This window comes from Paraburkholderia sp. MM5477-R1 (assembly GCF_050436385.1).
GTDB lineage: Bacteria > Pseudomonadota > Gammaproteobacteria > Burkholderiales > Burkholderiaceae > Paraburkholderia > Paraburkholderia tuberum.
This window is the reverse complement of sequence record NZ_JBNDMC010000007.1, coordinates 2,628,628-2,743,348: the sequence shown is the minus strand read 5'-3', so window position 1 is coordinate 2,743,348 and position 114,721 is coordinate 2,628,628. Positions and strand designations below refer to the sequence as shown.

Sequence of the window (114,721 nt, the reverse complement as noted above, 5' to 3'; positions counted from 1 at the left end):
CATAGTCGACCGGCCCCATTTCGTCGAGCAGCAGGAACGGATCGAAGTCCATCAGCAGACGCGTCGGAAACGGTCGATGAACGATGAATCCGCCGCCCTCCACTGTGCGAACCGACGGGAACGTGCGTTCGATCGTGCGTGACGTAGTCATCAATATCACCTCGAAAAATGGGGAATAGCGCGATTTCTGAAACATGGGGCTATTATAGGGACCGTTTTTGGCGGTGCCAGCCGTCCCTCAGCAATGGATTGTTCTATTCATGGAACGATGAGATGAAGATCGATTCACACAATCTGAACGACCTCATGTACTTTTCGCAGGTCGTCGAACATGGCGGATTTTCGGCCGCCGAGCGGGTGCTGGGCATTTCGAAGTCGCGCCTGTCGCGTCGGCTCACGGAGCTGGAAGCGTCGCTCGGCGTGCGCCTGTTGCAGCGTTCCACTCGCAAGCTCGCACTGACCGAAGCGGGGCAGCTGTTCTACCAGCACTGTCAGGCAATGCTCAGCGAAGCGCAGGCGGCGGTCAATGTCGTGCAGCAACTGCGCTCGTCGCCGCGCGGCACGGTGCGCGTCAGCGTGCCGGTTACGATCTCGCAGACGATTCTGTCGACGATCCTGCCGGAATTCATGCACCGCTTTCCGGAGGTGCGCGTCGTGATGCGCGTGACGAATCGCGTGGTCGATCTGTTCGAGGATTCGATCGACGTCGCACTGCGCGTGCGTTCGGATCCGCCGGAAAACGCGAACATCGTCGTGCGGCCGCTGTGGCGCACCGAGCAGATGCTGGTCGGCGCGCCGAGCCTGCTGCAGCAGAATGCGCCGCCGCTGACGCCGGGCGACCTGAACCGCTTCGAAACACTCGACGTGCCGACGAGCGACGGCCGCCACGTGTACAACCTGATCTCGCCCGACGGCACGCGCCATGCTCACGAACACGAGCCGCGCCTCGTGACCGCCGATCTGATGACGATTCGCGAGGCGGTGCTCGCCGGCGTCGGCATCGCCGCATTGCCGGAGATGATGTATGGAGCCGCGTTGAGAGCGGGGCAACTGTCGCCCGTGATGCCGGGCTGGAGTTTTCCGACGCCGCAGTTGTACGCGGTGTTCGTGTCGCGTCAGGGGATGGTGCCGGCCGTGCGCGCGTTCGTCGATTATCTGGTCGAGATGCTCGATCCGGATGAGGGCAAGCACATCATCGGCGAGTGTCCCGAGCGCGCCGAAAAAGCGGCGGCGCAGGGATCGGTGGCGAGGGCGTCCTCCGCTGTGTCGGCGGCGGTTTCATGAGGCTCTGTGGCAACTTGAGGGGGCACGGTGCGCCGCGGGCCGCTAGCGCGCTTCGCAAATCGTTTTTAGCATTTAAGCGCGGCCTGTCATGATTACTTTCAATGGTCGTTTGCTTGAATGCGCGCGCACACAGGCATATAGTGAAATCCCTTTCGCTAAGGAGTGTCCTATGCGAAAACTCATGGCCGCTATCATAGCGGGCCTGATAGGGCTGACCGCGTTGTCCGTGTCGACCACGGCCCTCGCATGCGGTGATAAAAGCTATCAGTCTTCGGCCGATGGCAAATGATCCCGCCGCCCGAAGGCGCCGAGTGCGCACAAAAAAAGGCCTTCATCCGACGATGAAGGCCTTTTACTTTTTGGCCCTGTTTAAAGGGGGTTTTCCCGTGGACGAGCGCGCTGCTCCGCTTGCCGCTCCGCGTGCCACGTTGCCGTTTACTTCGCTTTGGGCTGCGTGACGAAACCGATCTTCGTCAGTCCGCCAGCCTGCGCGGCGGACATCACCTGAGCGACCTTCTCGTACGGCACCTTGCGGTCCGCATCGAGATGCAACTCCGGCTGCGGGCTCGCCTGCGCGGCCGCGGCGATCTTCGCGGCGAGCGCCGCATCGTCGACCTTGGTGCTGTCCCACAGCACGTTGCCGTCCGCGTCGATCGACACCGTTACCTGCGCGGGCTTCGTGTCTTCCCTCTGACTGCTCGCGTGCGGCAGATCGATCTTGACCGCGTGACGGATCACCGGAATCGTCACCATGAAGACGATCAGCAGAACCAGCATCACGTCGACGAGCGGCGTCATGTTGATCTCGTTCATCAGGCCGTCGTCATCGTCTCCGGCGAAAGGGCTCATTGCCATTGGAATGCCTCGTCGATCAGTTGGCGCGGGTTGCGAGACGCAGGCCGTCGCCGCGCCTGGTCGACGACAGACGGGCACCGGTCACGAAGAACGCATGCAGGCCGTGAGCGAAGCGGCTCAGCTTCGCGACGATCGCCTTGTTGGCGCGCGTCAGCGCGTTGTAGCCGAGCACGGCCGGAATCGCGACGAACAGACCAAACGCGGTCATGATCAGCGCTTCGCCGACCGGGCCGGCGACCTGGTCGATCGACGACTGGCCGCTCGCGCCGATCGCGAGCAGCGCGTGATAGATGCCCCAGACCGTGCCGAACAGGCCGACGAACGGCGCGGTGCTGCCGATCGACGCGAGAATCGCGAGACCGCTCTGCATGCGCGCGACGCTTTCGTCCATCGTGTCTTTCAGGCAGCGCGTGATCCAGTCCGACACGTCCATGCGGTCGTGCAGATGCGGCTGCGTCTGGTGATGATGGTCGGCCGCTTCCTGGCCCGACAGCGCGAGCGCGAGGAACGGGTTGTCATGCGGCGTCGAGGCGCCGCCGCCGAGCTTCTTCACGCCGTCGGCGAGGTCGTCCGAATGCCAGAACGCCTGCTCGGCGTTCTTCGTCAGGCGCTTCAGGCGCATCACGTTCCAGCCTTTGACGACGATCACGCTCCACGACATCACCGACATGATCAATAGCGCGAGCGCGATACCGCGCGTCACGAAATCCCCTTGCGCCCACACGTGTGCCAATCCGTAGTTTTGCATTGCAATTCCTTGTTTTTGAAAGCTTGCTTCAGTCGGTCAGATTGAAGTTGAAAGGCTGGGTGTACGCGGCCCTGACGGGTTCGCCGTTCTCGAGATACGGCTTGCAGGCGCTCGCGCGTACGGCGGCCAAGGCCGCGTCGTCGAGACGGCTAAAGCCGCTGCTTTTCTTCAACTCGATGTTCTCGAGCTTGCCGGTCAGACCGACGACGAAGTGCACGTACGCGGTGCCGGATTCGCCGCGGCGCCGCGATAGAGCCGGGTATTCAGGCTGGGTGATATTGCAATCGAGGTGCGGCACGTTTTTCGGCGCGCTGATTTCCATCGTGGGCTTGCCGATCGCGGGCGCTGCCGCGGTGGGCGGTGTCGCGGGCGCGGCGGGCGTCGGATCGGGCGCCGCGACCGGCGTCGGCGATGGCGCAGCGGCCTGTGGCAACGGAGTTGGCGTCGGCTTGGGCGTTGGAGTCGGCTTCGGCTGGGCTTTCGGCGTCGTATGGACGGGCGGTGTCGGCCGGGGCGGCGGCGGAGCGATCGATTGCAGCGCGACCGGCGCGGCGAGCGGCGCGGGCGGCAGCAGTTCGGCGGTCATCACGTGCGATTCGAGCGCGACCGGCACCGGCTCGTGACGCAGCATCATGATCACGGCGAGCAGAGCGACGTGAACCGCGGCGACTATGGCAGTGGCCGTCAGCGCGCGGGAATTCGGTCGGGTGGACGACGCCAGCGGGGCGCCGGCGGAAACGGGATGCGGAGCCTGCATGGTCAGTGTGGCAGCGCGCCGTGCGGGCGGCGCGTCAAACAGGGCATCGTCATGTTCGGAAAATCAGCAGCGAAATGAACAAAGTAGTCACGAAACCAATCAGCAATTCCATCTCGAACTCCTTTCGAAGGGGGAGCGGGGTAGCTGGCTGGTACGAGTACTGGCTTGCTGACGGCGGTGGGATAACGCAGCACGGTGGACAGTACTGCGGTTGTGTTGCAGACGTGCGGCACATTCAACGTCGCATCGGAGCGCTACATAAAGCGTGCGTGAAGCAGAGGGGCTTTTAGCCGCACCGACACGGCTTGCACCGCCGGGCCCTGCTAATTGAACTCAGGCTGCCTTGCGCTCGTAGAACGCGACTTGCACGACCTCGGCGACGCTCTGCACCTGCCGATGCTCGACCACGCCGCAACGGCTCGCGCACACGCCGCTTTGCAGCATCACGTCACGCACGGATTCCTCGCATTTGCCGCAGCACGAGGCGACGCCGAGTTCAAACTGCAACTCGTCGAACGAGTCGATGCCGTCCGCAATCGAGGAGCGGATTGTGCGGTCGGATACGGATTTGCAGACACAGACGATCATGGCAGGCGTCATAGCTAACGTTAATGCGAATTATTATCATTTTGTTTGGTTCGTTTGGCAAGCGTCCCGTGCGATTTTTTGTAACAAAACCAGACTCTTAGAATGGATTTCGTCGGCAGGAAGGGCGGGCGCGCGCCGGTTGCCGGTGCTAGGCGGCGCGAGAATCCGATGCGGCTGTGCGGCCCGACGGTATCGATACCTGCTCGACCGCGGCCTCGATCCGCAGCAGCGTGGCGGCGAGTTGCTGCTGATGGATGCCGTCGTCGGTGGAATAGAAGCGCGGCAGCGGCGTGCCCCCGGCCGGCGCGGCGGCGCGCAGGCCGTGCTGCTCGAGCACGCGTTCGAGCTGACGCGCGATCGCCACGCTCGTGTCGATCAGCGCGAGCCGCTCGCCGACGATGTCGCGGATCGCCGCGTCGAGAAAGGGGTAATGGGTGCAGCCGAGCACCAGCGTGTCGGCGCCCGCGTCGAGCATCGGTTCCAGGTAGCTGCGCAGCAGTGCCTGCAGCTCGAACGAGCCGACGTCGCAACGCTCGACCGCCTGCACGAGCCCGTGGCCGGGCTGGCACAGAAAGCGGCAGTCGGCGGCGTAGCGTTCGAGCAGCCCCTGGAAGCGGGCGCTGCGCAGTGTCGCCTGGGTCGCCAGCACGCCGGCGACGCGGCTTTTCGATTGCAGCGCGGCGGGCTTGACACCCGGCTCGACGCCGACGAGCGGAATCGGCAGCTTTTCGCGCACCAGCGCGATCGACTGCGCGGTCGCCGTATTGCATGCGACCACGAGCGCCTTCGCGCCTTGTGCGGCGAGCCATTCGCCGATGGCCAGCGTGCGGTCGGTGATGAAGTCGTCGTCGCGCTCGCCGTAGGGCGCGTACAGCGAATCGGCGACATACAGCAACGCCTCGTCAGGCAGTTGCGCGCGCACCGCGCGCAGCACGGACAGGCCGCCGAGCCCCGAATCGAAAATGCCGATCGGCGCCTGCGACGCGGCGCCAGCGGCAACACTGCGGACCGTCGGCGACGGCGAAGGGGCGGGCATAGGCGAGAAAAACGAGCGTGAAGTGACGGTCGGCGAAAAGGGTGAAACCACGGTGAGGCGCGAACAAGCGCGCAAGTATATCGCCCGTGCGGTACGGTCCGGCGCGAATGCCTGCTGGGCAGGCGTCGTGCCGCTACCGCGCGGGACGCTTCAGCGTGCTTCGATCAGGACTCGACCGAGCCCATCGCGCTTTGCTGGTAGTTCTGGATACCGACCTTGTCGATCAGATCGAGCTGGGTTTCGAGCCAGTCGATGTGCTCTTCGGTGTCGTCGAGAATCTTCGTGAAGATTTCGCGCGAGATGAAATCGCGCACCGATTCGCAGTAGGCAATCGCCTCCTTGCAGGTGCCTTGCGAAATCTGTTCGAGCTTCAGATCGCATTCGAGGATCTCTTTGGTTTCCTCACCGATCAGCAGCTTGTGCAGGTCCTGCAGATTCGGCAGACCGTCGAGCATGAAGATCCGTTCGATCAGCATGTCGGCATGCTTCATTTCGCCGATCGACTCGTCGTACTCGTGCTTGCCGAGCTTGTCGAGGCCCCAGTGGCCGTACATTCGGGCATGCAGGAAATATTGATTGATCGCGGTCAGTTCGTTCTTCAACTGCGCGTTCAGATATTCGATGACCTTCTTGTCGCCTTGCATGTTATTTCCTTTTTCGGGAACCTTGAATTTCCAACAACAATAAACGCCATGTCCAAAAAAGCCAAGAGATCCGATACAACTGTTGGCGGCGTTGGCGGCCTCGTGCGTTCGGCGCCTTGCGCGTACATGACGCACGGAAAGAAAAAGCCGGGACCGCGGCCCCGGCTTTTCGACTGACCTGAGTAGCGTTAATCGCGACTCATCAAGCCGTGGCGACCGGAATCTTGCCGATCTTGGCTTGCCATTCCTTCGGGCCGGTCTGGTGCACGGAGGTGCCGTTCGAATCGACGGCGACCGTGACCGGCATGTCCTGCACGTCGAACTCGTAGATCGCTTCCATGCCGAGGTCTTCGAACGCGAGCACCTTCGCGCTGCGGATCGCCTTCGACACGAGGTACGCCGCACCGCCGACGGCCATCAGATACGCTGCCTTGTGCTTCCTGATCGCCTCGATCGCGACCGGGCCGCGCTCGGCCTTGCCGATCATCGAAATGAGGCCCGTTTGCGCGAGCATCGTCTCGGTGAACTTGTCCATCCGCGTCGCAGTGGTCGGGCCCGCCGGGCCGACCGCTTCGTCGCGCACCGGATCGACCGGGCCGACGTAGTAGATTACGCGGTTCGTGAAATCGACCGGCAGCTTCTCGCCCTTCGCGAGCATGTCGGCGATGCGCTTGTGCGCGGCGTCGCGGCCCGTCAACATCTTGCCCGACAGCAGCAGCGTCTGGCCCGGCTTCCAGCCCGCCACTTCTTCCGGCGTCAGCGTGTTGAGGTCGACGCGCTTGCTGGTTTCCGTGTTCGGTTCCCAGTGCACCTTCGGCCATGCGTCGAGCGACGGCGCTTCGAGCTTGGCGACGCCCGAACCGTCGAGCGTGAAGTGCGCGTGGCGGGTCGCCGCGCAGTTCGGGATGATCGCGATCGGCTTGGATGCGGCGTGCGTCGGCGCGGCCATGATCTTCACGTCGAGAACAGTGGACAGACCGCCGAGGCCCTGCGCGCCGATACCGAGTGCGTTGACCTTCTCGTGCAGCTCGACGCGCAGCTCTTCGATCCAGTCCTTCGGGCCGCGCGCGATCACGTCCTGAATGTCGATCGGGTCCATCAGCGATTCCTTCGCCATCACCATCGCTTTCTCAGCGGTGCCGCCGATGCCGATGCCGAGCATGCCCGGCGGGCACCAGCCCGCGCCCATCGTCGGCACGGTCTTCAGGATCCAGTCGACGATCGAATCCGACGGGTTCAGCATCGCGAACTTCGACTTGTTCTCCGAGCCGCCACCCTTGGCCGCGACCTGCACGTCGACGGTGTTACCCGGCACGATCTCGTAGTGGATCACGGCCGGCGTGTTGTCCTTGGTGTTCTTGCGCGCGCCTTCGGGGGGGCTCACGATCGATGCGCGCAGCACGTTGTCCGGATTCAGATAACCGCGGCGCACGCCTTCGTTGATCATGTCGGTGACGCTCATCGTCGCGCCGTCCCAACGCACGTCCATACCGACCTTCACGAACACCGTGACGATGCCGGTGTCCTGGCAGATCGGGCGCTTGCCTTCGGCGCACATGCGGCTGTTGGTCAGGATCTGCGCGATCGCGTCCTTCGCTGCGGGGCTCTGTTCGAGCTCGTACGCGCGGCCGAGCGCTTCGATGTAGTCGAGCGGATGGTAGTAGCTGATGTACTGCAGCGAATCAGCGATGCTCTGAATCAGGTCTTCCTGTTTGATGACGGTCATGGCTAGCTCAGTGGGGAGTGGCGCTTGTTGTCGGATCGCAGCACGGTGCGGTCAGTCTTGCGCCTTCATGGGAGTGGAAATTCTGGTGCCACCCACGGCGTGCAAGGCCGCGGGTCCTTCGAAATGTTTGGGGTGCGTGTGCGTGGTGTTCTGGTCGGGGCTGATGAAGGTCTTCAGCAGATGGATCGACGAGATGCTGATCAGCGCCATCGACAGCTTCACTTTCAGCACGCCGGCGTTCACGTGATCGAGCCATTCCGGTTCGTCCGGATGACCGTCGAGGCCGAGGCGCGATACGAACGTTTCATAGCCGCCGATGATCACCATGATCAGCATCAGCCCGAGGTACAGCGGCACCTGCAGCCAGCGGCTCATGAAAACGAGGTGGGGCAGCGCGCGCATGGGGCGGCGCGGACGGGCGGAGGCGGGTCGCGAAGCGGACATAGGCAACGGTCAGATGAAGCGCAGGTGACGGAACAGGGGGCCAGGCGCCGACGGCGGTGCGGGGCGCGGCCACCGAAGGGGCGCGAGACTCGCGTCAGGCGCGCCATTGTACAGCGTCGGTCGAAGCTGCTGCTTTGCGGCGGGCAGCGCGCCCGCGACACCAGAATTACGATGCGATCGGCGGCACGCTGCGCGCCTTCAGGCTCGCGAGGCCGATACCGGCGACCACGCAGGCAAGCGCGATGCCGTGCGCGAGCGTGGGCCGCTCGCCGAGGAACTCGATGCCGTAGAGCGCCGCGGCGACCGGCAGCACCGCGCTGAACACGCCGGCAAGACTGCCTGGCACGTGACGGATGCCTTTCATCCACAGCCAGAACGAGAATATGCTGGCCGACAGCCCGTACCACAACACCAGCATCCAGACGCTCGACGGCACCGCGCGATAGTCGAAATGCGCGAGCGCGCCGGCGCCGAGCGGCAGCATCAGCAGCAGGCCGAACAGATGCGTGTACGCGCAAATATCGATCGGCGCGAGCGTCTGCGTGAGGCGGCGGGACAGAATGATGTACAGCGATTCGCAGCACACGGCACCGAGCACCATGAAGTTGCCCGCGAGCGAGCCGGTGCCGGCCGTCGCATCCGCGCCCGCCTGGAAGTGCGCGACATTGATGACGACGACGCCGACGATCGCCAGCGCGATCGACGCGAGCGCGCGGCCATCGGGCCGCTCCTTCAGGATCAGCCACGACAGCAGCGCGACGACCGCCGGAATCGTGCTCGTGATCACGCCGGCCGCGACCGCGCTGGTACGCGCGACGCCGTTGAGCATCAGCAGCGTGAAGCCGAAGGTGCCGAATAGCGCCTGCAAAAACAGGTTGATCCATTCGTCGCGTTTGACACGGCGCAGTTTGGTCGCGCGCAACAGCGGCCATAGCACGGCCATCGCGATCACGAAACGCAGCAGCGCGAACAGCGGGACGGGGACGAAGGCGACGATCGATTTACCGATTCCGACGTTGCTGCCGACCAGCAGCATCGAGGTAATGAGAAGCAGGGCGTAGCGATTCAAGCTGGAATCCGGACGGCTAGTTCAGTTAGCATTGTAAAAGGCCGTGCGAGAGAGCGTAAGGGTGCGAAAGCGGGCGCGCTGGCGGTGCGTCGAGTTCGCATCAGCGGTATGCAATGTGCTGCGAGTGAGCGTAGAAGGCTCTGTAGAACGGGCGATCTTTTTCGCGCGCATCTCGTCTGATCAACGCGTAACTGCGTCGATGGCTGGCGCGATCTAAGGGTTTTCGCTTGCAGATCAATACGATGCGCGTAAGTGGCCGGTAAGTTGCAGCGCTTATGGTTAAGCCTTGACGCGGAATAGGATCGCGCAGGGCGCCCGCATGCACGGATGTTGCGATGCCGCACGCACGCGCGTTTGACGGTATCGCGAGGTGGGAGACAGCGCCGCTCGTGGCGGCTCGCACGGGATAAGGCCCGCGCGCCCGACGCGCGCCGGTACAGGTTTTACGTTTCATCTTCACCAAGGGGTTGTCGATGTCTGCGATTGAATCGGTTCTTCAGGAACGCCGCGTTTTTCCGCCCTCCGCTGACACTGCGAAGGGTGCCACGATCTCCGGCATGGACGCGTACCGGGCGCTCGCCGCCGAAGCGGAGCGCGACTACGAAGGCTTCTGGGGGCGTCTCGCGAAGGAGACGCTGAGTTGGCACAAGCCGTTTACGAAGGTGCTCGACGAATCGAAGGCGCCGTTCTACACGTGGTTCGAAGACGGCCAGCTGAACGCGTCGTATAACAGCATCGACCGTCACGTCGAGGCCGGCAACGGCGAGCGCGTCGCGATCGTGTTCGAAGCCGACGACGGTACCGTCACCAACGTCACCTATCAGGATCTGCTGCAACGCGTATCGCGCTTCGCGAATGCGCTGAAAAAACGCGGCGTGAAGAAAGGCGACCCGGTCGTCATCTATATGCCGATGTCGATCGAGGGCATCGTCGCGATGCAGGCGTGCGCGCGGATCGGCGCGACGCACTCGGTCGTGTTCGGCGGCTTCTCGTCGAAGTCGCTCAACGAGCGGCTCGTCGACGTCGGCGCGGTCGCGCTGATCACGTCCGACGAACAGATGCGCGGCGGCAAGGCTTTGCCGCTGAAGAACATCGCCGACGAAGCGCTCGCGCTCGGCGGCTGCGAGAAGGTCAGGAGCGTGATCGTGTACCAGCGCACCGGCGGCAAGGTCGCGTGGGACGCAGGGCGCGACCTGTGGATGCACGAACTCGCACAGGCCGAGTCGGACCAGTGCGCGCCCGAATGGGTCGGCGCCGAGCATCCGCTCTTCATCCTCTATACGTCGGGCTCGACCGGCAAGCCGAAGGGCGTGCAGCACAGCACCGGCGGCTATCTGCTGTGGGCCGCGCAAACGCTGAAATGGACCTTCGACTGGCGCCCCTCCGACGTGTTCTGGTGTACCGCCGACATCGGCTGGATCACCGGCCATAGCTACATTACGTACGGGCCGCTCACGCTTGGCGGCACCCAGGTCGTATTCGAGGGCGTGCCGACCTATCCGGACGCCGGGCGCTTCTGGCAGATGATCGCGAAGCACGGGGTCACGCTGTTCTATACGGCTCCTACTGCGATCCGCTCGCTGATCAAGGCCTCCGAGGCCGACGCTAAAGTGCATCCGAAGAGCTACGACCTGTCGACGTTGCGCATCATCGGCACGGTCGGCGAACCGATCAATCCGGAGGCGTGGGTGTGGTACTACGAGAACGTCGGAGGCGGCCGCTGTCCGATCGTCGATACGTGGTGGCAGACCGAGACCGGCGGCCACATGATCGCGCCGATGCCGGGCGCGACGCCGCTCGTGCCGGGTTCGTGCACGCTGCCGCTGCCGGGCATCATGGCCGCGGTCGTCGACGAAACCGGGCAGGACGTGCCGAACGGGCAGGGCGGCATTCTGGTGATCAAGCGCCCGTGGCCGGCGATGCTGCGCAACGTGTGGGGCGATCCGGACCGCTACAAGAAGAGCTACTTCCCCGACGAGCTCGGCGGCAGGCTCTACCTCGCCGGCGACGGCGCGGTGCGCGACAAGGAGACCGGCTACTTCACGATCATGGGCCGCATCGACGACGTGCTGAACGTGTCGGGCCATCGTCTCGGCACCATGGAGATCGAGTCGGCACTGGTGGCCAATCCGCTCGTCGCGGAAGCCGCCGTGGTGGGCCGCCCCGATGCGACGACCGGCGAGGCGGTGTGCGCGTTCGTGGTGCTCAAACGTGCGCGTCCGCAAGGCGAAGAGGCCGTGAAGCTCGCGAACGACCTGCGCAACTGGGTCGGCAAGGAGATCGGTCCGATCGCGAAGCCGAAGGACATCCGCTTTGGCGAGAACCTGCCGAAGACGCGTTCGGGCAAGATCATGCGTCGTCTGTTGCGTTCGCTCGCGAAGGGCGAGGAAATCACCCAGGACGTGTCGACGCTGGAAAACCCGGCGATTCTCGATCAGCTCGGCGAGTCGATTTAAAGCGTTGTAAGCGGATCTGCGCGGACGGCGGCGGTGTCGATCGACGCGCTTGCAGGCACGCCGCGCAGACCCGTTATTCGAGCGGACGGCTTGCATCGCGGCGTTGCGCGGACAATCCCGATTGCCTCGCCGATGCCTTTTTGATACATAGGCGCATGGCCGCGCCGCACCTATCCTCCCACGCCAGGTTGAACCCCCCGCCCGAACCGCCACCGGTCTCGGCGGCGATGGCGCTCGCGCATCGCAAGTACTGGCGTTTCAACCTCGCGTTGATCGCGGTGCTGATGACGCTTGGCTTCTTCGTCTCCTTCGTCGTGCCATTGCTGGCGCCCGCGCTCGCGCAGGTGCACGCAGGCGGCTTCAGGCTGCCGTTCTACTTTGGCGCACAAGGCGCAATCCTGATCTACCTCGCGTTGATCGTCGTCTATATCGTGCTGATGCAGCGCGCCGATCGTCAGTTGCAGCACGCGTTCGAAGCGGATTCGCAGCGCGATGCGGCAAGCTGTCCCGCCGCGGATTCCACCACCGGCGCGAACGATGACGTCGCGATCGGCAAGGCCGCGCCGGCCGCGCGCGGGCGCTGAGCCGATGAAGCTCACGCATCGGCTGATCCGCTCGTACGCGCTCTATACGCTCGGCTTTCTGCTGTTCGTCTACGTGATGTGGCGCATCGAGCGCAGCACCGGTCCCGGGATGTGGATCGGCTATGTGTTCCTGTTCGTGCCGATCGCGGTGTATGCGGTGATCGGCGTGCTGTCGCGCACGTCCGACCTGGTCGAATACTACGTAGCGGGGCGGCGCGTGCCGTCGGCGTTCAACGGCATGGCGACCGCGGCCGACTGGTTGTCGGCCGCGTCGTTCATCGGTCTGGCCGGCTCGATCTACGCGACCGGCTACGACGGCCTCGCATACATGATGGGCTGGACCGGCGGCTATTGCCTCGTCGCGTTCCTGCTTGCGCCGTATGTGCGCAAGCTCGCGCGCTACACGATTCCCGATTTTCTCGGCACGCGCTATTCGAGCAACGCGGTGCGCGGCCTCGCGGCGCTCGCCGCGATCCTGTGCTCGTTCGTTTATCTGGTCGCGCAGATCCAGGGCGTCGGGCTGATCGCGACGCGCTTTATCGGCGTCGATTTCGCGGTCGGCATTTTCTGCGGGCTCGCGGGCATTCTGGTGTGCTCGTTTCTGGGCGGCATGCGTGCCGTCACGTGGACCCAGGTCGCGCAGTACATCATCCTGATCCTCGCGATGCTGATACCGGTATCGATGATCGCGCACAAGGACGGCCTCGGCTGGGTGCCGCAATTCAGCTATGGGCGCCTGATGGAGCGCATGGAAGGGCTCGAGAAGCAGGTGCGCGACGCGCCGCTCGAGGAGCGCGTGCGCGACGACTATCGACGCCGCGCCGCGTTGATGCAACTGCGGCTCGATACGCTGCCGCAATCGTTCATCGACGAAAAGCAGCGGCTCACGCAGGAGGTCGGCGATCTGCGCCGCCATAACGGTCCATTGCGCGAGATCAAGGAGCGCGAGCGTGCGCTCGAACGGTTTCCGCGCGATGCCGCCGCCGCGCAGATCGTCTGGAGTCAGAAGCGCGACGACATGCTGATGCGGGCGAGCGCGCCGGTGCCGATGCAGGAACCGTTTCCTGCTGTCGGTGAGGAAGACCGGAGCACGCACGCGCGTAACTTTCTATCGCTGCTGCTGTGTCTGTCGCTTGGCACGGCGAGCCTGCCGCATATCCTGACGCGCTATAACACGACGACTTCGGTGGCGTCGGCGCGGCGCTCGGTCGGCTGGACGCTCTTTTTCGTCGCGCTGTTCTATCTGACCGTGCCGGTGCTGGCGGTGCTGATCAAGTACGAGATCCTGTCGAATCTGGTCGGCCATCATTTCGCCGATCTGCCGCAGTGGCTGATGCAATGGCGCAAGGTCGAACCGAGCCTGATCAGCCTTGCCGATACGAACGGCGACGGTATCGTGCGCTGGAGCGAGATCCAGATGCAGCCCGATATGGTCGTGCTCGCGGCGCCCGAGATCGCGGGGCTGCCGTATGTGATGTCGGGCTTGATCGCGGCGGGGGCGCTCGCGGCGGCGCTATCGACCGCGGATGGTCTGCTGCTGACGATCGCGAACGCGCTATCGCACGACGTGTACTACCACATGGTCGATCCGAACGCGTCGAGCCAGCGGCGCGTGACGATCTCGAAGATTCTGCTGCTGGGTGTCGCATTGTTCGCGTCGTACGTGGCGTCGCTGAATACGGGGAATATTCTGTTTCTGGTCGGGGCGGCGTTTTCGCTGGCGGCGTCGAGTCTGTTTCCGGCGCTCGTGCTCGGCGTGTTCTGGAAACGCACGACGCGGCTCGGCGCGGTGGCGGGGATGGTCGCGGGGCTCGTCGTGTGCATCTACTACATCGTGTCGACCTATCCGTTCTTCACGCAGATGACGGGATTCACAGGTGCGCGCTGGTTTGGCATCGAGCCGATCAGTTCGGGCGTGTTCGGTGTGCCGGCGGGTTTTCTCGTGGCGATCGGGGTGAGTTTGCTCGATCGAAAGGCGGACGCTTATACGATCGCGCTGGTCGACTATATCCGGCATCCATAGGCGGTTTGCGCGGGGCTTTGGCCAGGGTGTGGCGCAGGGCGCGAAGTTTGCTATAATTCGGCTCCCCGCCGGAGAGATGGATGAGCGGTTTAAGTCGCACGCCTGGAAAGCGTGTATAGGTTAATAGCCTATCGGGGGTTCGAATCCCCCTCTCTCCGCCAGAATCTCCTTCAAATCCTTGCTGGGCTTGGGTTCTTTAAAAAGCTCCCACAAATAATCCCACAAAGATGCGCAGCGCGGCCCTCGTCCGTTTTCCTGCCGCCCAATATGCCCAAAGCAACATAGTTTAGGACGCCCGGTAATGACGATAAACATTGCCTTGGTAACGAGTGAGGCATTCGTGCTGGGGTGTGACAGCATCTCTAGCGAAACCGACTTTTTCCTGCGTCCGTTGAACTGTATCGAGACGGACGCTGAGGGTAATTTCGTTCTCGACGCAGACGGGCGGGCTACTGCACGATTCACTCTGGATCAGATCCAGCAGGTCGTTACCAATTCTTTCGGCAACGTAACCAAGATGTTTTCGATTTCGCGCGGCGGAGTCGAAGCTGCGGCCGTGACATCGGGTCTCGCATCGATCGGCGGAAAAACGATTAGCGCGCTTGCTGAGGAGTTTTTGCTGCTGCCTACTCCTGGTGAGACGCTAGCGCAGGTGGCTGCCGCATTTTTGGCTTTCGTCCGGGAGCAATACCTGCTTGCTTTTGGTGCAGCGATTCCGCTCAAGTTCCAGCCAGCGCTTGAGTTCCTGATCGGCGGGTTTGAGTCAGCCTCCCGGTTTCCGGCGGCATATCGAGTAAGGGTTAAAGAAAACACTTGCGTTGCCGTTTACGAGGGTGGAAGCACCGGGTTGACGTGGGCTGCCCAGTCAGATGGCGTCGAGCGATTGATTTTTGGAATCGATAGCCAGTTGAAGTCCCAAATCACGTTTGAACTTAACAAGGCGCTTGACGATTTTTACGAAGCCTCCAAGTTGAATGCGATGCGGATGCTCGAAGAACTGATGACGGCGGCGGGGCTTGATGAGCTTCCGGCCGGCGTGAACACGGAATTTGTGGGAAAACCGGCCGTCGAGTTGCCGTTTAAGAATTGTCAGCTTGACATTGATTTTGCAAATTTGCCGTTGCAAGATGCCGTTGACTTTGTCTCCTACTTGGTTAACCTACAGTCAGGTAGGGCAAAATTCGCTCGTGGCGTTGCAACGGTGGGCGGCCGTACGCACATCGGCGTTATAACCCGCAACAATAAGCTGCGGATGTTGAACGAGCCTGAACTGGTTCACCGTAACCCTGGATATAGTCATGATCAATAATTCGGTTCGTAGCGGTAGTTCGGCCACGCCCCGTCCAGGCGAGGTTCGAATCGGCATAGGTGCGCCACGATCGGGCGCAACTTCCCCCGCGCCCACGAAGGACACGCGTCCTGTGGTGACTGTTGCGGCTGTCCATGAACGCATTGCAATGGTTAATGGCAAGCTAACAGTTGTCACCATCCGCAAGTGATTGACAGCTTGTCTAACAAAAGGCCGCACTAAGCGGCCTTTTTAATTGAGCGCGCCCAGCACCCACGCGATCAAGTGTGTGCCGCCATGCTCCCAGCACCCCCGATGTGCAGCGGCCCATCAAGGGCCGTTTCTGCTGGGCGCTACCTTTACCTGACCCTTACGCCGCGACGCCGCGGATCTCGTCTAGCAACCTCGCGCGTTCCGAGATGTCTTTCGTCTTACTCCAATGGAAGTGGACTGTATGGCGCACCAAATAGGCATCCGGTTTTGTGACTTTGATCTCCGCTGCGGCCTCTCGGCACTGCTCTTCGGCGGCAAACTTTCCCGACAGCGGAACGCCGCTCACTCTGCGACCATCTTCGATTCGGTCCTCCGCTACTTGCCAAAAGGAAACGTCGAGGTCCTGCGCTGAGTCATACATGAGGGCTGCAATACGATGTTCCGCGGCACGCCAGGCTGCGAGATCAACCGGGCACAGATAGCCATCCGCTGCGGCCGATGGCAACGCCTCTGACAGCCGTTGATAGCCTGACTGCGGGTCGATACGTTCCGCCACAGCGAGCGCCTGCTCGAGCGATACGAATTGCTGCCGGCCTGAGCTGTCCCTCAAGCCAACGGTCACGTGATCCTCTCCCCCGCCAAGGCCGATATTGTCGCCAGCCCAGATGATGTCACGCATGGCGCCCCTCGCATCGCCAATACGATAAGTAGTGCTTACAAGATTGTTCATGGCTCGGTCCTTATTTGGTTTTTGTTCCGCCGACCAAGGGAATGGTGGGCGGGCACTGGACAGGGTTGGCGAACCGGTGACATAGGAAACCGGCAGACCCGAAGGTCTCCCCGCCCAGGCCCACCCGCAAAGAGGATGCGCAGAGGCGTGCGGACGTAAAAAAACCGCGCTGCGGCGGTTGTCCGCCTATGTCTACTCAGGTCGCCAAACCCGGTCACGTTTGTTTGCGTGACGGACGGAAGCATAGAACTGTTCGCTACCGCACACAAGCACTTTTTGCGAAGTTGCTTGGTCGACAATAACGGACGCATTCCCCGCGGCCACACTCGAGCCGCGGGGCGCGTTCTCTCCTTGCCACCCCGATCACGTTTGGTCTTTCGTGACGGCGAAATGATATGCCTTGCGGTCTCCCGTCGATGCCGAGAAAAGATGCGTTGCTTGTGCACTATTCGTGGCTTTAACGTCGACGCTCTGGGACTCAACGCGTTTTCGCGACGCGATTCAGGTAACGGCTAAACGCTGCGTCGTCCTCGCCAATGGACTGGACGACGCTCTGATCTGCCCACCAGATCAGTCGCTCGAGCACGGCCCGTTTCGACAGGTCGTGATGTGCCGCCAGCCGCTCGAGTGAAAAGAACTCGCGGCCGTTCATCGCCGTCACCAGCCGCTTGTCATCTGATTCGGCTTCGTCCGCTGGAAGCGCCCGGGCCAGCACCGTCGATGCAGCCGGCGCGCCCTCGCTCGGCATACGGCGCGGCTTAGCGACCGCTCGACGTGCCTGCGTCAATTCTTTGCGCAGCCGCTCACATTCGAGCACGAGCTCGTCATGCACCTTTTTCGTTACCGTAACGGGTTTCTCGTCCGCTTTGTGCCTCGCACGAAAGGCCGCCTGGCGCTGAGCGTTCGTCATGGCGTCAGGCTTCCGCGGGCGTCCCCTTCCACGTTTTTCAGTTATGGGTAACGAAATATTGTTAGCGCGTGCCATGCTTGCCCCCTGTCCGTTCCGAGCTTTAATTTTGCGTTACTTATAACGGTAAATCAAGACGGCCTGCCCGATAACGTTCGATTCCGTGCATCCATTGTCGAGACTGCACGAAAGTAATGGTTGACATGTTCCGTGCACTATCTATAATTCGTGCATCACTTTCGTACAGGGGAACGAAATGTCACGAACCTTCATCTACGCCCGCGTCTCGACGGCAGACCAGACGACCGAAAACCAACTTCGTGAGATTGAGGCGGCAGGCTTCGCTATCGATCACGACAAGCGCAAGCAACGCATCGTTGAAGAAATCATTTCAGGAAGCGTCGCGGCGAGCGAGCGCCCGGGCTTTTCCAAGCTGCTCGATCGGCTCGAGTCGGGCGACGTTCTCATCGTGACGAAACTTGACCGGCTGGGACGCAACGCCATGGACGTGCGGGCCACGGTCGAACGCCTGGCGGCAGACGGCGTGCGCGTGCATTGCCTGGCTCTTGGTGGCGTCGACCTGACGAGCGCGGCTGGCAAGATGACCATGGGGGTCCTGGGCGCCGTCGCGGAGTTTGAACGGGATCTGTTGATCGAGCGGACGCAGGCCGGCATTGCTCGAGCGCGCGACGAGGGGAAGGTATTCGGGCGCCCCTCTGCCCTGAGCGCGGCCGAGCAGGCCGAAGCCCTTCAGAAGCTCGCCGCGGGCGCGAGCGTTAGCCAGTTGGCCCGTGACTACAAAACAAGCCGTACAACCATCATGAGACTTCGTGAAAAGAGTTCGGGCGGACGGCTCGCGGAGGTAAACCAATGAGCGATACCGGAGCCATGATCGAGGCGGCATTCCGCAAGCTCAACATTGAACAAGACGCGGAGCAGCGGCTACGGCAGATTGTCCATACCCTGTCTCTCATTCCGAAGAACCAGGACGGTACGCCACCACCTGAATTTCGATTGAAGGGGCGCAAGGCGTGCAGGGATGAGCTGGACAAGGTCGCCGAGCTCGCGGGCAAGCTTGCCGCAGTGATTGACGGTCTAGGCGAACCATCTATCGGGGCGCTTGCCGATAGTGGTCTGATGCAGATCGTTCATCACAATCATCTGTCGGCGACGCTCAAACGCGTGGCGGCGATAGCGCATCAAGCCGATGTATCTAACGTCCCGGAAAATCAGGGGCGCGGCCGACTACCAAACAATCTGGCAAGGGGGGTTGTGGCCATTCTTGCGCATGACTACGCCACGCTGACGGGGCGCCGGCCGACTGTGGGCACGCGGGACGATGGCCACCAGGCGAAGCCGTACGGGCCGTTCTACGACTTGGTGACGGACATCTTCCAAGCCTTGGAAATCGACGCCAGCGCCGAGTCTTCCGCGCGAGCCGCCGCGCTGGCGTTTAAGGAGGAAAAGAGCCAATAACCAGCTATTAAACTCCTTTATCGAAAAGAAAGTGTAATAGCCACAATTGAGCCATACAAGACGAGATAGGAGAGCAGTGCTTGTCTTGGGTCCTGAATGGAGCCCTGTATGGTTCAGCAGTCAGTGGTAACGATGGTGAAGATTGGCGATGTCGTGAAGCGATGCGCTCGCGGTCAATCGACCATCTATGCGGACATTTCCCGCGGTCTTTTCCCAAAGCCTGTAAAGGTCGGCGTTAAATCAAGCGCTTGGCCAGAATCTGACGTCGACGCCATTAACCGCGCTCGCATCGCCGGCAAGTCCGCCGACGAGATCCGCGCCCTTGTCGCCAAGCTCGAAGCCAATCGGGTGAAGGGCTGAGGGGCGAGCATGGCCAAAAAAGAAAACGCCCGCCAACCGAAGTCGACGAGCGCCAAGACCAAGCAGAAGTTTACAGATAACTCCGCAGAAGGACAACGCGCCCGGCTGCTCGAAGCCCTCAAGCGACGCGCCCTTACCACCATCGAGATTCGACACGATCTCGACATCATGATGCCCGCCGCGCGGATTTTCGAACTACGACACGGCGGCGGTCACAACATCGACAAAGTCTGGGTGAGCCGCCCAACGGCCGCCGGCAACTTTCACAGAGTTGCGCTGTATCTGTACAAGCCGCAAACCCTCGTCATGCGAGCCAGGACGCTGGATCTCTTTCCGGAACTGGGCGCCGCGATTGCCATTTAGGAAGGAGAACGAAATGTCTATGGAATGCCTGCTACTTGCAACGGTAGTTCGCGAGGCTTGGAATGCGCCGGCTGGTCGGCGCGCAGTGTCGGTGCGCTTCACCGATTGTCTCGGCAATTTCGCCTATGCCGAGTGCAGCAGCACCTATCCGGCGACTGTGGAACGGCTCAACGGCTTGCGCATGGGCGATCCCATCGCGGTTCGCGGTCATGTTGCTGTCGTGCCTAGCAAAAAACACGACGCCAGCAACCTGAAGGTGTCCATCACTGGACTATTGATCAATGGAGAAACAAATGAATAAAAGCTATTGGCAGATCCGCGACGCGGAAGGCCGCATTCTCGCCGACCACCTCTCGTGGCCGATCGTCACTGACGTGCTGGCGACGCTCCAGCATCACAACATCAAAGTGACGCTGCATCAGATGCAGGCGGAGGGCTAACGATGGGCGACTCGCAAATCTCAGCTCTCATGTCGCCGGCAGTATGGCGGATCGTTGATGCGGCCGGGACCGTGCATCACTCCCACTTGACCGCGGCTCAGGCAGACGCCTTCCTGCCGCTGATGCTGGCCGCAGGGCACTTTGCCGGCATCCGCAGCGAGCGAATGGATGCGCCCGCCATCGCCGAGAACACGGCAACGCCCCCGATCGCCGCCGCCATGATGGCTGAGGCAGCTATCTCGAAAGCCATGATGGACATCGAGCCCGGCGCCGAGCGTTCAGCCCTGATTGATGCCCTTGCCGCCCATAAGAGAGCTTCGGAGTGTGTCGACCGTGCGGCGGATGTCGTTCGACGGGCAAAAGAGATGCATGAAGCGCGTCAGCATGAGGTCGATGTGCTGACCGCGGCGCGCGAAAACGACATCCGGGCCGGCGCCGCCAATCTGGTCGACGCCCTGAAATCCGGCACCGCAGTATTCAGATCAGACCGCCCGATAGATAGCCGCGCGCTGCTCGATGCCGAGACGCGCCGCGATGCGGCTCGCGAGGCCGTCGACATGCTGGACGCCGAACACCAAGCCGCAGACGTCGCCCACAAGAAAGCAGAGAGCGCTGTGCGGCTCGCAATCATGGCCGTGAAGCGTTACGCCGTGCGAGGCATGGTTGAGCGTCTGAAAGATATTAAACGCGAGTACAGCGCGCTCGCCGCAACTGTCGAAGCCGCCAAATATTCTGACGTGCCGGCGACACCCGAAGCGAGCGCGGCGCTGCAATCCCCGGCGTATTCGGGCGAAGCAACGACCAGCGCGGCCGGTCGTTGGCGCCGATACACAGAACTGCTGCGCGACAACCCGGCGCTCGAGCTGGAGGACGTGGAATGACATTCACGACCGATCGCAAGCAGTGCGGCTGCACTCGTCAGACTGGCGCGCCGAAGTGCGCCGAGTGTTCGCCGCGTCGTCGCCGCACCGCTGACGGCAAGCCGACAAAGCATGTGCACCTGCACGTAGGCGAGATCCTTCGCGAGGTCCGCGAACGGCTCGCCAAGGGTTAGAGACATGTCCAGGCGGATTAGTCGGTGAGTGCCGCCTCCAGAGAAAACCCCGACAGCCGGCGGGCGGATGGAAACGCCGCGGCCGGCACCAATTTGACTATCGAATTTTTTGGAGCGATATGAACGCACAAACTGAAATGCCGGCCGAGCCGGTGCCGTTCGCCATGGATGTCCCCGGAGCTGGGATGGATGAGGGCGTGATCACCCCGCAAGTGGAGGGCGAGAATGTCGACGGAAAATGACTTCCTGCCTTTTGCGGCCGGCTCGGGCGCGAACGTACTGTCGCAATCCGCCTACGCCGCGCTCGGGGCGCTCCCTACTGGCTTCGAGTCTGGTGTCGCAAACTCGGCGCAAGTGAACAAGGTCTGGCGTCAGTCGAGCATCATCTCGGCCGTGCTCGCGCAGTTCATCTGCGATCGCACCGGACAGCCGGCGATCGATGACGGCACTACGGCGACGCTGCTTGCGAATCTGAAGCTTGCCGCGGCCGCGCTCAACGGTGACGTCACGCAAGCTTTCAGCGTCCTGGCGGCGACGGCAAGCGGCCAGGCGATCAATCTTGGGCAGTTCCCCGCGACGCTTTCGGCAAATGGCTGCGTCACGATTCCGGTGATCGTTGCTGGTGTCAAAACGAACCTCCTTCTCCAGTGGCTCAATGGCGTCAGTGCCTCGAGCGGGATCGTGACGCAGGCGTGGCCCATCACGTTCCCGAACACGGTTCTTTCCGCAAATTCCACCTACGTCTCGAGCGGTACGGCGCTTTCAGCGATCTCGGCCACCATGTCGACCAACACAACTAACTCCACGTGCGTCGTCAACGTGGCAAACAGTTCCAGCGTGGCGGTTGTTTCCGCCAACGTTAAAGTCATCGCAGTGGGGTATTAATCATGGGTCAAAAATTCGCCGCACTCGACGCGAAAACCGGCATCGTCGTGTTTTACGACTCGGTTGTTAGTCCGCCACCCGCCGACGTCAGTGCAATCGAAATCACTGACGAGCAATATCAGGCGGCAAGTTCAACTCCTGGCTACACCATCAGCAGCGGCGCGCTCGAGGCGCCCACCGCTGCGCAGCTCGCAGCTCAGCAAGCCGCGGCAGCGTGGTCGACCTATCAGGCGGCCGCACAAGCGGCGCTCGACAAGTCGGACTTAACAATCGTGCGATGCACTGAAAACGCCGTGACGGTCCCGGCCGCCTGGGCGACGTACCGCAAGGCGCTGCGCGCGATTGTTGGCGCCGCGTCAGGTGATCCGACTCAGGCTCTGCCGACGAAGCCCGCATATCCGAGCGGGACTTGACAAAACCTGACACGCAGAGAGCCGCCGCTGGGCGGCTTTCTTTTAGGAGATTTGCCTTATGGCGAATAACACTCAGTTTGGCCGGAAAGCGAGCCTGATCGTTAGCGATGGCACGACCGGACTCGATCTGTCCGAGCTGCGCTTTAAGTTCGAGACGACCAACTCAGACTCGGAAACGCCCAACACGCTGTACGCGCGCGTCTATAACTTGGCGCCGCAAACCATCGCGAAGATCGGCACAGAGTTCAAGTCCATCACGCTGCAGGCCGGCTATGAAAACGGCAACTATGGTGTGGTCTTTAGTGGCGCGATCAAGCAAACCGAGGTTGGCCGCGAACGCGACGTCGACAACTTTATCGACATCTGGGCCGCAGACGGCGATGAGTTTTACAGCTTCGCGATCGTGAATATGGCGGTGGCGGCCGGCCAGACTCCCGAGCAGGTCATTCAGTCGATCCTCAGCACCTCGAGCGTGCCGATCAAGTTCGCGCAAGATGCAACGGGATTGATCGTCGGCGCCGCCGCAGGCGTGAAGAACGCGTTGTCCCGCGGCAAGTCGTCAATGGGGATGGCCCGCAGCTATTTGCGCGACTGGGCAGCCAAGTACGGCTATCGCTGGTCGATCCAGAATGGCGAGGTCGTGGTTGTCCCAATCACCGGCTATCGCCCGGGCGAGGCTGTCGTCCTGTCGTCCTCGACGGGCTTGGTTGGCGTGCCGGTCGCAACGCAGGGAGGCGTGCGCGTGCGGGCCCTTCTGAACCCCCTGATCCGCATCGGCTGCCTCGTGCAGATCGCACAGTCGGACATTAACCACATCACCACGCAGCAATTCGGCCTGAGCTACAGCCAGAACAATCAGCCTTCCGCAGTCATCGCGACGACGCAGGGCCACTATCGGGTCATGGAGGCGTGCTTTATGGGCGACACCAGAGGTAATGAGTGGTACGTGGATCTCGTCTGCCTGGCCGTCGATGTCTCGGCGCCCGATCAATCCCAATCGGTCAGTGCCGCGGCATGACGTCCCGCCGAAAGTTGCAGTTGCAGTTGCAGGCTGCAACCTAAAAAGGGGTTTTCCGAGTCCATAAAAAAGGCGCTGTGCGCGGATAAGTTCGAATATTTCCGCGCAGTTTCCGAACGGTCAGCCCGGCCAGAAGCCTTGCGCCACAATGGGTAAGGGCTCGACGGCCCTTCCATTTCTAAACGATTTCCCCGCGGATAGATCCGAACGCGCGAGAACGCCAACAGCGGATTGTTGCAAATCTAGCAACATCGAAAAGAGCGGTAGCCACTCGGGTAGCCACGGAAAACGCCGGTTAGTTTCCACGATGGTTTCCACGGTTTCGATGGGTTTGGAAACCATTGGTACGCACGCCGGTACGCACGGCTCGACCTGCCAAAACCTGACATCGGGCGAAGTAACGGCGTGCAGGTTCGCAGTGAGGTTCGCACGGAAAGCGCCCGTTTGCGTTGATCCAGCGTTGATGGAATCGGATCTGCCATCAAAGCATAAATAGCCCGCAAACCCTTGTCAGGCGGCATCCCTAGTTGGATGGTGCTTTGATGGATTTCGAGCTTGCGTCAACGCAAGCGGTTCGCGGGGGATCTAACTCTCGCCCAATGGCTTGCCGTACTTCTCGAGCAGGTCCCTGACGATCTTTTCCATCTCGTCCGGTTCGTCGAGGCCAGATCGAACGCAATGTCGCATCATCACCCCGCCGATCGCACACAGCGTATTGAAGTCTTCAGTGCCCAACTTCAGGCGGTCGCGCGCCTCAGAGAGCCAGATGCAAAAGCCCTCTAGCATGTCGTCCATTGACATCTCGATCCGGAAGTCCATGGCAACACTGGAGAACATTGCGTGCACTTGCTCTGGGGACATGGCGCCTCCAAGACGGTTGACGGGTCGCCGTCGATTATCAGTGGCTTGGTGACGCGGGAATAGCGAAATTGCGCTTCAAGTATCTACCGCCGCACATATGCGCGCCTGCACGAGGTGCACGAAATGGCCGCACGATAGAAGATGATTGCACGGAACTGCTTTCGCCTAGTTCCGTGCGCACCGTATGTAGTTGAACGGAACCGGTCGATTCCGTACACCAGGTGAACAACACAAACCGCTCACAAAACACACACCCCTAAAGGGTGTTGTGTGTGTTGTGCGCACAAACCGCACAGATTGCGTAGTTGTGCGGTTTGTGCGGACGTCAGTTAGCCCAAATCCAACCCTCTTTCGTTTGGTAGATCTCTCTGTCGCCAGTCATCGCGGCGAGCGCCCGGCGTACCTGGTACTGACGTTGATCCGGACGGCACACCAGGCGGTCGGCGATCAAAGGGACGACGGTCTCCACTTCCACGCACGGTCGGCCGAGCGGCGCGCCTCCTTTCGCGAAATCCTTTGACTCGCGCAAGAGCGCTTTCATAACCGCATAGACGACGCCTTGCGTCTTCCCGCGCGGCTGCGGTCGGGCACTCTTGGGCTCGCTTTCGTCCGGTGCCACCACGCATGACGTCACGAGCTCGCCATGGTCGTCTTCGCCCAATTCGACTACGTTAAGTGCGAATGCAGTCCGCTCGCCGTCAACGTCGTCCTTGGACTTCGAAACGGACCACTCGCGGCGATCATCGATTCGTGAGACCTCGATCGCTGCATCAAGGGCGGCATACAAGCTGCTGTGGCCGCGCAATCCCTTCGTGCCGTCCTTGCCCGTGTGATGCACCAGAAGCACGACGCCGCCGGTACGGCGCTGCAACTCCTTGGACGCTTCGATGATCTCGCCCATGTCGGTACTGGCGTTTTCGTCGGCCCCAGGGGCGGCGCGGTTCAGCGTGTCGACAACCAGCAGGCCGCCACGCCCTCCGGCAGCTAGGACGGCTGCGGAGAGGTCGTCAATGTCGTTGGCCTGGCGCAGATCCAGCGGTTGCGTGATGAAGCGCAGGCGGGCAGGCAGTCCGCGCCGGTTGCGTACGCTCCACGCCTTAGCGCGCTTGCTCAGTCCGGCTTCACCTTCCAAGCAGACATACGCCACAGGCGCGGAAGTTACCCGGCGCCCGAACCACTCGGAACCCTCAGCAATCGAGGCGCACAAATCGAGCGCAAGGAACGATTTCCCGGAACCGGATGGCCCATAGACGGCGGCAAAGCCGCTCGCGGGCAGCACGCCACGCACTAGCCAGCGTAGCGACGGGGCGTTCAGCAGATCATCAGCCGATTGCAGCCGATAGCGCATGGGCGGCATTTTGGCGGCGCGCAGCAGGTCCGCCAGTGCCTCGCTGTCGTGATCGCGCTCGTAGTCATTGGCGTCATAGTTCGCCGGTTTGTCGACCGGCAGTTCCACCCATGCGCCACCGACCTCGCGGGCGATAGCTTCGGCGTCCGGTTCCTTGCCCTTGTCGGGGACGATCACGACGCGCGCGGCGGGGTAGCGCTCGCGGAGCGCTTTTGCCACCGTGCGGACGCGGCCCGACCCGAATGTCACAACGGCGGCGGCGTGGTAGTCGGCCTTCGCGCACGCCCATGCTTGCCCGATCCCCTCGCAAACGTACACGGTGCCATCGCTGCCGATGTCGCCGACGACATGCAGCCCATTTCCGAACGACGCACCCGGCGCGTTGAGCTTTTTGCCGACGCCCGGTGCTGGGACGTATTGAATGGTCTGCAAGGCGCCGTCGAGCGAGCGGGCGGGAACGGCCAGCCAGTTCGCCACCGACTTTCCCTGAATCATCAGAGGGTCGTCGACCGGGACGACACGCAAGCCGTCGGGGTTGCCGCGCTTCGCCGCGATATAAGGATGGTCCGCACTGGCGAGCGGATAACCTTCGAATGTCGCTGCAAGGTCGCGGGCGGGCTGCTGTGCGGCTTGCGGCTTCGTCTGCAGTGGACGCGAGGCACGCGATGCCTGTGCGCCGCTATGGCGAGGCTGCGCGCCGGTCCAGCCAGCATCAAGAGCCATCCGAAAAAGGGTGCCGGCGCTGATGCCTCCACCGTTCTTGAAGCTGCGCCACCTCGAGCGCACATCCTGCTCACTCTTGAAGTTCGGGGCAGGCCTAGACCACTCAATGAACTCATCTTCGGTCAGACCTGCTTCTTTCGCTGCCATGCCGATTCTCACCCAGTTGTCACCGGAACAACCCGGATCAAGCGAGCGAAGTGCGGCGAGCGACCTCACCGGATCATTATCAGTAGTGCTAAGATAACGTGAGGTCTTGGATTGTTTTGGGTCGCCCGCTGTGGCGGCCATTTTTTTTGTCATGACCAACCCCTTATGCGAGCTTGTGGGCGTTGGCATGGTCGACGATCCATTGGGTGACGTCGCTTTCGAGCCAGGCAACGGCGCGCGCACCAATGGGGAAGTTCCGCGGGAACCTGCCGTCGGCAATAAATCTATAGATTGTGGTTCGAGAGAGGCCGGTTCTAGCCTTTACATCGGCCAGCCGGAGAAGCTGAGGTGCGCGGGAGCGCGAAGCGGAGGGAAAGGAAGAGTTTCGCCGGTCAGAGTCGGGGTCGCCGTCGCCATCGCCGTCATCGTCGCTGCTTGCTGCAACCGGCGCGCCTTCAGAGCAAATGGCAACGTCAGAGCCGCCGATGTCGGTCGGCAGATCCTTGCTGATGGTGCAGTGGGAGGCTTTGGCGTTGTCGCCATGATAAGTGTGGCGCGGGTCCCTGCCCGTAATGACGGCGAGCGCGTAATCGAGATACTGCCGACGCATGGTTTGCTCAAGCATGGTTTGCTTTTCCATTGTTTAGGTGGTGCGCCCGCTTCCACGGGCGCGTATGGGATTGTAAAGGAAAATTTCCGTCCATTTTCAGGCGGCCTGGCGGTGCGCGTGATTTGCCCAGTCCTGCATCAATGCGCGTCGCCGGTCCAGAGCGTCCCCTCGACGGTAGGCGGCTTCTGTGGCATCGGCCACAACGTGTGCCAAGGCATGTTCAGCGAGTTCACGGGGATGGTCGGTGGCTTCGCCGGCCCAGTCGCGGAACGTCGATCTGAAGCCGTGAACCGTCAGCCCTGGGCGCATCCCGCGCAGCAGCTCCAGCATCGCCATGGAGGACAGGGAGCGCTCCGGCTTTGCGCCAGGGAAAACCAGTTTGTCATCGGCGCCGGGATGAAGCGACTTAAGTAGCGCGACCGCCTGCGTCGAAAGCGCAACACGGTGCGGACGCTTCGCTTTCATGCGAGCGCCGGGGACGGTCCAAACGCCAGCATGGAAATCAAACTCACCCCATCGCGCGCCGAGTACTTCTCCGGTGCGGCACGCCGTCAGTATGGTGAACTCCAGGGCTCGAGCGCTGATGTGATCACGCTGGCGCAGTTCCGTCGCGAAAGACGGCAAATCCTTCCAAGGCAGGGCAGGGTGATGTCGGACGCGCTGTTTCTTGGGAATGGCGGGAAGCAGCGCTTGCAGATGGCCGCGCCATGTCGCGGGGTTTTCGCCAGTCCGCAGCCCGCGGACCTTTGCAGCCGTCAGCACGGCTTCCAGGCGTTGGCGGACGCGTGTCGCAGTCTCGTGTTTGGTGCTCCAGAGTTCGCGCAGCACGTCCAGAACGTCCTCAGTCGTGATGCTCGCCACGTCTTTATCGCCAATTTTCGGATAGACGTAGGTTTCCAGGGTTGCTGTCCACTGGGCCGCGTGCTTAGCGTTTTTCCACGCCACTTTTTTAGATTCGATTAGATCGGCAGCAACGCTCTTAAAGGCGGTCCCGCGCCCGCGCTCGTTGGTCTTGCGCTTCTCTGCTAACGGGTCGGTCTTGTCGCGCTTGAGGCCGAGTCTGGCATTGGAGGCCGCATTTACAGCTTCGGCCAACTTCAGGTCGTCATATCGACCAAGGCTCATTTCTCTCGCCTTGCCGGCCGTTGAATATCGAAGCATCCAGAAGGCGGCGCCCGTATCAATGACGCGCAGGTAAAGGCCTGGGGCCACGCGATGCATGCCGGTCTCTTTCTTGATGGATCTGACTTCCCGTTCGGTCAAGTTCTTAAGTGCCAATCGACGCTCCCACAATTTATCCCACAATTTTGCACGGGATTTTGTGGGAGGGCAAGTAACTTCTTGGGACGATTGGAGTTCGATGAAATCGACGGAATGTCCATGAATAGAGGCATTTGCAGCGTCCCATATCATCCCGTAGCATCCCAACGTCAAAGCGACTTGGCGGACCCTCTCTCCGCCAGGACATCCAATGAATACGGGCCTTTCGGCCCGTGTTTCGTTTCTACCCGCACCAATACCCACACGCGTGCACGCGGTGCAATTTCCCACCCGCCGGCGGCCATTTCGATGCGTCGTCTACGAACAACACAGGTCGGGGTTTTCGGGGGCTCGGCTCGACAAAGAGACTTACCGGGGAACAAATGAAAAGCCCCGCTCGGGGCGGGGCTCATTCAGGCCTAGGCCTAAGGCTTTCTGGCAGTTCGATCGGCATGGCAAGAGAAGAAAATACCCGACAAGCTCTGTGGCATGCGTCGCCCCCGCCATAGCTGCGCCATCTCCGTCGCGCGAGAGAATCCATATTGGGTCGTCTGCTCCAACGTCGGTCAACTCAACAATGTTGCGGGAATTGGGGCTCATATATCTAATCGCTGCCTCGGGGATACTCGACGATAAATGAGACAGGGTGTCGGTACTTCGAGGCGAACACCTCGGGGTGAAATGCAAACATTGTCGAGTGGATGCCCCGGGTGATATCGAACCAACCTCGCGCGGCGACGAGTGGATTAATCGCTCAGAAGACGCTTCAATTCGTCGAGAAACGAAGCGGTCGTATAGCCCCACAACTCCGGGTCGAAATCTTGCCCGTAATCCGTTTCAAACGCCGAATCCAGATCATCCGGGTGCTCGCTTATGAACGAATCTATTTCGTGGATCATTTCGAGATGGCTTTCCCGTGGGCAGTCCCTCCTGTAGCACGAAACAATTTCCGGAATCGTTTCTCCCCATAAATCAGAATCCTGATTAAGGTATGCGCCAAACAACTGATAAAGTTTCGGGTAACGCTCTGACAGCATAATTTTCGCCTTCATCCAACATATGCGGTAAAAATGTAGTACGGCATTCCATTGTAGGTTTGATATTTCAGTACAACGACAACCTCATTCATCCGCGTCATTTTTCCTGTCTGTCGTGCAATTCCATAGCCGACATCACTCGCCACACGCTGCGTCAGTGTAAGGGGGCCGCCACTACCTGAGCACTCCGCCCATTTCCTGATTTGTGTCGTATGGGCGCGCATTACTTCTGATATTGCCCATTCCGCCCGCTCCAGGTTCGTGAATGACGACACTCTTTTTCGATGCGGTTCAAGTCTCAGTCTTTCGCGCAATTGCGCTTCGGTCCGCCCCACGTGCTTTTCGAGTGTGTGCCCTCCCAGCCTCGGATTGAGCGCTTTTGCTTCATGCATTTGCAGATCGATCCGGCCCATCGTAACGCTGGCCACGCGTGCAGCCTTGATCGAGCCAGCGAACCCGAACGGCACGATCATATCGACTGACAGGCCGATGTTGTTCGCCATGTCAGGACCGGCGTTCATCGCCTCGGCCAGCTTCGCCGTACCTTGCTGGGTCAGCGTGACCGTATCCCGGCCCGTCCAGATTTGACGCAAACCTGCCGACGCCGTATCTGAGCCATGTACGCCGAACACAACACATCCGGCCTTGCTCGCCATCGTCGGTTCCGGCAGCACACATAGCGCTGCCGCCCCGACCATTTCCAGCACCCCGCCGACAACCTGCAAGCCGCCCCATAGCCGGTTGGAACGCATCTCGGTAGGGCTGATCGACTGACGGGAGAGCACTGCCGCTAGTTGCGGCGCACTGAGCACCACGCGCACGCCGTCCGAATTCTGTTGATACGACATTCCGGTGTCCTCTGTAGCTGTTGGGGCTGCTACGCTAGCAGGCGTCCACAGGAGTATGGAATGGGCGATGGATGATTTTAGGCTTTCGCTTCGATCAACGAAATGTCAACATTTGTGCGCGCCGGAATGCGCGCCGTAGCGCGTATGGACAGTCTGGACAAGAACGGTTCCGTTCAGCAAGGCAGCGCTCGTATAGCGCAGCGTGGACATAGGGTTTGGCCATGCCCCCGTCGTCGCGCGTCGTTGTTCCAGCAGGTCCGTTCGGTGAGTGGCCGTCTCAACGTTGTTTGCCGCGGAATGCGCGAGCGCGCGCTGCGAGGTCTCGCGCATAGATCCGCCGGGACAGAACACAAAGTCCGGTCAACGAGAATTTTGTGCACGCGGGATCGTCCCGAGAGGCGCGAAGCTTCGACAAGCCTCACCCCTCATCCCCCTCCCGCAACTCCCCCGTATTCCCCCGTTCCGCGCAAGCGCCCGTAACAGGCGGCCGCCCCCGCGTCGCCTCCGACAGCGTCACTCCCTGCTGAATCCCAGCCTTCGCCAGCATATGTGCGCTAATCGGCGCGGTGAGAAACAGAAACGCCGGAATCAGCAACTCATGCAGGCTCGCGAAGTTGTTATGCGCGCTGAAATACACCACCGACGCGAGCACGATGCCGCCCACACCGAGCGTGGTCGACTTGGTCGGACCGTGCAGCCGCATGAAGAAGTCGGGCAGCCGGGCGAGCCCGACCGCCCCGACCAGCGTGAACAGGCTGCCGGCCAGCAGCAGCAAACAAACGATCGCTTCGACAAAAGTTTCCATCGGCATACCTCACGCTAGTTGAGTTCGATGATGTCGCCGCGCTGCAGGTACTTGGTGAGCGCGACGGTACCCACGAAACCCATCACGGCAATCAGAAGCGCAACCTCGAAGAGCACCGTCGAGCGTAAGCTGATGCCGTACACGACGATCAACGCGATCGCATTGATGTTGAGCGTGTCGAGCGCGACGATGCGATCGGGCAGCGACGGCCCGCGCACGAGGCGCCACAGCGCGAGCAGGAACGCGATGCCGAGGATCGCGAGCGAGATCGGAATCACGATGGCTAGCATGCGAAGATCTCCATCAATGGGGCTTCATAACGGGACTTGATGAGCGCGATGAGTGCCGCTTCGTCGCCGAGATCGAGCACGTGCACGGAGAGGCGCGTGCGGTCGTCGCTGAGTTCGGCGCACAGCGTGCCAGGGCTCAGCGAGACCACGCTGATGAGCACCGTGAGCGCGATCTCGTGGGTGCTGTCGAGCGGCACTTCGATGAATGCCGGGCGCATCCGCTGCGTCGGGCCGAGCACGAGCAGCGCGACCTCGACGTTGGCCACGATGATATCGACCAACACATGCCAGGCGAGGAGCACGAGCAGCCACGGTCGGCCGAAGCGCACCGGTCGCAGCCACAAGCCTTCGGCGACGCGAAAAGAGATCACGTAGCCGAGCACGGCGCCGAGCAGCAGATTGCCCGGCGAGACGTCGTTCATCAGCAGAACCCAGCAGATGATCAGCAAGACCGCGAGCCACGGGTGGGGGAAGAGCCTTTTCAACATCGTCAGTTCCCCTGCGCGTCGGCCGTGGTCGCGGCGGCCGCTGGTGGCGAGGAGCGCGCCGCGGGCAGGATCGCGTGCACGTAGGCGCCGCGATCGAATAGCTGTGTCGCCGTATCGGTGAGATAGTGCCGCACCGCGCCCGCGCCGAGCGTGATGGCCACGACACAGCCGAGCAGGATCGCGCAGGCGGCCAGCTTCGCATTACTGCCACGCGGTGCGCGCTCCTCTTTGCCGGCGGCGGCGCGCGCGGCCGGCGCGGCCCACATCAGGCGCGTGCCCGTGCGGCTCAGCGCGACGATCGAGAGCAGGCTCGACAGCAGTACGGCCGGCCACAGCACGACTGCCGCGCCGAGCGGCGTGGCGGCCAGCACCATCGCCTTGCCGAGGAACCCGGACAGCGGCGGCAGGCCCGCGGCGCCCACCGCGGCGATCAGATAGAGCAGCGCGGCGAGGTTCGATGGCCACGGTGCATGCGTGCGCGGGACCGCTTCGACCGTAGCTTCGGCTTCGGTGTGAGCCGGTTCCCCGACCAGCACGGCGAGCGCGCCGGCCGTCTCGACCTGCAGCGGCTGCACCCGCGCCAGCGTCGCCACCGCTTCGCCGTCCGGGGCGGGCGAGATGGCCGCCGCGGCCGCGTCGTCGAGCGCTTCGAGCGAGCCGGGCTCGATCGAATTGGCATCGGCGGAAACGGCGGCATGGGCGGCGTGCGGGGTCGGGGCTTGCTCGGGTTCGAGCGTGTCGGCGAGCAGGAACAGCGCGCCAGTGCAGAGCGTCGTGCTGATCAGGTAGTAGAGCAGCGCGCTCCATGCGAGCGGCGTCTGTAGTGCGATCGCCGCGATCAGCAGACCCACCGAAACCAGCACGAGATAGCCCGTCGTGGTCTTGAGACTCGACACCGCCAACGCGCCCAGCGCGCCGAACACGATCGTCGCGATCGCGAGCCACCACGCCCACTGATGCATGAACGCATCGAGCACGCCGCCCGCCGCGCCGAACACGAGCGCGTCGCAGCGCAGCATCGCATAGATGCCGACCTTGGTCATGATCGCGAACAGCGCGGCCACCGGGCCGATGGCGCTGCGGTAGGCCTGCGGCAACCAGAACGACATCGGAAACACGGCGGCCTTGAGGCCGAACACGAGCATCAGCGTCGCGCCCGCGAACTGCGCGAGCGGCAGCGACTCCGGCCCGAGACGCGCCAGACGTTCGCCCATGTCGGCCATGTTGAGCGTGCCCGTGACGCCGTAGAGCACGCCGATCGCGACCAGAAAGAACGACGAACCGACGAGGTTCATCAACAGATAGTGCAGCCCGTTGCGCACCCGTCGCGCGCCGCCACCATGCAGCAGCAGCGCGTACGACGCGATCAGCAGCAGCTCGAAGAACACGAACAGGTTGAAGAGATCGCCCGCGAGGAAGGCGCCGTTCAGGCCCATCAGCTCGAACTGGAACAGCGCACGGAAATAGCGGCCGCGCCTCGCGTCCTCGCTCGAGGTGCCGAGCAGGCAGCAGACCGCCAGCACGGCGGTGAGCACCAGCATCAGCGCGCCGAGCCGGTCGAGTTCCAGCACGATGCCGAACGGCGCGGGCCATGCGCCGAGCGCGTAGCTGGCGATCTCGCCTTGCGCGGCGCGCGCCATCAGCAGGCACGCGACGGGCAGCAGCGCGATGATGGCGAGCGCGTTCAGCGCGCGTTGCAGGCGTTTCGCGCGCAGCGGCAGCACGACGATGACGCCCGCGGAAAAGAGCGGAATCAGGATCGGGAGCAGGAGAACGTGGTTCATTCGACGGGCGTCTCCTCGTCATTGACGTGATCGTTGCCCGTGATCGAAAACGAGCGCAGCGCGAGCACCACGGTGAAGGCCGTCATTGCGAAGCCGATCACGATGGCCGTCAGCACGAGCGCTTGCGGCACCGGATCGACGTATTGCGCCCCCGCCGCGATGACCGCTGGCTTGCCGATCGCAAGCCGGCCCATGCCGAGCAGGAACAGGTTGATCGCATACGAGAACAGCGTGATGCCGAGAATCACCGGCAACACGCGTGCGCACAGCAGCAGGTAGATGCCGCACGCGCAAAGCACGCCGATCGCGATGGCAAAGGCGGCTTCCATCAGCTTTTCTCCACGGACTGCATGTCCTTGTCGCGTACGCCGAGGTGCGAGACGATCGTGAGCGTCGTGCCGACCACCGCGCCCGTTACGCCGAGATCGAACAGCATCGCCGTGGACAGTTCGATCTCTCCGATCAGCGGCACGTGCAGGTGCCCGAACGCACTGGTCAAAAACGGCTGGCCGAACGCGAGACTGCCGAGCCCCGTGGTCGCGGCGATCAGAATGCCGAAGCCCGCAAGCGCGCGGTAGTTGAGGTGGATGCGCGACTCGGTCCACAGCACCCCGCTCGCGACGTACTGCAGCAACAACGCGATCGAGAGGATCAGCGACGCGATGAAGCCGCCGCCCGGCAGGTTGTGGCCGCGCAGGAACACGAACACGGCGACGAGCACGGTGAGCGGCAGCATCAGCCGGGCGAGGATCGCGAGCATCAGCGGATGCGATTGCGACGACCATGGCCGGCCATCCGGCCCCGCATCGGGCGACTTCAGGCGCAGCCCGCGCAGCAGCGCCTTGACGGCGAGCCCCGCGACCACGAGCACGCTGATTTCGACCATCGTATCGAAGCCGCGGAAATCCACGAGGATCACGTTGACGACGTTGTGGCCGCCGCTGCCGGGCAGCGCATTGGCGAGGAAGTACGGAGCGATGCCTGGCAGCGGCGCGCTCGTCATGATCCTGTACGACACGGCGCCGAGCAGCGCGCCGCCCGCGAGCGCGAGCACGCCGTTGCGCAGCCGGACGGGGAGCGGCTCGACGGCGCGTTGCAGCGCGGGCAGGAAATAGACGGCCAGCACGAGCAGCAGGATCGTGACCAGTTCGACGGAGATCTGCGTGAGCGCGAGATCGGGCGCGGAGAAGCGCACGAAGGCGAGCGACACGAGCAGGCCGCAGGTGCTCAGCATCACGAGCGCGTAAAGGGTGCGCGCACGCACGCACACCACGCCGACGGCGAGCAACGCCATCAGCACGAGGCCGCCCAGCGTGAACGGATCGGGCGGCAGGCGCGTGTGGCTGCCGCTCCAGGTGTCGAGCGCGACGAGCGGCACGCCCGGAACGATCAGCATCGCCGCGATCATCCATGCGAGGTAGGCCGGCAGCGAGCGCGTCTCGAACAAGCGCACGATCACGCCGGCGCACTGTTCGAGACGCTGCACGAAGCGGTCGAAGATTTCGCTCGCGTTCAACTCGGTGAGCGCCGTGCGACGGTGGCGGAACGCATTGCGGCGCAGGAAAAAGAGCGCCGCACCCGCCGCGAACGACACCGCGCTCATCACGAGCGGCGTATTGACGCCGTGCCACAGGCTCAGGCTGTAGTCGGGCAGCTTGCCGCCGAGCGTGACCCACGCGGCCGACTCGAGCAGCCTGCCGATGCTTTGCTGCGGGAACAGGCCGATCAGCAGGCACAGCGCCACGAGAATCTCGACCGGCAGCCGCATGAAGCGCGGCGCCTCGTGCGGCGGATAGTGCGGCAGATCGCGCGGCGTCTCGCCGTCGAAAAACACGCCCCAGACGAAACGTAGCGAGTACGCCACGGAGAGCGCCGCCGCCACGATCGCGATGACCGGCACGGCGAGGTTCAGCGGCCCGAACATGCTTTGCGCGAGTGTTTCGCCGAAGAACATTTCCTTCGAGAGAAAACCGTTGAGCAGCGGCACGCCGGCCATCGACAGCGACGCGACGCTCGCGAGCACGGCCGTATGCGGCATGTACCTGCGCAGGCCGCGCAGACGGCCCAGATCGCGCGTGCCGGTTTCGTGATCGACGATGCCCGCGGCCATGAAGAGCGACGCCTTGAACACCGCGTGGTTGACCGTGTGAAAGAGCGCGGCGACAGTCGAGAGCTGCGTGTCGAGGCCGAACAGCAGCACGATCAGGCCGAGATGGCTGATGGTCGAATAGGCGAGCAGGCCCTTCAGATCGCGCTGCAACAACGCCAACCCCGCGCCGCCCACCAGCGTGACGAGCCCGGCCACTGTCGCCGTGTATGCCCATAGGTGGGTACCTTCGAAGAGCGGATAGAGACGCGCGAGCAGGAACACGCCGGCCTTCACCATCGTCGCCGAATGCAGATAGGCCGACACGGGTGTGGGCGCCGACATCGCGTGCGGTAGCCAGAAGTGAAAAGGAAACTGCGCCGACTTCGTGAACGCCGCGAACAGCGTGAGCAGCAGAATGGCCGGGTAGAGCGGATCGTGCTGCACCTTGTCAAGCTGGGCGAGCACGTCGTTCAGCTCGTAGCTGCCGCATACGTGGCCGAGCAACAGCACGGCCGCAAGCAGCGCGAGACCGCCCGCGCCGGTAATGGTGAGCGCCATGCGTGCGCCGCGCCTCGCGTCGGGCCGCGATGGCCAGAAGCCGATCAGCAGGAACGAGACGAGGCTCGTCAGTTCCCAGAAGATGACGAGCAGCAGCAGGTTGTTCGACAGCACGATGCCGAGCATCGCGCCCATGAAGAGCAGTAGCAGCAGGTACAGACGCGGCAACGAATCGCTGCCGGCGAGGTAGTAGCGTGCGTAGATGAAGACGAGCAGGCCGATCGCGAGTACGAGCAACGCGAACATGAACGAGAGGCCATCGAGGCGCAGCGACAGCGCGAGGCCGATGTCGGGCATCCACTCATGGCGCCATTGCAGCACGTCGTGGTCGCCCATGCCCACGCGCTCGCTCAGCAGCAGCGCGCAGCCGAACAGCGCCGTCGCGAACGCGATCCAGGTGCAGAGCGCGGCGGCGCGCGGCCTCGTGAGCGCAATGAGCGCCGCGGCCATGAACGGAAGTAGGACGAGCCACCCCAGTACCATTCGATGCCCTCCGGGAGTTCGAGTGTTAGACGGTGTGGCTGGCCGGTGGGACTGGGCCGGCGTGCCGCCAGCCGGGCGGCTGCCCACGGGGCACAATCATAGCCGCAAACAGCCCGGCAGTTCACATCGGTACATCAAGCATAAATACCCACCGCGAAGCGCGCGGCGAGCCAGACTGATGCCCAATCGTGCCCATTGATGCGGACGCGCGTTCGATTTAACGCCCGTCGCGTGACATACGGCGCGCTGATGCACCGTAATCGGCAAACTTGACGATCAATCGAGGCGCCAAATTGAAAGGAACTGAACTGGATCTGTATGCAACTGAAGAGCCAGGCCACACTTTGGCTTTCAATCTTTTCGATGGCACATGGGTGTCCGATGTGCCGGGCTACGGTTTAGGTATGGCCCCCATTTCGACGATGGGCGTCTCCACTGGTTCGAGATCCGCCTCCTTTGTGCATGCCCTCCGGTCTTGCTCTAAACTAGCGCCCGCCCAACTCACGCCCCGATGCGCCCCGTCACGAGCAACAACCGATGCCCCCAGCCTCCATCGATCCCGCCGATTCCCCGCATTTCAGCCTGCCGAAACACCCGCCGTTCCAGCGTTTCTGGTGCACCCGCATCCTGTCGTCGCTGTCGTTCCAGATGCTCGCGGTCGCGATGGGCTGGCATGTCTACGCGCTCACGCATAGCGCGTTCGCACTTGGCCTCGTCGGCCTCGCGCAGTTTCTGCCGATGTTCCTGCTGACGCTCGTCGTCGGCCATGTCGCCGATCGTTACGATCGCCGCCGCATCGCCGCCGTCTGCCAGAGCCTCGAAAGTGTCGCTGCATTGCTGTTCGCGATCGGCACCTTCGGCGGCTGGATCAGCGCGCCGGTCATCTACGTGCTGGCTGCCTGCGTCGGCGCGTCGCGCGCGTTCGAATCGCCGGCCGTGGCGTCGCTGCTGCCGGCCGTGGTGCCGCGCGGCTATCTGCCGAAGGCGACCGCGTGGGCGACGTCCGCCAATCAGACCGCGCAGATCGCCGGGCCCGCGCTCGGTGGTCTGCTGTACGGCATCGGTCCCGGTGCCGCGTATCTCGCGTGCACGCTGACGTTCGCGGCGGCGGCCGCGTCGGTGTGGAGCATTCCGTTGCAGATGAAGCCGGCGAGCCGCGCGCCCGTCACGCTCGAATCGATCTTTTCGGGCATCGCGTTCATTCGTCGCGAGCCGGTGATTCTCGGCGCGCTGTCGCTCGATCTGTTCGCGGTACTGTTCGGCGGCGCGACCGCGTTGCTGCCGATCTTCGCGCGCGACGTGCTGCACGCGGGCCCGCTCGGTCTCGGCCTGTTGCGCTCGGGCACGGCGATCGGCGCGCTCGCGGGCACGATCTGGCTCGCGCATTTTCCATTGCGCAACCGGCCCGGCGCGGCGATGTTCGGCGGCGTGATCGCGTTCGGCATCGCGACGATCGTGTTCGGGCTGTCGCATCAGTTCCTCGTGTCGTTGTTCGCGCTGATGGTGCTCGGCGCGTCGGACACGATCAGCGTGGTGGTGCGGCTGTCGCTCGTGCAATTGCGCACGCCCGATGAAATGCTCGGCCGCGTCAGCGCGGTCAATTCGTTGTTCATCGGGACGTCGAATCAATTGGGCGAGTTCGAATCGGGCCTGACCGCGGGATGGTGGGGCGCGCAGCCGGCGGTGCTGGTCGGCGGTGTCGCGACGATCGCGATCGCGCTGTTGTGGATGCGGTTCTTTCCCGAACTGCGGCACACGCGCACGCTCGAGCGCGAAGAGGCGCTCGCGGCGAGCGCCTGATTGCCAGGGCCTGGGCGCCATCGCCCGATCCATGACACGACGAGGAGACGAACCACATGAGCCAGTCCGAACTGCACCCCGCCGCGCCGGTCGCGGCGACGATCTATCGTGGCGAATCCGTCGAGAACACGCATCTCGCGCACGTCGCGGTCGTCGATGGGGACGGTCGTCTGCTGTATTCGTTCGGCGACGCCGCGCGCATGACGCTCGCGCGTTCCGCGGCGAAGCCGGCCCAGGCGCTCGCGGTGCTCGAAACCGGCGCGCTCGAGCGTTGCGGTTTCGACGAAGCCGATCTCGCGCTGATGTGCGCATCGCACAGCAGCGAGCCGCGTCATATCGAACGTACGCGCGGCATGCTCGCGAAAGCGCAGGCGAGCGAGGCCGATCTGCGTTGCGGCGGCCATCCGCCGTTATCGGATGCGGTGTACGTCGACTGGATCCGGCGCGGCTTTACGCCCACCGGCGTGTGCAGCAACTGTTCGGGCAAGCACGCGGGCATGCTGGCCGGCGCGGGTTCGATCGGCGCGGCGCTCGCCGGCTATGAGCTGCCCGGGCATCCGTTGCAGGTGCGTGTGAAGCAGACGGTCGCGAGCGTCTGCGATCTGCCCGACGAGGGCGTGCAATGGGCGATCGACGGCTGCAATCTGCCGACGCCGGCGTTTGCGCTCGACCGGCTCGCACGTCTGTTCGCGAAGCTCGCGGCGGCGCAGGATCAACAGGAAACCGAAGCCGCCGCGACGACGCCGCGCGCGGCCGCGCTCGCGCGCATCTATCGCGCGATGACGTCGTACCCGGAACTGGTCGGCGGGGAGGGGCGCTTCTGTACGCTGCTGATGCGGGCTTTCGATGGCGCGCTGGTCGGCAAGGTCGGCGCGGACGGCAGCTATGCGATCGGCGTACGCGCATCGCGGCAGACCGCGCGGCTCGGCGCGAAGGGCGCGCTAGGCATCGCGCTGAAGATCGAGGACGGCAATCCCACCGTGCTCTACGCGGTCACCGCCGAATTGCTCGCCGTGCTCGATATCGGTACGCCTGAACAACGCGCGGCGCTCGACGGCTTTCATGCGCCGCGGCGCCTCAACACGATGGGCGTCGAGATCGGCCGGATGGACTTCTCGATCGAGCTTGCCGCGCATCGTTGAGCGCGGCAACCCGATTCACTGCTCGACACCCCAGAGCTCAAGCCGCCGCCGCCTTCGCCGGCGCGGCACCCAGCGCATCACGGATCGCATCGGCGAGCTCGCTCGCCGCGAACTTCGCGACATAGCCGTTGGCGCCCGCGTTCTTCACGTGCGCCTCATTGGCCGCGCCCGTCAGCGACGAGTGAATGATCACCGGAATATCGCGCGTGCGTTCATCGGCCTTGATCTGGCGCGTCAGCATGAAGCCGTCCATCTCCGGCATCTCCAGATCGGTCAATACGAGCGCGATGGTGTCTTTCGCGCGCGCGCCGTTTTTCTGCGCTTCGCGCGCGACCTGCTGCAGCGTCTGCCACGCTTCCTCGCCGGTCTTCGTCATGATGTAGTCAGCGCCGATCGCGGTGAGCGCCTGTTCGATCAGCTTGCGCGCGAAGCCGGAGTCGTCGGCGGCGAGGATCTTCGCGCCGCGGCGGATGCCGAGCGCCTGGCCGACCGAGGCCGGATCGACGCTCGGATGCTGCGACGGGAACACGTCGCGCAATACCTGCTCGACGTCGATCACCTGGGCGAGGCGCGAGTCGCCGGTATTGCCGTCGATGCGCGCGATGCTCGTGACGAGCTTGCCGCCCGCCGAGCCATCGGCCGACAGCACCTGGTTCCATTCGAGTCGCACGATGTCGTCGACTTCCTCGACCGCGAAGGCCTGCGTCGAACGCGCGAATTCGGTGACCAGCAGGATGTTCAGGCCGCGCGTCGGCTCGCAGCCCATCAACCGCGGCAGATCGATCACGGGGATGATCTGCCCGCGAATGTCGACCGCGCCCATCACGTAAGGCGACGATCCGGCGATCGGCGTGACGGTCGGCATCGTCGAGATTTCGCGCACCTTGAACACGTTGATCCCATACAACTCGTGCGCGTCGCTGCCCGGCACGTGGCCGAGGCGGTATAGCAGCAGCTCGAACTTGTTGGAGCTCGTCAGGTTGCTGCGTTCGGTGTGGCGCTCGTGATTGGCACGGTGGTCGTCTGCCATCGGAATCGTTCTCCAGAATTGCGGTGCTGAGCGGTGCTGAGCGTGCCTGTATCTGGTTATCGGCGCCGATGGCGAAAAATTCAGCACTGCGTGGCAGCGTCGAGCGGCTCGCGCGATTCACACGAATACGGCAAACGTGTGCGCATTCATATGAGGGTTACCTAAGGTTACAGAAGCGACAGCAGCGTTTCACCTGCCCGACGGGGTGGCTTCTAGAATCGGCAGCGATAAAAGCGTGGCGCCGCGCTGGGCTCGCAAGCAGTCCGCAGCGTTTTGCATCGCACGCTTCGTTCGCGGCGCACACGTGTCCGTCGTTTTGCTTTCAGATGCTTTCACCTCAAGGAGAACGTATGATCCGCCTGCCTTCCGTCCCTTCCGTCGCTTTGGCCCGCATCGCCGCCGTTGCCTGCTTCGGTGGTCTTCTGACGGCCGCCTCGGTGGCCAGCGCGCAGAGCGCCGCGTCCACGGACACGGGCCGCCTGCATGCCGCCGACCAGACCTTCATCGCGGACGGCACGCAAGCCGTCGCGACGCAGCGCGATGCCGCGCGTATCGCCACCGCGCGTTCGGCCGACCGCGACGTGAAGGCCTTCGCCGAGCGCGTGTCGAGCGACGACGCCAGGATCACCGACGCGTTGCGCGCGGCGAGTCCGCGCGGTGTCGACGTGCCGAAGAACGATCCCGATGCGGCCGTGCTCGCCAGCATCAACCATCTGCGCGGCGCGGACTTCGACAAGGTGTACATCGAGCAGGTCGCGCTCGCGGGTGAACAGAAGGCACTGTCCGCTTTCCAGGCGGAAATCGCAGCGGGCCGCGACGAGCAGTTGAAGGCCGCCGCGAAACAGGCGCTGCCGACGATCCAGCAGCACTATGCGATGGCGCAGGATCTCGCGAAGCGCAAGCATCTGTCCGTGGCCGCGCAATAAGCGGCGTCACGTCGCTACGCGGCAGGCGGCGGTACTTCGAACCCGGGCTTTTCGGCGATAATCGTGCGCTTCTTCCGACGATTCTTCGCGCCTCCGATTCCAGGTACCGCATGAGCAAGCACGCCAGTCTGCCGCAACAGTTGGACCATCTGCTTCGACAAGCCGTCGCGCTCCAGCAGAACGGCGCGCTCGTCGAAGCCGAGGAGTTGTATCGCGAGATACTCGAACTGAAGCCGAAGCATGGCGACGCGTTGCGCTGGCTCGGCGAACTCGCGCTGCAAACGGGCCGCTTGCAGGAAGGCATCGATCTGCTGAAGAAGGCGCTCGTGGTCAACGCGAGACAGCCGGCCGTGCATTCGAATCTCGCCTATGCGCTGAACGCGTTGCAGCGCCATGACGAAGCGCTCGCGTGTGCCGAGCGGGCGCTCGCGATGCAGCCGAAATTCGCCGATGCGTTGAACAATCGCGGCAACGCATTGGCGGCGCTGAACCGTCCGCTCGATGCGCTCGCGAGCTACGAACGCGCGCTTTCGCTCGTGCCGGAGTTTGCGCCGGCGTGGAACAATCGCGCATGCGTGCTGCGCGATCTCGGCCGCTATGCCGATGCGCTCGATAGCTGCGACCAGGCGCTCGCGTTGCAGCCGAACTATCCGGATGCGTGGAGCAATCGCGGCAACGTGCTCGGCGATCTGAACCAGCCGCACGAAGCACGACACTGCTACCAACGCGCGCTGGAACTTGCGCCTGCTTTCGTCGATGCATGGAACAACCTCGGTCTCGCGCAGATCGATCTGAATCAGCGCGAACAGGCGTTGTCGAGCTATCAGCGCGCGCTTGCGTTGAATCCGGCGTCGGTCGAAACGCACTGGAACCAGGCGCTGTGCCTGCTGCAAATGGGCCGCTTCGATACCGGCTGGCGCGAATACGAATGGCGTTGGGAGCGCAGCCGCATCAAGGCCGGCAGGCGCGCGTTCGCGCAGCCGTTGTGGCTCGGCGACGTTCCGCTCGACGGCAAAACGATTCTGCTGCATGCGGAGCAGGGCCTGGGCGATACGTTGCAGTTCTGCCGCTATGCGCCGCTCGTTGCGAAGCTCGGCGCGAAGGTCGTGCTCGAAGTGCCGGGCGCGTTGTTGCGATTGCTGTCGACGCTCGATGGTGTCGATCAGTTGATCGAAGCGGGGCAGCCGTTGCCGCCGTTCGATTGTCATTGCCCGCTGCTGAGCTTGCCGCTTGCGTTCGGCACGAACGAAGCGAGCATTCCGGCGGCGACGCCGTATCTTTTTGCGCAGCCGGCGGCCGTCAGCGAATGGCGTGAGCGGATCGAACACGACGGCAACATCAACGCGGATGCCAACGCAATCAGGCCGCTGAAAGTCGGCCTCGTCTGGGCCGGCGAGAACCGCGCGCATATCGCCGAGCTGCGCAAGATCGACGCGCGTCGGTCGCTCACGTTCGAGCAACTCGCGCCGCTCCTCGAGGTGCCGAACGTTCGCTTCTTCAGCGTGCAGAAGGGCGCGGCCGCGCCGCAATTAGCCGAAAGCGCCTACGGTGAACGCGTCGCCGATTACACCGGGCTGCTGCACGATTTCGCCGATACCGCCGCGCTCGTCGCCAGTCTCGATCTGGTGATTTCGGTCGACACCTCCACCGCGCATCTGGCCGGCGCGCTCGACAAACCCGTCTGGATCCTGAACCGCTTCGACACCTGCTGGCGCTGGTTGCTCGAACGCAGCGACACGCCGTGGTACCCGTGCGCACGTCTGTTCCGTCAACCGGCGCTCGGCGATTGGGGCGGCGTGATCGATGCCGTGCGCGATGCATTGGTGAATCTGAGCGCCACGCCTTCGTGACGCCTTCGGGCGGAGACGCGTAGACTGAACTTCCGTTCATCGATGGCAATGCCACGGAGAGTTCTTCAATGGAATACAGACATCTGGGTGCATCGGGTTTCAAGGTGCCGGTGCTGAGTCTCGGCACCGGTACATTCGGCGGCAAGGGTGAATTTTTCCAGGCGTGGGGCGCGACCGACGTCGCCGAAGCGCGGCGTCTGATCGACATCTGCTTCGACGCGGGCGTCACGATGTTCGACACCGCCGACATCTATTCGAAGGGCGCGTCCGAGTCGGTGCTCGGCGAGGCGCTGAAGGGCAAGCGCGACAAGGCGATCCTGTCGACCAAGGCGACGTTTCGTTTCGACGACGATCCGAACGGCGTCGGCTCGTCGCGCTTCCATCTGATCCAGGCGGTCGATTCAGCGCTCAAGCGTCTGCAAACCGATTACATCGACCTGTTCCAGTTGCACGGCTTCGACGCGAAAACGCCGATCCCCGAAGTGCTGTCCACGCTCGACGACCTCGTGCGCGCGGGCAAGATCCGCTATATCGGCGTGTCGAATTTCTCCGGCTGGCATCTGATGAAGTCGCTCGATATCGCCGACCGTTACGGCTATCCGCGCTATGTCGCGAATCAGACCTACTACTCGCTGGTCGGGCGCGACTACGAGTGGGAGCTGATGCCGCTCGGTGTCGACCAGGGCGTCGGTGCCGTGGTGTGGAGCCCGCTCGGCTGGGGCCGCTTGACCGGCAAGCTCAAGCGCGGCCAGCCGCTGCCGGAGACGAGCCGTCTGCACAAGACCGCCGACATGGGGCCGCCGGTGCCGGAAGACTATCTGTTCCACGTGCTCGACGCGCTCGACGAAATTGCCGCCGAAACCGGCAAGACCGTGCCGCAGATCGCGCTGAACTGGCTGCTGCAACGGCCGACCGTCGCGACGCTGTTGATCGGCGCGCGCAACGAGGAGCAACTGCGGCAAAACCTCGGCGCGGTCGGCTGGAATCTGACGCCGGAGCAGGTCGCGAAGCTCGATGCGGCCAGCACGGTGCGCCCCGCGTATCCGTACTGGCATCAGGAAGGCTTCGCGGAACGCAATCCAAAGGCGGTTTGAGCGGCGGGTCGACCACGTTCCAGGCGCCGCAGCCGGCGCAATGCGCTGGTCCAGCGCGGCCGCACGCTGGACCAGCGCATCCCATCAAGCCAAACCGCCATTGGCCCGCAATACCTGCCCATTGACCCAACCCGCATCCGGGCCGACCAGAAACGCGACCACGCCCGCCACGTCTTCCGGCTCGCCGAGGCGTTGCAGCGGCGGCATCTTCGCGAACGTCTCGATCTGCTCGTCGGTCTTGCCTTCGAGGAACAGCGCGGTCGCGATCGGTCCCGGCGCGAGCGCATTCACCGTGATGTTGCGCCCGCGCAGTTCCTTCGCGAACACACGCGTGAACGCTTCGACGGCCGCCTTGGTCGCCGTGTAGATGCCATAGCCGGGCAGGTTCAGCGCGAGCACGCTGGTCGAGAAATTGACGATGCGCCCGCCGTCGTTCAGGCGCGCGGCCGCTTCGCGCAGCGTGTTGAAGGTGCCGCGCACGTTGATGTCGAAGGTTTGGTCGTAGAGTGCGTCGGGCGTGTCGGCGAGCGGCGTGGGCTTCATCACGCCCGCGTTGTTGACGAGCACATCCACCTTGCCGAGTTCGCGTTCGGTGATTTCGAACATGCGACGTACGTCGCCGGGCTTCGACACGTCGGCTTGCACCGCGGCCGCCTTGCCGCCAGCTTCGCGGATCGCGCCGACGAGCGCGCCGGCTTCGCCCGCGCTCGCTGCGTAGTTGACGGCGACCGCGTAGCCGTCGTTCGCGAGCCGCTGTGCGATCGCCGTGCCGATGCCGCGCGATGCGCCCGTGACGATGGCGACTTTCGGTTGTGGGTTCGTGCTCATGATTGGTTTCCTCATAGAAGGTCGTGGATCGGTGAGGTGAATCATGAACGCTTTGCGCGCGGAGATAATCCGGTTAGACTCGCCATCATCATTCCATTTGCTTTAATAATCCGCCGCTATGGACCGTTTCGAGGAAATGCGCGTATTCGTGCGGATCGCCGAGCGCCAGAGCTTCACGCGCGCCGCCGACGATCTGCAAATTCCGCGCGCGACCGTCACCAACCTGATGAAGCGCCTCGAGCAGCGGCTCGGCGCGCGGTTGCTCGAACGCACGACCCGCACGGTGCGGCTCACGCCCGACGGTGAAGCGCACTACCAGCGCTGCGTGCGCCTGATCGCCGATCTGGAGGAGGCCGAGGGGGCGTTTTCCAATCTCGCGCCAAAGGGGCTGTTGCGCGTGAACGTGCAGGGCACGCTCGCGCGACACTTCGTGGTGCCGGCGCTGCCCGCGTTTCTCGCGCGCTTTCCCGACATCGAGCTGATGATCGGCGAGGACGACCGGCTCGTCGACCTCGTGCGCGAGGGCATCGATTGCGTGCTGCGCGCGGGCGTGCTGCAGGATTCGTCAATGGTCGGGCGGCGCGTCGCGCAACTGCAGCAGGTGACGGTCGCGAGTCCCGCGTATCTGGCCACGTATGGCGAGCCGGCCGATCCTGACGCGCTGTCGACGCATCGCGCGGTCAACTACGTGTCGAGCGCGACCGGCAAGCCGGTGCCGCTCGAATTCCGCGTCGACGGGCGGGATGCCGCGCTCGTGCTGCCGTCGGCGGTGTCGGTCAGCGGCGCCGAACTGTACACGGGCGCGGCCCTCGCCGGGCTCGGCATCGTGCAGGTACCGCGTTACCGCGTGGATGGCGAGTTGGCGGCGGGGCGGCTGCGGGTCATTCTGGCGGACTATCCGCCGCCACCGATGCCGGTGTCGGTGCTGTATCCGCAGAACCGGCAGTTGTCGTCGCGCGTGCGGGTGTTCGCGCAGTGGCTGCGGGAGATTTTCGAGGCGGTGAACTGAGGGAGCGAAAAACGCAAAGGAATGCGTTTTCGTGGTTAACGCCTGGACATGTGCGCCTCGCATAATGTCATTCTCAAGAGCGCAGAAAGCCGCCCGTGATCGAGGGTGGACGCACAGAACGACCGGGGGATCTGATCATGAATCGTTTTCGTTCGCTGGGTGTGGCGACGGGCGCGGCGCAGTTCGCCAGTGCCGACATCCTCAGCCGGATGAGCATGGCGTCGCGCCGGCCAGGCGAGGCGCGCCCCTTCGATCTGATTTTCGAACCGCGCGCGTGGCAGGGGCCCGCCGCGCCCGAGGCGACGGACCCGCAGTTCAAGATCCACGTGTTCGACACGATGCGCGCGTTCGAAAAACGCGGTGTCGACGCGATCGTGCTGCCTTGCTTTCTGAGCCATACCTTCATCGACGAACTCGCGGCCAACGTCAGCGTGCCGGTCGCCAACATCATGACCGCGCTGTCCGCGCACGTGCGGCGCACCTATCCGTCGGCGCGCCGAATCGGCGTGCTGACGTCGGCGGCGATTCGCACGAACGGCCTGTTCGAGCGCTACTTCGAAGCCGGGCAGTTCGACGTGTGCTATCCGCGCAACGACACCGGTTTCGACGGCGTGACGAGCGCCGTCTTCGGTGTCGGGGGCATCCGCGATGGGCGCCTGCACGGGCGGCCCGTCGAGCTGTTGCGCGCGGCGTGCGCGGATCTGGTCGCGCAGGGCGTCGACGTGATCGTGCCGGGGCTCGCGGAGATCGGCCTCGTGCTGCGCGCGCTCGGGCGCATCGAGGTGCCGCTCGTCGATACGAACCAGGTGTATGCGCGCTATGTCGCGGCGGCGCAGTACACGCAGCCGGAGCGGGCGTTCCGCCTCGGCGTGGTCGGCGGCATCGGGCCGGCCGCGACCGTCGATTTCATGGCCAAGGTCGTGCGCAACACGCCGGCCGCGCGCGACCAGGACCATATCCGGATCATGGTCGAGCAGAATCCGCAGATCCCCGACCGCACCGCGGCGCTGCTCGAGCGCGGCGACGATCCCACCCTCGCGCTGTACGCGGCCTGCAAGACGCTCGAGGACGGCGGCGCGGATCTGATCGCGATTCCGTGCAATACCGCGCATGCGTTCGTCGAGCGGCTCCAGCCGGCGCTGCGCGTGCCGATCGTCAATATGCTGACCTGTACCGCCGATTATCTGCGCGAGACCTTTCCGGGTCTGCGCGAAGTGGGCGTGCTGGCCACCTCGGGTACGCTCGCGAGCCGCGTCTACGAACAGGCGCTCGACGCGCGCGGCCTGGTGCAGATCGCGCCGTCCGCCACTGCGCAAGCGCGTCTGATGAACGCGATCTACGGCCCGCGCGGCGTGAAGGCGGGGCACACGTCGGGCGACTGTTGCGACGACCTCGCGGCGGCCGTCGACGATCTGCTCGCGCAGGGCGTGCAGGTGATCGTGCTCGCGTGCACCGAGTTGCCGTTGCTGTTGCGTGAGCCGGTGCTCGCGTGTCCGGGCGGGCGCGTGGTGCGGCTGGTCGATCCGACCGACGTGCTGGCGAGGCGCTGCGTTGCGTATGCGCATGGCGACGGTGTCGCGTGTGGCACACCGGCGGGTTGCGCGACGCCGGATGCGGCCGGGCGCTCGCGGGTTGAAAGCGCGCTGGGCTAGTCGGGTGGCGTGACCGCGGCGCAGCCGTTTGCGCCTCGCCGCCGATCCAGAGGTCAAGGCGCGCCCGAGCCAGCCATGGAAAACTGTATAAACATACAGTATAGTATCCCCCTACAGCCAGGCTTCCGGGCGCTCCTCGCGCCGACCCGGCTGCACCGAACTTGCGCGGTCGCGAGAGCCGGCCGTGAGAGGTGACCCACTCCTTCAGACGGTCGGAAAAATTGTCCTCCAACGACGCAACCCTTGACACCCTCGCTGACACTCCCCAAGGCGGCAACCCGAGCGGCAACAAGATCCAGGGCACGATCCGCATTCGCGGCGCCCGCCAGCACAACCTGAAAAACGTCGACCTCGACGTGCGCACCGGCGAAATGACGGTCGTCACGGGGCCGTCCGGCTCGGGCAAGTCGAGCCTCGTGTTCGACACGCTGTATGCGGAAGGCCAGCGCCGCTACGTCGAAACCTTCAGCGCGTACGCGCGCCAGTTCCTCGACCGGATGGATCGGCCGCAGGTCGACCGCGTCGACGGCGTGCCGCCCGCCATCGCGATCGACCAGACCAACCCGGTGCGCAGCTCACGTTCCACGGTCGGCACGATGACCGAGCTCAACGATCACCTGAAGCTGCTGTACGCGCGCGCGGCCGAGCTGTTCGACCGCCAGAGCGCGTATCTGGTGCGGCACGACACGCCGGAGACGATCTACGCGGAACTGCTCGAGCGCACCGCTCAGGAGGAGCCGCGGCTCGTCGTCACGTTCCCGGTCGAGCTGCCGGAGTCGGCGTCCGCGCAGGAGGTCGAGCAGTGGTTGTCGGCGAGCGGCTATACGCGCGTGCAGGCGCAGCGCGAAGTCGATTCGCCGACCGGCAAGCGCAAGCTGCTCGACGTCGTCGCCGACCGCTTCCGGCTGCGCTCGGTGGATAAAGCACGCGCGATCGAGGCGATCGAGGCATCGCTGAAGCGCGGCGGCGGGCGCGTCAATATTTACGTGCTGCCGGCTACCTCGGGCGAGCCGCAGGCCGAAGCCGCCGAGCCGCGCATCTGGCGTTTCTCCACCGGCTTGCACAGCCCCGAAAGCGATCTGCGCTATGCCGATCCGCAGCCCGCGCTGTTCTCGTTCAACTCGGCCTATGGCGCTTGCGATGCCTGCCGCGGTTTTGGCCGCGTGATCGGCGTCGACCTCGGTCTCGTGATCCCCGACGCGCGCAAGACGCTGCGCGAAGGTGCGGTCAAGCCGATGCAGACGCCCGCGTGGAAGGAGTGCCAGGACGACCTGATGCGCTACGCGGCGAAAGCCGACATCCGCCGCGACACGCCGTGGGGCGAGCTCAGCGAGCGCGAACGCAACTGGGTCATCAACGGCTCGCCGGACTGGAACGGCAAGTGGCAGACGCATTGGTACGGCGTCAAACGCTTCTTCGACTATCTCGAATCGAAGGCGTACAAGATGCATATCCGCGTGCTGCTGTCGAAATACCGCAGCTACACGCCGTGCGAAACCTGCGGCGGCGCGCGTCTGAAAACCGAATCGCTGCTGTGGCGCCTCGGCAGCAAGGCCAATGCGAACGACGTGCTCGCGCCCGCGCAGCGCTTCATGCCGCGCGGCGTGAAGTGGTCGCGCGCGCAGCTCGAGGCGTTGCCGGGCCTGACCGTGCACGATCTCATGCTGATGCCGATCGAGCGCATCCGCCGCTTCTTCAACGACATCACACTGCCGAGCGCGTTGCTCGACGACGCGCTGAAGCTGCTGCTCGCCGAAGTGCGCACGCGCCTCAAGTATCTATGCGACGTCGGTCTCGGCTATCTGACGCTCGACAGGCAAAGCCGCACGCTGTCGGGCGGCGAGGTGCAGCGTATCAACCTGACCACCGCGCTCGGCACGTCGCTGACCAAGACGCTGTTCGTGCTCGACGAGCCGAGCATCGGCCTGCACCCGCGCGACCTGAACCGCATCGTCGAAGCGATGCACCGGCTGCGCGACGCGGGCAATACGCTGGTCGTGGTCGAGCATGATCCGTCGGTGATGCTCGCGGCGGACCGGCTCATCGACATGGGTCCGGGACCGGGCGAGCGCGGCGGCTCGATCATTTTCGACGGCACGCCCGAGGCGATTCGCTCGACCGGCACGCTGACCGGCGAGTACCTCGGCGGCCGGCGCCATGTCGCGGATGCCGCGCACTGGTCGCGTCGCGCGGTCGACGCAAGCACGCCGCGCATCGTGCTCGAAGGCGCGAGCGAGCACAATCTGCGCGACGTCACGGTCGAAATTCCATTGCAGCGGCTCGTCTGCGTGACCGGCGTGTCGGGTTCCGGCAAATCGACGCTGCTGCAGGACGTGCTGTATCCGGCGATGGCGCGCCACTTCGGGCTCGCCACCGAAGCGCCGGGCGCGTTCAAGGCGCTGAACGGCGCGGACCAGGTCACCGACGTCGTGTTCGTCGACCAGTCGCCGATCGGCAAGACCGCACGCTCGAATCCGGCCAGCTACGTCGGCGCGTTCGACGAAATCCGCAAGCTGTTCGCGAAGGCACCGCTCGCGCAACAGCGCGGCTACGGCCCCGGCATGTTCAGCTTCAATTCGGGCGACGGCCGCTGCCCGACCTGTGGCGGCTCGGGCTTCGAGCACATCGAAATGCAGTTCCTCTCCGACGTGTACCTGCGCTGCCCCGATTGCGACGGGCGCCGTTATCGCGCGGAAATTCTGGAGGTGAAGATCGAGCGCGACCAGCCGGCGCGCGGGTTGAGCATTGCCGACGTGCTCGAACTGACCGTCAGCGAGGCTGCCGCGTACTTCGCGCAGGACGCCGAAGTATTGCGCGTGCTGCAGCCGATCGTCGACGTCGGGCTCGAATACGTGAAGCTCGGCCAGCCCGTGCCGACGCTGTCGGGTGGCGAGGCGCAGCGGCTCAAGCTCGCGGGCTTTCTCGCGGAGTCGGCACAGGCGCGCGGCGCACGCGGCGCGAAGCAGGTGATCGCGAAGCGTCTGTTCATGTTTGACGAACCGACCACGGGTCTGCATTTCGACGACATCGCGAAGCTGATGCAGGCGTTCGGCAAGCTGCTCGCGAGCGGTCATTCGCTGATCGTAATCGAGCACAATCTCGACGTGATCCGCGCGGCCGACTGGATCATCGACCTCGGTCCCGAAGGCGGCGACGGCGGTGGCCGCGTGTTGTGCGCGGGCACGCCGGACGAAGTGAAAGCGTGCGCCGAATCGCATACTGGCGAGGCGTTGCTGCAATACGACCGCGCGATGGACACCGCAACCGCGGCGGAGCCCCAGGGCATCCCGCTGCAGAAGGCCCTGAGCGCGGCCCGCGCACGTCGCGCGATCGAAGGCGAGGACGTGGTGCGCATCGTCAACGCGCGCGAGCATAACCTGAAGGCGCTCGACGTCGACATTCCGCACGGCAAGTTCAACGTGATCACCGGCGTGTCGGGCTCGGGCAAATCGACGCTCGCGTTCGACATCCTGTTCCACGAAGGTCAGCGGCGCTACCTCGAATCGTTGAACGCGTACGCGCGCTCGATCGTGCAGCCAGCCGGACGGCCCGAAGTCGACGCGGTGTACGGCATTCCACCGACCGTCGCGATCGAGCAGCGGCTCTCGCGCGGCGGTCGCAAGAGTACCGTCGCCACGACCTCGGAGGTGTGGCACTTCCTGCGTCTGCTGTACGTGAAGCTCGGCTTGCAGCACTGCATTCACGACGGCACGCCGGTCACGTCGCAAAGCGCCGAATCGATCGCGGCGCAGTTGCTGCGCGATCACAAGGGCCAGCACGTCGGCTTCCTCGCGCCGCTCGTCGTGAACCGCAAGGGCGTCTATACGGACCTCGCGAAATGGGCAAAAGCGCGCGGCAATACGCATCTGCGTGTGGACGGCGAATTCGTGCCGGTCGATCCGTGGCCGAAGCTCGACCGTTTCCGCGAGCACACGATCGAGCTGCCGGTCGCTGACCTCGTCATCTCGGCCGATCACGAAGCGGAGCTGCGCGAAGCGCTCGATCAGACGCTCGACATCGGTAAAGGCATCATGCATCTGCTCGCGCCGCTCGACGGTCTGCACGACGCGCTCAACGGCGGCGAGTCCACCGCGAAGCTCGGCGACGTGAAGGTGCTGTCGACGAAGCGCGCGTGTCCGGCGTGCGGCACGAGCTACCCCGAGCTCGATCCGCGCATGTTCTCGTACAACAGCAAGCATGGCTGGTGCACGAGCTGCGTCGGCACGGGGCTGTCGCTGACGCGCGAGCAGCGGGCCGCGTACGACGACACGATCGTCGACGACGACAATCGCGGTCGCGAGCAGAGCCTGCCCTCGGAGGAGCAGGAACCGGAAGGACTCGTCGACGAGCCGTGTCCGGATTGCGCGGGCACGCGTCTGAATCCGGTCGCGCGCGCGGTCACGTTCGACTCGCAGGCGATCGTCGACGTCGCGCAATGGACCGTGTCCGACACGCGCGCGTGGATCGATACGCTGCGGATGACGGGCCGCGACGCCGAAATCGCGCGCGACGTGGTCAGCGAAATCGGCAGCCGGCTGCAGTTCCTCGAAGAAGTCGGGCTCGGCTATCTGAGCCTCGATCGCGCGGCGCCGAGTTTGTCGGGCGGCGAAGCGCAGCGCATCCGGCTCGCCGCGCAGCTCGGCAGCAATCTGCAGGGCGTGTGTTACGTGCTCGACGAGCCGACCATCGGTCTGCATCCGCGCGACAACCAGATTCTGCTGAACGCGCTGCGCAAGCTCGGCGACAAGGGCAATACGCTCGTCGTCGTCGAGCATGACGAAGATACGATCCGGCGCGCGGATCACATCATCGATATCGGGCCGGGCGCGGGCAAGCGCGGCGGCACGCTGATCGCGCAGGGCAGCGTCGCGGACCTGTCCGCGCAGCCCGATTCGCTGACCGGGCGTTTCCTCGCGCAGCCGATCGTGCATCCGCTGCAGCCGCGCCGCGAGGTCGTCGCGCCGGGCAAGCGTGCGGCCGCGGTGCCGGAGAACTGGCTCACCGTGCATGGCGGCAAGCTGCATAACCTGCGCGACGTGACGGTCGGCATTCCGCTCGCGCGGCTCGTCGCGGTGACGGGCGTCAGCGGCTCCGGCAAATCGACGCTCGCGCGCGACGTGCTGATGACCAATCTGCTCGATGCGGTCGGGCGCTCAGTGCTGTCGTCGCCGGCCACGCGCCGCGCGCGTGCGGCCGCCGGGGAGAAGTCGGCCGCGAACCGGCGTTCGAGCGTGCTCGCGCGCTCGGCGCCGCGTGCGCCGCTGAACGTCACGCACATATGGCAGGGCTGCGATTCGGTCACCGGCTGGGAGAGCATCGACCGCGTGCTGGAAGTCGATCAGACGCCGATCGGCAAGACGCCGCGTTCGTGTCCCGCCACCTACATCGGCGTGTGGGATGCGATCCGCAAGCTGTTCGCGGGCACGCTGGAGGCACGCGCGCGCGGCTATACCGCGTCGCGTTTCTCGTTCAACACGGGCGAGGGCCGTTGCCCCGCGTGCGAGGGCCAGGGCGTGCGCACGATCGGCATGAGCTTCCTGCCCGACGTGAAGGTGCCGTGCGACGTCTGCCACGGCCAGCGCTTCAATCCGGAGACACTCGCGGTCACGTGGCGCGGCAAGAACATCGGCGACGTGCTGACCATGGAAATCGACGAAGCGGTCGAGTTCTTCGCGTCGATTACGAACATCGGGCATCCGCTGCAACTGATGAAAGACGTCGGGCTCGGCTATCTGACGCTCGGCCAGCCATCGCCGACGCTGTCGGGCGGCGAGGCGCAGCGCATCAAGCTCGTCACCGAGCTGAGCAAGGTGCGCGACGACATCACGCGGCGTGGCCAGAAGCCGCCGCACACGCTGTACGTGCTCGACGAGCCAACGGTCGGCCTGCACATGGCGGACGTCGCGAAGCTGATTCGCGTGCTGCACCGGCTCGTGGATGGCGGGCATAGCGTCGTCGTCATCGAGCACGATCTCGACGTGATCGCCGAGGCGGACTGGATCATCGACCTCGGTCCGGAGGGCGGCGTGGGCGGCGGTACGATCGTTGCGGCAACGGATCCGGAAAGCCTGTCGCGCGTGGCCGCGAGTCACACGGGCGCGGCTCTGCGGCCGGTGCTCGCGCGCACGGCCGCTACGTCGACGCTGGCCGGCGAAGGGACGAATGGCTGAGGCACGGTGACGAGCGGTGGCGCGGCCGTTGCGCGCCGCGATGCCGTTCCCCAGCCGACTGTTTGCTCGCATTCCCAGACGCGCGCATCAGGGATGCCGTTGCAACTTCGCAGGTTGCAACGGCCGGCGCCTCGTCGCGTGTCCGCCACACATGATTGCTGCGCTGCATCCAATCATCCGAGGTTCGATCAACGTGGCGCATGCGCGCGTTTAAATCATACGAAAGAGGTCAGCGATGTTTCAAAATAGAAACATTTTTAGATCCCCTGATAAATCAGCATTTGGATATTAATTTGTGGTGCGGAGCGAATGCCACGCAAATGCCTAATGCCGCGGGCAATAAATTTACGCTTTGCGAATAAACTACCGAATTGCCCGGACATAATAGGGCGATAAGCAGTTCACAATTGAAACATTTTTGAACCGCGCAAGAAGCGTACTCGGTAACGCGCAATGGCCGGGCTTCGCATTATCGGCAACTTTGTCCGAATGCGCGAGAGTGCCGTCCATCAAGGCTTTGCGGTAAGATCTCCTCAAGCTCATCGCGCGGCTTGCATAGTTGCCCGGCGTGTCGCGCGCTCATATCAATCGCTCAATAACCGCTTTTCCTCAGACATGGGCTGTCCTGATGAAACTCGTTTTTCAAATTTACTATAGCGATCCATTCCGCTAACATCACGCTTAATCCTTTATGCGGCGTGTGTCTGTTTTTTCGCCGTAATAACGCATTCTCTCGTTCCGTCTGATGGCGGGGCAAATCGGGGTCCGCAACGTATGACCGTTTGGGGAAGATCATGCCGCACATGCACCTTGATACAACGAGAATTACGTGGCTACACACGCCCGCTTTGAACGTCCGTACTGCAGCGCGGCGAATCGGCATTCTGCTGTTCGACGGCTTCTGGCTGCTCGGCCCCGGTACCGTCGTGGAAATGTTCCAGACCGCCAATGAGTTCGCGGGCACGCGAGCGGGCGAAGATCCGCCCTACGAAGTGCAGTTCCTGTCGATGGACGGCGGCAATGTCGCCAGTTCGTCGTCGGCGCGCATCTGGACTGACCACATCGACACGCGCTTTGGCGGCGGTTTCGACGTGCTGTTCATCGCTGGCGGCTACGGCGCCCACGTGGCCGCGCGCGACGAACGCCTGCTGAACTGGCTGCGCGCCGTGCAATCGCGCACACGCGCGATCGAAACGATCGGCGAGGGGCGCCTCGTGCTCGAAGCGGCCGGCCCGACCGAGCATGACGGCCTGATGAGCCGCTATCCGGGCGCGAGCGCCAGCGAAGGCGCGTTCAGCGCGGCCAACGACCGTCACGACTGCGCCCGCAGCGCGCTGATGTTCATCAAGCGCGACCTGGGCGCCGAGCTTGCGCGCAGCGTCGCCGATCGCGTGATGCCCGGCATGGCTGCGACGTGGGTGCCGCTGCCGGCCGAGGGCGGCACGCTGAGCGTCGCCGAAAAGATTCGCGCGGCCGCGCGCTGGATGGAGGCCAACTGCGACCGTCCGGTCTCGGTCGCCGATGCCGCGCAGGTCGCCGCAATGAGCGAGCGCAATTTCCTGCGCCGTTTCAAGCACGAGATGCAGATCACGCCGTCGGACTACCTGCTGCAGGTGCGGCTGCGTATCGCGTGCAACTTCCTGACCGAGACCGAATTGCCGGTCGACAAGATCGCGCGTCGCAGCGGCACCGGCAACGGCGATCGTCTCGCGAAAATTTTCCGCAAGCGTATGGCTTTGTCGCCAACCGAGTATCGCGCCCGCAGCCGGGCGGCCAGTGAGGCGTAGCATGTATCTTTAGCATGCGATAGGGCGCCCGCGTTGCGGGTGCGCCTCGTCGGTCGGACGCGGTCGCGAGAGCGGCCGTATGTTCGCTGGCCAGCCTTTTTACGAGCACAGTGGCGATGGGCAACAGGGTCATGGCGACGGCATTGCCGGAGGTGAAACTCATCGAGCCGGAAGTGTTCATCGACGAGTTCGGCTTCTGCTTCGAGAGTTTCAGCGCGGACGAGTTTTCGGACGACGTCGCGCAAGGTTTCAACTTCGTGCAGGACCGCCATCTGCGCGCCGTGCATGGCGTGCTGCGCGGCTTGCACTACCAGGTGCAGCGTCCCCAGGGGCGGCTGCTGCGCGTCGTGCGCGGCGAGATCTTCGACGTCTCGGTCGACGTGCGCCTGAACTCACCGAACTTCGGCAAATGGAGCGGCGAATATCTGAGCGAAGCCAACCATCGGCAGATCTGGGCGCCGCCCGGGTTCGCGCACGGCTTCGTCGTGCTGTCCGATGTCGCCGAATGCATGTGGAAGACCACCGAGTACTGGTTCCCCGAACTCGAGCGCTGCCTGCTGTGGTCCGATCCTGACATCGGCATCCAGTGGCCGATCGACTTTCAGCCCATTCTCGGCAGCAAGGATGCGGCGGGCCGTCGTCTGTACGAGGCCGAAAACATCTCGTGAACGACGGGGCCAACCCTACACTTCGGGCATCCAGTCAGTACGAGGTGCTCAACGTGAAGCGTCGCGCAAGCCATCCGCAATCCGTTCCGGTCCGCTATGTGTGTCGCGCGTTTGCGCCGCTCGGCGCGCAGGGGCTCAATTGCACGTGCGTGGATCAGACCATCGAGACGACCCGCGGCCGTGTGCTGCGTGGCGATTGCCATGTCGCGGTGTATGAAGGACACATCGTCGGCACGATGACGCTTTATGCTTCGGATGGCGAAGCATCGTGCGAGCTATACCGGCACGGCGATGTCGCGAGCCTGCGTCAGTTCGCGGTCGATCCCGCATGGCAGGGGCGCGGCATCGGCACGTTACTGATCGCGTTCCATGACGCCGCAGATCGCGTATGCGGCCTGAAGCGATGCCGCAGACGCCTCTGGCATACGGAGAAAAGAAGCGGAAGGAAAGCAGAATTGAAGCGCCCGATGCTTCGGCAACTATTGCAATATGCTGCGGCAAGTATTGCAACGGCGACAGCGGCCGCGCAATCCTCAACGCGGTACCCACGCAGCGTAGCCAGTTCGCATCGGGCGAGGCGTGAATTCACCGAACGCTGTATGCAGCCGTCAGCGTCGGATCACGCCCATCAGCAGGGTGACGAGGAAGATCACCAGGAAGATGAAGAACAACACCTTGGCGATTTCGGTTGCGCCCGCGGCAATGCCTCCAAAGCCGAACACCGCGGCGATGATGGCGATGATGAAGAAAATCACAGCGTATCGAAGCATGGTGCCTCCACCGGTGGATTGTTGAAATGACGTTTGAACGGCGCCCCGTTGCGTACGTCACGCGGCTTCACGGGTGAGATGCCGGCGAGCGGATTTCAGCAATAGATGTGCCATCGCTTGATTGCCGCCGACGTTCCAGCGATTCACGATCAGATAGCCGACGAGCGCCGCCCGCCAAGCGCAGCGGTCCGCCGCGCGCGGCGGCTGGCCCGTCGACGACATCGGCGGCCTCGCGCTGCGTCTGCCGGAGGTCGAGACGGGGCGCTATTCCGATGCCCAGGCGAAGGAGGCTGACCAGCAGTCGCTGCTGAAGTGGCCGGTGCTCGCGCGGCTGATGAACCTCGTGCCGCGCGACGAAGCCGATGCGCCCGCCGCGCGAGGCGAGCCGCAAGAATCGGCGCTGAAATAAGGCCCGCGTCGAACGCTCAACGCAATTGCGTGAACGCGAGCAGCAACACCATGCTGCCGATCGCGCCATCCAGCACGCGCCACGCAGTTGCGCGGCGAAACAGCGGCGCGAGCATGCGAGCGCCATAGCCGAGCGCGACGAACCACACCGCGCTGACCGTCATCGCGCCGAGCGCGAAGGCGACCCGCGCGCCTTCCGGTTCACGCGCGCCGGCCGTGCCGATCAACAGAAACGTGTCCAGATAGACGTGCGGGTTGAGCCATGTGAACGCAAGCGTCATCAGGATCATCGGCAGCGCGCGTTGCGCAGGCGGCGCCTGATCGCGGGATGCGCCGGCCGAGCCATCGAGCACCGCGTGTCCGGGCCGCACCGCGCGGCGCAGCGCGCTGATGCCGAACCAGGCGAGATACGCGAGCCCAACATAGAGCATCGCGTGCACGAAGCGCGGGAAACGCTCCATCAGCACCGCGGCGCCGCCGACGCCCGCGCCGATCAGAATGAAATCGGACAACGTACACAACAGCACGATCTTGCCGACATGCGAGCGCATGATGCCCTGCCGCAGCACGAACGCGTTCTGCGCGCCGATCGTAACGATCAGCGACGCGCACAGCGCCGCGCCATGGGAAAAAGACAACCAGTTCATAAATGGTCCGGAAAAAGGAAAGCAGCCGGGATAGACGGGAAAATGCAGTAGCGCTAGTCTGCGGGTTGGCATCTCATAAGAGAAGCTAATTTGCTTAATGCCGATTAAGGAACGCTAATGCTCGACTACGCCTTGCTCGACGCGCTGGCCGCCGTGGTCCGCCACGGCTCGTTCGACCGTGCCGCAAGCGAGCTCAATATCACGCCGTCCGCGGTGTCGCAGCGGGTCAAGCTGCTCGAGGAGCGCGTCGGCAGCGTGCTCGTGAAGCGTGGGCAGCCGTGCGTCGCGACCACCTCGGGCGCGCTGCTATGCCGCCATACCGAACGCGTGCAACTGCTCGAAGCGGAGCTGAAAGGCCGCCTGCCGGCACTGCCCGGCGCGCTCGTCGAGCAGTGGCCGGCACTGCGCGTCGCGGTCAACGACGACAGCGTCGGCACCTGGTTCATCGACGCGGTCGCGCCGTTCTGCGTCGAACGCGAAATGCTGCTCGACCTCGTGATCGACGACCAGGACTACACCGCGCAGCGCATTCGCGACGGCAGCGTGCAGGGCGCGATCACGACGCAGGCCGAACCGGTGCAGGGCTGTCGCTCGACGCGCCTCGGCCGCATGCGATACCTGGCGGTGTGCTCGCCGGCGTTTTTCGCGCGCTATTTCGCCGACGGCGTCACGCGCGACAGCCTGCGGCGCACGCCGTGCGTCGACTTCAATCCAAAGGATCAGCTGCAAAAGCGCTTCATGCGGCGCATTACGCGCGCGGAGCTCGATCCGCCGCTGCACTGGATTCCGCACGTCGCCGGTTTTTTGCGCGCGTGCGCGATGAGCCTCGGCTGGGGCATGTGCCCCGAGCGGATGATCGCCGGGCATCTGCAGCGCGGCGAACTGGTCGAGATCGCGCCGGGCAAGCATATCGACGTCGATCTGTACTGGCAGAGCTGGCGTCTGTCGATCGGCTGGCTCGACGATTTCAGCGCGATGCTCAGAAAGCGGGCCGGCGAGTTTCTCGATTGACTACGCGGCGGTGCCGCATGCAGAAATGCGGCAGCTGCTATAGCAACAGCTCGATCGAATGAAACAGGCGGCGCTGTTCCGGGTCCTGCGAGCGCGCGCCTTCGTCGATCGTCTCGCGCAGGCAGTCGAGAAAGCAGGCGGCCGCCGGGCTCGTGGGCGCGCCACGCCGCGACGTGATGCTGATGATGGTTTCGTCCAGCGTTTCACGCAGCGGCAGCGCCCACAGGTTTTCCTTCGCGCGTATCACCTCGACGAGCGGCCACGGAAAGATGCTGACCATATCCGTGTGCGCGAGCAGGCCCAGCACGATCGCGAGCGAATGCGCGAGCACGATCGTGTGCGGCACCGGCATGCCGCGCTTGACGAACAGATTGTTCGACATCGACTCGCGGCTCGCCGGGTCCCAGTTCAGTATCCATTCCGCGTCTTGAAGATCGAGCAACGTGCGGCAACCGGCCTTCGGATGGTCGCGCCGCGCGACCACCGCCGCGTGCGTCGAAAAGAGCGGCGCGTTCTGAAACTCCGACTGCGGCGACGCGGGCGGCGGCCGACCGATCGAAAAATCGAGGCTGCCGTCGCGCAGACGCGGCTGCACGACCGCGAGCAGGCCTTCGAAAAATTCCAGTTGCACCTCCGGCATCCGCTCGCGAAAGCGCCGCACGGCGGGCGGCAGAAAAGTCAGCGCGACCCACGGCGTGACGCCGATCGACAGCTTGCCGGCGGCGGCTCCGCGCAACGCCTCGATCTCGGCTTGCGCGCGCTGCAACTGGCCGAGCACGAGCCGCGCATGCACGACGAGCGCGCGCCCGAACTCGGTGAACGCGACACCGCTCGCGCTGCGCACGACGAGCGGCGCGTGCAGATCGGCTTCGAGCTCGCGCATCGCCTTGGTCACGGCGGCCGGCGAAAGCCCCAGCGAGCGGGCGGCCGCCCGGATACTTCCGGTATCGGCAATCGCCGCCAAGGTATTGAGCTGATGCAGTTTCATTCGAATGAGAGGCGTGACGGGGGCAACCAAGGGTTGGCACCGCAACGATTCTACGCCTGCCGCCCGGATATCGGCGCCGCTATGCTGGGTTCACGCTGACAGGGGCGCAACCAGTTGCATGGGATCGGACTAAGCGCTGAAGCGCCAGGTCCGATCGACAGGAGATGGCATGAACACGATGGTCATTCCGGCGGGCATCGCCGAAGTCGAACAGGAAATGATCGCGCTGCGACGCAGCATCCACGCGCATCCGGAGCTGGCCTACGAGGAGTTCGCAACCGGCGATCTGGTCGCCGACCGCCTGCGGGAGTGGGGCTACAGCGTCCATCGCGGCTTGGGGCAGACCGGCGTGGTCGGGCAACTGAAGCTCGGCCACGGCACCCGCCGGCTCGGCCTGCGCGCTGACATGGACGCGCTGCCGATCCACGAAACCACCGGCCTGCCGTACGCGAGCAAGCTGCCCGGCAAGATGCACGCATGCGGTCACGACGGCCATACGGCGATGCTGCTCGCCGCCGCCAGGCATCTGGCGCGCGAAAAAAGCTTCGACGGCACGCTGAACCTGATCTTCCAGCCGGCCGAGGAAGGGCTCGCCGGCGCCAAGAAAATGCTCGACGACGGTCTGTTCGAACAGTTTCCCTGCGACGCCGTGTTCGCGATGCACAACATGCCGGGCTTTCCTACGGCCAAGCTGGGCTTCATGCCGGGGTCGTTCATGGCGTCGTCGGATACGGTGATCATCAAGGTGATCGGCCGCGGCGGCCATGGCGCGGTGCCGCACAAGGCGGTCGATCCGGTCGTCGTGTGTGCGCAGATCGTGCTCGCGCTGCAGTCGATCGTGTCGCGCAACATCGCGCCGCTCGATATGGCGATCATCACGGTCGGCGCGATTCACGCGGGCGAAGCGCCGAACGTGATCCCCGAAACCGCCGAGATGCGCCTGTCGGTGCGCGCGCTGCGGCCCGAGGTGCGTGACCATCTGCAGCAGCGCATCACCGAGGTCGCGACCGGGCAGGCGGCCGTGTTCGGCGCGCGTGCCGAGGTCGACTATCAGCGCCGCTACCCGGTGCTCGTCAACGATGCAGCCATGACCGCGCTCGCGCGCCAGGTCGCGCTCGACTGGCTGGGCGTCGACGGGCTGATTCACGACATGCAACCGCTGACCGGCAGCGAGGACTTCGCGTTCCTGCTCGAACGCTGCGCGGGCAGCTATCTGATCATCGGCAATGGCGACGGCGAGGGCGGCTGCATGGTCCACAACCCCGGCTACGACTTCAACGACGCTTGCCTCGCGACCGGCGCGGCCTACTGGACCAAGCTCGCGCAGACGTTCCTCGTTTGACGCGGCGGCGGTGCGCGAGCGCCTTGCCGTAGCAGCCACAAGATAATGACGGAGACACAGATGGACTATTCAGCCACACCGCGGTCCGCGAGCGCCAATGGGCTCGATGCGCTAGATGCGCAGCGCCTCGCCGATGAACCTAAAAAGCGCGTCGGCCACGCGAAGGCGATCGCCGCGATCACGCTCGGCAACGGCCTTGAGTTTTTCGACTTCACGGTTTACAGCTTCTTCGCGACGATCATCGGCAAGCTGTATTTCCCGGTCGAAGGTCAGCTCGTGCAGCTGATGCTCGCGGTCGGCACGTTCGGCGTCGGCTTCATCATGCGGCCGGTGGGCGGCATCGTGCTGGGCGGCTACGCGGACCGCGCCGGACGCAAGGCCGCGATGAGCCTGACGCTGTGGCTGATGACGCTCGGTTCCGCGATCATCGCGTTCGCGCCGACCTATGCGGCGATCGGCGTCGCGGCGCCGCTGCTCGTGATTCTCGCGCGGCTGATCCAGGGTTTCGCGCTGGGCGGCGAGGTGGGCGCATCGACGGCGCTACTGCTCGAATACGGCAGCGATCGCACGCGCGGCTTCTACGGCAGCTGGCAGTTCGTGAGTCAGGGAATGAACACGGTAGTGGGCTCGCTGCTCGGCGTTGCCCTGGCCGCGACGCTGTCGCCGGCCGCGCTCGAAAGCTGGGGCTGGCGCGTGCCGTTCGTGATCGGCATGGCGATGGGGCCGGTCGGCATCTATATCCGGCGGCATCTCGACGAGACGCTGCCGGGTGTTGAAGATGGCACGGCAGCGTCTGGCGGCGCTGTTGCGCAGGCTGCTTCGGATACCGTTGCGAAGCCCGCTGCGCAAGTTCAGTCGCTACCTGTGCGCGACCTGTTCCGCGACCACGCGCGCTCGATCACGACCGGCGTGCTGACGACGATCGGCGGCACCGCGGCGAACTACATCGTGCTGTTCTACCTGTCGACGTACGCGATCCGCATCCTGCATCTGCCGATGGCGACCGCGCTGTGGGCCGCGTGGACCGGCGCGGTGGTCACGGTGATCTGCTCGCCGTTCGCGGGCGCGCTGTCGGATCGGGTCGGCCGCAAGCGCGTGCTGTGGGTATCGCGCGTGCTGCTGATTCTCGCCGTCTACCCGGCCTTCATGACGATCAACGCGTCGCCGACGGTGCCGGTGCTGCTTGCGGTGGTCGCGGGCCTCGCGCTGCTCGTCACGTTCACCGCGGTGCCCAATATCGTGATGCTGCCCGAGCTGTTTCCGCGCGCGATCCGCGCGACCGGCATGTCGATCGTGTACTGCCTCGGCGTGTCGATCTTCGGCGGCTTCGCGCAGTTTTTCGCGACCTGGCTGATCCAGATTTCGGGCAGCAATCTCGCGCCGGCGTGGTATCTGATCGGTTGCAGCGTCGTGTCGTTGCTGCCGTTGCCGTTCATGCGAGAGACCGCGGGTAGGGCGATCGATTGACGTGATGGCGATCGGGGTCCGCTGAAAAAAGAGGCGCGATCCTTTCGATCGCGCCTCTTTTGCCATTTGCCCTGCTTCACGCTGACTATCGGATCTTGATGACAACCTTACCCTTGGTACGTCCGGTTTCGACATAAGCCAAAGCCTCCTGGGTCGACTCAAACGGAAAGACCCGATCGATGACGGGTCGTATCGCTCGCGCGTCGATCAGTGCGGCAATCCGGCTGAGCTGTTCTCCGCTGGCCCGCATAAAGAGAAATGTATAGCTGACGTCATGACGTTTCGCGGCCTTCCTGATGCCATAACTCAGAAAGCGCATCACCGTTTTCAGGAACCACGACGCACCGATCTCTTTCGCAAATTCGGCATCAGGCGGACCGGCGATCCCGATGAGCTTGCCGCCGGCCTTGAGCACACGCAGCGACTTCTCGAGCGCATTGCCGCCTTGCGTATCCAGTACCAGGTCGTAGTCCTTCAGGATGGCCGCAAAGTCGTCTTTCCTGTAATCGATGACGATATCCGCGCCGAGTTGCTTCACCAGTTCGATATTCCGCGCGCTCGCTGTTGTTGCGACGGTCGCGCCCACATGCTTCGCCAGTTGAATGGCGAAGCTGCCGACACCGCCCGAGCCGGCATGTATCAGCACTTTCTGCCCTTTCTTCAATTGCCCTTTTTCGATCAGCGCCTGCCAGGCGGTCAATCCCACCAGCGGGATTGAAGCCGCTTCCTCCATCGTGAGTGCTGTTGGCTTGAGGGCCACGCCATCCTCTTTGACCGCGATGAATTCCGCGAAAGTGCCGATGCGATCCTTGTGCGGGCGCGCGTAGACCTCATCGCCGGGCTTGAATCGCCGCACGCGCGAGCCGACGCGCACGACAACCCCTGCCAGATCGTTGCCCAAAATCAGCGGCAAACGATAGGGCAAAATGAGCTTGAACTCTCCGTCTCTGATTTTGGCGTCGAGCGGGTTCACGCCCGCGGCGTGGATCTGGATCAATACGTCGTCCTCGCGCGGCTCTGGAACCGGCATATCGCCGGATCGTAAGCCATTGTTGCGTCCATATCGATCGACGACGAATGCTTGCATCATGGTTCCTTGTCAGTGGCTCGTTAAGTCTGGTTGTTTCGCTGGCAATAGCACGGATGCAGAGCCTTTGAACAGGGAGGAGACAGTCACGTCGTCTACGTTGCCAGCCGCAGATCTTTGCGGATACCGGCGTCCACCAGTCCAGCGGGCGCAAATCTGCGCAGCAATCGCAGACGGGCGGCGAGTCCGCCAGCGGTATAGCGGAGTTTCGGACGAGCCGCGATGGCGGCCTGCAGTACGGTTTCGGCCACGACCTCGGGACCGTCGGCGCCCTCGACCACTTCCTTCACTCGCTTGTCCACGGCCGAGCGCACCTCGCGGTATTCGTCGAGAGGGGCGTCGGGCGCGATCAAGTTCGCGTCGAAAGGCGTCTTGATGTAGGCAGGTTCAATGACCGATACGCGAATGCCCAGCGTACGCAACTCATGGTCGAGCGACTCCGAATAACCTTCCACCGCGTGCTTGGTGGCGGAATACAGCGCCATATAGGGCATTGGCAGAAAACCGAGCACGGAACCGATGTTGATGATGCGGCCGCTGCGTTGTCGCCGCATATGAGGCACGACAGCACGCGTCATGCGGATGATCCCGAAGAAGTTCGTATCGAAGATCGTGCGTGCCTGGTCGATCGAACTCTCTTCCGCGGCGGCAGGGGCGACGCCGAAACCGGCATTGTTCACCAGCAGGTCGACGCGGCCCTGCAGGCGCAGCACTTCGCTGACGGCGGCTGCAACGGATGCATCGCTGGTCACATCGAGCGGCAGCATGTCGAACGACTGTTGGCCGGCTTGTTGGCCGCGCCGACTGGTGCCGTAGACCTTGTATCCGGCCTTCGCAAGCCGCTTTGCCGTGGCTTCGCCGATTCCTGACGAGGCGCCCGTCACGAGCGCTATTTTGGTTTGCATGATGTTCTTCCCAAGATGTCTTTGCGTGGTTGGTCGAGCATTCGTTTCACCAAAATATGATGACAGTCATATTTGCGGTCCAACGAAAACCGGCACAGGGCCGGCGTTTTTACGCATCAGTCGGTGCGAGTTTTTTCAATGCCGCTTCAAGAAAACTCTCCGATAGTTTGGGGTCGTCGACGGCACGCGCCATCACCATCGTGCCAACCATTGTGGCGATCATCAAAAGCGCCTGTTCGTGCGCGCCTGGCTGACCCCAATCGGGCAATTGGCGCGCAACGACATCGATCATCTCCTTGATGCGGCGGGTGGCAGCGCGCCGTACGGCCGGCGCCTGGCGCGGCATCTCCGAGCCGAGGGCAGAGATCGGGCAACCTGTCTCGATGCTCTCGCAATGCTGCTTCGACAGATAGGCGCGCATCATCGCCGGCAACGCCTGTTCCGGCGGCACGGACGCGGCGATACGCTCCGACAGCGCCACGGATTCAGCTCCGGCGCGGTCAGCGGCTTCGGCAAGCAGCACCTCGCGCGACGGGAAATGGGCATAGAAGCCGCCATGCGTCAGACCTGCCTCCTTCATGATGTCAGCCACGCCCGTGCCGTCGTAGCCGCTGCGCCGAATCGCGCGTGCGGCGACCTCGACGATGCGCTCGTGCGTGATTTCCTTGCGGCTGGCTGGCTTCCGGGTGATGGATGGATTTTTCATGACGACCATCATATATCATTTCGGCGGGATTTGCAGGGGCCATCCAGAGACCGACGGTTCAGGCGGTAACCGCTAGAATTGCGGCTTTAGCCCGGAATACGCCAATGTCTTTTGCCTCGCTTGGCCTGATCGATCCCTTGCTGCGCAATGTGCAGGACCTCAATTACCAGACACCTACGCCGGTGCAGGCCAAGGCGATTCCTGCTGTGCTCAGTGGCAAGGACGTCATGGCCGCGGCACAGACCGGCACTGGCAAAACGGCGGGTTTTGCGCTGCCGCTGTTGCAACGGCTGGTGCAACAGGGCCCGGCGGTGTCCAGCAACCGCGCGCGTGTTCTGGTGCTGGTGCCCACGCGTGAACTGGCCGAACAAGTGCTGCAAAGCTTTATCGCTTACGGCAAAGGCCTCGACTTACGATTTCTGGCCGCCTACGGCGGTGTGAGCATCAACCCGCAGATGATGAAGTTGCGCAAAGGCGTGGATCTGCTCGTCGCCACGCCGGGCCGTTTGCTAGATCTCCATCGCCAGAACGCAGTGCAGTTTGATCAGGTACAAACGCTGGTGCTGGATGAAGCCGACCGCATGCTGGATCTGGGCTTTGCGCGCGAGCTCAACGCCGTCTTCGCTGCCTTGCCCGCTCAGCGCCAGACCCTGCTGTTCTCTGCCACGTTTACCGATGAGATCCGCGCCATGGCGGCGGGCATTCTGCGCGGCCCGGTCAATATCAGCGTCAGCCCGCCCAATGCCACGGCCAGTAAGATCAAGCAGTGGGTGGTGCCGGTGGATAAAAAGAACAAGCCCGACCTCTTCATGCACCTCGTGGCTGAGAACGACTGGAAGCACGCGCTGGTGTTCGTCAAAACCCGCAATGGCGTGGATTACCTGGCGGCCATGCTGGATGAAGCGGGCTATGCGGTCGACACCATCCACGGCGACAAACCGCAACCCGCGCGCCTGCGTGCGCTGGAGCGCTTCAAGACGGGCGAAGTACATATGCTGGTCGCTACCGATGTGGCTGCGCGCGGGCTGGATATCGACGATCTGCCGCTGGTGATCAACGTTGATCTGCCGATCGTGGCGCAAGACTATGTGCACCGTATTGGCCGTACCGGCCGAGCGGGCGCCAGCGGCGTGGCGGTGTCCCTTGTGTGCGCCGATGAAGCCCCGCAACTGGCCGCGATTGAAGCGCTGATCCGGCAAACGCTGCGCCGTGAAGAAGAGCCGGGTTTTGAAGCCGAACACCGCGTGCCGCAAACTGGCGCGACGGGCCAGATCATCAAGAAACCCAAAAAGCCTAAGAAGCCCAAAGTGCCGCAAGCTGCGCCGGGCGCCATGCAGGTGCTCAGCAAAAAACCGCGCCCGCAAAGTGGCGAAAACAAACGCAAGCCTGCAGCGCAACGCGCTGTGGCCGCGGGTAAAGGCACAAGCTTGTCCAGCGGTAGCCCATTCAGCGTGCAAAAGCCACGCAGCAAACCGGCCAGCAAGCCAGTTGCGGGTTCACGTAAGCCGGCTGGCAAACCCGCTGGTGGTCGCGGCAAACGCTAACCCTGATCCGTGTGTGACGGCAACGCACACGCCATTCCATCTCACATCATCCGACCTTAGCGGATTCCGCGTTTGATCAACGGAATGAGCGAGTCGATCGTCGCAGGTGTTTGGACACCTGCGCCGGTGTTGATGGTCAGTCCCGCGAAATGATAGGCAGCCGAGAGCACGCATTGCGTGACCGGCAGGAAGCCTTGCAGATAAAGTTGCTGGTCGAGCGTCGCGGTAATGTATTTGCTCTGCAGCCCCGAAATCGTGGCCGGTGCCAGATCGATGCCACCAATGATGATTTGCCCCGGCTTCTTGCCAGCCTGCTGGAGCGCCTGCGGAATGAACCCGGTTACACCGCCGTGCTGAGTCCCAATCGCCTTCAGATTAGGGTGCGCCTGGATAAAGGCGACCAGGATCGGCACGGCGAGCGATGAATCGGAATCCACCTGAGGTGAGATATTGAGCCTGGTCACCTTTACGCCGGCCTTCTCCAGCGTTTCGGCAAGGCCACGGTCAGACTGACTGCGCACACTCTCGTTGAACACACCGTATTCCAGCGCCTCGTCGCCCTTCTTGATCCCAGCGTTGAGCATCGCCTGCGCGGTGATCTGCCCGCCGACGTAGAGTTCGACGCCGGCGTAGCCGAAGCCCTTCGCGTCGTAAAGTTTCTGGTTCTCGGGTAGCGGCGTGTTGCCGACGGTAACGATGATGCCCTGGTCTACCGCCTGCTTGATCAGTGGCGCGAAGGCTGGATCGCCCGGATGGCCCATGATGCCGATGCACGTCGGATGCGCCGCCATCGCCTGGCGAAACTGCGCAAGCATTGTCTCCGGGCTCCAGGCCGAGAACTGCTCGATCACCTTGATGCCTAAGGCATGCCCCGCGTCCGCAGCCCCGGTCTGACGTGGCAGCGTCGCGCCGTCGCCAGGGTTTCCGCCCATCTGCATATACATTGTCATACCGGCGCCGAGCGGCCCCGTCGTGGTCGGCTCAGTGGCACCGGCCGTCTGCGCGAGGCCAAACGCGAGAATACTCGCCCCCAGGAGGGATCCCGTCATGATCTTGATCATTTCTGCTCCTTTCTCCTGATTTAACGGCTTTATCGCCCCCCAAGCCTGAATCTTTCGCGCAACACACGCAGCTTGGCGGGATTCTCTACCAACAGATGCAGCGTCACAGCGACGATGAACACCACCCCTTCGATCGCCTGTACCCAGAAGCCGGCGATACCTGTCGCAACGATTCCGGCCTCCAGCATGCCTATCACGAAAGTGCCGAAGAAGGTACCCACGATCGTCGCCGTGCCACCAAACACCGAGGTTCCGCCGATGAACACGCCGGCCAGCGCCGGCAGCAGATAGCCCTGCCCCTGGGTTGAAAAATAGTTCAGATTCTCGAGCGTGAGCAGCACCGTGGCGAAACCGGCCAGCACACCCATCAGCGTGAACAATTTCACCGTCTCACGCACGACATTGATGCCCACGACCTTCGCCACGTTTCGGTTGTCTCCGATGAACAGCAGGTGCTCGCCAAAACGGTGACGATTGAGGATGAACCACATGAACACTGCGAGCCCGAGCGCCCAGAGCGCTTGCATCGGGATCACACCGAACAACGTGCCCGCGAATACTGCATAGGCTGAACCGTTGGCGAGCTCCTGTAGCGCATTGGAGAGCCCGCCGGACAGGATCGAAGCAACCCCAGCCCAGAGGAACTGCGTGCCGATTGTCACGATGATCGAAGGCACACCGACCACCGCGACCAGCACCCCGTTCACCACGCCGACCAGCGCGCCGCCCGCCAATGCCGCGATCCCGGCTAACCAGGCTGATCCGGTGGTGTTCACGCACCAGGCGAACAGGAAGCCCGAGAATGCCATCACGGAGGGGAAGGACAGATCAATTTCCCCCGCCGCAACCACCAGAGTGAGCCCGATCGCCAACACCGCCAGCGGTGGCACGGTGGTCAGGAAGGAGAAGTAGATTGGCCAGCCTAAAAAGACGCGCGGTGCGGTTGCCATGAACAGGCCGACCACCAACGCGAACACGACCAGGCTCGGCACTCCCTCGATGCGTGCAAAATCCGGCAGGCGAAAACGCACCAGCCGCGCCGGCTGTTCGTCTTTTATCGGATCACTCACGTCCTTGCCCCGCAGCCAGCGCCGGCCCGTGCCCGCTCTGCTGTAGCGAAATCAAGAACCGGGTGAGTTCCTCGAGGCTCATCTCACCCGACTTCATATCCGCGACGATCCGGCCACGATCGAGCACGACGAGCCGATCGGCGAGCTCGTGCACATGGGCGAGGTTATGTTCGATGTAGATGCAGGCGCGGCCGGACTCCTTGATCGACCGGACGAAGTCGAGAACCTTGCGTACCTCGCTAATGGCAAGCGCAACCGTTGGTTCATCGAGAATGATCAGATCGCTGTCGAAATACATCGCCCGTCCGATCGCGATGCCCTGGCGCTCGCCACCGGAGAGTTTCGCAATCAGCGAATCCGCGTCGATCCCCACGCCGCGGAAACCGAGCTGGCGCTTCAAAATATCGTTGGCAATGCGCCGCTGTTCGGCAACTTTGATGAAGCCGAACCGGTTGGTGATCTGCCGGCCGACAAAAAAATTACGCCACAGCGGCTGCTTCTCGCCCAGCGATTTTTCCTGATAGACCGTCTCGAAGCGCAGTCGGTGCGCCTCGCGCACCGAAAAGCGGTTCCAGTCGACCTCCTCGTCCCGAATGAACAGCTTGCCCGTGCTCGGCCGCACGACACCAGTCAGTACCTTGATGAGCGTCGACTTACCCGCGCCGTTATCACCGATCAGGCCGACGATCTCGTTCCGCCCAATGGCCAGATCGATGCCGGAAAGCGCCCGTATCTTGCCGTAGGACAGGCTGATACCTTGGGCGCGCACGATATGCTGATAGGCGCACGTACCGGGCGCTGCCTGGTTCGGCATCACGCCGCGCTCCAGCTCGAATGACCCACAGCGATGTTGTGAACGACGACAGCCATAGATCTTTCCCCTTTGCTTATCGATCGCCGCATCAACTTACATTGGAAATGTCCCTGAAATTTAGCAAGCCTTAGAGTCCAGTTCAAGAATCGCTTACGAGACCGCTTATATTTCATCGGGAAAATATTAGTCCTGGGCACTTGAACAACGCACAACCTGAGGGATAGAAGAAGCGCGTCAGAAGGGTCCCCACAGGACGAGCGGCCACAAACGCCCGGTCAAAAAGGCGCAAAAAGCAGAGGTATCGGCATGCATCCGCCACTCCAGCGGCTATTCTTCAGACACTACGACTAACGCGTTTCAGGCCGGCTCTGCGGGTCGTCGTCAGCCATTCCGCGCCCCACGCGGAAAGGGGGGTGTATGTCAGGTCCAGAACTACCTCGGCGCACGCGACGCGCGCTGCGTCGTCGGCAGTCAGCCGGACGCCTGTGGCTCGTCATCGGCAGCGCGCTCACCGGACTGTCCTTTGCCCATGCGACGCTCGCGGCGGGCAAACTTCCACAAGGCGGCACTTACGTGGCCGGCACGGGCGCGATAGCAAGCCAGGCCAACGGCCTCGTGATCACGCAACCGGGTTCGACGCGCGGCGTGATCGAGTGGAACAGTTTTTCGATCAGCAGGAACAACAGCGTGACGTTCGACAACGGCTCGGGCGCGACGCTGAACCGCGTGACGGGCGGCTCGCCGTCCGCCATCTTCGGCAGGCTCAGTGCGACGGGCAGCCTGTATGTGATCAATCCGCAAGGCATCGTCGTGGGGCCATCGGGCGTGATCAGCACCGGTGGCCGTTTCGTCGCGTCAACGCTCGATGTCTGCAACGACGCGTTCATGCAGGGCGGTGGTTCCCTCACGTTGTCGGGCGACCCGAACGCAAGCGTGATCAACCTCGGCAAGATCAGTTCGAGCAGCGGCGATGTGTTCCTGATTGCGCGACACGCCGTGATCAACGCGGGCACTATCACAGCGCCCAACGGTACGGCCGAACTGGCTGCAGGCGAACAGGTGTTGTTACAGGATTCGGGCAGCAGCAGACAGGTGTTCGTGCAGACGGGCGGCCAGGGTACCGTGGTCAACAAAGGGCGCATAAACGCCGCGCAGATCAGCCTGCAGGCCGCCGATGGGAACGTCTATGCGCTTGCTGGCGGCGGCACGCGCATCCGCGCGACGGGCACGGCGGATCGTGACGGTCACGTGTGGCTCGTCGCCGATGGCGGCCGTGTCAGTCAACTCGGCGAGGTCGCCGCAAGCAACGCCGACGGCAGCGGCGGAACGGTCGACACGCAAGCGGCACAACTCGCATTCGGCAGGCATGCAGCCGTTCACGCGGGCCAATGGAACCTGTTGACACCCACATTCACAATCGATAGTGCGGCCACCCGGGCGTTGCAGCAGAGCCTGAATTCGGGCACATCGGTCGCGGTCACGACGACGGGCGTCAATGGCGCAACGGGCGACCTGAGCATTGCATCCAGCCTTATCTGGGAGGGAGCGGCTTCGTTGACGCTTGCCGCGTACCACAACGTCTCAGTGACGACGGGCACGACGATAGCGAACCGCGGTACCGGCAATCTGACCGTGCGCGCTGACGCAACGGGCAGCGACAATGGAGGCAGCATCGCGAATAACGGCATCATCGACTGGTCGGCAAGCACGGGTATCGTCAGTGCGCTGTACGACATCGGGGGCAACTACAGCGCGGGAACCATTCTGTTGAATCAGGCGTGGACGGCGCCACCTGACAGCGGTCTCGTCACGCAGTCGACCGCCTATGAACTTATCAACTCGCTCGCCGACCTCCAGAAAATCAACCAGGACCTTTCGGGCATCTACGCGCTAGGCAAGGACGTGGATGCAACGCCGCCGTCGGGCACGTTCAATGCGCCGATTGGCGCTTTCCCAGCGAGTCCTTTCACCGGACAGTTCGATGGCATGGGCCATACGATATCCAACCTCAAGATTCAGGCATCACCGTCGGACATCGACCCGGGCGCAGGTTTGTTTTCCGCCATAGGATCTGGCGGTGTCGTACGCGACCTGACGGTGCAAGGCGAGGTCAGTGGCACGGCTAACGCCGGCTACTATGGGATTCTGGCCGGCCTGTTGGAAACTGGGCTCAACACCAGCACCATTGCGTCCGTCCACACCAGTGGTACGGTCGCGGTCGAGAACGCTCAAGAGGCGGGCGGCCTCGTCGGCTGGTCCGATGGCACTATCACACGGTCCTCCAGCAATGCTGACGTGTCGTCGTCTCAAGGTTTCTCCGATGGTGGACTCGTCGGCTACAACGGGGGAGTCATCAGGCAGTCTTTCGCATCGGGGAGCGTTGTGGGCACTTCGGCCTATGCCGGCGGGCTGGCCGGTCAAAACGCAGGAACGATCACGCAGTCGTACGCGACGGGTGCAGTCAGCGCGACTGATGCAGCCGCGGGAGCGCTAGTGGGAGTGAATCTATATAGCAGTGTTGAGCAATCATTTGCCACTGGCAGCGTTCAAGGGCAGGGAGGCGGAGGTGGCATCGCGGGCTTCAACTACGGGCCAGTGACCATAAGCAGCGACGTGTTCTGGAATACACAGACGACCGGCGCCACCGTCGCTGTAGTGAGTGTGGCTCATGGCGCCCAGGTTGGCAACGCCCAGGGCCTGACCACCGCTCAGATGAGCAACCCCGTCAGCTTCGGTCCCACATACGACTTCGGACCTGGCGGGGTATGGGCCATGCCCGCCGGAGCAACGCACCCCGTGCTGCGGTGGCAACTGGATCAGTAGATGGCGAAGGCTTGTCGACAGGGTGGAACTCGACACGACGCAGATGCTGTCGTGAAAATCATTTGGGCGGGACAACTCCGGGAGGTCGGCGATGAATTGCTCCATTCGCGCGAGGCTTATCCAGTCTGCCTGGATCATCCTTCTGGCCATGCCCTGTGCGGCATGGGCGCAATCGCAAACGATAGTCACGATCGCTGGCACTGGGGCGCAAGGGTAGAGAATCAGCGGCCCAACGCGCTGGCTAGCCAGGCGATGCATCGCGGGCCCCAGTACTTCGTTGTGCATTTTTGCGGCGCCACGTCGAAACGCTGCAGCCGAAGCGGCCGTTGAACCAGCGGGAAAACGCGCTCAGCGATGAGAAGCCTACCAGCGTGGCCACTTCAGACAGCGGCCGGTCGCCGCTACTGACATACCGCATCACCTGTTCAACCCGCACCGCATCGACAATCGACAGAAAGCTGTCACCCCGACGGGCGAGGTGGCGATTCACGGTCGTGCGATCCACGCCCAGATGCTGCGCGATCCGGTCGGCCGAGCAGGTGCCAGACGGCAAAAGCGCAATGACCAGTTTCCTGACCTTGTCGGACATGGTTGCGTTGGACTGAAGCAGCATCGAATCCAGATACTGGCGCACCTGCTGCGCCATGACCGGATCGTAAGCTGGAATCGCGGCGTCGAGATCCGCTGCGAGGCACACGATGCCGTCGAAATCCTGGTTGAACTCAACGGGCGCGCCAAATACACGCGCATGCATGGCGAGGCTGGCTGGAGCGCTGTACGTGAGACAGATGGTGCGCGGCTTCCAGGCGGCGCCCAGCACCAGGCCCAGTGTCCGGTACAGGACGCCCAGTATCAACTCCGTTGCCTGGCGCATCGAGCCAGGCATGCCGCCCATGAGGTCTTCGCGGATGATGGCGAGTCCTGCCGTCTCCTCGACGCGCATCACCACCGCTTCGTTCTGCAGGCGCAGATAGTGCGCCATCGATTCGAGGGCGCGGCGCAACGTCGGCTGTTCCCGCATCGCAAAACCGAGAGGGCCAAGGTTGGACAGGTGGCGGGTCTCGGCCATGCGCAGCGCGAAATCCTCGACGGCAGCGGCGCCGGGCGGAGGTTTCCAGCAACCGCGCCACTGCCTCGGCCGGAATCATGATGTCGGGGTTCAGCAACGCGGAACGGTCAATGCCGGCATCACTTAACTGCTGGTAAGGATCAAGGCCCACCGATCGAGCCACTTCGACGTAACTGGTCAGGGAGGCACTGCGAAGCAGATAGGACATATGGTTTTCCCTCGTGCATCAAAATGTAAATTTTTTGCCTCAATTTGTCAAACCGCTATTTGCCAGTAGTCCGATACTTGCCTCCAGAGACGCGTAATGACCAACGCGTACGGAAATTCGAGAAGTTCGAGAGGAGGCGAAACAATGAGCGATGAGACGAGCCGCAGCGCGACCCCGGTCTGCGATCAGCTGCGCGCAACCGGCAACTGGAATCCCGCCTGGGATGCGATTGCAGAACTCGATCCTGTCTGGGCCGAGAAATTCATGGCGATGGGCATGCACACCGTGATGTCGGGTGTGCTGGAACCGAAGGTGTTCGAGTTCCTCGCCATCGCGGTCGACGCGTCCTGCACGCATATGTATGCGCCGGGCACACGCCGTCACATCCGCCGCGCGCTCGAACTGGGCGCCACCAGGGAAGAAATCGCTGCGGTCTTACAGGCGGTTAGCGTCCTTGGCATTCATTCCTCCAGTCTCGGCGCGCCGATCCTGCTGGAAGAACTGGCCGACTTCGGGAAGGCAAACGTCGACGCTGCGCAGGCCGTTGCCTGACGTCAGCGCAGTCACTTCACTAATTTTCAAAGAGGAACACAGACCATGCATTTCATGGACGACTCCCTGCTGCCTGAAAACCAGGAAAAACTCGTGATCCAGGTGGCGCCCTATGGGCCGCAATGGATCCCCGGCGATTCGGACGATATCCCGGTCACGATGGACGAGCAGGTGCAGAAGGCCGTCGACTGCTACAACGCAGGCGCGACCGTGCTGCACGTGCACGTGCGCGAGGAGGACGGCAAGGGCAGCAAGCGTCTGTCGAAGTTCAACGACATGCTTGCCCGTCTGCGCGATGCTGTGCCGAAGATGGTGCTGCAGGTCGGCGGCTCGATCTCATTCGCGCCGGAGAATGAAGGCGAAGCGGCCCAATGGCAAAACGATGACACACGTCACATGCTCGCGGAGTTGAACCCCCGTCCGGATCAGGTCACCGTCGCAATCAACACCAGCCAGATGAACGTGATGGAGTTGATGACCGAGGCCGACATCGCGGGTACCTCGCTCATGAACCCGGCGCTGCAGGCTGCCTATCGCGACATGATCGTGCCGTCCAATCCCTCATGGCACGTCGAACACATCAGGCGTCTCGTCGCCAACGGCATCCAGCCGCAGTTCATGCTGGGGAATCTGACGCAACTCGAAACGGTCGAGCGTCTTATTCGCAACGGTGCGTATAGCGGTCCGCTGAATATCAATTACGTGGCAATTGGCGGCGGCGCGGCCGGGTTGCATCCCGCCGACATGATCGAGTTTGCCCGCCGCACCCCGGAGGGCGCGGTGCTTACGTTCGAAACGCTGAACCGGAACGTGGTGCCGATGAATACGCTGGCGATTGCGCTGGGCTTGCATGTACGGGTCGGTATCGAAGACACGCTGTTCGGCCCGAACGGCGAACGGGCGACTTCAGTGCAGCAGATCGAGCAGATGGTGCGCATTGCGCGCGAGCTCAATCGCGACATCGCGAGCGGCGAGGATGCCCACCGCATCTACCAGATCGGCACCCAGTGGGGTTCGGTCGACGAGACGCTGGACAACCTGCGCATGGTCCCTAATCGCACGCCCGGCCGGCGCGACGTGCCGGCACGCAAGGTCGCCTGAGCGGGGATAACGGGGCGCAACGCGGCAGCGTATCGCGTTCCGCCTCGCTCTGAACCCTCTCAGGCATGGAGACAGATGATGTTCTGGAAGAAAAGCCCCTCTGCGGTTCTGGCATCGCTACTAGTGATCCACCTGCTGGCCCACATCGACCGCAATATGCTGCTCGGTTTCTCGCCGCAGATCATTAAAGATCTGGCGCTCAGCAACACGCAATACGGCTTTCTGGTCGGCGCGGTATGGGTGCTGAGCTTCGGCGTGATGGCGATGTTCATGGGCACCCTTGCGGACCGCTTCAGCCGCACCCGGGTCATCGCCGCCGGCGTGCTGATCTGGAGCGCCTGCACGCTGGCCTCGGGCCATGCCCAGAGCTTTGAGCAGATGGTGGTGGCGCGCTTTTTCGTTGCCAGCGGCGAGGCGGCGCTGGTACCTGCCGCGGTGGCCCTGCTGGCTGAACTCTTCTCGGAGAAGCGACGAGGCACGGCAATGGGGCTGTTCTTCATGGGGATACCCATGGGCGTCGGCTGCAGTTTCCTGCTCGCCGGCAGCTTTGGCGCCACGCATGGCTGGCGGACCACTTTCTATGTCCTTGGCATCGTCGGCGTCGCCGTTGCCTTGCCGCTGGCGCTGCTCAAGGAAGACCGTAGCCAGCTCGCACCGCAGGAACGCGGCGCACCGTTCGTAGCCCAGGCGCTCGCGGTGTTGCGCACCGTCGGCAGCAACCGTGCGCTGGGCTTCGTGATCGTTGGTTTCGTACTGGTCCACCTCGTTTTTGCCAGCTTTTCCTTCTCGCAGTTGTGGCTCGTCAACGAGCGCGGCATGAACGCGGCTGGCATTGCCACCAGGATCGGCGCGCTACAACTGGTGTTCGGCACGCTGGGCGCGGTGATGGGTGGCGTCATGGGCGATCGTGTGGCGAGCAAACTGCGCGGCGGACACGCCAGCTTCATGGCGCTCCTTGTCGTGATCTGCGCGCCGTTGATGCTGGCCTGTCGTTTCGTCCCGGTCAGTTCGCCGCTGTTCTACATCGGCATGTGCGCGGGATTCTTCCTGCCGCTGGCGGTGTACGGCCCGGGGGCGGCGGCGATCATGAGCATGGCACCCCAGAAGATGCGCTCGACGATCTTCGGTTTCACGATGCTCTCGATCAACGTATTCGCCCTTGCCATCGGCACCGTGGTCATCGGGATGGCCGCCGACCATTTCATCAAGGCTGGCGCCACCGCTCCGCTGACGGGTGTCCTGATCGCCACTGACGTGCTGACGATCAGTTCGGCGCTGTTTTTCGCCCTCGCGGCGCGCGCCTCGCGCAGGCAGCGTGCGCTCGCGCTGCAAAACATACAACCTGCGAGGTAATGGAAATGCAAGACCAACGTCGGAATCTGGAAGGGCGTGTCGCCCTCGTCACCGGTGCCGGTCGTGGGATGGGCGGTGCCATCGCCGTGGATCTGGCCCGCGCCGGTGCACGGGTCGCGATCTGCGATATCGACATGCCGGCTCTCGAAGAAACGCGCGCTGCCGTGGAAGCGGCCGGCGCACCGTGTCTGGCGCTGCGCTGCGACGTCTCGTCCAGCAGCGAAGTCGCCAACCTGTTCGCCGCGATCGTCGAACGTTTTGGGACGTTGCACATTCTCGTCAACAACGCCGCGCTCGTGCCGAACACGCCGATCGATACGGAACGCCGCAACAGGCATTACGCCTATCTCACCACGCCCGTGCAGCGGCAATCGCTGGCTTTCACCAGCAGCATCAGCGACGAGGAGTGGCATCGTTACTGGGACGTCAACGTGCACGGCCTCTTTTACTGCACCCGCGAAGCGCTCAGGCTGATGCAGCCGCAGCGCGACGGCAGGATCATCAACATCGCGTCGATTGCGGGCATCTCGGCCATGAGCGCCCATAGCCCGCACTACAGCGCCACCAAGGGCGCGGTGGTTGCCTTCACGAAGTCGGTCGCAGCCGAAGTCGCGGGTGCCAATATCTTCGTCAACGCGATGGCGCCAGGGGGTGTGGCCACTCCCGAATTCACGGAATACTTCGAGGCCGCCGGTGAGGAAAAGCGCAACCAGTTCTGGCAAGTGGTGCCAGCCGGACGCCTGGGCACGATGAAGGAATACGCCTCGACGGTGACCTATCTGGCCGGCGACCACTACCTGGTCGGCCAGGTGATCAGCCCGAATGGCGGCGTAGTGATATGACCGGATGCGCCGCGTGACCTGAAGCGATCACGCCTGCAAATCCTTGCATCGACCTCTTCAGGATCAGCCATAACAATCAGTTGTGCAAATAGGATTGTGAGCGTTTCTGGAGATCGGTCTTTCACAAAAGACGACTGACCGGTAAACGACCGCAGGCGCTCAATGGCTCGAATGCTGCCACGGGCGATGTCGGCTCGTGACTTTGCATTAAAGAATGGACGGACGAAATGAACGGTTTGATGCTGCAAAAGCAGTTGCTGATTTCCTCGCTGATCGTGCATGCCGATCGCCATCATGGGGATACGGAGATCGTGTCGCGGCGGGTAGAGGGTGACATCCATCGCTACACCTTCCGCGACTGTCACCGGCGCGCGCGACAGATGGCCAATGCGCTCACGAGTCTGGGCATCAGGCCGTCCGACCGTGTCGGCACCCTCGCCTGGAACGGTTATCGCCACATGGAGCTGTACTACGGCATATCCGGCATGGGCGCAGTGATGCATACGATCAATCCGCGCCTGCACGCAGACCAGATCGCCTACATCGTCGACCATGCGGAAGATCAGGTCGTGTTCTTCGATCTGACGTTCCTGCCGCTGGTCAAGGCCATTGCCGGCCGCTGCAAGACTGTCAAGGCGTTTGTCGCGATGACCGATCGCGCGCATATGCCGCTGGATACCGGCATTGCCAACCTGCTGTGCTACGAAGATCTGCTCGAGCGCAGCTCGTCGACCTACGTGTGGCCGAATTTTGACGAGGATACCGCCTGCGCGCTGTGCTACACGTCCGGTACCACCGGCAACCCGAAGGGTGTCCTCTACTCGCATCGCTCGTCGCTGCTTCACACGTTCGCTGCGGCACTGCCGGATGCGCTGAACTGCTCGGCGCGCGACGTGATCCTGCCGGTCGTGCCGATGTTCCATGTCAATGCGTGGGGCATTCCGTATGTCGCGTGCATGGTCGGGGCCAAGCTGGTTTTCCCCGGCCCCGGGTTGGACGGCCAAGCGCTCTACGAGCTCGTCGAAGCCGAGCAGGTCACCTTCGCGGCTGGCGTGCCGACAGTATGGCAAGGCCTGCTGACCTGGCTCGAGCAAGGTGGCCTGAACTTCTCGACCCTGAAGCGCACCGTCATTGGCGGCGCAGCCTGCCCGCCCGCAATGCTTCACACGTTCCAGGATGGGTACGGCGTCGAGGTCCTGCACGCATGGGGCATGACCGAACTGAGTCCGCTCGGGACCATCGGCGCGTTGAAAGCAAGGCACCTCGCACTGGGTCCGGAAGACCGTTGCGCCCTGCAATCCAAACAGGGGCGCGCGGTATTTGGCGTCGATATGAAGATCCTCGATGAGAACGGCCAGGAACTGCCATGGGACGGCGTGAGCTCGGGCGATCTGCTGGTGCGTGGCCCATGGGTGGTGCGCAACTACTTCCGCAATGAAGGTGGCAACCCGCTGCGGATCGATGCCGACGCGCATGGCTGGTTCCCGACCGGCGATATCGCGACCATCGACGCCGACGGCTTCATGCAGATCACCGATCGCAGCAAGGACGTGATCAAGTCCGGCGGCGAGTGGATCAGCTCGATCGAGATCGAGAACCTCGCAGCCGCGCATCCCGCGATAGCGAGCGCGGCCTGCATTGCGGCGAAGCATATGAAGTGGGACGAGCGGCCATTGCTTGTCGCCGTGAAACAGCCCGGTGCACAGGTGACAGCCGAAGAATTGCTGGCGTTCTTCGAAGGAAAGATCGCGAAATGGTGGACGCCGGATGCAGTCGTATTTGTCGATGCGGTGCCGCTCGGCGCTACCGGCAAGGTGCTGAAGAACCAGCTGCGCGAAGCGTTTCAGGACTATCTGTTGCCGACTTAAGGAAGCAGGTGGCCTGGCGTGTTGAGTATTGAACGTACGTCTTGAACGTACGTCGTTACGGGTGGATTAAAGCTACAAAACTGGAGACGCAATGAAACTGAAATGGGTAGCTGCGGCCGCGGTGGCCGTCCTTGGAAGTCCGGCCTATGCGCAGTCGTCGGTGACGCTGTACGGCGTCGTGGATTCCGGTCTGCTATATCAAAGTACCTCGGCGGCCTCGTTCAGCCCGACGGCGAAGAATCTGGGCAAGGTCTATCGCTACAAGGACGGCGGGATCTACGCGAGCATCTGGGGCATGAAGGGGACCGAGGATATCGGCGGCGGCTATCACGTCAACTTCAAGCTGCAGGGATCGTTCGACAGCGGCACCGGCAAGTTCGGCCTGGCGGATACGCCGGGCGCGGTGGCGCAGTTCAACCAGTTCGCAACGGTCGGCGTGTCGGGACCGTTCGGCACGGTCAACGCCGGTCGCCAGATCGTGCCGATGGCCTACGCGATGGCCGATACCGACGTGCGGGCGGGCCAGTATTTCGGCAGCATCCTGACGGCATGGCTGGGCATGAACCAGGCCGCAGGCTGGTCCGGCACCAGCACCAACGGACCGATCGGCGCGCTGTACGACAGCAATGCGATCGTCTACGAGTCGCCGACATTCGCCGGCGTGTCCGCAGCGCTCGAATATGCGCCCGGCGGTGTGGCAGGCAGCTTCCAGGGCGGCACGCGCGAGTCCGCCGTGCTCAAATACTCGAACTATGGCCTCAATCTGAGAGCCGTCTACTACAACGGTCACGACACCAATCCCGGACCGACGACGGTGCCCACCGGACTCGCCAACAACCGCCTCTACTACCTCGGGGCGCTGTACACCTATCACGCCTTCTCCATTTCCGCGTCATATTCCAACGGCAGGAATCCGGCGCACGCGAATCTGGTCAACCTCGACCTGTATTCGGCCGGCCTCGGCTATCAGTTCTCACCGGCATTCAAGCTCACCAGTGGCGTGTATTACCTGAAGGACGCGAACAATTCGGCCAACAAATCGCTCGAGGTCGCCGGAGGCGCCGAATACAGTCTGTCCAAGGCCACTTTGCTCTATGGCCAGGTGGGTTGGGTGAACAACCACGGAGATATGACGCAGACGATTACGTACGGCCAGCCCGTGGCGCCGGGCCTCGGGACGACGGCGGTCATGCTCGGGATACGCCACTACTTCTAGGGATCCTCCGTATTGGGCTCGAAATGAAGACCTCTGGCCGGTGAAGCGTGCCGGCTCGCCCCGCGGTAGCAGAACAGCGATTCCAACGGGGATCCCACAAGACTCAGGAAGATTGGAGAAAGCAATGAAGGTAATCAGGGCACTCAAACTGGCGGTCGGCGCACTGATCGTGACGACATGGATCAATGCATGGTCCCAGCCTGGCGAATCGGGCAGTGGGCCAGCGTCAACCGTCATGGCGTCGCCGGGCAGCGGCGCTTCGACGAGTTCCAGACAGGCTGATCGCGCGCTCGGCAGGAAGGTACGCGCTGCGCTCATGAAGGACAAGGAGATCAGTGCTTCAAACATCAGTGTCCGTGCGAGAGGTGGCGCGGTGACGCTGTTTGGCACGGTGCCCGATGCAGCGCAGATCGACAGGGCGGCCGGGGTTGCCGAAGCCGTGCCGGGCGTGACAACCGTGAAAAACAGTCTGACACTCAAACGCGTATTCGGCCAGTAAGTGGTCATCCTAAGTAAGTCCGGACCGCTGCCAGGCTTGCACCGAAGCGACACCGCTCTGCCTACGACGTCAGTCCGCCGGCGCATCTGGTTGGCGGACGGCGCAAATGGATCGCGCAGATGAGCCCGGTTTCGTCGAAGGGGTGACGGCATTCGTCGGGAGGCAAAACACCCAACGTCGACCGAGCGTGCCGCACCGTTCTTGAGCTTTAGCGAATAGACGAACCGACAGAAAAGTGCTGCTGTCGGTAACGTCCTACCTTGAACGAGTCTCGGCAGTACAGAGGTCGCGCTGATGTGTGGCAATCTGCCATGTGTTTCCCCACGGATCTCTTACCATTGCTCGCCTGTCGCCGTATGGCATGTCGGTCGGAACTTCGAGTGAGATCGCATTCGCCGCAATCGCTCGCTGGTAGGTCGAATCGGCGTCCTCGACGTAGACATACAGAAATGCCGGCATCGGATCGCGAAGGCCGTCTGCGCCGCTAACCATCACGACGGAATCGCCGATCATGATTTCGGCAGGCCGCCCGTGACGGAATTCGCCCTGTGCCTGAAACACCATCTTGATGAATGTGATCAGGTTTTCCGGATCCCGTGCGACGATTCGGGGCGTGACGGTATGCCATCCATCGGGCTGAAATTTAGCCATGTTGGGCAGCCTCGGAAGAGATTCGCAAGGGCATTGTCCTCCGGGCGCCGGATGTCCGCAAAGGGGGGCGAACTCGGGCGAATCGGCATCTGGCTCGGTTCGGCCACAAACTGCCGGTCACATGCGCCGCCGGAAGGCCGCTCAGGCGTCGGCTCTGCTTCGCAACCGGCCATCTGATTGTCGCAAGGCGAGCGCTCGTTCAGCGGCCAGAAGGGACATCAATCTGGCCGGCCAAAGACGCCCTGTTCCACCGAGCGGAGGCATCTCCCCTGTTAATCCCTGTCAGCTTGCCGGATTTCGTGCCATGACGACCCATGCCGCGCCGTTGATCATCACCGACCCCTCGCCGGGGAGGCTCGCGAAGGCGGCACGAACTGCGGCGGAGGCACGGGCGCGGATGTCGTCGGGCTGACCAGCGAGCGCACGCGACAGCGGGCCGACCTCAAGCGTCATCCTCACTGCGTCGTCGATCGCCGCGTCCCGCGTTTCGCCCTCGCCGAATGGGACGGCCGCGTCGAAGGGCGAGATAACGATTTCGGTGAAACCGGCCGCCGTCAGGATGCGCGCCACGTGCTTCCGGTCGCCGAACGAAAACGGGCCGGGCGCTTCGGGATCGGGGAGCGCGCTCGGCGGGACGATGTCCTTGAGCGCGCCCACCGGCAGTCGCATCCAATCGTTCTCGGCCGCACCGCGCCAGCAGACGAAAGCGACCCGGCCGCCCGGCCGGAGCGCGCGTCGCATATGGGCGAACGCCGCTGTCGGATCGGGGAAAAACATCACGCCGAAACGCGAGAACAGAATGTCGAACGCGCCTTCGGGCAGCTCTGCGCTGCTGGCGTCGGCCACCTGAAACAGGGCCGGCGTATCGTGGCGCGCAAGCGCGCGCGCTCGATCGATCAGCGGTTCGGATATGTCCACGCCCAGCACTTGGCCCCCCGCGCCGACGCGAGCGGCCAGAGCCAGACTTGACGCACCCGCGCCGCAGCCGATGTCCAGCACGCGCTCACCCGTCGCGGGCGCGGCGGCTTCGATCGCGGCCTGGCCGAACACCGCCACCAGAGCGTCGAGCCGGGCCTGGTTGGCGACCCAGCGCTCCCCGCTTTGACCATTCCAGTCACCCACCTGATCAGCACTTTGCTTTGCCATGTCATCTCCTTGACTCGACGATCCGCCTTTCGCCGCGTCGATTTACGCCAACCTTTTCGAAGGCGACGACGCAACAAGGATCTGTGCTCTCAAACCACCATCGACTGCTGGGCGAAGATACCCGCCATCGCGCCCTGCGATGAAGCCTGGGTGACCGAGGGCAAGAAGGGCGTGGCGAGGTCGCCAGCGGCGTAGATGCCGGGCATGCTGGTTTGGCGGCGCTCGTCGACTTTGAGGACGATGCCGGTGGGCGTATCGACCGTGGCGAGGCCCAGTGATTCATGCAGGCGTGCGGACGGTTTGTTGCGCGGATGGGCGAACAGGACGTCGACCGCGACATTGCGGCGGGTATCGAGATTGACGGTGTTGATATGGCCCTTGTGATGGGCGATCTCGACGATCCGGCCATCGACGACAGGTATGTTGCGACGCGCCAGATCGACTTGGATATCGGGCGCAATGTCATGACCATCGGCGAAGACAGTCAGCTTGTCCGTCCAATCGCGGAACAGCCTGGCAGACTGGTGCGACTGCGGGCTGGACCAGACGAGGCCCCAATGCTGGCCGGCGACTTCAAAGCCGTCGCAATAGGGGCAGGGCACGATGGACGTGCCCCAGCTTTCGGCAAAGCCCGGAACATCAGGCATCTGGTCGGCGACGCCATAGCTCAGGATCAGGCGGTGCGCCCTCAGGCTTTCGTTATCGTCAGTGACGACGCAGAAATCGTCGATGGCGCCAGACACGCTCTCGGCCCGGGCATCGACCAGCCTGATCGTTGGATAGCGCGTCAACTGCTGCCGCGCCTCGACCAGGATGTCCAGCGGTGGCTTGTGATCGTGGCCGAGCAAGCCATGCGAGTGGCCTGCAAAGCGGTTGCGCGGCCGGCCGGTATCGAGAACCGTGACCTTGCGGCGGGCACGGCCGAGCTGCAGGGCGGCGGCGAGGCCGGCAAAGCTGCCGCCGATGATGATGACGTCATCCATGGTGATGGGCTCCGTGTTGTGATTGGAGGGGTGGGCTTGGCGTGGTGTGCAATATCGTCCAGCGATACGCGCTTGAGACGGTCAGCGAGTGGGGCTTCGGCATTGGCGAGAAAGTTGCTGATGGCTGTATTGATCGGCCCCACAATCCCGCATTCGATATCGCCAGGCGCCCCGGGGAAACCTGATTTGGGCAACTGGTTGAAACCTATCCTTGGCTTGCACATTTAAGATACTGCGTGGTATCGTAGTGCAAGAATTTGAATACTGTCAAGTACTGGAATTGTTGTGACCGAAAACAGCCAGAGCCGGCGCGGCCGGCCCGCCAACGAGGCGCTTCGCCAAACGATCGTCGACGCCGCCTGCGAACTCTTTGTGGAATTGGGTTTTCAAGCGACGACCATGGACAAGGTCGCGCAGCGGGCGAAGATATCCAAGCTCAGCATCTATCGGCACTTCGAGAACAAGGAGGCGCTGTTCAGCGCGGCCATGGTGGCCCACTGCCATCAATTTGCACCCCAGGCCCTTTCTGAAAGCGTCGACGGTTCAGCCGAAGATCAGCTCATGGCGGTGGGATCATCCCTGCTTCGCACGCTGTTGAGCCCGGACGTCCGCAGTGTCGAAGCCATGGTTTTGGCCGACAAGACGAATCAAAAGTCGTTAAGCAAGCTCCATTACGAAGCCGGGCCCGCCCATGTCATCGCCCAAATCGAGGCCGTGTTGCGTCAGTTGCACGCGAAAGCGATTCTGAACGTACCCGATGCTCTCCGATCCGCCCGCTTGTTTGCCGCGCTTTTCAAAGGATCCGATCTTCTGCTTGTCGCACGCTTCGATGAGGCGAGAGCAGAGGATGACAACGAAATCGAATCCTATTGCCGGTCGGCCGTCGCCATGTTCATCGCCGCGCACGGTGGCATCTAAAGGTGCGCTATCGCGGCTTGATGAAGAACCCGCAGAGTTGCACACGCTGTTCGCTCTAAGCAATCTGTGGATGACGCGCGAACGACTGATGCGCGAGGCCGCTGCATGAGCGCAAAAGCCGCCCGCGCGGGCAGGCAATCGGCGCCTTCCTTATGCCGAACGTAGCGCTGCATTCGAGCCAGGTGCCGCACCGCTTCCACCGCATCGGCCCTATGTGGATGGCTCAGTGCGGCAAAACGAGTTCTGAACACCATCCCGAACCTTGCGGGCGCTTCCTTTCGATCTGGTGAACGACAAGCTGATTGCTTATAGAGAAATCAAACTTAAGTTCGAGAGCAATTCGAGGGTCGAGCAAGACGTCATCCTTGCACGGCGTAAGCCGCCTCACCAACTCACGGGTCTAAGCGTCCGCAGAGGCCGATGACTTGTCCCCCAGGCGACGGCACGGAATGACCGTTCCACTCCGATACCTACCCTTAGAACAGAGACTGCTCGACCGGCTGCAACGGGTCGACTTGCGACGATCCTCCGTTGCGGGCCGGCAAGCGGTTCCATCGAACTATTGCATCGACCGGTTGAATCCGCCAGTGGAACTGGGACGTTCAAAGTTGCTTTGCCCCTTCAGGTGGGCGATAGTTCAGAGGGTGGAATGACAAACCCAAGGCCCGCCAGATATAGCCGCTCACTCCAGTTGTAGCAATTCTGTAGCAAACCAAAATTCACCCCGCAGTACCGCGCCCATAGCCCCACGCGGCAACAATCGACCGATATCCGAACGTTGCGATATGACAGCGCCTCTTCATCCAAAAAAACCGTCTTATTTTCGCTCGAAGTCTGTCACCATTTCATGCGACACCGACCGTGAGCGTAGCGTTGGTCCTGCATCGCGGAAGCGTGTCCTAACGGGAGAGTCCTGATGAGCAAGAAGTCCGAAGCGAGCGGTAAGAGCGGCGCGAATGAGTCGACCGCTGCGACGCTGGCCGCGCTGGCGAATTACATCAGTGAGTTCGTCATCAATGGGACGCTCGACACCAGATGCGCCGCGAAACTAGTTAAGCGCCTGAGAAAGGAAGCCGAAACCATTTTGGAAAATGGAAGCGCGACAAAGCTGGCACAAAAGGATCTGAAGAAAGCGTTCGACACGGTTGACGCTGCAGTCCAGGACCACGATGCGAAACTGCTGGTCACAGCCAACGCAGCACTACGTACAGCAGACGAGGGGAAAAAGGCGGAAAAGTAGCACTGAAGACTCGCGCGCCTTGACGCTGTAGTAGCTGCGTCCTTCGCCAAAAGCTGTCTCTCGCGCAGGGGCGTCCGCGTGACTCCTAGTGCTGATCAGACGTTCGGCGAAGTGTCAAAAGGTCTCTTGCGACAAGCCGAGCTACACAAAGCGGTTCGCCGGCGCGTACGGCTCGAAGTATCGATCCATCACGCCGATGCACGCATTCAGGCTATGTCCGGCGCATGAAGGCAATGTAGGCGTTTCATGTCTCACCAGCCCGCCCCGCGCCCTCATCCAAACCGAACACAATAAGCAGGCGGCAAATGCGCTGAAATCAAATGCCAGCTTTCGCCGCCGTCGTCGGACGTCCATAGCGCGCCGGTGGTCGACGCCATTGCGAGGCGCGTGCCGGAGTCATCTACAGCGAGCCCGTGCCGATACACGAGGTCATACGCCGGTGCAGGCGGCAACCCGTTCGAGAAACGCTCGAACGTGCGGCCGCCGTCGCGTGTGCGCGTGACGACGAACTGGCCGTCCACCGGGATCCGGCACTGGTCTTTCACGGCGGGCACAAACCACGCGGTGTCCGGCTCGTGCGGATGCACGGCAACCGCGAAGCCGAAGCTCGATGGCTGCGCTTCGATCCGCTGCCAGTGCGCCGCGCCGTCGGTCGAGCGGAAGATCGCGCAGTGATGCTGCGCCCACAGCGCATCTGGATTTGCGGCGCATTGCACGACGCGGTGCGGGTCTTGCACGTTGGCATCGCCGCGCCGCTCCGGCGGCATGTAGTCGGCCTCCATGCCTTCGGCACTAACGCGCCAGGTCGCGCCGCCGTCGGCGGTTTGCCAGACGCCGCCACACGACACGCCGATCGTCACGTGCCGGCTGTCGCGCGGATCGACCATCACGGAATGGATGCCCGGCGCGTCGTAGCCGCCTCCGAACCATTCTCGGCGCTCCGGGCGATCCCACAGCGCCCGGTTGAGCAGCCATGTATCGCCGCCATCGTCGGAACGGAAGAGCCCGCCGGGAATCGTGCCGGCCCACAGGACGCCCGGCTCGTCCGGGCCGCCGGTTTCAAGCGACCAGATTTGCTGGAGCGTCCAGTTAGGAGCCGGCGGGCTGGGCACGGCCGCGCTCGCATTGTCCGCGCTCGTGTCCGCGCCGTCACCGGCATGCGTCTCGTCGGCAGGCTGCGGCGGGTAGACGGGGACCGCGCACTCTTCCCAATCCTCTATGCCCGCGCGCCGGCGATGCAGCTTCACGCCGAAGTGGCCGAGATTGAGCGCGGCATACAGCGAACCGTCGCGCGGATCAGGCAGCACCATGCTCACCGGCTCGCCGACGAAATACGGCTCACCGAGCGTCCAGCCGCCCTCGCCGTCGGCTTGCAGAACGAACAATCCCTTGCGGGTTGCAACAAGCAATCGTTCGCTCATGTGGAGTGTCTCCTGTCGACCAGAGTTGGCGCATTAGCGCTTACTCTGGTCCCATGAAAAGCTCGAGTAAGAGTGGAACCTTCTTATCCGCCCGACAACGCCTGTATGACGTAAACCCGGCTTTCCTCGCCGAGCGCATCGGACAGATGTTGTCGGTCGCGCACCGCCCGGCCGTCGACAAACACGGCGAGATGTCTTCGCAGTGAGCCCTGATCGTCAAGGATGTAGCCGCGCAGTCGAGGTTGCGCGGCGAAGACGGCCTTCAGTGCTTCGCCGAGCGTGCGCGCGTCGATCTCGCGCTCGGGCGTTGCGATATGCCGTTGAATCGAAGCAGCGAAGAAGATGTGCGCCATGGCGGGGTAGCCGAGCGGGAATGGCCTGTTCGTCGATTCTGCAGTTTAGACGATCCGCCGGGTGCTTCGGGGCATCGCCATACAACAGACGACAGGTTGCGCCTCCGAAGCGGCCGTTGCGGTGTCGCGAGTCCGAAAGGCTGCTCGGGGTCGTAAGCACGCGTTCGGTCTCAGTGAGGCTGATCACTCGCGACCGCCGAGGTGCGAATGTCCGCAAATGGACGCTCAGCTGCCTGACCAAAGCCGATTCTCGAATGACGGCAACACGCCCTGAGCCAGTCCGTCAGGTTCCGGAGTAATGCGGCCGCTCCAACGGCAGATTTCCCGGCTCGCTGAACGGCAAGTTGTGGCCGAAAGTGCCATTCTTTGAACGATGCCATCAGGCGGATCGTCGGCCAAATCTGCGATTCGCGAGTCGCACGCGGCTATCGTGACCGACCGCCCGCTTCCGGGAGGCACCCGGCGGTGCCGTGCCAGTGCTTGACCCTACCTGATCGGGATGGAAAGAGCCTTAAACGCGGGTAGTGGCGATCGCGGTACGCGGCCGCAGCGTCGCCATGACCAGGTACATGCCGCCGCCGATCGCTACGCCGAAGAACCAGCCATATGTATTCCACCAGGCCGGCAGCAGGTTAGTGAAGTTGGGCAGGAAGGTCGAAAACACGCTGCCGACCGCCGCCGCGGCCAGCGCGTTGACGTTCCAGCCGCTTTCGTAGCGATACTCGCCGTGCTCCTGGTAGAGCGCCGCGACGTTGACGTTGCCCTTGGCCACCAGATAGTAGTCCACCAGGATGATTCCCAGCAGCGGGCCCATCGTGGCGCCGATGGCGTTGACGAAGTGCGCGGCGTTGCCTTCCCACGGCGCAAACGGGTAGAGCGCCAGCGCGATGGCTGCGGCGATGAAACCGCCCTTCTTGAAGCTGATCTGCCTGGGGAACGTGTTGGAGATGTCGAACGCCGCCGAGACGAAATTGGCCACCACGTTGATGCCTAGCGTGGCGACTGCGAAAGTCACCGCCGCGATGAGTGCCAGTATCCAGCTATCGAACTTGGCTGAGATCTGCTCGGGGTGCAGCAGCACTTCGCCGTACACCTTGAAGGCGGCGATGGTGGTGACGCCGGCGACCAGCGAGAACGCAATCAGGTTGACCGGCAGGCCCCACAGATTTCCTTTCTTGACTGCGTCGCGGTTTTTCGCGTAGCGCGAGAAGTCGCAAAAGTTCAGGTACAGCGCCGCGAAGTAGGTGATCCAGGTCGCGCCTACGGCCATCAGGGCCCAGAACGAGCCGGGCTCGCCGCTGACGCCGGCGTCCTTGGTCTTCTCGAGCAGCGCGTCCATCGGAATGCCATGCTCGAACGAGAAGCCGCCCGCCTTGACGCACAGGCCGATCGCCAGGATCAGCATCGCGATCCACACCGCCGGACCGGCCAGGTCCTGGAATTTGCGCACCGTTTCCATGCCCTTCTGAATGATGAGCAGCTGCAGCGCCCAGACGATGAAGTAGCAGATCACTTCCAGCCCCGAGTGGCCGAGAAAGTGCGTGCCCTTGTGGAACTCCATCAGGCTGGTGCTGCGGATCAACAGCGCGACTATCGCGCTCGAAGCCGCTGCTGTCTGCGCGCCGTACCAGAAGCAGGCCACCACGGCGCGCACCAGCGCCGCGAGGTTGGCGCCCCACACGCCGAAAGAGGCGCGCGCAAGCACCGGGTATGGCACGCCGGTCTTCTCGCCGGCGTAGCCGATCAGATTCATCAGCGCGAAGATCACGAGTGAGCCGAGCCCGATCGCCAGCACAAAGTTGGTAAAGCTGCCGCACAGCAGGAACAGGCTGGCGGCGAGGTAGTAGCCCCAGAGGCTGTGCACGTCCGAGGTCCAGACGTTGAAAATGCTAAAGGCACCCCAGTTGCGCACCCTGGCAGGTGCGAGATCTTCGTTGTAGAGGCCGGGGGAAGGGTTGCGGATTTCCATCTGTCGTCTCCTTTGAGTTCGTGGAAATGAGGAACCACCGCCAGACGACCCTGGGCGGCGATGCCCCCGCGTCTGAAGCAAGCTCGTATGCAAGAACTGTATGTACTGTGCGGCACAGCTCTGAATGGGTTAACCCTAATCGAGAGGCATGTCGGCGCAAGCCAACAATCCGATCCCACGCACAATGAGCGCAATCGCAAGTTCGTCGTTGTTGTCCATTGTGACCGCGCAAATCAATAAAATTGCGCGATGCTTACCGTTGCTGCGTCCCGCTCGCAATCTATGGGGCCGTTGATGTGGAGATGGCCGGAGGCCCCCCTCGTCGAAGGGTTCGATGTGAGGGCAGCCCGATTCAAATGCCGTGTTTGATTGACCTCCGATGGTCCCGCATCGGGCGACAGCTGGCGTTCGTCAGTTCAGATGCGATCTCAAATGGTAGAAGTGGATCGGGTGCCGCCGAACGCAACCGGCGGTGCTCAGCCCCCTCACCGAAGTTTGCTGTCGGACCGGGTTCGGCCATCTACGGCCATTGGCCCGCGGTTTCACAAGGACATTCGCATGTCGGCTCCGCCTCCGACACCGGACGTTCGTGCGTGGATCATGTCCGGTGGCGTCGTCGGCCATTTATAGGTAGTCCGTCCCGTCTTTCATCGATAGATAGATACTGTCAGACTGGGAGCGTTCTGCCAGTCTGACAGTGGCGGGACATGCACCCGTTTCGCGCTGCCAAACACGTTCCACTTTCCGGTTCAGGAAGAACCGTTCGGCAAACGCGTGGACGCTCCTATGTCAAGCGACTCCGATCGATGTCGCTCGCCGCTCGGGAACCTGGATGGTGCGCGACGGTTTAGGTCGTCGGTTCGACGAACGGGCACCGCGATGCTCGAGCGTTTGCCGCTTCGAGGGACGGATCTGCCTTGTTTGAGGACGCCGTCCGGCATCGCCGCGCCCTGAGCCCTGAGCCCCGGAGATCAGTAGGCGTTGAAAGCCACCGTGCGCCAGCCGATGGTCTGCACGCGTTGCGACAGGATGGGCGAGCTCACGTACTTGGCGTCGAAGAAGAAGTCGCCAAGGATGTCTTGCAGCGATTTCGTGATAGCCGCATTGATGCCGAGCCATTCGGTCTGGATGACGAGCCAATATCCCTCGAGTTCGGACGACGGGGTGTTCTTCTTCAATCGCTTGCGCGCCTCGTCGGGCACGCTGTCGTAGGCGACGTTCGCCCTTTTGCTAGCGAGCTCGCTCTTGCCGGCTGGCGTGAGCTTGCGGTTGGAGTGCTCGCGATAGGCCTGATTGCGGTAGATGGGCTTGTTGTTCCGCGTGGGGTCCTCGCCGATCTTCTCGAGTTCAGCGCGCAGCGAGGCCTTGGACTCGACGAGCCCGTTGAGCTTCTGCAAGCAGTTACGGATCTTCTCGGGCTGCCACGTGAGGCCAACGTCGTCGAAGAAGATGAGCATTCGCGCCACCTGGTGGCATATCGATACAAAGGCTGCGCAGGTGATGCCGCGGTTCTCGCTGAGCGGCGCGTTGTCGATCGCGCGCAGCGTCCATTTGAGCAGCCGCACGAGCGCCGGGAACTCGAACGGGATTTGGCCGAAGTCGGTCGTGCGCACCATGCCCGTGAAACGGCTCGCGTGCGGGCTCTCGACGAGGAGCTGCAAGCGCTGGAAGTCCGCCGACGAAGGGTAGTTGCCGTAGGGCGTGCGTTTGACGTTTTGCGCGAACATCTGCGCGATTTCGGCCGTGCGGGAGCGCAGCACGTTATCCGTCGGATGGGCGTGCAGGTATCCGCCGGCGCCCTTGTCATCCGCGTAGGTCGCGACGTCCGCGATCTCCAGCTGCTGCGCGCCCGCGTGAACGTAGCTCCGGCCGAGGCCGTGGCGCGGCTCGAGGAACACGGTGACGTGGATCGGCTGCCGGGTGGTGGGCGGGTAGCGCGTAAACACCAGGTCGCCCGTCACGAAAGTGTTGATGCTGTCCGTCAGCTTGCTCATGCTGCCCCCGCACTGCCTGAATAATGTGGTGGTCAGATAAATGTGAAAAAACGATAGGTTTTTGAGTTGTAGTGGTCAAGTCATTTCGAACACGACGATAGATTTTTTGCTGCCATCTTCAGCTTGACATTCGCCGACCAGATTTGCGCTAAGTAAATTACCGCTCAGGCCGCCGAGTCACATGGCCGCCGACCCAACTGCCCTTACGACCGTTGCTCGTTCGAAGCGGCCGTTAAAGTCGTGTGGGGTCGAGCGGCAGAGACGGGTCGCGTGCCGCCGAACGCAGCCTTGCGAGGTTCAAGCTGCGCAGCCCAATGCATGAGGCGGCACGCGGCCAACAGCCGCCCTTGCCACGGAGCGCGCAAAGGTCGGCTTCCGCCTCGGACAGCGATGTTCAATTTCCGTACGCGGCGATGCGTAAAAACCACGCATTTTTCGCTCGTCGCCACGGCGCAGCATCATTTCACATCGCCGAGCGCATCGAGCATCATTGACCAGATACAAACGTCCGCCGGTTGCCCGAATCGTTGCAGCCCGCGCTCTCAAGTCTCGCGATCGATTTCGCGCGGGCTGCAAGCGTCATTACTGGCCTGTTGCGCTCTTCACCGCGCATTGCCCGACGATACTCTCCCCGTCACTGAATTTGAACGTGACGGGAACCGTCGAACCGACCGTCAGCGGCTTCTTTTCCTTCTCGAACATCACGTGATAGCCGCCCGGCGCGAATGCGAGTGTCCCGTTGGCCGGGACGGTCACCTTGTCGACCATGACCATCTTCGACGTGCTCCCGGTAGTCTGCGTCTGATGCAGCATGGACATCCCGAACGCATCGGTGCTAACACCTTCGAGATCGACGGGCTTGTCTCCCATGTTCATCAGCTTGAAGTAGCCTCCGGACGGCACGTCGCCCGGCATCGAGCGGATCCAGCAGTCGGACACCATCATGGCGCCCGACGAAGCGGCGAAAGCGGTTAGCGAAGCAGCCGCGAGCGGCAGCGCGATAGCCAGGCGGAAAAAGGGGTGGTGCATGGCATAACCTCCTGTTCTACGTTAAGGAAAATGTGATGGGCCGGTGGGACCTACGTCGCGGCACCGAGGCAAGGCTCGATCGTCATATCGGTCGCATGTCTACATGGTCGCTCCGCTATCCGCCCGTCGGCGACGTATGGCCCAGCACCGCAGCCAGCGCAAGTACGGCTAGCATGACGAGCGCTTCGACAGAGAGAACGCCGTCGAAGCGGCGTTGCGCGGCGGGGTAATCCGGATCGTTCCGCTCGGCAAGCACGAGCAGATCGGGCAGAATCGCCATCCGGTTCCAGCCGCCGAGCAATGTCGCCAGGACCACACATGCAAGCTTTGCGGCGAGCAACCGGCCCCAGTGTGTGCGCAGCAGCGGCGCGCTGGCCTGCGCCGTGTCCTGAACGGCGTTGTAGAAACCGGTGACGAGAACAAACAAGAGCGCAGTCGTCGCCAGATGAGACAGCGCCGAGCAGAACGCAGCCCTCCGGCCGGGCGGACGGCCTGGTTCGCGTTCGAGCCGGCGCAGCAGGATCGCGGCGACGATGACACTGCCGGCCCAAAGCGCAGTCGCGGAAAGATGGACGACGTGAATCGCCTCACGCCACGAGAAGTCGCCGGAGTCGGCCGCATGGCTCGCGGCTGCCTTGCCCGCGACCCACAGGACGAACCCCGCAGCAAAGAGCGCCGAGTCGCGCTCTTTCTTGAGGCCACTCAACGCCGCGAGCAGCGCGCCGGCAACGCCGATCGACCATGCCTTACCGAAGTGGGACTGCGTCAGTACTGGGGCGATAGCCGAACCAGCTTCACCGAGCGGCGAACCGCTCATGACTGCGGCCTGAAGCCAGAGGTACGCCAGGGCGGTGAGAGCGAGTGCGACTGACGCGACGGTCCGCCAGACTCGCGTCGTGTCTTGCCCTGGCAATCCGCTACGTGCGCCCAGGACGCCGCATGCAAGAGCGCCGGTAGCGACGGCAAACAGAATGTCCTGCATCGCGGCCAGTGCAATCTGGGCGACGACGAGCGGATCCACCGTTACTTCACCGTGAACGTGTAATGCCCCTGGGTGCGATGGCCGTCGTTGGCAACGGCGACCCACGAGACGGTATAGGCGCCCGGCACGAGGGGATTTAGCCCTACCGACATGTGCTTCCTGTTCGACGGGTCAACCGCAGCTTTGCCGCTCGTCACGGACTTGCCTCGCGAGTCGGTGACGGCGATCGAGCTGAAGGCGGGCTCCAGACCATCGTCGAAATCGATCGCCACGTCCTTCTGCGAGGTCGTGACGGTCGCACCGGCCCCCGGCGCCTCCTGGGTCGGATAGGCGTGCGCCTGCGCGAGATTGCAGGCGGCGATCATCAGCGCGGCGATGGCCGCGCGTGCAATCGTGTGCAGTTTCATGAGAGGACTCCTTACACGTTAGAACAGCGGCTTGCCGAGCGTTTTCGGCGCAATATCGTCGAAGAAAAGATGGGCCTGTACCAGGATGCCCACATGCGAACCGCTCGCGCTGTTGATTGGTATCTGGGCTTCGACACCGAACTGGCCATAGCGGTTGATCCAGATGAACCCTGGATTGATCGTGCCAGTGGTTTGGCCCTGACTTCTCGATAGCGGAAACTCGACGATGGGAACAATGTTCGAGAGCGGCTGCGGCAAGCCGAAATCATGCACCTGCTGCTGCAGATAGGGCAGGCTGTACTGGACCGTGAAACCGTAGTCGAAAGAATTGGGCTGACCGGCCCCGGTGGTCAACGAAGGCCCAGCTTCGGCGGTAATGGCAACGGGTCGGAGATAGGCCAGTGAGTCAGGCAGATCGCCCATACCCTTGCCCACGTAGATCGTCGGCGAGATGGTCGAAAAGCTGTCCGCAATCGCGTGGCTGCCGGTTCCACCCAATTCCGCATGCACCCCGACTGAAGTCATGAATTCGTGCGGGGCGTTCACATACAGCAGATACTTCAGGCCGACTCCAAAGTTATCGAACCCGTGCGCAGTCGGATTGTTCTGCATCACGTAAGCGCCGTCGACGGACAGGGCAAGCCTTGACGTGATCAGCTTGTCGTACTCGAAGCTGAACGTATTGATGCTTTGATCGCCGTTGTCTCCAGGAACACGCTGATGCCCGTATTCGAAGTTAGCTTCATCGCCGACACCTGGATCATCGACGGCCAACGTTGACGGAAAGACGCGGTCGCCCGCGATGGCATGGGCAGCGGCTGGCGATGAGGCGAGCAGGAGCGCAGTTGCGGCGAACGAGATCGATGCCGTGGCGAAGAAGGGTTTCCCATGGCGCAAGGTATTGGTATTCATGTTTCATCCATTGATTGAGGTCGTCATTGCGCCGCCGCGAGTCTGTGAAGAGACACGACGACGCCTGGCGATGCGTTCGTGCACGGCATCGCCACCAGGGCTCAATTCAGGATGAAACGGGGGGCGCGCGCGGCTGGGCGGATGCCAGCGGTTCGACGCGACGGATGCTCTCGAACCGCGTCGCAATGCGATGCTGGATGGCCCAGACCGTGACCGCAAATTCAGGCTGGACGCTCGGCAGCACGGGCATGTGCGCAATCAGGTTGCAGTAGCCGCAAGCATGCCAGTGAGCGGCCAGCGAGTGGGAGGTGTCCTCGTTGCCCGGCGGATTGCCTGGAGTCGAATGTGCGGAGCAGAGCGAGGCTGAAGGAAGCCCAGCCTCATTGCGGTCAGCCAGTGCCTGCGAAACCGTCGGCGCGAGCGTTGCCATCAGGATTGCCAGCAATCCCAGATAGGAGCCCAATTTCCGGCAGAAGCAGCTCAGCATAAGGCCGACGATTCGATATTGGTCTGGTGAAGGTGAATGCGGCGCATTATGCCATGTGTTACTTGCAGGCATCGACCTGTGACAGCTTGCCGCGTTGCCGGAAGTCTCAAGTCGCCCTGGAATGAGACGCTCGCAGGCCGCGCCTGACTGACTCCGGAGGGTCGTGTGCTGCCGATCCCAGCCTCCCGAGGTTGACGTTGTGTATGCAAATTGAATGGGTCGGAACACGGCCACGAGCGGTCCTTCGCGGGTGGTCATCGAAAGTCTGGTGATGATCGACGAGTCGCCATTCGGCGACGAGACGGCGACCTACAATTTGACGGCGCCAGGTCTCTTTGGCCGCCGGGTGTATGCGGCTCAGACGTCCGATCCCCAAATTCCGAAGTAGAAACCGTGGGACGTAATACTGAATCTTCGCTATGCGCGTGCGCGTTGTGCACCAAGACTGGTTTGCTCCGCGTACGGTCACACTGTAATGCCTGACGCAATGCCCGCGTTAGGGACTGTCGAAAATGCAGCCGGAAAACGTTGCTGCAGCACTGGAAGGTTACTTCGCTGCTGAGCGACCAACGATTCAAACCACGGACGAACGTTCTGGATTCCCGCCTTCAACAACAAGTCGGAAACGGCGGCGATGGAGTTTGATTCAGCCGGAAGGAGCAACACTGCGGTGCTGGTCGCTACTATGTCGGGAATTCGCAAGGTATAAGCACCACCAAGAACCGTGGCGCACAGTTGACGAAGTTTTAGCGCGATTCCTTTAGGAACCGAAAACGGAATGAACAAAGAGAGCAGCCAGTCGATGACGCCTTCGTTGAGTTCGATGACCTCCAGCCTAGCCCGTAAAGGGACCGATCGCCGCAGTTGCGCGGCGATATAAGCGGCACCTGCGAAGTGGTGCGAGCCACCAGCGTTGTATAGGAAGAGCCTGCCGTCCCACAACCGCACCCCGACCCGGTCTGTCGTCTGCGGTTGTACGATCCTAACCTCGCGATGTTTGAGCATGCGCTGTAATCCAGCTTCATCAACGGAGGTCTTTTTATAGCTTGAGAAATCGAGACCAAAATCCTTCACCGAGGCAAAGTAACGATCTTGGGATTTGCTGCTCCCTATGCCGTCTATGTCGGTTATATCGAACGCAAAATCGGCGACCTTCCGTGCGTTGGCGATACTGCCGGCGGGACAGGTCAAGTAATGACTGCACAGGCCCGTAGTAGTTGACGAAAGGCCTTCGAGGCTGAGTCCGGTCTCGTCGAATTCGCGGAGAAAATCAACCCGGCGTAGCGAGCTGCCCCAAATCCCAGGGGCACGCACGTCGAGCACGGCGGGAAGCGTTGCTGGATCGAGCATCCGCAGCTCGTCCCGCAGGCCGAGCCAAGCGGCCATCCGCGCTTGGTCGGCGATCGCGGGCCGTTGGAGCTTGCGACGCAACCACGTCCAATTCTCCCGCTGTGCGACGGAGTCGGGTACCTCTGTCAAAGCTTCGTTAGCAAGCAATCGCCGGAACATTGATTACTCACAGGTCAATAATATAGCGGACAGATTGATGCCTAAAAAATGAGCGAACAAGGCACGGATCGCGGCGAATTTGTGAAAGCTGCTCGTGAATTTTTGAGCCCAACTTTTCACCTTTTCGAAGTGGGCGCCGCGCGACGCCGGTGCGCTTGACGTGACTCCACACCAGTTCATCTGGATTCAGGTCCGGTGCGTAACCGGGCAGGAAATGCAAAGTCAACTTGCCCTGCGTACTGGCGACATAGTCCTTAACGATGGCTTTCTTATGTGCTGGCAATCCGTCAACGATCAGATGAACCGCTCTTTTCCGGTTGAACATCAACTTCCTGAGCAGTTCCACGAACAGCTCACCGCTAAGTGCCCCTTCATAGGTTGCAAACCAAAACGCACCCTTCGAATTAACAGCGGACGCGGCGCTCATGCTTTGCCGTTCGCCGGGCCGCTCGACCACCGGCGTCTCACCGCGCGGCGCCCACGTCCTGCCATGCACCGAGTCAGCACGGAAGCCCGATTCGTCCCAGAAGAAGATGTCTGCCTTCTGCTCACGAGCCTGCCTGGCAATGCTCGGATAGGTGTCTCGCTGCCAACGCTCGATAGCTTCCGGGTCACGCTGGTAAGCACGCTGCAACGGCTTTTGCGGCGTCAGGTTCAGACGCGCGAGCATCGCGCCGATCGAAGCCAGACTGAGCGTGACGTCGAATCTCTGTCGTACCAGTTCACGAACCAGGTTGCGCGTCCACAGACCAAAATCAAACCCGTACTGCATTGGATTCTTGCCATTAACCCAGCGCATTACCCGTTGCTCCTGCGTCGCAGTGAGCGTACGTGGGCGACCCGTGCCTTTGGTCGATCGCAGCGCTCGCACACCATGACCACGCCCCCGCGCCTGCGCCCTGATCTTGTACGCCCACGAGCGATGCATCCCAAATGACGCAGCAACATCATTTGGATGCTCGCCTTCAGCCATACGCTGAACTGCAAGAATACGCATCTCTTCGAGCGTGTTGTGAGCCAGGATGCGGCCATCTCGTTTCATGGGCGAATGCTCTCATTAGCTATCGCTCAAGAATAGTCCATTTGTCCGCAAAATTCCTGACTTATGAGTAAGTCCAAAGGTCTGTTGGAATAGTGCCTATTTCGAATAGAAAGGCGCGAAAGCGCTGACTATAGCCGACCGCTACGCGGTTACCCTCGGACGTTCATGCATCCATCATGGATGACCGCACAGGGTCGACGCACGAAACACGTGCAGAGGCACCGTCACATTCCTGCGGCCGATGGCAGGCATCGAATAACCCTTAACGAACTGAGCCGGACGCCGTCGGACTCAGTACGGCCAAGAAGCGTCGTTCGATCGCACCAGCGTGCCGACATTCAGGCGTCTGATCGAGTTAAAAAACCGGGCATTCAATCATAGAATTTGAAGTTGTCGTGTCGTTCAAGCACGACGTCGACGTGCCCAGTCCTTGGGCGTGCGCTGTAGAAGGCCGTCGCAATACATGTTGGCGCGCGACGACAACTCCTACCGTCTAAACTGCTTGCACACGCCGAGCGATGATCGGCGGCCATGCGACTGGAGTGATCCTTTTCCTAGCAGGCTGTTGAAAAACTGGTTTGAGGGGTGTCTACGACCCGTATTCAGGGGTGCTCTTCCCCTTACCCTGGTCGCGCGAGCGGCGTGCAGGGCGTTTTAAGAGGTCGGAAAATTTCGGCGAAACCCTCCCGGAACGTTTTTCAACAGCCTGCTAGCAAACGAGCGAGGGCGCGATTGCCGGATGAATGCGGTTTGCTCTAGGGGTCGACTGAAACAGCGAGGGTCAAAATGAAGTCCTTGCCAATACCGGTTCGAAACGCAGCTCTCGCCGTTGCTCTCATAGCTCTAGTACGGGTGTCAGTTTGGTATTTCCTTGGCTGGCAAGTGCAAAAATCGGAGCTATGGTCAGTAATAGGCGGCAGCGTAGCTGGCGGTTTTGTTCATCAACTATTGCCAAAAACGTCGAAGACATTTATCACAAAGACGTTCCGACAAATTCTTGCAAGCAGGCTGACGACCCCATTTTTACTGACATTTGTGACACTTCTTTGTCTACCCATCTTGATGGTCGGTTACATACAAATATCGTGGAGAGGTCCCACGGCGATAACTGTAAAAGTGAATTCGAAAGAAAAAACTTTTTCTAGCGAAGAATCGCCAAGCGCATTATATCAAGATCGAGCTTATGGCATGACATTTTCAAGCTTGAATTTCGAATACGGAAATTGGCGCGCTACAAAAAAGATTTTTCCACTCACTACAGAAAAAGCTCAAATTCCTGCGTGGATGACGGTCGCCTCGTTTCCCCAGTTTAGTGAAACTGAGGAGCAACTGTCAATGGCATATTTTCAATTTTTCGAAATCAGATACATTACAGCAGCGAAAAATAAGATATCTTCGATCAAGGTCAGTGAGGCACAGAGACCAGCGGCAGAAAGGCTTCAATTTATATATCAAATCATTAATCTCGCATTCTCCGAGCCAGATCTGTCTGATGCCAAATCAGTTTTAATAGGTAACTTTACCAGCAGATATCCTGATGACCCATGGACCCCGTTTTTGAAAGCAGCGCGCTATTACGCGCAAAAGAAATACGTTGAATGCGCTGACGCCCTGTCGAATGCTGGAAGAATCAGCGGCTATCCCAAAAATTCCACTGCTCGCTTCTTTCGAGGCGTTTGCTTACTCGATGCTGCTCGTGACGCCCAGACAGTCGCCCAAAAACAATCGCGAACTAACGATGCAATAGAGAGCTTTCGATCGGCTGAGGCTATTTCAAGGACCGATCGTGTCGATGGCTACCGTTCACTAGCATACCCAAGTTCGATATACTTTCAAGCGATAAGCTCCTATTACCTAGGAAAGACGGATGAGACAATTTCGTTGTTTAAACGCGCTAGCGAATTTGCCACAGGGAGCTTAAAGGCTCGTACGCTGAACGGCATTGGCTATATAGAACTTTCAAGAGGGCATACCGACAAGGCAGAAGTCGCATTGCAAGCTGCCATGGAGAGCGACCCGAATTTCCCGCTCGCACGCTCGAATTATGGATACGTTCTTCTCGACAAGAACGATTTCAAAACGGCGAGTGAAATTTTCGAAAAAAATGCTTCGGATGAGAAGCTTCGGCTGGAAAGTTACAAAGACGTAGTGCTCGCCAAACTTGCCCTTGTTTTTCTTTCCGAGCTTTCAGGTGCACAGATACATGATACGATTTTTCAGTACCTACCCATACTAAAGGATCGCCAAATTCAAGATTTTGAAGGCGTCGTACCGGAAGAACTAAGATTGGCTTACATACACAGAGCTATCGCAGACGGAATATATCTCTCCAAGAGTTTTTACGGTTTAGAGGTTTTCGCTCTCGCTCTTCAGACGCGAGCCTATTTGGAAGCCATCCAAATGAAAAAAAACTTCAAGGAAGACGCGCGCATAGACGCCTTACTGACGTCTTTGTCCGCCGACATACAGCATACAGAAAAACTAGTAAGCAGCGATTGGCTAAATCGTCCAGAAAAGGGGTGGTTTGCAACAATCGCCAAGTACCGGTCCACTTTCGAGGCGAATGAGAAAAACATTTCGAGTAGTGAAGCGGCGACTATAAGTCAACATTCCACTGAAAAGTAACTATCAACTGTTGCGTGGGCATGGTTGGCATGCCGATCACTTGCATCAACTATCCGACGACGATCTTAAGCGACGCTTTTTAGGCACGGCGCGCTTAAATAATTTGACCGACGACCGGTTCTAGTTGAATTCGGTCAGCGAATCGTTGGTACGGGAGTGGCAGTTGCGGGTCGACAACAGCCGAGCGCATCGGGTGGTAGCCGGCCCATCTCCAGCCATTCGCTCGCGTGCGCCCGCGCGTGCTATTTGCTGATGGGTCTTCGGCTGGCTCGACTGAGCAAAAACCGCCACAGCGACGGCGCCGACCACGGCGACCACGAAAGCTTCAACGAACGATTTCATGAGCCGTGGGAGCAAGGTGGCCGACATGCATCGGCGTCGGCAGCCTCACCAAAACTGAGCCAGCTACAAACCACCTCAGTGGGCAAAGCAGATCTTTACTTCTCCCGATCGACCGCTCAAACCGACTCCCGCAGCACCAACTGATGCTGCAGGATGCGCGACGCTGGGCGTTGGCCGTCGAGCAGCGCCAGCAGCATTTCGGCCGCCGTGGCGCCCAGCTCGACCATGGGCTGGGCCACGGTCGTCAGCCCCGGCTCGAAGATGCCAGCGATGGGCACGTCGTCGAAGCCCATTACCGCCACGTCGTGCGGCACCCGCCGGCCGGCTTTGCTAAAGCCCTTGATCGCGCCGATGGCCAACGTGTCCGACACGGCGAACACGGCGCTCGGTGGATCCACCACCGCCAGCAGCTTTGCCGCCGCCTGGCTTCCGGCGGCGTAACTATTGTCGCCAGTAACGCAGACAAGCTCGGGCGCAGGCGCGAGACCGGCGCGCAGTAGTGCCGCGTGATAGCCCTCGCGGCGCTGACGCGCATACAGGAAGCGCTCGTCGCTGGTGATGAAGCCGATGCGCCGATGGCCCTTGTTGATGAGGTACTGCACGGCATCCGTACCGGCCTGGCGGTGGTCGATGCTGACATAAGGCACGTCACTACCGGGCAAGAATTCCGAGCAATTGACCCATGGCTTGCCGTTCGCCGCCTCGCGCCGGGCTGCCGGGTCGGACATGGGCACGAGATTGATGACGCCGTCGCTCAGACTGCCGGCCAGCGTCGGCAGCGAGGCGTCCGCCGTGCCAGTCCAGGCTTCCAGGTCCGCCGGAAGCAGCGTGTAACCGGCCTGGCGACTGACCGCGCCGGCCCCGCGCACGATCTCGGCGTAGTAGGGGTTGGCGAAATCCGGCATGAGCATCAGCAGAATGCGACTCTGACCGGTACTCAGGCTGCGGCCGAACGGATTGGCCCGGTAGTTCAGTGCCCGTACGGCTGCCTCGACCCGCTCACGCGTGGCCGCCGTCACGGCCTTCGTCCCGTTGAGCACACGCGACACCGTGGCAATGGAAACGCCAGCCTCGCGGGCAACGGCTTCGATGGAGGGTTTGCTTCGCATTGGTTCGTTCAGGCAGCGGCGCGTTTGTCGCCAGCAGGAAGGTAACAATTTTAGCATCACGGGAAAAGGTTTTCCCCTCATGCGTCATCGAACCTCGAAACTGAGTGGGGATTCAGACTCGGCTTGCGGGAATCCATGGTGTTGCTGCAAACCGCAGCATTATGCAATCCGCTTATCCGAAGCTCATCGCGTACTCCTGTTTGTGCCGGTCCCTGCTGCATAGGGTAAAGCCCCTGTTCCAGGTAAACGGGAAAGCGCTTACCTTTTGACTTGCGCCCAGCTCCGTAGGCCATCCGTGCCGCATCCACCTTGACTCTTTGATTGACGACCATGAATCAAGCCCTGCCCATTTCCATCCAGATTTACAGCCTGCGTAATGCGGGCGAACTCGACCGGCAGTTCGACATTGCCGCCCAAGCCGGATTTCGCCAGGTGGAGCTGATCGGGTCCTTGCTCGAAAATGCGGCCGACACCCGGAACAAGCTTCAGGCGCGCGGCCTTAGCGCCTCCTCCAGCCACCTCAGCATGGCCATGCTGCGTGAGCGGTTGCACGAAGTGAGCGCGGCGTGCGAGACCCTCGGTATCACCCAGTTGGTCATGCCCGCGGTGCCGCCCGCCGAGCGCGACAGTGACGCCGCATACTGGCGGGCGCTCGGCAACGAGTTGGGCAGCCTCGCCCATCGGCTAGCCGCTCAGGGCATCGCCCTCGCTTACCACAACCATGATTGGGAACTCAGCGCCAAGGAGAACGGCGCAACGGCGCTGGAACTGCTGTTCGAGTCCGCCGGGGCAAGCCCGCTCGGCTGGCAAGTGGATGTAGCCTGGCTCGTGCGCGGCGGCGCCGATCCTTTGCCATGGCTTCGTCGTTATACGGGCCGCGTGGTGTCGGCCCATGCGAAAGACCTCGCGCCCGCGGGTGAAAAACTGGACGAGGACGGCTGGGCCGACGTCGGTCACGGCGTCATGGATTGGCCCACGCTGGCCGCCGCCTGCCGCGAAGCGGGCGCGCGTTTCCTCGCCGCCGAGCACGACAATCCCAGCGACGGCGAACGCTTCGCCCGCAATGCCTTTGCCTATCTGCACCAGCTCGGAGCCTGATCCATGAAACCTGTCTTCGTCGGCATCATCGGTTGCGGCAACATCAGCGATGCCTATTTCACCGGCGCGGCGAATTCGGAATTCGTCCGCATCAAGGCTTGCGCCGACTTGCGTCCGGAGGCCGCCCGAGCCAAGGCCGCGCAGCACGGCGTTGCCGCGATGACGGTGGCTGCGCTGCTGGCCGACCCCGACATCGAACTCGTCATCAACCTTACGGTGCCGCACGCGCATGTGCCGGTAAGCCTGCAGATTCTGGAGGCGGGCAAGCACGTCTACCTCGAAAAGCCCCTGGGTACCGAGTTCGCGTCCGCACGCGCGATGCTGGCGCGAGCCGAGGCTTCGGGATTACGCGTGGGCTGCGCGCCGGACACCTTCTTCGGCGCGGCCCATCAGGCGTGCCGCGCGGCGCTCGATGCGGGCCGCATTGGGCGTGCCATTGGCGGGGCCGTGGCCGTGTTGTCCCGCGGCATGGAGTCCTGGCATCCCAATCCTGAGTTTTTTTTCAAGCCTGGCGGCGGCCCGATTCACGACATGGGCCCGTATTACGTGACGCAGTTGGTCAACCTGCTTGGGCCGGTGGCACGCGTGTCTGCTTGCGCCACCATCGGTCTTCCCCAGCGCATCGTCTCCAGTGAGCCGCTGAGGGGCCAGGTCATCGAGGTCGAGGTGCCCACCACGGTCAACGGTATCCTGCATTTTGAGGGTGGGGCCAACGTTGTGATGAGCGCCTCCTGGGACGTGTGGGCCCATCAGCGTGCGCCTATCGAGATCTATGGCACGGAAGGTAGCCTGTTGGGCGTCGATCCCAATTTCTTTGGCGGGAGTCCGCGCGTGGCTGAACGTGATAGCGGCTTTAAGCCGCTCGACACACAGGTCCATGCTTTTGGCGTCGACAACTTCACGTTGAGGAGTGGTGCGCGGGTGGCCAATTACCGCGCTGTGGGCGTGCTGGACATGGCCATGGCGTTGCGTCGAGGTCGGCCGCATCGCGCGAGCGGCGAACTGGCGTTACACGTGCTGGAGGTGCTGGATGCCTTCGAACGCTCGTCGCGCGAGGGGCGGCACATCGATATCGAGACCGTCGTGCAGCGACCCGTCGTCGTGCCATTGGGTCGAGGCGAAGAGGCGCTTCTCGCCGACTGACTCACCTGACTGCCGGAGTGATCAAGCCGGTTGCGACGTGATCCGACTGCGACCATCAGATCACGCCCCGGCTCATACAGCTCGCGCGACTCACCTCGCCGCCGACTATCCACGACCGGGCACAGCCGCGCCGTCGCCGTTGCTGGCCGTCGCCGCGTCGCGCGTCTCGGGCATCGCCGCCCACACCAGCAGCACCGCGAGCGCACCGGCCGCCGCGAGGCAGAAGAAGCTCACCGTGTTGCCGAAACGATCGGCGACGAAGCCCGCCGCCGTCGTGCTCAACGTCGCGCCGATGCCGGCCGCGAGCCCGAACAGGCCGATACACAGGTTGTAGCGGCCCTTGTCGCCGGCGACGTCGGCGGCGATCAGCGGCAGCATCACGCCGAACACCGCGGCGCTCAAGCCGTCGAGCATCTGCACCGGCACGAGCAGATAGGGGCTGCTGATGCCCGCGAACAGCAGCGCGCGGATCGGCAACGCGGAGAAGCCGAGCAGCAGAATCGGCCGGCGGCCCCAGCGTTCGGCCGAGCGCCCGACCCACGGCGACATCATCGCGACGATCGCCTGCGGCACGATGATGCATGCCGCGATCACGAGCTGCACGTTGTCTCCCATGCCGGCCGTCACTTCGCCGGCGGCCAGGTTCAGCATCGCCGCGTTCGACAGATGGAACAGCACGATGCAGGCGGCGAACAGCAGCATGCGCTTGTCGCGCAGCAGCTCGCGCAGGCTTTCGCGCCGCTCGAGCTGCTCGGGGGTGGGCGCCGCTTGCGGCAGCTCGATCGTGTCGGTGCGCTGGATCATCGCGAGCGCGATCAGCGCGGGAACCGCGAGGCCCGCAGTCAGGACGAACACCGCGCGCGGCGAGTAGTACTCGCCGAACAGTCCCATCAGACCGGCCGCGACCGCGCTGCCGATCGATGCCCAGCGCGCATTGCGGCCGAGCCGGTCGCCGAGATTCGCGCGACCCACCAGCGCGAACGAGATCGCCGCGAGCGCCGGCGTCAGCATGCAGCTCGCGAAGCCGTGGAACACCTCGGCGGCGATCACCGGCAGCACGGTCGGGCTGATCGCGAGCAGCATCGCGCTGAGGATGATCGCGCCGATCGCCCACGCGGCCGCCGCCTTCTTGTTGCGCAACGCGTCGACCGCGGCGCCGCCGGGCACCTGGCTGACCATCGCGCTGATCGTGCCGACCGACAGCACCATGCCGATCTCGCCCTGGGTCCACTTGTGCGATGCGAGGTAGGACGCGATGAACGGCCCGAAGCCCGTCTGCACGTTGGCGACGAAGAAGTTGAGCCAATCGAGCGCGCGCAGACTTCGCGCCGTGACCATAGTACGGACCGTCATCGGACCGCCCGTGCGTTGGAAACCGCGACGGCCGACGACGCGGCCGGCGGCGCCGAGGCCGCCGGCGCGGCGCTGGCGGCAGGCTGCGCGGGCGGCGCCGGCGACACCGCGCGAATCGGCTTGTCGCTCGCGTAGAGCGGCGTCGCGTTGATCTGCGCGTCGCTCAGATCGATCTGCGGATGCAGTTCCTTGTCGCGCGTGACGAAGCGCAGCGCCGACCAGTTCGCGGCGATCGTGCGCCGGTCGGGGCTGACCATGCCGCCGACGTCGAGGACGATCGCCTGCGGCTGCGCGTTGCCGTCGATCAGCACGTCGACCACACGGCCCACCTTGGCGCCGTTCGCGCGCTCGACGGTCGCATCGAGCAGCGGCAGTTCCAGCGGGTTCGATTTGTTCGCGGTGCTCGGCACGGCCGTCGGGTTCAGCGTGATCGGCGCCCCCTTCGCGGTCGGCGTGAAGTGGAACGCGCCCCACGGGAAGTTCACCTTGCGGTCGCCGACGCCGAGGAAGCCCTGCAGATTGACGACCATCTCGCGCGGCTTGCCGGCTGCGTCGGCGATCATGTCGACCGCGCGGCCGACCACCTTGCCGTCGGGCTTCTGCACCTGGCTGTCGAGCAGCGCGCGCGCGTCGCTGCGCTCGATCGTACGCAGCACGATCAGCGGCGGCGGCGGCGGGGGCGGCGGCGGAGCCGGCACGACAACGGGCGGCGGCGGTTCGACCTTGTGCGGCTTCACGACCGGCTTCTTCGGTTTCTTCGGCTCCTCGGGCCCCTCGTTCGCCTCGCTCTCGACCGGCTCGGGCGCGGACGCGGCGACCGGCGCGCTTGCCGGCTCGACCGGCATCACCGTCGCATCGACGATCGGCGCCTGCTGCGTACCCCACAGCAGGCTGCTGCAGCCGGACAGCGCGGCGAACGCGAACAGCGCGGCCACGGTGCACAGCCAGCGCAACAGTCGAAGCACATCGAGCGAATCAGGCGAATCAGGCGAATCGAGCGGGCGAAGCGATCCAAGCGGTCCAAACGGGACAATCGGCAGGCGCCCGGCGGGGCGCGGAAAACCGCCAGTCATCAGGAAAAACTCCACGGGCAGGTGCGGACCGGCGCGATGAGCCGCCGCGGTTGGATGGGATACGGCCCAGAGTTTAACCTGCGCTGCCGCGCGGGCAGCCTTTCGCCGGTTGCGTTGCAGGCGGTTTCGCCGATGCGCTGGCGGTATAGCGCTGCACGCCGCGTGCCTGGAACGCGATCGCCGGGGTGGGTTCGGCGCGTTTCGCGGCTGCCCGTATGCCGTAGGTGTATACGCGCGCAGCGCTCGCGCGAGCGACCGTCGCGCAAAAGATATAAGTCGCGCGACATGTCCGGCATGCCATTCATGCGATTGGACACATAGTTCGCTTCACCTACATTTCGACTCAGAAAAGCGTTACCCACACCAACCAATCCACGAGACGAACCTGATGACGGCCGCTTTAGCGGCCGTTTCAGCGCGCTGATAAAGGAGGCACTCATCATGATGGAACCCCAGGCCCTCGCGAATTCCGACGTCGCGAGCGAATCCTTCGACACCGAATCATTCCGCGGTAAGGGCTTTCTCGACCGCTACTTCGACATTTCCGCGCGCGGCAGCACGCAGCGCCAGGAGATCGTCGCGGGCATCACGACCTTCCTCGCGATGGTCTACTCCGTGTTCGTCGTGCCCGGCATGTTCGGCAAGGCAGGCTTCGATACCAGCGCGGTGTTCGTCGCCGTGTGTCTGACCACGGCGTTCGGCTCGCTGCTGATGGGCGTGTGGGCGCGTCTGCCGATCGCGATCGGCTGCGCGATCTCGCTCACCGCGTTCACCGCGTTCGGCCTCGTGCTCGGCAAGGGCCTGCATCCAACCGTTGCGCTCGGCGCGGTGTTCCTGATGGGCGTCGTGTTCACGACGATTTCGGTGACCGGCGTGCGCTCGTGGATTTTGCGCAACCTGCCTGTCGGCATCGCGCACGGCACCGGGATCGGCATCGGCCTGTTCCTGCTGCTGATCGCCGCGAACGACGTCGGGCTGGTGGTCAAGAATCCGGGCGCGGGGCTGCCGGTGTCGCTCGGCAATATTGCGGCGTTGCCGGCGCTGATGTCGGTCGCCGGACTCGCCGCGATCGTCGGGCTCGTGCGGCGGCGCGTGCCGGGCTCGATCCTGATCGTGATCGTCGCGATCTCGGCGATCGGGCTCGCGATCGATCCGGTCGTGGCGTTTCACGGCATCTTCGCGGTGCCGTCGTTGAGCGCGCCGGGGCATGCGTCGCTAATCGGCGCGATGGACGTGAAGGGCGCGCTGTCGATGGCGGTGCTGCCGAGCGTGCTCGCGCTCGTGATGACCGCCGTGTTCGACGCGACTGGCACGATCCGCGCGGTCGCGGGCCAGGCGGGGCAACTCGACGAAAACGGCCGCATCATCAACGGCGGCCGCGCGCTGACCGCCGATTCGCTGAGCTCGATCTTCTCGGGCCTGCTCGGCGGCGCGCCGGCGGCCGCGTATATCGAGTCGACGGTCGGCGTCGCGGCGGGCGCGAAGACGGGGATGGCGGCGGCGGTCGTCGGTCTGCTGTTTCTCGTCGTGATGTTCTTCTCGCCGCTCGCCGCGCTGGTGCCTTCGTATGCGACCGCGCCCGCGCTGATGTACGTGGGGCTGCTGATGCTGTCGAACGTCAGCAAGCTGCATATGGACGACATGGTCGACGCGATGGCGGGGCTCGTGTGCGCGGTGTTCATCGTGCTGACCGCGAACATCGTGACCGGCATCATGCTCGGCTTCGCGACGCTCGTGATCGGACGCGTGGTCAGCGGCGAGTATCGCAAGCTCAATGTCGGGACCGTGGCGATCGCAGTCGTGCTGGTCGGGTTTTATGTCGGCGGCTGGGCGATCTGAGTTTCGTTGCGGCTCCTTGACTTTCGCGTCAGCGTCTCTAAACCTTAACCTTGAGGGCAAGCCCTGCATTCGCAGGAAAGGAGACGCAGATGGAACCGCAACATCGCATCGGCAGCCAGGAAGAGTGGCTCGCCGCGAGCCGCGCGCTGCTCGCCGACGAAAAAGCGCATATGCGCGCCGGCGACGAACTCGCGCGCAAGCGCCGCGAATTGCCGTGGGTCAAGGTCGACAAGGTTTATACGTTCGATACGCCGGAAGGCCGCAAGACGCTCGCAGAGCTGTTCGACGGCCGCAGCCAGCTGATCGTTTATCACTTCATGCTGGGCCCGGACTGGGAAGAGGGGTGCGTCGGCTGCTCGTTTTTGTCGGACCATATGAGCGGCATTCTCACGCATCTGGTCCATCACGACGTCAGCTATGTGACGGTATCGCACGCGCCGCTCGAGAAGATCGACGCGTTCAAACGGCGCATGGGGTGGACCTTTCCGTGGGTGTCGTCGAGCGGCAGCGATTTCAATTTCGACTACCACGTGTCGTTCACGCCGGAGCAGCTGGCGAGTAAAAAGGCGTTCTACAACTTCACCGAGCAGGACGTCGGCATCGACGAACAGCACGGCCACAGCGTGTTCTACAAGGACGCAAACGGCGACGTGTATCACACGTACTCATGCTACGCACGCGGCGACGAGCGCTTCGTGAACACCTACGCGCTTCTGGACATCGCGCCGAAAGGCCGCAACGAGAACAGTAATCTGACCGACTGGGTCAGGCATCACGACCGCTACGACGACCACGCGCGCGCGGCTTGCCCGGCGTGCGGATCGTACACGGTGTGAAGCGGTGAAGTGGTGAAGTGGTGAAGCGGTGAAGCGGGTCGACGAAGGGGGCGAGGGGCGCGCGCCGCGCTAGCTGGCGCGGCGCCTCTGTGCTGCACGAGCGCTGCATCAGCTCGCTACAGCGCCATCTCGAAGGCGGGTCTGAGGAACATTTCCATCGCCATCACGATGAGGCTCATCGCCGCGGCCGCGAGCGTCAGCACGCCGTATTCGTCGTAACGCGTGTCGTACAGACACGCGACGACGAACAGAATCGCCATCAGGTTAGTCAGCCAGTCGAAGTTCAGCGCGAAGCTCATCGGTCGAATCGGGGCGTGTGCGCGACGGTGGAATCGCACCGTCAGGTGCCCGCGATTTTATCGAAAGGAGCTTACGGATTCGCAACGACCGCGCTTACATAGCTTACGTCGCGCGGCGCGCAAAGCCGCGTCAAACGGTGCTTTGCGGCCCCGTCATGTCGCGTTCGATCCATTCGATCACCGACCTGCGCCGCGGTTGCCAGCCGAGCAGTTTGCGCGCGCGTTCGCCGCGCACGCGGCTGTTCGAGCCAAGACCGTACGAGGCCATTTCGTAGCCCCATTCCTGTTTCGCGTCTTCGAGCGGCCAGTCCTGCGGCGCGCCGAGCTTCATCGCGCGTGCGATCGCGGCGCTCATGTCGCGGAACGACGCTTCGCCGCTTTCGACGAAATAGAACGTGCCGGCAGGGGTTTTATCGAGTGCGAGGCGATACAGCTCGGCGACGTCGTCGATATGCACGTTCGACCAGACGTTGCCGCCGCTGCCCACATGACGCACGACGCCGCTTTTCTGCGCCTGGCGCACGAGTCGCGGCAACTGCACGCTCGCGCTGCCGGCCACCGCGCCGTGACCGTAAATCAGCGTGTTGCACAGCACGGCCGAGCGCACGTTGCGTTGCGCGGCGTCGAGCACCAGTTGATCGATCGCGACGCGCGCGGCCTTGTCGGCGGTCGGGGTGGGCAGCGCGTCTTCGTGATAGATGCGTGCTTCACCCGCTTCGCCGCCCGACGCATCGCCGACGATGCTCGACCCGCTCGTGTGCAGGAACACCTTGCCCGAACCGGCGAGTCCGTCGATCAGCGCGCGTACCGCGCCTTCGTGATCGCTGCTCGCGGCGTTGATCACCGCGTCGGCCGCTTGCGCTTCGGCGATCAGCAACGCGCGGTCGTCGAGCGTGCCGAGCACGGGCTCGATGCCGAGCCGCTGCAACTCGCCGCTGTGTTCGGTTTTGCGAATCAGCCCGCGCACCTGATGGCCGGCGCGCGCCAGATGCGCCGCGATCGAGCCGCCGATAAAACCGCTTGCGCCAGTAACGAAAATCTTCAAGACGTTCTCCTGAGGGAAATGCCAAGACCGCAATCTCTTGCATGGGATCGGAGTAAGCGCTAAAGCGCCAACTCCGATCGACAGGCACGCAGTATCGCTCGCGCGGATTCTCGCAAAAAGCGTGTTAGTCTCAAATCAATCTTGATCTGAAATCAACAATGAAAACCTCCACCGACGAATTGCTGGTGTTCGTCACCGTGATCGACAGCGGCTCGATTACCGCGGCGGCCGAGAAGCTGGGGCAGACCGTCTCCGGCGTGAGCCGCGCGCTCACGCGCCTCGAGCAGAAGCTCGACACCGCGCTCGTGCGGCGCACGACGCGGCGTCTGCATCTGACCGAGGAAGGCGACGCGTTCCTGCGGCGCGCCCGCGCGATCCTCGACGCGCTCGAAGAGGCTGAGGAGTCGGTCGCGCGCGGGCGGCAACGGCCGTCGGGGCGCTTGCGCGTCGATGCGGCGTCGCCGTTCATGCTGCATTGCGTGGCGCCGCATATGACCGCGTTTTCGGCGCTGTATCCGGAGATCCGGCTCGAATTGACCAGCAACGAGCGGATCGTCGATCTGCTCGAACAGAAGGTCGACATCGCGATTCGCATCGGCGCGCTGCAGGATTCGACGCTGCATGCGCGCGCGCTCGGCGAGAGCAGGCTGCGCGTGCTCGCGAGCCCGGCGTATCTGGCCGAGCACGGCGAGCCGACCACGCTCGACGCGCTGCACGCGCATCGGCTGATCGGCTTTACGGCGCCGGAGCATTTGAATCGCTGGCCGTTGCGCGAAGGGGGCAGGGGAACGAAGCGCGCCAAGGGGCAGCGCGACGAAGCCGCGCTGCTGAAGATCGAACCGTCGATCACCGCGTCGAGCGGCGAAACCTTGCGGCAACTGGCGCTGTCCGGCTGGGGCGTCGCCTGTCTGGCCGACTTCATGACCGCCGGCGACGTGCGCGAAAACCGCCTCGTGCCGATTCTCGGCAACCTGCTCGTCGATGAACGGCAGCCGGTGCATGCGGTGTACTACCAGAGCGCATCGCTCGCGGGGCGCGTGCAGTGCTTTCTGGATTTCATCGTGGCGCGGGTCAAGCTCTGATCCGCGTCGCGGAGCCTTCTATCCTATAACCCAGATATCGGCGGAGCCGGCGTGTTCGGCTTCCCGCCAGCGAAAGCGCGCCAATTTTGGCCAGATGGCGACCCGCGCCGCGAAGGTGTATATACAACTGTGGGCTAAACACGGCGGCCACGCCGACCCATGCGTCCAGGACCCGCCTACGACCTGCCGCCAAACCCGCCGCGCTCCCGCCGAGCCACGTGCCAAATAATGGAAATCACCAGGCACGAAATCTCGAAAAACAAGTTGTATATACAAGGCCCGCCGGCTAGACTTATTTGAACTTGTATAGACAGGACGACAACCATGATTCTGAAGCCCGGCTACCTGAGCCTCCCGCAACTGCGCCAGATCGCGCGTGAGCAGGTCACCCTGCAACTCGATCCCGCAAGCCACGCCGCCATCGACGCGTGCGCGCAGGCCGTCGCCGACATCACCGCCAGGGGCGAGCCGGCTTATGGCATCAATACCGGCTTCGGCCGCCTCGCCAGCACGCACATTCCGCGCGATCAGCTCGAACTGCTGCAACGCAATCTGGTGCTGTCGCACGCGGTCGGCGTCGGCGAGCCGATGTCGCGCCCGGTCGTGCGTCTGTTGATCGCGCTGAAGCTGTCGAGCCTCGGCCGCGGCCACTCGGGCATCCGCCGCGAAGTGATGGAGGCGCTGATCGCGCTGTTCAACGCCGACGTGCTGCCGGTGATCCCGGTCAAGGGCTCGGTCGGCGCATCGGGCGACCTCGCGCCGCTCGCGCATATGTCGGCGGCCCTGCTCGGCGTCGGCGAAGTGTTCGCGAAGGGCGAGCGCATGCCGGCCACCGAAGGCCTCGCGCTCGTCGGTCTGAAGCCGCTGACGCTGCAGGCGAAGGAGGGTCTCGCGCTGCTGAACGGCACCCAGGCTTCGACCGCGCTCGCGCTGTACAACATGTTCGCGATCGAAGACCTGTACCGCACGGCGCTCGTGGCCGGCGCGCTGTCGGTGGATGCGGCGATGGGCTCGGTCAAGCCGTTCGACGCGCGCATCCACGAACTGCGCGGCCATCGAGGCCAGATCGACGCGGCCGCGGCTTATCGCTCGCTGCTGCAAGGTTCGGCGATCAACGTGTCGCACGCCGATTGCGACAAGGTGCAGGACCCGTACAGCCTGCGCTGCCAGCCGCAGGTGATGGGCGCGTGTCTGGACCAGATGCGTCAGGCCGCCGAAACGCTGCTGATGGAAGCGAACGCGGTCTCCGACAATCCGCTGATTTTCCCGGACACCGGCGAAGTGCTGTCGGGCGGCAACTTCCACGCCGAGCCGGTCGCGTTCGCGGCCGACAACCTGGCGCTCGCCGTGGCGGAAATCGGCGCGCTCGCCGAACGTCGCATCGCGCTGCTGATCGACGCGACGCTGTCGGGCCTGCCGCCGTTCCTCGTCAAGGATGGCGGCGTGAACTCCGGCTTCATGATCGCGCATGTGACGGCCGCCGCGCTCGCGTCGGAAAACAAGACGCTCGCGCATCCGGCTTCGGTCGATTCGCTGCCTACGTCCGCGAACCAGGAAGACCACGTGTCGATGGCGACGTTCGCCGCGCGCAAGCTCGGCGATATCGCCGACAACACCGCGAACATCCTGTCGATCGAACTGCTCGCTGCCGCCCAGGGTGTCGATCTGCGCGCGCCGCACAAGACCAGCCCGAGCCTGCAGAAGGTGATGGACCTCGTGCGCAAGGACGTCGCGCACTACGAGCTCGATCACTACTTCGCGCCGGACATCGCGGCGGTCACGAAGCTCGTGCAGGCCGGCGCGGTCGCGAAGCTGAGCCCGTTCTCGTTCGCGTC

Annotated in this window: 102 protein-coding genes, 1 tRNA gene and 3 pseudogenes (2 of these 106 running past the window's edge); 50 read left to right on the top strand and 56 right to left on the bottom strand. The window is 63.0% G+C overall.

Annotated elements, in window-relative coordinates; translation table 11 throughout:
• On the bottom strand, positions 1-151 hold the beginning of the coding sequence (locus OKW35_RS41655; RefSeq protein WP_429356906.1) for a pirin family protein. It extends 728 nt beyond the left edge of the window; 151 of the gene's 879 nt are visible here — the first part of the coding sequence; its start codon is at positions 149-151; its stop codon lies off the left edge, out of view.
• 122 nt (positions 152-273) lie between these two features.
• On the opposite strand from OKW35_RS41655, the gene OKW35_RS41650 reads away from it, so the two are divergent.
• Positions 274-1,284, top strand: coding sequence for a LysR family transcriptional regulator (locus OKW35_RS41650; RefSeq protein WP_187613915.1), 1,011 nt, complete (start codon positions 274-276; stop codon positions 1,282-1,284).
• Between the two features lie 435 nt (positions 1,285-1,719).
• Here OKW35_RS41650 and OKW35_RS41645 read toward each other — a convergent pair whose 3' ends face one another.
• From OKW35_RS41645 to OKW35_RS41605, 9 genes are all read right to left on the bottom strand, one after another.
• Positions 1,720-2,139 carry an ExbD/TolR family protein gene (locus tag OKW35_RS41645; protein WP_090803854.1) on the bottom strand — a complete coding sequence of 140 codons (420 nt, stop codon included), beginning with the start codon at positions 2,137-2,139 and terminating at the stop codon, positions 1,720-1,722.
• Between the two features lie 16 nt (positions 2,140-2,155).
• Positions 2,156-2,887: a MotA/TolQ/ExbB proton channel family protein gene (locus tag OKW35_RS41640; RefSeq protein ID WP_018418631.1), complete on the bottom strand. Its 732-nt coding sequence runs from the start codon at positions 2,885-2,887 to the stop codon at positions 2,156-2,158.
• 28 nt (positions 2,888-2,915) lie between these two features.
• The gene (locus OKW35_RS41635) at positions 2,916-3,644 is read right to left on the bottom strand and encodes an energy transducer TonB (protein WP_429555090.1); all 729 of its coding nucleotides are present in this window, start codon (positions 3,642-3,644) and stop codon (positions 2,916-2,918) included.
• Positions 3,645-3,977: 333 nt separating this feature from the next.
• Complete coding sequence (locus OKW35_RS41630; RefSeq protein WP_090803857.1) at positions 3,978-4,232, bottom strand: (2Fe-2S)-binding protein; 255 nt, start codon at positions 4,230-4,232, stop codon at positions 3,978-3,980.
• Between the two features lie 148 nt (positions 4,233-4,380).
• The gene (gene murI / locus OKW35_RS41625; protein WP_429555089.1) at positions 4,381-5,268 is read right to left on the bottom strand and encodes a glutamate racemase; all 888 of its coding nucleotides are present in this window, start codon (positions 5,266-5,268) and stop codon (positions 4,381-4,383) included.
• A gap of 164 nt (positions 5,269-5,432) precedes the next feature.
• Positions 5,433-5,912, bottom strand: coding sequence for a bacterioferritin (gene bfr / locus OKW35_RS41620; protein ID WP_018418627.1), 480 nt, complete (start codon positions 5,910-5,912; stop codon positions 5,433-5,435).
• A gap of 202 nt (positions 5,913-6,114) precedes the next feature.
• Positions 6,115-7,638 carry a fumarate hydratase gene (locus OKW35_RS41615; RefSeq protein ID WP_429555088.1) on the bottom strand — a complete coding sequence of 508 codons (1,524 nt, stop codon included), beginning with the start codon at positions 7,636-7,638 and terminating at the stop codon, positions 6,115-6,117.
• 51 nt (positions 7,639-7,689) lie between these two features.
• Positions 7,690-8,040, bottom strand: coding sequence for a YqhA family protein (locus OKW35_RS41610; protein WP_184062143.1), 351 nt, complete (start codon positions 8,038-8,040; stop codon positions 7,690-7,692).
• 208 nt (positions 8,041-8,248) lie between these two features.
• Positions 8,249-9,151 carry a DMT family transporter gene (locus OKW35_RS41605; protein ID WP_429356910.1) on the bottom strand — a complete coding sequence of 301 codons (903 nt, stop codon included), beginning with the start codon at positions 9,149-9,151 and terminating at the stop codon, positions 8,249-8,251.
• Positions 9,152-9,624: 473 nt separating this feature from the next.
• Between OKW35_RS41605 and acs the strand changes: the two genes are divergently transcribed.
• The 5 genes from acs (at position 9,625) to OKW35_RS41580 (ending at position 15,523) form a co-directional block, all read left to right on the top strand.
• Positions 9,625-11,607, top strand: a complete 1,983-nt coding sequence (gene acs / locus OKW35_RS41600; protein WP_429491526.1) for an acetate--CoA ligase — start codon at positions 9,625-9,627, stop codon at positions 11,605-11,607.
• Between the two features lie 155 nt (positions 11,608-11,762).
• Positions 11,763-12,191, top strand: coding sequence for a DUF4212 domain-containing protein (locus tag OKW35_RS41595; protein ID WP_429555087.1), 429 nt, complete (start codon positions 11,763-11,765; stop codon positions 12,189-12,191).
• A gap of 4 nt (positions 12,192-12,195) precedes the next feature.
• Positions 12,196-14,214 (top strand): sodium:solute symporter family protein, encoded by a 2,019-nt coding sequence (locus OKW35_RS41590; RefSeq protein ID WP_429555086.1) that lies wholly within the window; start codon positions 12,196-12,198, stop codon positions 14,212-14,214.
• 70 nt (positions 14,215-14,284) lie between these two features.
• A tRNA-Ser gene (locus OKW35_RS41585) sits at positions 14,285-14,375 on the top strand.
• Between the two features lie 140 nt (positions 14,376-14,515).
• Positions 14,516-15,523 carry a hypothetical protein gene (locus tag OKW35_RS41580; RefSeq protein ID WP_429555085.1) on the top strand — a complete coding sequence of 336 codons (1,008 nt, stop codon included), beginning with the start codon at positions 14,516-14,518 and terminating at the stop codon, positions 15,521-15,523.
• A 349-nt stretch (positions 15,524-15,872) separates the two neighbouring features.
• Here OKW35_RS41580 and OKW35_RS41575 read toward each other — a convergent pair whose 3' ends face one another.
• A complete protein-coding gene (locus tag OKW35_RS41575; RefSeq protein ID WP_429555084.1) occupies positions 15,873-16,445 on the bottom strand; it encodes a hypothetical protein in 573 nt (190 codons plus the stop codon).
• Between the two features lie 478 nt (positions 16,446-16,923).
• Positions 16,924-17,430 (bottom strand): hypothetical protein, encoded by a 507-nt coding sequence (locus OKW35_RS41570; protein ID WP_429555083.1) that lies wholly within the window; start codon positions 17,428-17,430, stop codon positions 16,924-16,926.
• A 178-nt stretch (positions 17,431-17,608) separates the two neighbouring features.
• Here OKW35_RS41570 and OKW35_RS41565 point away from each other — a divergent pair, with 178 nt between their 5' ends.
• From OKW35_RS41565 to OKW35_RS41515, 11 genes are all read left to right on the top strand, one after another.
• Entirely contained in the window at positions 17,609-18,226 is a 618-nt protein-coding gene (locus OKW35_RS41565) for a recombinase family protein (protein WP_429555082.1), read from the top strand.
• Positions 18,223-18,828 carry a hypothetical protein gene (locus OKW35_RS41560; RefSeq protein ID WP_429555081.1) on the top strand — a complete coding sequence of 202 codons (606 nt, stop codon included), beginning with the start codon at positions 18,223-18,225 and terminating at the stop codon, positions 18,826-18,828. The genes OKW35_RS41565 and OKW35_RS41560 overlap by 4 nt, the downstream gene beginning before the upstream one ends.
• 108 nt (positions 18,829-18,936) lie before the next feature.
• On the top strand, positions 18,937-19,188 hold the full coding sequence (locus OKW35_RS41555) for a helix-turn-helix transcriptional regulator (RefSeq protein ID WP_429555080.1): 252 nt from the start codon (positions 18,937-18,939) through the stop codon (positions 19,186-19,188).
• Positions 19,189-19,197: 9 nt separating this feature from the next.
• Positions 19,198-19,551, top strand: coding sequence for a helix-turn-helix domain-containing protein (locus tag OKW35_RS41550; protein ID WP_429555079.1), 354 nt, complete (start codon positions 19,198-19,200; stop codon positions 19,549-19,551).
• A 13-nt stretch (positions 19,552-19,564) separates the two neighbouring features.
• Entirely contained in the window at positions 19,565-19,852 is a 288-nt protein-coding gene (locus OKW35_RS41545) for a hypothetical protein (protein WP_429555078.1), read from the top strand.
• The gene (locus tag OKW35_RS41540; protein WP_429555077.1) at positions 19,845-19,991 is read left to right on the top strand and encodes a hypothetical protein; all 147 of its coding nucleotides are present in this window, start codon (positions 19,845-19,847) and stop codon (positions 19,989-19,991) included. The genes OKW35_RS41545 and OKW35_RS41540 overlap by 8 nt, the downstream gene beginning before the upstream one ends.
• Positions 19,992-19,993: 2 nt before the next feature.
• Complete coding sequence (locus OKW35_RS41535) at positions 19,994-20,872, top strand: hypothetical protein (RefSeq protein ID WP_429555076.1); 879 nt, start codon at positions 19,994-19,996, stop codon at positions 20,870-20,872.
• Positions 20,873-21,164: 292 nt separating this feature from the next.
• Entirely contained in the window at positions 21,165-21,287 is a 123-nt protein-coding gene (locus tag OKW35_RS41530; RefSeq protein ID WP_429555075.1) for a hypothetical protein, read from the top strand.
• 112 nt (positions 21,288-21,399) lie between these two features.
• Entirely contained in the window at positions 21,400-21,930 is a 531-nt protein-coding gene (locus OKW35_RS41525; protein WP_429555074.1) for a gp53-like domain-containing protein, read from the top strand.
• A 2-nt stretch (positions 21,931-21,932) separates the two neighbouring features.
• On the top strand, positions 21,933-22,343 hold the full coding sequence (locus OKW35_RS41520; RefSeq protein ID WP_429555073.1) for a hypothetical protein: 411 nt from the start codon (positions 21,933-21,935) through the stop codon (positions 22,341-22,343).
• Between the two features lie 58 nt (positions 22,344-22,401).
• Complete coding sequence (locus OKW35_RS41515) at positions 22,402-23,361, top strand: phage protein (RefSeq protein ID WP_429555072.1); 960 nt, start codon at positions 22,402-22,404, stop codon at positions 23,359-23,361.
• A gap of 585 nt (positions 23,362-23,946) precedes the next feature.
• On the opposite strand, the gene OKW35_RS41510 is transcribed toward OKW35_RS41515, so the two are convergent.
• The 12 genes from OKW35_RS41510 to OKW35_RS41455 all read right to left on the bottom strand — a co-directional run bounded on the left by OKW35_RS41510 (position 23,947) and on the right by OKW35_RS41455 (position 36,692).
• Positions 23,947-24,222: a hypothetical protein gene (locus OKW35_RS41510; protein WP_429555071.1), complete on the bottom strand. Its 276-nt coding sequence runs from the start codon at positions 24,220-24,222 to the stop codon at positions 23,947-23,949.
• Positions 24,223-24,547: 325 nt separating this feature from the next.
• Positions 24,548-26,593, bottom strand: a complete 2,046-nt coding sequence (locus tag OKW35_RS41505) for an AAA family ATPase (RefSeq protein WP_429555070.1) — start codon at positions 26,591-26,593, stop codon at positions 24,548-24,550.
• Between the two features lie 10 nt (positions 26,594-26,603).
• Complete coding sequence (locus OKW35_RS41500) at positions 26,604-27,080, bottom strand: AlpA family phage regulatory protein (protein WP_429555069.1); 477 nt, start codon at positions 27,078-27,080, stop codon at positions 26,604-26,606.
• Between the two features lie 66 nt (positions 27,081-27,146).
• The gene (locus OKW35_RS41495; protein ID WP_429555068.1) at positions 27,147-28,328 is read right to left on the bottom strand and encodes a tyrosine-type recombinase/integrase; all 1,182 of its coding nucleotides are present in this window, start codon (positions 28,326-28,328) and stop codon (positions 27,147-27,149) included.
• A 728-nt stretch (positions 28,329-29,056) separates the two neighbouring features.
• Positions 29,057-29,362 (bottom strand): contact-dependent growth inhibition system immunity protein, encoded by a 306-nt coding sequence (locus OKW35_RS41490; RefSeq protein WP_429406756.1) that lies wholly within the window; start codon positions 29,360-29,362, stop codon positions 29,057-29,059.
• Positions 29,359-30,195 carry an RNase A-like domain-containing protein gene (locus OKW35_RS41485; RefSeq protein ID WP_184070164.1) on the bottom strand — a complete coding sequence of 279 codons (837 nt, stop codon included), beginning with the start codon at positions 30,193-30,195 and terminating at the stop codon, positions 29,359-29,361. Before OKW35_RS41485 ends, OKW35_RS41490 begins: the two co-directional genes overlap by 4 nt.
• A 418-nt stretch (positions 30,196-30,613) precedes the next feature.
• Positions 30,614-31,006, bottom strand: coding sequence for a Na+/H+ antiporter subunit G (locus OKW35_RS41480; RefSeq protein WP_090803870.1), 393 nt, complete (start codon positions 31,004-31,006; stop codon positions 30,614-30,616).
• 8 nt (positions 31,007-31,014) lie between these two features.
• A complete protein-coding gene (locus tag OKW35_RS41475; protein WP_018418609.1) occupies positions 31,015-31,290 on the bottom strand; it encodes a K+/H+ antiporter subunit F in 276 nt (91 codons plus the stop codon).
• Positions 31,284-31,778 (bottom strand): Na+/H+ antiporter subunit E, encoded by a 495-nt coding sequence (locus OKW35_RS41470; protein ID WP_429555067.1) that lies wholly within the window; start codon positions 31,776-31,778, stop codon positions 31,284-31,286. Before OKW35_RS41470 ends, OKW35_RS41475 begins: the two co-directional genes overlap by 7 nt.
• A gap of 2 nt (positions 31,779-31,780) precedes the next feature.
• Entirely contained in the window at positions 31,781-33,562 is a 1,782-nt protein-coding gene (locus OKW35_RS41465) for a monovalent cation/H+ antiporter subunit D (RefSeq protein WP_429555066.1), read from the bottom strand.
• A complete protein-coding gene (locus tag OKW35_RS41460) occupies positions 33,559-33,891 on the bottom strand; it encodes a Na+/H+ antiporter subunit C (RefSeq protein ID WP_090803875.1) in 333 nt (110 codons plus the stop codon). Before OKW35_RS41460 ends, OKW35_RS41465 begins: the two co-directional genes overlap by 4 nt.
• A complete protein-coding gene (locus OKW35_RS41455; RefSeq protein WP_429406749.1) occupies positions 33,891-36,692 on the bottom strand; it encodes a monovalent cation/H+ antiporter subunit A in 2,802 nt (933 codons plus the stop codon). The genes OKW35_RS41460 and OKW35_RS41455 overlap by 1 nt, the downstream gene beginning before the upstream one ends.
• A 537-nt stretch (positions 36,693-37,229) precedes the next feature.
• Between OKW35_RS41455 and OKW35_RS41450 the strand changes: the two genes are divergently transcribed.
• Positions 37,230-38,492 carry an MFS transporter gene (locus OKW35_RS41450; protein ID WP_187629182.1) on the top strand — a complete coding sequence of 421 codons (1,263 nt, stop codon included), beginning with the start codon at positions 37,230-37,232 and terminating at the stop codon, positions 38,490-38,492.
• A 56-nt stretch (positions 38,493-38,548) separates the two neighbouring features.
• Positions 38,549-39,634 (top strand): asparaginase, encoded by a 1,086-nt coding sequence (locus OKW35_RS41445; RefSeq protein WP_429555065.1) that lies wholly within the window; start codon positions 38,549-38,551, stop codon positions 39,632-39,634.
• A 37-nt stretch (positions 39,635-39,671) separates the two neighbouring features.
• On the opposite strand, the gene OKW35_RS41440 is transcribed toward OKW35_RS41445, so the two are convergent.
• Positions 39,672-40,664, bottom strand: coding sequence for a chemotaxis protein (locus OKW35_RS41440; RefSeq protein ID WP_090803881.1), 993 nt, complete (start codon positions 40,662-40,664; stop codon positions 39,672-39,674).
• Positions 40,665-41,014: 350 nt separating this feature from the next.
• Between OKW35_RS41440 and OKW35_RS41435 the strand changes: the two genes are divergently transcribed.
• From OKW35_RS41435 to OKW35_RS41425, 3 genes are all read left to right on the top strand, one after another.
• Complete coding sequence (locus OKW35_RS41435; RefSeq protein WP_429292583.1) at positions 41,015-41,590, top strand: DUF4142 domain-containing protein; 576 nt, start codon at positions 41,015-41,017, stop codon at positions 41,588-41,590.
• Positions 41,591-41,700: 110 nt separating this feature from the next.
• Positions 41,701-43,440, top strand: coding sequence for a tetratricopeptide repeat protein (locus OKW35_RS41430; RefSeq protein WP_429406735.1), 1,740 nt, complete (start codon positions 41,701-41,703; stop codon positions 43,438-43,440).
• 68 nt (positions 43,441-43,508) lie between these two features.
• Positions 43,509-44,534: an aldo/keto reductase gene (locus OKW35_RS41425; RefSeq protein WP_429356929.1), complete on the top strand. Its 1,026-nt coding sequence runs from the start codon at positions 43,509-43,511 to the stop codon at positions 44,532-44,534.
• A gap of 84 nt (positions 44,535-44,618) precedes the next feature.
• On the opposite strand, the gene OKW35_RS41420 is transcribed toward OKW35_RS41425, so the two are convergent.
• The gene (locus OKW35_RS41420) at positions 44,619-45,362 is read right to left on the bottom strand and encodes an SDR family oxidoreductase (RefSeq protein WP_429555064.1); all 744 of its coding nucleotides are present in this window, start codon (positions 45,360-45,362) and stop codon (positions 44,619-44,621) included.
• Positions 45,363-45,480: 118 nt separating this feature from the next.
• On the opposite strand from OKW35_RS41420, the gene OKW35_RS41415 reads away from it, so the two are divergent.
• From OKW35_RS41415 to OKW35_RS41390, 6 genes and pseudogenes are all read left to right on the top strand, one after another.
• On the top strand, positions 45,481-46,371 hold the full coding sequence (locus tag OKW35_RS41415; RefSeq protein ID WP_429555063.1) for a LysR family transcriptional regulator: 891 nt from the start codon (positions 45,481-45,483) through the stop codon (positions 46,369-46,371).
• A 137-nt stretch (positions 46,372-46,508) separates the two neighbouring features.
• Positions 46,509-48,023 carry an amino acid racemase gene (locus OKW35_RS41410; protein WP_429555062.1) on the top strand — a complete coding sequence of 505 codons (1,515 nt, stop codon included), beginning with the start codon at positions 46,509-46,511 and terminating at the stop codon, positions 48,021-48,023.
• Between the two features lie 221 nt (positions 48,024-48,244).
• A complete protein-coding gene (gene uvrA, locus OKW35_RS41405) occupies positions 48,245-54,193 on the top strand; it encodes an excinuclease ABC subunit UvrA (protein ID WP_429555061.1) in 5,949 nt (1,982 codons plus the stop codon).
• Positions 54,194-54,987: 794 nt separating this feature from the next.
• Entirely contained in the window at positions 54,988-55,980 is a 993-nt protein-coding gene (locus OKW35_RS41400; protein WP_090803900.1) for a GlxA family transcriptional regulator, read from the top strand.
• Between the two features lie 116 nt (positions 55,981-56,096).
• Positions 56,097-56,648, top strand: coding sequence for a dTDP-4-dehydrorhamnose 3,5-epimerase (gene rfbC, locus OKW35_RS41395; protein ID WP_429336082.1), 552 nt, complete (start codon positions 56,097-56,099; stop codon positions 56,646-56,648).
• Positions 56,567-57,040 (top strand): annotated as a pseudogene (locus OKW35_RS41390) (GNAT family N-acetyltransferase); the annotation flags it as partial. The gene rfbC and the pseudogene OKW35_RS41390, both read left to right, overlap by 82 nt.
• 216 nt (positions 57,041-57,256) lie before the next feature.
• Here the strand turns inward: OKW35_RS41390 and OKW35_RS41385 are convergent.
• The 3 genes from OKW35_RS41385 to OKW35_RS41375 form a co-directional block, all read right to left on the bottom strand.
• Positions 57,257-57,418 carry a DUF1328 domain-containing protein gene (locus tag OKW35_RS41385; protein ID WP_013089029.1) on the bottom strand — a complete coding sequence of 54 codons (162 nt, stop codon included), beginning with the start codon at positions 57,416-57,418 and terminating at the stop codon, positions 57,257-57,259.
• A 57-nt stretch (positions 57,419-57,475) separates the two neighbouring features.
• Positions 57,476-57,640, bottom strand: coding sequence for a hypothetical protein (locus OKW35_RS41380; RefSeq protein WP_184062126.1), 165 nt, complete (start codon positions 57,638-57,640; stop codon positions 57,476-57,478).
• Positions 57,641-57,843: 203 nt separating this feature from the next.
• Positions 57,844-58,473: a LysE/ArgO family amino acid transporter gene (locus OKW35_RS41375; RefSeq protein WP_184062125.1), complete on the bottom strand. Its 630-nt coding sequence runs from the start codon at positions 58,471-58,473 to the stop codon at positions 57,844-57,846.
• 117 nt (positions 58,474-58,590) lie between these two features.
• Here OKW35_RS41375 and OKW35_RS41370 point away from each other — a divergent pair, with 117 nt between their 5' ends.
• On the top strand, positions 58,591-59,484 hold the full coding sequence (locus OKW35_RS41370) for a LysR family transcriptional regulator ArgP (RefSeq protein ID WP_429555060.1): 894 nt from the start codon (positions 58,591-58,593) through the stop codon (positions 59,482-59,484).
• Positions 59,485-59,521: 37 nt separating this feature from the next.
• Here the strand turns inward: OKW35_RS41370 and OKW35_RS41365 are convergent, their stop codons facing one another.
• A complete protein-coding gene (locus OKW35_RS41365) occupies positions 59,522-60,472 on the bottom strand; it encodes a LysR substrate-binding domain-containing protein (RefSeq protein ID WP_184032685.1) in 951 nt (316 codons plus the stop codon).
• Between the two features lie 169 nt (positions 60,473-60,641).
• On the opposite strand from OKW35_RS41365, the gene OKW35_RS41360 reads away from it, so the two are divergent.
• Positions 60,642-61,814, top strand: coding sequence for a M20 aminoacylase family protein (locus tag OKW35_RS41360; RefSeq protein ID WP_184062123.1), 1,173 nt, complete (start codon positions 60,642-60,644; stop codon positions 61,812-61,814).
• A 60-nt stretch (positions 61,815-61,874) separates the two neighbouring features.
• On the top strand, positions 61,875-63,281 hold the full coding sequence (locus OKW35_RS41355; protein WP_429555059.1) for an MFS transporter: 1,407 nt from the start codon (positions 61,875-61,877) through the stop codon (positions 63,279-63,281).
• Positions 63,282-63,366: 85 nt separating this feature from the next.
• Here the strand turns inward: OKW35_RS41355 and OKW35_RS41350 are convergent, their stop codons facing one another.
• From OKW35_RS41350 to OKW35_RS41340, 3 genes are all read right to left on the bottom strand, one after another.
• Positions 63,367-64,368 carry an NADP-dependent oxidoreductase gene (locus OKW35_RS41350; RefSeq protein ID WP_429555144.1) on the bottom strand — a complete coding sequence of 334 codons (1,002 nt, stop codon included), beginning with the start codon at positions 64,366-64,368 and terminating at the stop codon, positions 63,367-63,369.
• 95 nt (positions 64,369-64,463) lie between these two features.
• Complete coding sequence (locus OKW35_RS41345; protein WP_429555058.1) at positions 64,464-65,273, bottom strand: oxidoreductase; 810 nt, start codon at positions 65,271-65,273, stop codon at positions 64,464-64,466.
• A gap of 109 nt (positions 65,274-65,382) precedes the next feature.
• A complete protein-coding gene (locus OKW35_RS41340; protein WP_429356938.1) occupies positions 65,383-65,991 on the bottom strand; it encodes a TetR/AcrR family transcriptional regulator in 609 nt (202 codons plus the stop codon).
• Between the two features lie 92 nt (positions 65,992-66,083).
• On the opposite strand from OKW35_RS41340, the gene OKW35_RS41335 reads away from it, so the two are divergent.
• Positions 66,084-67,523 (top strand): DEAD/DEAH box helicase, encoded by a 1,440-nt coding sequence (locus OKW35_RS41335; RefSeq protein ID WP_429555057.1) that lies wholly within the window; start codon positions 66,084-66,086, stop codon positions 67,521-67,523.
• Positions 67,524-67,579: 56 nt separating this feature from the next.
• Here the strand turns inward: OKW35_RS41335 and OKW35_RS41330 are convergent, their stop codons facing one another.
• The 3 genes from OKW35_RS41330 to OKW35_RS41320 are packed head-to-tail and all read right to left on the bottom strand — an operon-like array spanning position 67,580 to position 70,468.
• Positions 67,580-68,584 carry a substrate-binding domain-containing protein gene (locus OKW35_RS41330; RefSeq protein WP_184070111.1) on the bottom strand — a complete coding sequence of 335 codons (1,005 nt, stop codon included), beginning with the start codon at positions 68,582-68,584 and terminating at the stop codon, positions 67,580-67,582.
• 29 nt (positions 68,585-68,613) lie between these two features.
• Positions 68,614-69,654, bottom strand: coding sequence for an ABC transporter permease (locus tag OKW35_RS41325; protein WP_311734821.1), 1,041 nt, complete (start codon positions 69,652-69,654; stop codon positions 68,614-68,616).
• Positions 69,647-70,468 (bottom strand): ATP-binding cassette domain-containing protein, encoded by an 822-nt coding sequence (locus tag OKW35_RS41320; RefSeq protein ID WP_221307813.1) that lies wholly within the window; start codon positions 70,466-70,468, stop codon positions 69,647-69,649. The genes OKW35_RS41325 and OKW35_RS41320 overlap by 8 nt, the downstream gene beginning before the upstream one ends.
• 417 nt (positions 70,469-70,885) lie before the next feature.
• Here OKW35_RS41320 and OKW35_RS41315 point away from each other — a divergent pair, with 417 nt between their 5' ends.
• Positions 70,886-73,291, top strand: coding sequence for a filamentous hemagglutinin N-terminal domain-containing protein (locus tag OKW35_RS41315; RefSeq protein ID WP_429555056.1), 2,406 nt, complete (start codon positions 70,886-70,888; stop codon positions 73,289-73,291).
• Positions 73,292-73,532: 241 nt separating this feature from the next.
• Here OKW35_RS41315 and OKW35_RS41310 read toward each other — a convergent pair.
• Positions 73,533-74,568: pseudogene (locus OKW35_RS41310) on the bottom strand (AraC family transcriptional regulator).
• Positions 74,569-74,712: 144 nt separating this feature from the next.
• Between OKW35_RS41310 and OKW35_RS41305 the strand changes: the two are divergent.
• The 7 genes from OKW35_RS41305 (at position 74,713) to OKW35_RS41275 (ending at position 81,999) form a co-directional block, all read left to right on the top strand.
• Entirely contained in the window at positions 74,713-75,120 is a 408-nt protein-coding gene (locus tag OKW35_RS41305) for a carboxymuconolactone decarboxylase family protein (RefSeq protein WP_429555055.1), read from the top strand.
• Between the two features lie 45 nt (positions 75,121-75,165).
• The gene (locus tag OKW35_RS41300) at positions 75,166-76,221 is read left to right on the top strand and encodes a 3-keto-5-aminohexanoate cleavage protein (protein ID WP_429555054.1); all 1,056 of its coding nucleotides are present in this window, start codon (positions 75,166-75,168) and stop codon (positions 76,219-76,221) included.
• A gap of 75 nt (positions 76,222-76,296) precedes the next feature.
• Positions 76,297-77,574, top strand: a complete 1,278-nt coding sequence (locus tag OKW35_RS41295; protein WP_429406712.1) for an MFS transporter — start codon at positions 76,297-76,299, stop codon at positions 77,572-77,574.
• Positions 77,574-78,416, top strand: a complete 843-nt coding sequence (locus OKW35_RS41290) for an SDR family NAD(P)-dependent oxidoreductase (protein WP_429555053.1) — start codon at positions 77,574-77,576, stop codon at positions 78,414-78,416. The genes OKW35_RS41295 and OKW35_RS41290 overlap by 1 nt, the downstream gene beginning before the upstream one ends.
• A 227-nt stretch (positions 78,417-78,643) precedes the next feature.
• A complete protein-coding gene (locus OKW35_RS41285) occupies positions 78,644-80,284 on the top strand; it encodes a 3-(methylthio)propionyl-CoA ligase (RefSeq protein WP_429555052.1) in 1,641 nt (546 codons plus the stop codon).
• Between the two features lie 91 nt (positions 80,285-80,375).
• Positions 80,376-81,500 (top strand): porin, encoded by a 1,125-nt coding sequence (locus tag OKW35_RS41280; RefSeq protein WP_429406706.1) that lies wholly within the window; start codon positions 80,376-80,378, stop codon positions 81,498-81,500.
• Between the two features lie 124 nt (positions 81,501-81,624).
• Positions 81,625-81,999, top strand: a complete 375-nt coding sequence (locus OKW35_RS41275) for a BON domain-containing protein (RefSeq protein WP_429336622.1) — start codon at positions 81,625-81,627, stop codon at positions 81,997-81,999.
• 255 nt (positions 82,000-82,254) lie between these two features.
• On the opposite strand, the gene OKW35_RS41270 is transcribed toward OKW35_RS41275, so the two are convergent.
• The 3 genes from OKW35_RS41270 to OKW35_RS41260 form a co-directional block, all read right to left on the bottom strand.
• Entirely contained in the window at positions 82,255-82,650 is a 396-nt protein-coding gene (locus OKW35_RS41270) for a VOC family protein (RefSeq protein ID WP_429555051.1), read from the bottom strand.
• A gap of 282 nt (positions 82,651-82,932) precedes the next feature.
• Entirely contained in the window at positions 82,933-83,796 is an 864-nt protein-coding gene (locus OKW35_RS41265) for a class I SAM-dependent methyltransferase (RefSeq protein ID WP_184062109.1), read from the bottom strand.
• Positions 83,797-83,885: 89 nt separating this feature from the next.
• Positions 83,886-84,779, bottom strand: a complete 894-nt coding sequence (locus OKW35_RS41260; RefSeq protein ID WP_429356949.1) for an NAD(P)/FAD-dependent oxidoreductase — start codon at positions 84,777-84,779, stop codon at positions 83,886-83,888.
• Positions 84,780-85,064: 285 nt separating this feature from the next.
• On the opposite strand from OKW35_RS41260, the gene OKW35_RS41255 reads away from it, so the two are divergent.
• From OKW35_RS41255 to OKW35_RS41245, 3 genes and pseudogenes are all read left to right on the top strand, one after another.
• Positions 85,065-85,697 (top strand): TetR/AcrR family transcriptional regulator, encoded by a 633-nt coding sequence (locus OKW35_RS41255; RefSeq protein WP_018421953.1) that lies wholly within the window; start codon positions 85,065-85,067, stop codon positions 85,695-85,697.
• Positions 85,685-85,806 (top strand): annotated as a pseudogene (locus OKW35_RS41250) (IS5/IS1182 family transposase); the annotation flags it as partial. The gene OKW35_RS41255 and the pseudogene OKW35_RS41250, both read left to right, overlap by 13 nt.
• 807 nt (positions 85,807-86,613) lie before the next feature.
• Positions 86,614-86,937 carry a hypothetical protein gene (locus OKW35_RS41245; protein ID WP_184062107.1) on the top strand — a complete coding sequence of 108 codons (324 nt, stop codon included), beginning with the start codon at positions 86,614-86,616 and terminating at the stop codon, positions 86,935-86,937.
• 272 nt (positions 86,938-87,209) lie between these two features.
• Here the strand turns inward: OKW35_RS41245 and OKW35_RS41240 are convergent, their stop codons facing one another.
• From OKW35_RS41240 to OKW35_RS41190, 11 genes are all read right to left on the bottom strand, one after another.
• Positions 87,210-88,358, bottom strand: a complete 1,149-nt coding sequence (locus OKW35_RS41240) for a WD40/YVTN/BNR-like repeat-containing protein (RefSeq protein WP_429555050.1) — start codon at positions 88,356-88,358, stop codon at positions 87,210-87,212.
• Between the two features lie 83 nt (positions 88,359-88,441).
• Positions 88,442-88,711 carry a MoaD/ThiS family protein gene (locus OKW35_RS41235; RefSeq protein WP_429555049.1) on the bottom strand — a complete coding sequence of 90 codons (270 nt, stop codon included), beginning with the start codon at positions 88,709-88,711 and terminating at the stop codon, positions 88,442-88,444.
• Positions 88,712-89,222: 511 nt separating this feature from the next.
• Positions 89,223-90,680: an NCS1 family nucleobase:cation symporter-1 gene (locus OKW35_RS41230; protein WP_187611735.1), complete on the bottom strand. Its 1,458-nt coding sequence runs from the start codon at positions 90,678-90,680 to the stop codon at positions 89,223-89,225.
• A 971-nt stretch (positions 90,681-91,651) separates the two neighbouring features.
• Entirely contained in the window at positions 91,652-92,674 is a 1,023-nt protein-coding gene (locus OKW35_RS41225; RefSeq protein ID WP_429555048.1) for a hypothetical protein, read from the bottom strand.
• A 582-nt stretch (positions 92,675-93,256) separates the two neighbouring features.
• Positions 93,257-93,703, bottom strand: coding sequence for a copper chaperone PCu(A)C (locus tag OKW35_RS41220; RefSeq protein ID WP_244145121.1), 447 nt, complete (start codon positions 93,701-93,703; stop codon positions 93,257-93,259).
• 115 nt (positions 93,704-93,818) lie between these two features.
• Positions 93,819-94,724 carry a CopD family protein gene (locus OKW35_RS41215; protein ID WP_429555047.1) on the bottom strand — a complete coding sequence of 302 codons (906 nt, stop codon included), beginning with the start codon at positions 94,722-94,724 and terminating at the stop codon, positions 93,819-93,821.
• A 2-nt stretch (positions 94,725-94,726) separates the two neighbouring features.
• Complete coding sequence (locus OKW35_RS41210; RefSeq protein ID WP_429555046.1) at positions 94,727-95,092, bottom strand: copper resistance CopC family protein; 366 nt, start codon at positions 95,090-95,092, stop codon at positions 94,727-94,729.
• A gap of 18 nt (positions 95,093-95,110) precedes the next feature.
• Complete coding sequence (locus OKW35_RS41205) at positions 95,111-96,004, bottom strand: hypothetical protein (protein WP_429555045.1); 894 nt, start codon at positions 96,002-96,004, stop codon at positions 95,111-95,113.
• A 106-nt stretch (positions 96,005-96,110) separates the two neighbouring features.
• On the bottom strand, positions 96,111-96,491 hold the full coding sequence (locus OKW35_RS41200) for a DUF2946 domain-containing protein (RefSeq protein WP_429555044.1): 381 nt from the start codon (positions 96,489-96,491) through the stop codon (positions 96,111-96,113).
• 465 nt (positions 96,492-96,956) lie between these two features.
• Complete coding sequence (locus tag OKW35_RS41195; protein ID WP_429555043.1) at positions 96,957-97,841, bottom strand: DUF6685 family protein; 885 nt, start codon at positions 97,839-97,841, stop codon at positions 96,957-96,959.
• Between the two features lie 166 nt (positions 97,842-98,007).
• Positions 98,008-99,042, bottom strand: coding sequence for an IS630 family transposase (locus OKW35_RS41190; RefSeq protein ID WP_429488503.1), 1,035 nt, complete (start codon positions 99,040-99,042; stop codon positions 98,008-98,010).
• A 786-nt stretch (positions 99,043-99,828) separates the two neighbouring features.
• On the opposite strand from OKW35_RS41190, the gene OKW35_RS41185 reads away from it, so the two are divergent.
• Positions 99,829-101,667 (top strand): tetratricopeptide repeat protein, encoded by a 1,839-nt coding sequence (locus tag OKW35_RS41185; RefSeq protein ID WP_429555042.1) that lies wholly within the window; start codon positions 99,829-99,831, stop codon positions 101,665-101,667.
• Positions 101,668-102,125: 458 nt separating this feature from the next.
• On the opposite strand, the gene OKW35_RS41180 is transcribed toward OKW35_RS41185, so the two are convergent.
• The gene (locus tag OKW35_RS41180; protein WP_429555041.1) at positions 102,126-103,118 is read right to left on the bottom strand and encodes a LacI family DNA-binding transcriptional regulator; all 993 of its coding nucleotides are present in this window, start codon (positions 103,116-103,118) and stop codon (positions 102,126-102,128) included.
• Between the two features lie 330 nt (positions 103,119-103,448).
• Between OKW35_RS41180 and OKW35_RS41175 the strand changes: the two genes are divergently transcribed.
• Together OKW35_RS41175 and OKW35_RS41170 are read left to right on the top strand one after the other, a co-directional pair.
• Entirely contained in the window at positions 103,449-104,216 is a 768-nt protein-coding gene (locus tag OKW35_RS41175; RefSeq protein ID WP_184062099.1) for a sugar phosphate isomerase/epimerase family protein, read from the top strand.
• Between the two features lie 3 nt (positions 104,217-104,219).
• Positions 104,220-105,359, top strand: a complete 1,140-nt coding sequence (locus OKW35_RS41170; RefSeq protein ID WP_429555040.1) for a Gfo/Idh/MocA family protein — start codon at positions 104,220-104,222, stop codon at positions 105,357-105,359.
• A 105-nt stretch (positions 105,360-105,464) separates the two neighbouring features.
• On the opposite strand, the gene OKW35_RS41165 is transcribed toward OKW35_RS41170, so the two are convergent.
• Positions 105,465-106,712, bottom strand: a complete 1,248-nt coding sequence (locus OKW35_RS41165) for an MFS transporter (RefSeq protein ID WP_184062097.1) — start codon at positions 106,710-106,712, stop codon at positions 105,465-105,467.
• A complete protein-coding gene (locus tag OKW35_RS41160; RefSeq protein ID WP_429555039.1) occupies positions 106,709-107,785 on the bottom strand; it encodes a PRC-barrel domain-containing protein in 1,077 nt (358 codons plus the stop codon). Before OKW35_RS41160 ends, OKW35_RS41165 begins: the two co-directional genes overlap by 4 nt.
• A gap of 444 nt (positions 107,786-108,229) precedes the next feature.
• Here OKW35_RS41160 and OKW35_RS41155 point away from each other — a divergent pair, with 444 nt between their 5' ends.
• Both OKW35_RS41155 and OKW35_RS41150 read left to right on the top strand, forming a co-directional pair.
• Positions 108,230-109,624 carry an NCS2 family permease gene (locus OKW35_RS41155; protein WP_429555143.1) on the top strand — a complete coding sequence of 465 codons (1,395 nt, stop codon included), beginning with the start codon at positions 108,230-108,232 and terminating at the stop codon, positions 109,622-109,624.
• An 89-nt stretch (positions 109,625-109,713) separates the two neighbouring features.
• Positions 109,714-110,460, top strand: coding sequence for a DUF899 domain-containing protein (locus OKW35_RS41150; RefSeq protein WP_429555038.1), 747 nt, complete (start codon positions 109,714-109,716; stop codon positions 110,458-110,460).
• Positions 110,461-110,576: 116 nt separating this feature from the next.
• On the opposite strand, the gene OKW35_RS41145 is transcribed toward OKW35_RS41150, so the two are convergent.
• Positions 110,577-110,759 (bottom strand): hypothetical protein, encoded by a 183-nt coding sequence (locus OKW35_RS41145; RefSeq protein ID WP_018418561.1) that lies wholly within the window; start codon positions 110,757-110,759, stop codon positions 110,577-110,579.
• Between the two features lie 130 nt (positions 110,760-110,889).
• Positions 110,890-111,804: an NAD-dependent epimerase/dehydratase family protein gene (locus tag OKW35_RS41140; RefSeq protein WP_429555037.1), complete on the bottom strand. Its 915-nt coding sequence runs from the start codon at positions 111,802-111,804 to the stop codon at positions 110,890-110,892.
• A gap of 158 nt (positions 111,805-111,962) precedes the next feature.
• Between OKW35_RS41140 and OKW35_RS41135 the strand changes: the two genes are divergently transcribed.
• On the top strand, positions 111,963-112,886 hold the full coding sequence (locus OKW35_RS41135; RefSeq protein ID WP_429555036.1) for a LysR substrate-binding domain-containing protein: 924 nt from the start codon (positions 111,963-111,965) through the stop codon (positions 112,884-112,886).
• 324 nt (positions 112,887-113,210) lie between these two features.
• Positions 113,211-114,721: the 5' portion of a histidine ammonia-lyase gene (gene hutH, locus OKW35_RS41130; protein ID WP_429406672.1), read on the top strand. Its footprint extends 10 nt past the window's final position; only the first 1,511 of its 1,521 coding nucleotides appear in the window; the start codon lies at positions 113,211-113,213; the stop codon falls past the right edge of the window.

Excerpts from the sequence above, each read along its gene's own strand:
- OKW35_RS41650 (WP_187613915.1), top strand. The coding sequence starts at position 274 with ATGAAGATCGATTCACACAATCTGAACGACCTCATGTACTTTTCGCAG.
- OKW35_RS41645 (WP_090803854.1), bottom strand. The coding sequence starts at position 2,139 with ATGGCAATGAGCCCTTTCGCCGGAGACGATGACGACGGCCTGATGAAC.
- OKW35_RS41640 (WP_018418631.1), bottom strand. The coding sequence starts at position 2,887 with ATGCAAAACTACGGATTGGCACACGTGTGGGCGCAAGGGGATTTCGTG.
- OKW35_RS41635 (WP_429555090.1), bottom strand. The coding sequence starts at position 3,644 with ATGCAGGCTCCGCATCCCGTTTCCGCCGGCGCCCCGCTGGCGTCGTCC.
- OKW35_RS41630 (WP_090803857.1), bottom strand. The coding sequence starts at position 4,232 with ATGATCGTCTGTGTCTGCAAATCCGTATCCGACCGCACAATCCGCTCC.
- murI (WP_429555089.1), bottom strand. The coding sequence starts at position 5,268 with ATGCCCGCCCCTTCGCCGTCGCCGACGGTCCGCAGTGTTGCCGCTGGC.
- bfr (WP_018418627.1), bottom strand. The coding sequence starts at position 5,912 with ATGCAAGGCGACAAGAAGGTCATCGAATATCTGAACGCGCAGTTGAAG.
- OKW35_RS41615 (WP_429555088.1), bottom strand. The coding sequence starts at position 7,638 with ATGACCGTCATCAAACAGGAAGACCTGATTCAGAGCATCGCTGATTCG.
- OKW35_RS41610 (WP_184062143.1), bottom strand. The coding sequence starts at position 8,040 with ATGCGCGCGCTGCCCCACCTCGTTTTCATGAGCCGCTGGCTGCAGGTG.
- acs (WP_429491526.1), top strand. The coding sequence starts at position 9,625 with ATGTCTGCGATTGAATCGGTTCTTCAGGAACGCCGCGTTTTTCCGCCC.
- OKW35_RS41595 (WP_429555087.1), top strand. The coding sequence starts at position 11,763 with ATGGCCGCGCCGCACCTATCCTCCCACGCCAGGTTGAACCCCCCGCCC.
- OKW35_RS41590 (WP_429555086.1), top strand. The coding sequence starts at position 12,196 with ATGAAGCTCACGCATCGGCTGATCCGCTCGTACGCGCTCTATACGCTC.
- OKW35_RS41580 (WP_429555085.1), top strand. The coding sequence starts at position 14,516 with ATGACGATAAACATTGCCTTGGTAACGAGTGAGGCATTCGTGCTGGGG.
- OKW35_RS41575 (WP_429555084.1), bottom strand. The coding sequence starts at position 16,445 with ATGAACAATCTTGTAAGCACTACTTATCGTATTGGCGATGCGAGGGGC.
- OKW35_RS41570 (WP_429555083.1), bottom strand. The coding sequence starts at position 17,430 with ATGGCACGCGCTAACAATATTTCGTTACCCATAACTGAAAAACGTGGA.
- OKW35_RS41565 (WP_429555082.1), top strand. The coding sequence starts at position 17,609 with ATGTCACGAACCTTCATCTACGCCCGCGTCTCGACGGCAGACCAGACG.
- OKW35_RS41560 (WP_429555081.1), top strand. The coding sequence starts at position 18,223 with ATGAGCGATACCGGAGCCATGATCGAGGCGGCATTCCGCAAGCTCAAC.
- OKW35_RS41555 (WP_429555080.1), top strand. The coding sequence starts at position 18,937 with ATGGTTCAGCAGTCAGTGGTAACGATGGTGAAGATTGGCGATGTCGTG.
- OKW35_RS41550 (WP_429555079.1), top strand. The coding sequence starts at position 19,198 with ATGGCCAAAAAAGAAAACGCCCGCCAACCGAAGTCGACGAGCGCCAAG.
- OKW35_RS41545 (WP_429555078.1), top strand. The coding sequence starts at position 19,565 with ATGTCTATGGAATGCCTGCTACTTGCAACGGTAGTTCGCGAGGCTTGG.
- OKW35_RS41540 (WP_429555077.1), top strand. The coding sequence starts at position 19,845 with ATGAATAAAAGCTATTGGCAGATCCGCGACGCGGAAGGCCGCATTCTC.
- OKW35_RS41535 (WP_429555076.1), top strand. The coding sequence starts at position 19,994 with ATGGGCGACTCGCAAATCTCAGCTCTCATGTCGCCGGCAGTATGGCGG.
- OKW35_RS41530 (WP_429555075.1), top strand. The coding sequence starts at position 21,165 with ATGAACGCACAAACTGAAATGCCGGCCGAGCCGGTGCCGTTCGCCATG.
- OKW35_RS41520 (WP_429555073.1), top strand. The coding sequence starts at position 21,933 with ATGGGTCAAAAATTCGCCGCACTCGACGCGAAAACCGGCATCGTCGTG.
- OKW35_RS41515 (WP_429555072.1), top strand. The coding sequence starts at position 22,402 with ATGGCGAATAACACTCAGTTTGGCCGGAAAGCGAGCCTGATCGTTAGC.
- OKW35_RS41510 (WP_429555071.1), bottom strand. The coding sequence starts at position 24,222 with ATGTCCCCAGAGCAAGTGCACGCAATGTTCTCCAGTGTTGCCATGGAC.
- OKW35_RS41505 (WP_429555070.1), bottom strand. The coding sequence starts at position 26,593 with ATGACAAAAAAAATGGCCGCCACAGCGGGCGACCCAAAACAATCCAAG.
- OKW35_RS41500 (WP_429555069.1), bottom strand. The coding sequence starts at position 27,080 with ATGGAAAAGCAAACCATGCTTGAGCAAACCATGCGTCGGCAGTATCTC.
- OKW35_RS41490 (WP_429406756.1), bottom strand. The coding sequence starts at position 29,362 with ATGAAGGCGAAAATTATGCTGTCAGAGCGTTACCCGAAACTTTATCAG.
- OKW35_RS41485 (WP_184070164.1), bottom strand. The coding sequence starts at position 30,195 with ATGTCGTATCAACAGAATTCGGACGGCGTGCGCGTGGTGCTCAGTGCG.
- OKW35_RS41480 (WP_090803870.1), bottom strand. The coding sequence starts at position 31,006 with ATGCCGATGGAAACTTTTGTCGAAGCGATCGTTTGTTTGCTGCTGCTG.
- OKW35_RS41475 (WP_018418609.1), bottom strand. The coding sequence starts at position 31,290 with ATGCTAGCCATCGTGATTCCGATCTCGCTCGCGATCCTCGGCATCGCG.
- OKW35_RS41470 (WP_429555067.1), bottom strand. The coding sequence starts at position 31,778 with ATGTTGAAAAGGCTCTTCCCCCACCCGTGGCTCGCGGTCTTGCTGATC.
- OKW35_RS41465 (WP_429555066.1), bottom strand. The coding sequence starts at position 33,562 with ATGAACCACGTTCTCCTGCTCCCGATCCTGATTCCGCTCTTTTCCGCG.
- OKW35_RS41460 (WP_090803875.1), bottom strand. The coding sequence starts at position 33,891 with ATGGAAGCCGCCTTTGCCATCGCGATCGGCGTGCTTTGCGCGTGCGGC.
- OKW35_RS41455 (WP_429406749.1), bottom strand. The coding sequence starts at position 36,692 with ATGGTACTGGGGTGGCTCGTCCTACTTCCGTTCATGGCCGCGGCGCTC.
- OKW35_RS41450 (WP_187629182.1), top strand. The coding sequence starts at position 37,230 with ATGCCCCCAGCCTCCATCGATCCCGCCGATTCCCCGCATTTCAGCCTG.
- OKW35_RS41445 (WP_429555065.1), top strand. The coding sequence starts at position 38,549 with ATGAGCCAGTCCGAACTGCACCCCGCCGCGCCGGTCGCGGCGACGATC.
- OKW35_RS41440 (WP_090803881.1), bottom strand. The coding sequence starts at position 40,664 with ATGGCAGACGACCACCGTGCCAATCACGAGCGCCACACCGAACGCAGC.
- OKW35_RS41435 (WP_429292583.1), top strand. The coding sequence starts at position 41,015 with ATGATCCGCCTGCCTTCCGTCCCTTCCGTCGCTTTGGCCCGCATCGCC.
- OKW35_RS41430 (WP_429406735.1), top strand. The coding sequence starts at position 41,701 with ATGAGCAAGCACGCCAGTCTGCCGCAACAGTTGGACCATCTGCTTCGA.
- OKW35_RS41425 (WP_429356929.1), top strand. The coding sequence starts at position 43,509 with ATGGAATACAGACATCTGGGTGCATCGGGTTTCAAGGTGCCGGTGCTG.
- OKW35_RS41420 (WP_429555064.1), bottom strand. The coding sequence starts at position 45,362 with ATGAGCACGAACCCACAACCGAAAGTCGCCATCGTCACGGGCGCATCG.
- OKW35_RS41415 (WP_429555063.1), top strand. The coding sequence starts at position 45,481 with ATGGACCGTTTCGAGGAAATGCGCGTATTCGTGCGGATCGCCGAGCGC.
- OKW35_RS41410 (WP_429555062.1), top strand. The coding sequence starts at position 46,509 with ATGAATCGTTTTCGTTCGCTGGGTGTGGCGACGGGCGCGGCGCAGTTC.
- OKW35_RS41400 (WP_090803900.1), top strand. The coding sequence starts at position 54,988 with ATGCCGCACATGCACCTTGATACAACGAGAATTACGTGGCTACACACG.
- rfbC (WP_429336082.1), top strand. The coding sequence starts at position 56,097 with ATGGGCAACAGGGTCATGGCGACGGCATTGCCGGAGGTGAAACTCATC.
- OKW35_RS41385 (WP_013089029.1), bottom strand. The coding sequence starts at position 57,418 with ATGCTTCGATACGCTGTGATTTTCTTCATCATCGCCATCATCGCCGCG.
- OKW35_RS41380 (WP_184062126.1), bottom strand. The coding sequence starts at position 57,640 with ATGTCGTCGACGGGCCAGCCGCCGCGCGCGGCGGACCGCTGCGCTTGG.
- OKW35_RS41375 (WP_184062125.1), bottom strand. The coding sequence starts at position 58,473 with ATGAACTGGTTGTCTTTTTCCCATGGCGCGGCGCTGTGCGCGTCGCTG.
- OKW35_RS41370 (WP_429555060.1), top strand. The coding sequence starts at position 58,591 with ATGCTCGACTACGCCTTGCTCGACGCGCTGGCCGCCGTGGTCCGCCAC.
- OKW35_RS41365 (WP_184032685.1), bottom strand. The coding sequence starts at position 60,472 with ATGAAACTGCATCAGCTCAATACCTTGGCGGCGATTGCCGATACCGGA.
- OKW35_RS41360 (WP_184062123.1), top strand. The coding sequence starts at position 60,642 with ATGAACACGATGGTCATTCCGGCGGGCATCGCCGAAGTCGAACAGGAA.
- OKW35_RS41355 (WP_429555059.1), top strand. The coding sequence starts at position 61,875 with ATGGACTATTCAGCCACACCGCGGTCCGCGAGCGCCAATGGGCTCGAT.
- OKW35_RS41350 (WP_429555144.1), bottom strand. The coding sequence starts at position 64,368 with ATGCAAGCATTCGTCGTCGATCGATATGGACGCAACAATGGCTTACGA.
- OKW35_RS41345 (WP_429555058.1), bottom strand. The coding sequence starts at position 65,273 with ATGCAAACCAAAATAGCGCTCGTGACGGGCGCCTCGTCAGGAATCGGC.
- OKW35_RS41340 (WP_429356938.1), bottom strand. The coding sequence starts at position 65,991 with ATGATGGTCGTCATGAAAAATCCATCCATCACCCGGAAGCCAGCCAGC.
- OKW35_RS41335 (WP_429555057.1), top strand. The coding sequence starts at position 66,084 with ATGTCTTTTGCCTCGCTTGGCCTGATCGATCCCTTGCTGCGCAATGTG.
- OKW35_RS41330 (WP_184070111.1), bottom strand. The coding sequence starts at position 68,584 with ATGATCAAGATCATGACGGGATCCCTCCTGGGGGCGAGTATTCTCGCG.
- OKW35_RS41320 (WP_221307813.1), bottom strand. The coding sequence starts at position 70,468 with ATGCCGAACCAGGCAGCGCCCGGTACGTGCGCCTATCAGCATATCGTG.
- OKW35_RS41315 (WP_429555056.1), top strand. The coding sequence starts at position 70,886 with ATGTCAGGTCCAGAACTACCTCGGCGCACGCGACGCGCGCTGCGTCGT.
- OKW35_RS41305 (WP_429555055.1), top strand. The coding sequence starts at position 74,713 with ATGAGCGATGAGACGAGCCGCAGCGCGACCCCGGTCTGCGATCAGCTG.
- OKW35_RS41300 (WP_429555054.1), top strand. The coding sequence starts at position 75,166 with ATGCATTTCATGGACGACTCCCTGCTGCCTGAAAACCAGGAAAAACTC.
- OKW35_RS41295 (WP_429406712.1), top strand. The coding sequence starts at position 76,297 with ATGATGTTCTGGAAGAAAAGCCCCTCTGCGGTTCTGGCATCGCTACTA.
- OKW35_RS41290 (WP_429555053.1), top strand. The coding sequence starts at position 77,574 with ATGGAAATGCAAGACCAACGTCGGAATCTGGAAGGGCGTGTCGCCCTC.
- OKW35_RS41285 (WP_429555052.1), top strand. The coding sequence starts at position 78,644 with ATGAACGGTTTGATGCTGCAAAAGCAGTTGCTGATTTCCTCGCTGATC.
- OKW35_RS41280 (WP_429406706.1), top strand. The coding sequence starts at position 80,376 with ATGAAACTGAAATGGGTAGCTGCGGCCGCGGTGGCCGTCCTTGGAAGT.
- OKW35_RS41275 (WP_429336622.1), top strand. The coding sequence starts at position 81,625 with ATGAAGGTAATCAGGGCACTCAAACTGGCGGTCGGCGCACTGATCGTG.
- OKW35_RS41270 (WP_429555051.1), bottom strand. The coding sequence starts at position 82,650 with ATGGCTAAATTTCAGCCCGATGGATGGCATACCGTCACGCCCCGAATC.
- OKW35_RS41265 (WP_184062109.1), bottom strand. The coding sequence starts at position 83,796 with ATGGCAAAGCAAAGTGCTGATCAGGTGGGTGACTGGAATGGTCAAAGC.
- OKW35_RS41260 (WP_429356949.1), bottom strand. The coding sequence starts at position 84,779 with ATGGATGACGTCATCATCATCGGCGGCAGCTTTGCCGGCCTCGCCGCC.
- OKW35_RS41245 (WP_184062107.1), top strand. The coding sequence starts at position 86,614 with ATGAGCAAGAAGTCCGAAGCGAGCGGTAAGAGCGGCGCGAATGAGTCG.
- OKW35_RS41240 (WP_429555050.1), bottom strand. The coding sequence starts at position 88,358 with ATGAGCGAACGATTGCTTGTTGCAACCCGCAAGGGATTGTTCGTTCTG.
- OKW35_RS41235 (WP_429555049.1), bottom strand. The coding sequence starts at position 88,711 with ATGGCGCACATCTTCTTCGCTGCTTCGATTCAACGGCATATCGCAACG.
- OKW35_RS41230 (WP_187611735.1), bottom strand. The coding sequence starts at position 90,680 with ATGGAAATCCGCAACCCTTCCCCCGGCCTCTACAACGAAGATCTCGCA.
- OKW35_RS41225 (WP_429555048.1), bottom strand. The coding sequence starts at position 92,674 with ATGAGCAAGCTGACGGACAGCATCAACACTTTCGTGACGGGCGACCTG.
- OKW35_RS41220 (WP_244145121.1), bottom strand. The coding sequence starts at position 93,703 with ATGCACCACCCCTTTTTCCGCCTGGCTATCGCGCTGCCGCTCGCGGCT.
- OKW35_RS41210 (WP_429555046.1), bottom strand. The coding sequence starts at position 95,092 with ATGAAACTGCACACGATTGCACGCGCGGCCATCGCCGCGCTGATGATC.
- OKW35_RS41205 (WP_429555045.1), bottom strand. The coding sequence starts at position 96,004 with ATGAATACCAATACCTTGCGCCATGGGAAACCCTTCTTCGCCACGGCA.
- OKW35_RS41200 (WP_429555044.1), bottom strand. The coding sequence starts at position 96,491 with ATGCTGAGCTGCTTCTGCCGGAAATTGGGCTCCTATCTGGGATTGCTG.
- OKW35_RS41195 (WP_429555043.1), bottom strand. The coding sequence starts at position 97,841 with ATGCTCGATCCAGCAACGCTTCCCGCCGTGCTCGACGTGCGTGCCCCT.
- OKW35_RS41190 (WP_429488503.1), bottom strand. The coding sequence starts at position 99,042 with ATGAAACGAGATGGCCGCATCCTGGCTCACAACACGCTCGAAGAGATG.
- OKW35_RS41185 (WP_429555042.1), top strand. The coding sequence starts at position 99,829 with ATGAAGTCCTTGCCAATACCGGTTCGAAACGCAGCTCTCGCCGTTGCT.
- OKW35_RS41180 (WP_429555041.1), bottom strand. The coding sequence starts at position 103,118 with ATGCGAAGCAAACCCTCCATCGAAGCCGTTGCCCGCGAGGCTGGCGTT.
- OKW35_RS41175 (WP_184062099.1), top strand. The coding sequence starts at position 103,449 with ATGAATCAAGCCCTGCCCATTTCCATCCAGATTTACAGCCTGCGTAAT.
- OKW35_RS41170 (WP_429555040.1), top strand. The coding sequence starts at position 104,220 with ATGAAACCTGTCTTCGTCGGCATCATCGGTTGCGGCAACATCAGCGAT.
- OKW35_RS41165 (WP_184062097.1), bottom strand. The coding sequence starts at position 106,712 with ATGACGGTCCGTACTATGGTCACGGCGCGAAGTCTGCGCGCGCTCGAT.
- OKW35_RS41160 (WP_429555039.1), bottom strand. The coding sequence starts at position 107,785 with ATGACTGGCGGTTTTCCGCGCCCCGCCGGGCGCCTGCCGATTGTCCCG.
- OKW35_RS41155 (WP_429555143.1), top strand. The coding sequence starts at position 108,230 with ATGGAACCCCAGGCCCTCGCGAATTCCGACGTCGCGAGCGAATCCTTC.
- OKW35_RS41150 (WP_429555038.1), top strand. The coding sequence starts at position 109,714 with ATGGAACCGCAACATCGCATCGGCAGCCAGGAAGAGTGGCTCGCCGCG.
- OKW35_RS41145 (WP_018418561.1), bottom strand. The coding sequence starts at position 110,759 with ATGAGCTTCGCGCTGAACTTCGACTGGCTGACTAACCTGATGGCGATT.
- OKW35_RS41135 (WP_429555036.1), top strand. The coding sequence starts at position 111,963 with ATGAAAACCTCCACCGACGAATTGCTGGTGTTCGTCACCGTGATCGAC.